The organism is Streptomyces sp. NPDC020801, from assembly GCF_044334385.1.
In the GTDB taxonomy this organism is placed as follows: Bacteria; Actinomycetota; Actinomycetes; order Streptomycetales; family Streptomycetaceae; genus Streptomyces.
The window spans coordinates 113,473-227,383 of record NZ_JBIRST010000012.1 but is presented as its reverse complement, the minus strand read 5'-3'; the positions used below and the strand labels follow the sequence as shown (position 1 = coordinate 227,383).

Genomic DNA, 113,911 nt, shown 5'->3' with positions numbered 1-113,911 from the left:
CGTCCGCACCACGGCGAATCCGCCCGCGATCCCGCCGATGGAGCAGTGCTTCGGACCCCAGGACGGGCCGGCCCCGGTCCCCGGAAGCTCGGCCATCACCGACCGGCTCATGCTCAAGCTGGACCCGGCCACCCTCGGCTGGGCGCTCGGCGCGCCCTCCGGCAAGGGGGAGATGCGGGCCTGGTTCGGTCTCGCCGACGGCCGCGATCACGACCCGCTCTCCTTGCTGCTCGCCGTGGACGCGCTGCCCCCGACCGCCTTCGAACTCGGCCTGAAGGGCTGGGTCCCCACCGTCGAGCTGACCGTGCACGTCCGCTGCCGCCCGGCGCCGGGCCCGCTGCGCGTCGCCATCACCACCCGCAACCTCGCCGGCGGCTTCCTGGAGGAGGACGCCGAGGTCTGGGACAGCGCCGGCCGGCTGGTCGCGCAGTCCCGTCAGCTCGCGCGGGTCAGGCTCGGCTGAGCGGCTCCCGTCCCGGCCGGGCCGCCGGCTGCCGGCAGGTCCCGGCTCCTTCAGGAGCCGGGACGGCCGAGCCGAAGTGGCCCTGGGTGTCCCGCCGCGGATCGGGCAGGACGCGCCGGGCGGTGGCGAGGGTGAACCCGGCGAGTCCGGGGCCGAGTTCGAGGGGGCGGCCGCCGAGCGCCTCGCCGATGTCCCGGGTGTGGGTCACCAGCTCCCTGACGTACCCGGACAGTGCCGCGTGCCCCGGCACCTCGCCCCACGGCACGCGGGCCGGCGCCGTCAGGCGCTCGTCGCTCTCCCGGGCGCCGCAGAACCCGGGTGCGGACTCGTCGTGGGCCGCCGTCCCATCGCCCTCCGCGACGCCTTCGGCGAACGGGTGCACCGCGAGCCCGTCGCCGCCCTCGCCGACGACCGCGATCCGCAGGGTGCCGCCGACGACATGGCCCAGCAGTGTGCGGACGCCGAACCCGGTGCACTGCGTCGGCCCGGTCACCTGCTCCGGCCGTACGGTCTTGATCAGTGCGGCTGCCTGCTCGGTGGCACGGGCGTAGACGGGGCGGGGGCCCGGGCGGGATGCCGAGTGCGGTGCCGGGCGGGATGCCGACCGGGATGCCCGGCGGGGCGCCGTCCGTCGCGCCGTCGGGGGCGGCGTCGGACGGGCCGACCGGCACGGCGCCGGTGCGGCGCTCCGGTGCTTTCACGGCTCCCTCCGGGATGCCGGGCGGGGGGGCAGGGCGGCGTCTGTGGCGGGTCCGGCGGGGGACAGCCGGGCGCGCAGTGACAGGCGCAGGATCAGGGGCAGGGACGGGAGCCGGGCAGGGGCAGGAGGGCTGATCGTCGTGCTCAGCCGTCCAGCCAGTGCCGGCGGCCGATGCTGATCAGCCTCAACTGCCGGGTGGCGACCTGGGTCACGCGCCCGCGCTCCGGCTCCGGGGCGTCGAGCGCCTCCAGGAAGAGCGAGGCGGTGATCAGCATCTGGTCGACGTAGAGGTGGGCGAGCATGAGCAGGTCGTCGTCGCTCCAGCCCACGGCCTGGGCGTCCTTGGCCAGCTCGTCCTTCACCTCCTGGGCGAACCGGGCCAGTTGTTCCCGGATGGCCTCCCGTACCGGCTGCACCCCGCCGTGCCGCTCCCGGGCGATGAAACGGACGTGCGCGGGGTACGCGTCCACGTGACGGGCGATCAGCTGGATGGCGCGCGTGATGCGTTCCTCGGTGTCGTCCGCCGTGGACACCGTCGTCCGGATCATCGGGTGCAGACTGCCCAGCGCCTCCTCGACCAGGGCCACGCCGAGATCCGCCGTGGAGCGGAAGTGCCGGTAGAAGGCGGTCGGGGCGACGCCGACGGCGCGCGTGACCTCGCGCAGGCCCAGGCTGCTCAGGCTCTGCTCCTCCAGCAGGGCCAGCGCCGCGTCCAGGAGGGCCTGCCGGGTCTTCTGCTTCTGGGCCTGCCGGGCACCGAGAGTGTGACTCATGCCATGCAGTTAACAACTGTTCTCTGGAATTTCAAAGCGCCGGGACGCGCTAGACTCAGAAGTCAGTGAACAAGTGTTACTACAAGCGTTCACCGAAACTTCACGGGAGGCAGGCCGGAAGTCCTCGGGAGAACGCCGGAGGGGGATTTGTCCCATGCTGTTCCTCGTCGCCGCACTGATGCTGCTCGGTGTCGTCCTGGGCACCGTGGCCCACGCGCCGCTGGACTTCACCGTCGTCGCCGCCGTCGTGATCGCCGCCTGGCTCGGCATCTTCGCGCTCCGCGAGCGCCACGGCCGCCGCCGCGGCACGTCCCACTGACCCTTCGTCCACCGTCCCCGGGCTCCGCGCGAGCGGAGGACCCGCAACCGACCGTCGGGAGCCGACCCACCATGCAACTCACCGCACCGGCCACGCGCCGCACCGGTACACGCGACGCCGACGGCATGGCCGTCGCGTCCTTCATCCTCGGCCTGCTCGGCCTCCTCGTCCTCAACCTCTTCCTGGGCCCCATCGCCATCGCCCTGGCCGGCATCGCCCTGTGGCGGGGCACCGCCCGCCCCGGCCGCGCCTACCTGGGTCTGGGCCTCGGCATCGCCGATCTCGTCGTCCTGCTCGCCTTCATGCAGGTGGACAACACGGTGTCCTGGAGCTTCTGAACCCCTGAGCGCACTGCACGACCCCGGCCCCGAGGACGACGGGGCACGGTCGAGCGGGACGGCCGGGCACACCGCCCGTCCGAAACCCCACCCCGCTGCCGGCCGAGGGCGGCCCGAGGCTTCCCCGTAGAATCGCCTCACCATGGCCTACCTCGACCACGCCGCGACGACCCCCATGCTCCCGGAGGCGGCAGAGGCGCTGACCGCCGCACTGGGCGTCACCGGCAACGCCTCCTCCCTCCATGCATCCGGCCGCAGAGCCCGCCGCAGGGTCGAGGAGTCCCGCGAAGCCCTCGCCGAAGCCCTCGGCGCCCGACCCAGCGAGGTCGTCTTCACCTCCGGCGGCACCGAGGCCGACAACCTCGCCGTCAAGGGCCTGTACTGGTCGCGGCGCGACGCCGACCCCGCCCGCACCCGCGTGCTGGCCAGCCCCGTCGAGCACCACGCCGTCCTCGACGCCGTGCACTGGCTCGGCGAACAGGAGGGCGCCACCGTCGAGTACCTCCCGGTCGACTCCTACGGCCGGGTCCACCCCGAGGCCCTGCGCGAGGCCGTCGAACGCAACCCCGACGACGTGGCCCTCGCCACCGTCATGTGGGCCAACAACGAGATCGGCACGGTCCTGCCGGTCCGCGAACTGGCAGGCGTGGCCTCTGAGTTCGGCATCCCGCTGCACGCCGACGCGGTCCAGGCCTTCGGCCAGGTCCCGGTGGACTTCGCCGTCTCCGGCCTCGCCGCGATGACGGTCTCCGGCCACAAGATCGGCGGCCCCTACGGCATCGGCGCCCTGATCCTCGGCCGCGAGCACACCCCCGTACCCGTCCTGCACGGCGGCGGCCAGGAACGGCACGTCCGCTCCGGCACCCTCGACGTCCCGGCGATCGCCTCCTTCGCCGTCGCCGGCCGGCTCGCCGCCGAGCAGCGCGAGTGGTTCGCCCGTGAGATCGGCGCACTGCGCGACGAGCTGATCGAGGCCGTGCGGACGGCGGTCCCGGACGCGATCCTCGGCGGCGACCCCGCCCCGGAGGGACGCCTCCCGGCCAACGCCCACTTCACCTTCCCCGGCTGCGAGGGCGACTCCCTGCTGCTCCTGCTGGACGCCCAGGGCATCGAGTGCTCGACCGGCTCCGCCTGCACCGCCGGCGTCGCCCAGCCCAGCCATGTCCTCCTCGCCACCGGCACCGATCCGGACCTGGCCCGCGGCACCCTCCGCTTCTCCCTCGGGCACACCTCCACGGAGGCCGACGTCGAAGCGGTCGCCAAGGCCATCGGCCCGGTGGTGGAACGCGCCCGGGCGGCGGGCCTGACCTGACCGGAGGGCCGGCCGCGCGGGCTGCTGCACCGCGACGACGACGTCGCCGCGGTGAACCGTGCGGTCAGGGAGTTGCGGGAACGGAACGTGCGCGACCGCCGAGTCCGCGCCCCCGTACCCTGGAAGGGCTATGACTGACACCCCGCAGCGCCCCCGCCCCCTCCGCGTCCTCGCCGCCATGTCCGGCGGCGTCGACTCCGCCGTCGCCGCCGCGCGCGCCGCGGAAGCCGGACACGACGTCACCGGCGTCCACCTCGCGCTCTCCGCGAACCCGCAGTCCTTCCGCACGGGCGCCCGGGGCTGTTGCACCATCGAGGACTCGCGCGACGCCCGCCGCGCCGCGGACGTCATCGGCATCCCGTTCTACGTCTGGGACCTCGCCGACCGCTTCCGCGAGGACGTCGTCGAGGACTTCGTCGCCGAGTACGAGGCCGGCCGCACCCCGAACCCCTGCCTGCGCTGCAACGAGAAGATCAAGTTCGCGGCCCTGCTGGACAAGGCCCTCGCCCTCGGCTTCGACGCGGTCTGCACCGGTCACTACGCCAAGGTGGTCGTGGGCGAGGACGGCACCCGCGAGCTGCACCGCGCCTCCGACATGGCCAAGGACCAGTCGTACGTCCTCGGTGTGCTGGACGAGAAGCAGCTCGCGCACGCGATGTTCCCGCTCGGGGACACGGTCACCACCAAGGACGAGATCCGCGCGGAGGCCGAGCGCCGGGGCCTGGCCGTCGCCAAGAAGCCCGACTCGCACGACATCTGCTTCATCGCCGACGGCGACACCCAGGGCTTCCTGGCCCGTCGCCTGGGCAGGGCGGAGGGGGACATCGTCGACGAGGCGGGAGCGGTCGTCGGCACCCACGAGGGCGCGTACGGCTTCACCATCGGCCAGCGCAAGGGCCTGCGCATCGGCACCCCGGCCCCCGACGGCAAGCCGCGCTACGTCCTGGACATCTCCCCGGTGACCAACACGGTGACGGTCGGCCCGGCCGCCGCCCTGGACGTCGGCGCGCTCACGGCCGTCAGGCCCCGCTGGTGCGGCACCGCCCCCACCGGCCCCGGCACCTACACCGCCCAGCTGCGCGCCCACGGCGGCGAGACGGAGGTCACCGCCGAACTGGCCGGCGGCGAGCTGCGGGTCACCTTCACCGAGCCCGTCCGCGGGGTCGCCCCCGGCCAGGCGATCGTCCTCTACGACGGCGCGCGCGTGGTGGGCTCCGCGACCATCGCCTCGACGGAGCGGGCGACGGCCGGAGCGGCGTAACCGCCTCCCGTCCGCCGCCGGGCGCCGCTCACCCGGCGAAGAACTCCGCCAGCACCGGCGCCAGTGCCTCCGGCTCCACCGCGTGGCTCTGGCCCTCCAGGGTGCGGTACGCGCCCTGGGGCGCGGCCGAGGCGACCGCCTTGGCCGCCTCGCGCAGCCAGCCCGGGCTCGCGCCGCCCGCGACGGCCAGGACCGGCACGGTGACGGAGGCCAGCAGGTCGCGGGGGACCAGGCCGTCGCCCATCACGGCGTTGTCGTACGCCAGCGTGTGCGCGATCGCCTCCATGGAGGCCCACATCGGGGACTGGCGGGCGTTCGCGATCATCTGCGGGGCCAGCCCGGTAAGCCGCAGGAACAGCTCCACCGCGTCCCCGGGGCGGCCCTCCGCGAGCGCTGTGGTCAGGTTGCCGGTGTACTCCGCGCGCTCCCGCTCGCCGCCCTCGTACACCGCGAACGGCGGCTCGTAGACCGCCACCCGGCGGACCGGCAGTCCGCTCGCCGCCGCCCTGAGGGCCAGCGCGCCGCCCGACGAGATGCCGTAGAGCGCCGCCTCGCCGCCCGCCGCCTCGATCACCGCCGCCAGGTCCTCGACTTCCCGTTCCACCGCGTACGGGGCGGTGTCCCCGCTCCCGCCGCGGCCCCGGCGGTCGTAGACGACGGCGCCGAAGCGGTCCGACAGCGCCGCCGCCAGCGGCGCGAGCGTGGCCCCCGTCGACATCGCGCCGCTGACGAGAACGACCACCGGGCCCTGTCCGGAGCGGTGGTGGGCGAGCGGGGTGCCGTCGCGCGAGATGGTCTTCTTGTCCATGCCAGTGAAGACTGCCACGCGGGAGCGTACTCATCGGGGAGGCGCCGTGGGTCACCCCACCTCCGGCTCGTAGAAGCAGAGGCGGTCCTTGATCTCGGCGACGTCCGGCTTCGGGTCGGGGTACGACCACACCAGGTCCGCCGCGTCCGGCAGCGACCAGTAGGACGCCGTGCCCTTGAAGGGGCAGTAGGTGTGCGTGTCCGACGGGGTCAGCAGGTCCAGGCGTACGTCCTCGGGCGGCAGGTAGTAGCGCGCGGGACAGCCGGTCTCGCGCAGCACCAGGGCCCGGTCGCTCTCCGCCAGGACCCGGCCGCCGTGCACCACGCGCACGTGCTCGCCGCTCTGCTCGATGGTGATCGTGTGTCCTTGGGTCATACCGGGACAGCGCCCGCGAGGACGGGCTTCTTCCCGTGTACGGCGCACGTTTCCCGCCCGCGTACCGTGGGGCGCATGAACATCTGCGTCTTCCTGTCCGCCGCCGACCTCGACGAGCGCTACACGCGTCCCGCGCGGGACTTCGCCAGGCTGCTCGGCAAGGGCGGGCACACCCTGGTGTGGGGCGGGTCCGACTCCGGCCTGATGAAGGTGGTCGCGGACGGCGTGCACGAGGCGGGCGGCCGGCTCGTCGGCGTCTCGGTCGACTTCCTGTCGGCCAAGGCACGGCCCGGCGCCGACGAGATGGTGATCGCGCGGGACCTCGCAGAGCGCAAGAAGCTGCTCCTGGAGAAGGCCGACGCAGTGGTGATCATGGTGGGTGGCACCGGCACGCTCGACGAGGCCACCGAGATCCTGGAGCTCAAGAAGCACGGCCGCACCCACAAGCCGGTCGTGCTGCTGAACACTGCGGGCTTCTACGACGGCCTCCAGCAGCAGTTCGGCCGTATGGAGGAGGAAGGGTTCCTGCCCCGGCCGCTGGCCGAGCTCATGTACTTCGCCGAGGAGCCCGCCCGCGCGCTCGCGTACCTGGAGGCCGAGACATCGGCGGCTGCCGCCGAGGGGCTGGGCGGCCGCTGAATCGGGTGGTGCGAGCATGGCGGGCATGGCTACACATATGATCACCGGAGCCGGTTCCGGCATCGGCGCGGCCGTTGCCCGCCGGCTGCACGCGCGCGGGGACGAACTCGTGCTGCACGCGCGCGACGCGGGCCGGGCCAAGGAGCTGGCGGCCGCCTTCCCCGGCGCGCGGACGCTGGTCGGCGACCTTGCCGACCCCGACCGGCTGAGCTGGGCCTTCTCCCACCAGACGCTCCCCGACCGGGTGGACTGCCTGCTCCACATCGCCGGCGTCGTCGACCTGGGCCCGGTCGGCGAGCTGACGCCCAGGACCTGGCACCACCAGCTCAACGTCAACCTGGTCGCCCCGGCGGAGCTGACCCGTCACTTCCTGCCCCAGCTGCGCGCGGCCCGCGGTCACGTGCTGTTCGTCAACTCGAGCGCGGGCCTGAACGCCCACGCCCACTGGTCCGCGTACGCCGCGTCCAAGCACGGCCTGAAGGCACTGGCCGACTCCCTGCGGCACGAGGAGCACGGCAACGGCGTCCGCGTCACCTCCGTCTACCCCGGCCGCACCGCCGGCCCCATGCAGGCCAGGGTCCACCAGCAGGAGGGCAAGGAGTACGACGCCTCGAAGTGGATCGACCCCGAGTCCGTCGCGACGACGATCCTCATGGCCCTCGACCTGCCCGGGGACGCGGAGGTGAACGACCTGACGGTACGGCCGGGACGCTGAAGGACGGCTGCCCGGCGCCGGTCTCCGGGTGCCCGGGAAGGACTCCGGGCGTCCGGAAGGACGGACGGCGCCCCCTGAAGCGGCTCGACCCCCGGAGGGTTCCGTAGGCTTCCCCGGGTGAGCGACAACAGCCAGTTCAGCCTCGGCGGTGCCACCGGCATCGGGTCCATGCCCGGCGGGGACGCCCGGGAGGCCGTCAAGACCGTCACCGGCACCTTCGAGGACCTCCTCTTCCTGCCCGAGCTGCCGGCCCGGGGGCCCGGCGCCGACATGATCGGGCGGACCGCCGGAATGCTCGTCGAGCTGTACGCGCGCGTGGAGCCCAGCGGCTGGCGGATCGGGGACCGGCCGGGGCGCGACACCAAGCGGGCGCGATCCTGGCTGGGGGAGGACCTCGACGCCCTGGAGGAGTTCACCCAGGGGTACGAAGGGGCGCTGAAGGTGCAGGCCGTCGGCCCCTGGACGCTCGCCGCCGGCCTGGAGCTGAGGAACGGCGAGGCCGTCCTCTCCGATCCCGGCGCCTGCCGGGACCTGGCCGCCTCGCTCGCCGAGGGACTGCGGCTGCACCTCGCGGAGGTCCGGCGGCGGGTGCCCGGCGCACGGCTCGTGCTCCAGCTCGACGAGCCCTCCCTCACCGCCGTCCTGCGCGGGCAGGTGAAGTCCGCCAGCGGCTACCGGACCCACCGCGCCGTCGACCGGCAGATCGTCGAGGCGGCCCTCCGGGACGTCCTCGGGGTTCACGCGTCGGGCCCGGTAGTGGTGCACTCGTGCGCACCGGACGTCCCGTTCGCCCTGCTGCGCCGGGTGGGCGCCGCGGCCCTCTCCCTGGACCTCTCACTCCTCACCGAGCGTGACGACGAGGCGATCGGGGAAGCCGTCGAAGGCGGCACCGGTCTGTTCGCCGGCGTCGTCCCGGCCACGGACGGCCCGTTGTCAGACCCTGCCGGTAGCGTCATGGGTGTCAGGACGCTGTGGCGCAGGCTGGGGCTCCGCCCGGAGCTTCTCACCCGGGCGGTCACGGTCACCCCGGCGTGCGGGCTCGCGGGCGCTTCCCCCGCGTACGCACGCCAGGCACTCGCCCACTGCGTCCGGGCGGCGAGATCCCTCGCTGACAACCCTGAGTAACGGGAGGACAACACGGTGGCCGGCGACAAGCAGCAAGCGGATACGGCAGTGCCCGCCGAGGCACGGGAGCAGCACGCGCGGCTCGCGGAGCAGGTCGAGGAGCACCGCTTCCGGTACTACGTCAAGGACGCTCCCGTCATCAGCGACGCGGACTTCGACGGGCTTCTGCATTCTTTGGAGGCGCTGGAGCAGCAGTACCCGGAGCTGCGCACGCCCGACTCCCCGACCCAGAAGGTCGCGGGGTCCTACGCGACGGACTTCACGGCAGTGGAGCACCGTCAGCGGATGCTCTCGCTGGACAACACCTTCAACGACGACGACCTCGCCGCCTGGGCCGACCGCATCGCCAGGGAGCTGGGCGAGCAGGAGTACCACTTCCTGTGCGAGCTCAAGGTGGACGGCCTCGCCGTCAACCTCACCTACGAGCACGGCCGCCTCACGCGCGCGGCGACCCGCGGCGACGGCCGCACCGGAGAGGACATCACGCCCAACGTCCGGACGATCACGGAGATCCCGGACCGGCTGACGGGCGACCGCGTCCCGGACCTCGTCGAGATCCGAGGCGAGGTCTACTTCCCGATGGAGAAGTTCGAGGAGCTCAACGCCCGCCTGGTCGCGGCCGGCGACAAGCCCTTCGCCAACCCGCGCAACGCGGCGGCGGGTTCGCTGCGCCAGAAGGACCCGCGCGTCACCGCCACCCGCCCCCTGCACATGGTGGTCCACGGCATCGGCGCCCTGGCGGGCTACCGGGGCATCGACCGCCTCTCCCAGGCCTACGACCTGCTGCACACCTGGGGCCTGCCCACCTCCCGGCACAACAAGGTGGTCGACGGCCTCGACGGCGTACGCGAGTTCATCGCGTACTACGGCGAGAACCGGCACTCGGTGGAGCACGAGATCGACGGCGTCGTGGTCAAGCTCGACGAGATCCCGCTCCAGGGCCGCCTCGGCTCCACATCGCGCGCGCCGCGCTGGGCGATCGCGTACAAGTACGCGCCGGAGGAGGTCAACACCAAGCTCGTCAACATCCGCGTGGGCGTGGGCCGCACGGGCCGGGTCACGCCGTATGCGCAGGTCGAGCCGGTCACGGTGGCCGGCTCGGAGGTCGAGTTCGCCACCCTGCACAACCAGGACGTCGTCAAGGCCAAGGGCGTCCTCATCGGCGACACGGTGGTGCTGCGCAAGGCCGGGGACGTCATCCCGGAGATCCTGGGTCCGGTCGTCGACCTGCGCGACGGCAGCGAGCGGGAGTTCGTGATGCCGTCCGAGTGCCCCGAGTGCGGTACCCCGCTCAGGCCGATGAAGGAGGGCGACGTCGACCTGCGCTGCCCGAACGCCCGCACCTGCCCCGCCCAGTTGCGCGAACGTCTGTTCTATCTCGCGGGCCGCAAGGCGCTGGACATCGAGCACTTCGGCTATGTCGCCGCGGCCGCCCTGACCAAGCCGCTGGAGCCCGCGGAGCCGCCGCTGAGGGACGAGGGCGACCTGTTCGACCTCACCGTCGAGCAGTTGCTGCCCATCAAGGCCTACGTCCTCGACCAGGACAGCGGCCTGCCCAAGCGCGACCCGAAGACCGGCGAGGAGAAGGTCGTCACGGTCTTCGCCAACCAGCAGGGCGAGCCCAGGAAGAACGCGCTTGCCATGCTGGAGAACATCGCCGCGGCCAGGCGGCGCCCGCTCGCCCGCGTCCTCACCGGCCTGTCGATCCGTCACGTCGGACCGGTGGCGGCCGAGGCGCTGGCCCGGGAATTCCGCTCCGTCGACCGCATCGAGCGGGCCAGTGAGGAGGAGCTGGCCGGCACCGAGGGCGTCGGCCCGATCATCGCGGCCTCGCTGAAGGAGTGGTTCGCCGAGGACTGGCACCAGGAGATCCTCCGCAAGTGGCGGGCCGCGGGTGTCCGGATGGAGGAGGAGAGCTCCGGCGAGGACGAAGGCCCGCGCCCGCTCGAGGGGCTGACGGTCGTGGTCACCGGCACTCTGGAGCAGTACACCCGTGACGGCGCCAAGGAGGCGTTGCAGAGCCGCGGTGCGAAGGTGACCGGTTCGGTCTCCAAGAAGACGTCCTTCGTCGTCGTCGGCGACAGCCCCGGGTCGAAGTACGACAAGGCGATGCAGCTCAAGGTTCCCGTTCTGAACGAGGACGGATTCGGCGTCCTGCTGGAGCGGGGACCGGACGCGGCGGCCGAAGTCGCGCTTCCGACCGGCGAGTAGCGGTTGAAGACCACCCGTTCGGCGCATATCAGATGCATACGGGTGGCCGGGGCGCATTCGGGCAACCGTCGACGACCGCTGCCCGTGAAAGCCTTCTGCGGCCTACTGTTGAGGTATGCGCCTGCCGTGCCCAGCTGCGGTCGGGGCATCCCCGTGCTCCTGATGAGTACGTGGAAGGGTTTTCCAGCGCGGAGCCGTTGATGGATGTCGGGCATCGGGCCGCCGCGTGGCGTGGGCACCGCCGGCTGTGAGAGGGACGGGAATGGAACCGACCGAGAGCGCCGCCCCGCACTCACGGCTGCGCCGGATCGCCGGCGCATGGCGGGCGCGCCGGGGGCGGACGCCGGACTGCTCGGGGGCGGAGGGACGCGCCGGGCACCAGGGGCGTGCCGCCGGACAGTACACCGTCGCGGAGGTTCGCGCCCCCGCACAACTGACCGCCGAACACGGGACCGGGCTGCCCTGCGCCGAGACCGAACGGCACCTGTCCTGGCCCGCGCTGCCCGCGGCGGTCGTCGCGGCGGCCGGCTTCGCCCTCGCCGCCGGCTTCTACCGCGCGTTCGCCGGCCACCACGCGCTGTTCCCCTCCGGCACGGTCGGCTGGTCGCTGGCCGTGCTCACCGGAACCATCGTCGGCCATCTGGTCATGCTCGGCCGCGCCCGCTGGTGGGGCGGCACCGGTTCGGGCGCCGCCCTCACCCTCGCCGTGCTGCTGCTCTACGGCTGGGTCCCCGCCGGCATGGTCAGCCTCACCGTCGTCGTCCTGGTGGGGATAGCCCGGCGCAACCGCTGGCGGCCCGGCGTGCTGCACGGCGCGGCGGACATCCTCGGCATCGGCGCGGCGGCCCTCGTGCTGGGCGCCTTCGGCCGGGTACCGACGGTCGAGCGGCCCTGGGACCCGGCCACCTGGACCGTCTGCGCCGCCCCCCTGGTGGTGCTGGCCGCCGCCGTCTATCTCGCCGTCACCCGCACCCTGCTGTGGTACCTGCACGCCCCGCGCACCGGCGGACTGCCCACCGTCGCCCGCACCGCCCTGGTCCGGCAGGGTCTCGTGGCGGTCGCCCTGCTCGGCATCGCCCCGCTGGTCTGCGTGGTCGCCGCCGCCAAGCCGATCCTGCTGCCGCTGTTCGCCATCCCGCTCATCGCCCTGGACTCCACCCTGTGGATGGCCCGCGCCCGGGCCGAGGAACAGCTGCGCGACCCGCTGACCGGACTGCCCAACCGGCAGTGGCTCCTGGAGCGCATCTGGACCGCCCTCGACGACGCCGAACGCATCGGCGCCCGGGCCGCGTTGATGCTGATCGACCTCGACCGTTTCCGGTCGGTCAACGACACCCTCGGTCATCTGGCCGGAGACCGGCTGCTGCTGCAGATAGCCGACCGGCTGCGGCTGGCACTGCCGCGCGGGGCGGAGGCCGCGCGGCTCGGCGGCGACGAGTTCGCCGTGTTACTGCCGGTCGCCGACTCCACCACGTCAGCGACCCGGATCGCGCGCGGCCTGGTCACCACCCTCAGCTCGCCGCTCGATCTCGACGGGCTCACCCTGGTGCTGGAGGCCAGCGCCGGTGTCGCCGTCTTCCCCGACCACGCCCTGGACGCCGAGGGGATGCTGCGCCGGGCGGACGTGGCGATGTACCAGGCCAAGCGGGACCGTACGGGCGTGGAGGTGTACGAGTCCAAGCGGGACTCCAACACCCCCGACCGGCTGGGCCTGCTCGGCGATCTGCGCCGGGCCCTGGACGCCCACGAGGTCGAGCTCCACTACCAGCCCAAGGTCCGCTTCGACGGCCAGGTGGCCGGCCTGGAGGCGCTGGTCCGCTGGGTCCACCCCGAGCGTGGCAGGGTCCCGCCGGACGAGTTCATAGCGATCGCCGAGTCCTCGGGGCTGATGCCCCATCTGACGGAGTACGTACTGGAGACCGCACTCGGGCAGGTCGCCCAGTGGCGCGCCCAGGGGCTGCAGGTACCCGTCGCGGTCAACGTCTCCCCGCGCGACGTGCACACCCCCGGCTTCGCCGGCTCGGTGGCCGCCCGGCTGGCCCGGCACGGTGTGCCGGCGGGAGCGCTCCAACTGGAGATAACCGAGCACGTGCTGCTGGAGGACCCCCAGCGCGCCGCCGACACGCTGCACGCCCTGACCGGGCACGGCGTGAAGATGTCGCTGGACGACTTCGGTACCGGCTACTCCTCGCTGGTGCATCTGCGCAGACTCCCGGTGAGCGAGCTGAAGATCGACCGTTCGTTCGTGGCCCGGCTGGCGGTCGACACCGAGGACGCCGAGATCGTGCGCTGCACCGTCGACCTCGCGCACTCCCTCGGACTGCTCGTCGTCGCCGAGGGCGTGGAGGACGACGAGACCTGGGAACGCCTGCGTGACCTCGGCTGCGACGCGGTCCAGGGCTGGCTGGTCGCGGCCGCGATGCCGCCCGAGGAGGCGACGGCGTGGCTGCTGGCCCGCGGGTCGCGTGGGTGGCAGCGGCCGAGGGCGGCACTGCCCGCGGCCGCGGCCGACGAGTGACCTTCCCGCCCGCCCGCCCGCCCGCTCGTCCGTCCGACACGGGCGCGGGCCTGTTCGGCGGTGGTGACGAGCCGTAGCCGGCCGGCCGTTCACTTCACGTCCTTCGGCACGAAGTGGCCGATCAGCAACGCCAGCCGGCGCTCGTGCGCTTCCTCCGGCAGGCGGCCGCTGCGCATCAGGGTCACCAGGCCGTGCAGCCCGGCCCAGTACGTCTCCGTCAGCAGCCCCGGCTCGTCGCCCTCGGCCGCCACCGGTTCGACGGCCCGCAGCAGTTCACCGAACGCCTCGTGCAGCGCCGCCGGAGCCTGAGGCGTCGCGAACGGCAGGTCGACCGTGTGCGTGAACATCGCGTCGTAGAGCGCGGGCCGCCGCCGCGCGAAGGCGGTGTACGCCTCGCCCACCGCCCCCAGCGCCTCGCGTGGGCCCTGGGCCGCCGTGCGTGCCGCCCGCAGTCCGGCCGCCAGCTCCGCGAAACCCTGCACCGCGACCGCCGCCATGATGGCGCCCTTGCCCTTGAAGTGGCTGTAGAGAACGGGCTGGCTGTACTCGATCTCGGCGGCCAGCCGCCGAGTGGTGACGGCGTCCCAGCCCTCGGCCTCCGCCAGTTCCCGCGCGGCCGTCACGATCAGCCGCTCCCGCTCAGCCCGCTCGCGCTCCCGGCGCGTCTGGATCGACATGACACGGATTCTAGCACCGCTAGCCATTCTGTCGCCGCTCTGCTAGCTTCGCTCTTGTCCCTAGCGCTGCTAGCAAGGAGAAGAGACGTGACCGTCACCGCGTACACCCTGGCCGTCGTGCTCGACCTGTTCTGCCTGTTTCTCGGGGCCCGGTTCCTGCTCCAGCCCGGCTCCGCCGCCACCGGCTACGGCGTCCCCGCCCGGCCGGACGGCGACGCCGGCGCCTACCTCACGATCAAGGGCCTCCGGGACGGCGTCTACGGCGTCCTGGGCCTGGCACTGCTGGTCTTCGCCGGAGCCCGCGCCGAGGCCTGGTTCATGCTCTGCGTGGCGCTCGTGCCGCTCTTCGACACCCTGATAGTTCTGCGCCACTCGGGCCCGAGGGCGGTCGCGTACGGGATCCACTTCGCCACCGCGGTCGTTGTCCTCGTGAGTTCCGGACTGCTCTTCGCGGTCTGATCACGTCCACATCGTCACCAGGGGGTTCAGCAATGTCCGTGTTCGTGCCGCAGTTCGACGAGTCCGTGATCGTCCGCGATGCCGAGGCCGAGGTGGTCGGCCGTGCTCCCACCACCGTCCGGCTGCTGGCCGACAGCAGCCGGACCGGCGGGGCGTTGTCCACGCAGCGCGTCACCCTGACGGCCGGTGCCGACGGCGCCAAGCCGCACCGGCACGACAACTCCGCCGAGATGTTCTTCCTGCTCGACGGCGCCGCCGACATCCTCTCCGGCGAGGAGATCGTCACCGCCGGACCCGGCGACCTCGTCGTCGTCCCGCCCGGCAGACCGCACGCCTTCGCCGCCGTCTCCGGAGCGGACGCCGACCTGCTCATCGTCATCACCCCGGGCGTCGAGCGCTTCGAGTACTTCCGGCACCTCCAGCGCATCGCCCTCGGCGAGGCCACCCCGGAGAGCCTGCTGGAGGTGCAGGAGCTCTACGACAACCACTTCCTGCGCAGTGCGGCATGGGACGGGCGCCGCCGCTGAACGGCGCGGCCGAAGGGCCCGGCCAAACCGTTTAACGGGCACCGGGCCCCGCCCCATAGGATTGGCCCCAAACCACACACACTCACCCCAGAGGATCGCTGCATGCCTGGCATCACGCGCGAGGAGGTCGCCCACCTCGCCCGGCTGGCGCGTCTGGAGCTGAAGCCCGAAGAGCTCGAACACTTCGCGGGACAGCTGGACGACATCATCGGCGCGGTGGCCCGCGTCAGTGAGGTCGCCGACCAAGACGTACCGCCGACCTCCCACCCGCTGCCGCTGACGAACGTCATGCGCGCGGACGAGGTCCGTCCCTCGCTCACCCCCGAGCAGGCGCTCTTCGGCGCCCCGGCCCAGGAGCAGCAGCGTTTCAAGGTGCCGCAGATCCTGGGGGAGGAGTAAGGGCCATGACGGACAAGAACAGCATCATCAGGCTCACCGCCGCCGAGACCGCCGAGAAGATCGCCTCCGGTGAGCTCACGGCCGTCGAGGTCACCGAGGCCCACCTCGCCCGGATCGAGGCCGTCGACGAGAAGGTGCACGCCTTCCTGCACGTCGACCGCGAGGGCGCCCTGGCCCAGGCCCGCGCCGTCGACGAGAAGCGTCAGCGGGGGGAGAAGCTCGGACCGCTGGCCGGCGTTCCCCTCGCGCTCAAGGACATCTTCACCACCGAGGGCGTGCCGACCACGGTCGGTTCCAGGATCCTCGAGGGCTGGATCCCGCCGTACGACGCGACGCTCACCAAGCGGCTCAAGGCGGCCGACGTGGTGATCCTCGGCAAGACCAACATGGACGAGTTCGCCATGGGGTCCTCCACCGAGAACAGCGCCTTCGGCCCGACCGGCAACCCGTGGGACCTGACCAGGATTCCCGGCGGCTCGGGCGGTGGGTCGAGCGCCGCGCTCGCCTCCTACCAGGCCCCGCTCGCCATCGGCACCGACACCGGCGGCTCCATCCGCCAGCCGGCCGCCGTCACCGGCACGGTCGGCGTGAAGCCGACGTACGGCGCGGTCTCCCGCTACGGCATGGTCGCCTTCTCCTCCTCCCTGGACCAGGGCGGGCCCTGCGCCCGTACGGTCCTGGACGCCGCGCTGCTGCACGAGGTGATCGCCGGGCACGACCCGCTGGACTCCACATCCATCGACGAGCCGGTCCCGCCGGTCGTCGAGGCCGCCCGCAACGGCAGCGTCCGGGGCATGCGCGTCGGTGTGGTCGGGCAGTTCCGCGGTGAGGGCTACCAGGCCGGCGTCATCCAGCGGTTCGACGAGTCCGTCGAACTGCTCAGGGAGCTGGGCGCGGAGATCGTCGAGCTGGACTGCCCGTCCTTCGACCTGGCACTGTCGGCGTACTACCTGATCGCGCCCTCGGAGTGCTCCTCCAACCTGGCCCGCTTCGACGGCCTGCGCTACGGCCTGCGCACCGGCGACGACGGCACCCGCTCGGCGGAGGACGTCACCTCCCTCACCCGTGAGGCGGGCTTCGGCCCCGAGGTCAAGCGCCGCATCATCCTCGGCACGTACGCGCTCAGCTCCGGCTACTACGACGCGTACTACGGCAGCGCCCAGAAGGTCCGCACGCTCATCAAGCAGGACTTCGACAGGGCCTTCGAGCAGGTCGACGTGATCGTCTCCCCGACGACCCCGACCACCGCCTTCGCGATCGGCGAGCGCGCCGACGACCCGATGGCGATGTACCTCGCGGACCTGTGCACCATCCCGACCAACCTGGCGGGCAACGCGGCCATGTCCCTGCCATGCGGCCTCGCCCCGGAGGACAACCTCCCGGTGGGCCTGCAGATCATCGCCCCCGTGATGAAGGACGACCGCCTGTACAAGGTGGGTGCGGCCGTCGAGGCCGCCTTCGTGGAAAAGTGGGGCCACCCGCTGCTCGAGGAGGCACCGTCGCTGTGACCAAGGCACTGTCCAAGGCCAAGGGCTTCAAGAAGTCCAAGTCCGGTACGTACCTGTCCATGGCCACCACCGCGTTCGGCGCGATCGGTGTCGCCAAGCAGATCAAGAAGGCCCGAGTCGAGAGCGACACCCTGCGGCTGATCGACGCCGTGGTGACCGCCGCCGGTGTCGTCACCGGCCTCGCCCTCCTCTACCGCGAGCTGAAGCGGCTGGGCGACGACGACGTCCTGCTGGGCTGAGAGGGAAGTTTTCACCGTGACCACCACGACCGACCTGGTGTCGTACGAGGACGCGCTGGCGTCGTACGACCCCGTCATGGGCCTCGAGGTCCATGTCGAACTCGGCACCGCCACCAAGATGTTCTGCGGCTGTTCGACCGCGCTCGGCGCCGAGCCGAACACCCAGACCTGCCCCACCTGCCTCGGCCTGCCGGGCTCGCTCCCGGTCGTGAACGCGACCGGCGTCGAGTCCGCGATCAAGATCGGTCTCGCGCTGAACTGCGAGATCGCCGAGTGGTGCCGCTTCGCCCGGAAGAACTACTTTTATCCGGACATGCCGAAGAACTTCCAGACCTCCCAGTACGACGAGCCGATCGCCTTCAACGGCTACCTCGACGTACAGCTGGAGGACGGCGAGACCTTCCGCGTGGAGATCGAGCGCGCCCACATGGAGGAGGACACCGGCAAGTCCACCCACGTGGGCGGTGCCACGGGCCGTATCCACGGCGCCGACTACTCCCTGCTGGACTACAACCGCGCCGGCATCCCGCTCATCGAGATCGTCACCAAGCCGATCGTCGGCGCCGGCGAGCGTGCTCCCGAGGTCGCCAAGGCCTACGTCCGTGAGCTGCGCGAGCTCATCCGGGCGCTCGGCGTCTCCGAGGCCCGTATGGAGATGGGCCAGATGCGGTGCGACGTCAACCTGTCGCTGATGCCCAGGGGCGGCGACAGGTTCGGCACTCGCAGCGAGACGAAGAACGTCAACTCGCTGCGGTCCGTCGAGCGCGCGGCGCGGTTCGAGATCCAGCGGCACGCGGCGGTGCTCAACGGCGGCGGGAAGATCATCCAGGAGACCCGCCACTTCCACGAGGACACGGGGTCCACGACCTCCGGCCGAGTGAAGGAGGAGGCCGAGGACTACCGGTACTTCCCGGAGCCCGACCTGGTGCCCGTGGCCCCGTCGCGCGAGTGGGTCGAGCAGATCCGGTCCGCGCTGCCCGAGCTGCCGCTGGCCCGGCGCACCCGGCTCCTGGCGGAGTGGGGCATCTCGGCCACCGACATGCAGGCCATCCTCAACGCCGGTGCCCTGGACCCGATCGTCGCCACGATCGAGGCCGGCGCGGACGCCGCCTCCGCCCGCAAGTGGTGGATGGGCGAACTCGCCCGCAACGCCAACGAGTCCGGCAAGGCCCTGGACGACCTGGCGATCATGCCTCAGCAGGTCGCCCGGGTCGCCGAGCTGGTCGCCAAGGGCGATCTGAACGACAAACTGGCCCGCCAGGTCATCGAGGGCGTCCTCGCCGGCGAGGGCACCCCGGACGAGGTCGTGGACAAGCGCGGTCTGAAGGTCGTCTCCGACGAGGGCGCCCTGACCGCCGCCGTCGAGGAGGCCATCGCCGGCAACCCGGCCATCGCGGACAAGATCCGCGGCGGCAAGGTCGCCGCGGCCGGCGCCCTGGTCGGCGCGGTCATGAAGGCCACCCGCGGCCAGGCCGACGCGGCCCGCGTCAAGGAACTGATCCTGCAGCAGCTGGGCGTCAGCGAGGACTGAGTCACCTCGGCAACCGCCCCAGGGGGGTGCATCGGGTGCGATGCACCCCCCTGGGCGTACCGCCGGAGCCGCGCCCGACCCGCCACCCCGACTCCGGTCCGCCGGCCGGAGGCGCTACGCTCGCCCGACATGAGTGGACGCGCCGATTCCGAAACGCACCCCGAGATATCCGGGACATCTGAGATGTCCGGGAAGTCCGAGGCGTCAGGGACATCCGGAGTGTCCGGGGTGCCCCGGACGTCCGCGGAGGACGACGTCGAGGTCGCGGGCGTACAGGGCGAGCACGGACCCGGAGACGAGACCGAGGACGAACTCCAGGACCCCGCCGAGGTCGCGCGCCGGGCCCGCTGGACGGCGACCGGCGCCGGCGTGCTTCTGACACTCGCCGGGCTCGCCGCCTCGCTGCTGCGGCTGACCCGTTCCGCCCCGGCCCTCGTCCCGGCCGCCTACGCAGTCGGCGCCGCCGTCTGTGCGGTCGCGGCCTTCCTGGGTTCCCGGGGCCGCACCCGGCGTGCGCTGTGGCTGCTGATCGCCGGGGTGATGGTGATGGCACTCGGCGACCAGTCCGACTGAAACGGCCCCGGGCCGAAGGCCCGGGCTGGACGGCCTCCGGCTGGACGGCCCCGGGCTGGACGGCCTCAGGTTGAGCAACACCACTCCGCGGGCCGTATTACACGGCGAACACTCGGCGGGGCGACAGAGTTCATCGGATTGTCCTGTGAATTGGGTCGCACTCCTGTGAATAAGCGCACGAACGCGGTAAACGATCAGAATCGCCTGCAAGAGTGTCCTCACATTGCTCATGCGTTCTTTGCGGGCCGTTCCGTTCATGGACGACTGTTCCCGGTCAAAGATCCACAGATAGCCCCTCGGGAGCACGTTCGTGGCAGCCCTTGCGCGCTGGTGTGTCCGGCACCGCCTCGTCGCCGTACTGCTCTGGCTCCTGGCCTTCGGCGCGGTCACCGCGGCCGCCACCGTCACGGGTTCGGCGTACTCCAACGACTACGAGGTCCCCGGCACCGAGTCGGGCCGCGCCACCCAGCTGCTGCAGGAGGGCTTCCCGGGGCTCGGCGGCGACAGCGCCACCGTCGTCTGGCACACCACCTCCGGCACCGTCCGTGCGTCCGACGTCGAGCAGACGATGACCCGCACCCTGGACCGGATCGCGACCCTGCCCGCAGTGGCCTCCGTGACCAGCCCCTACAAGAGGCAGGGCGCGGATCGGATCAGCCGCGACCGGCACACCGCGTACGCGACGGTCACCTTCGACCGCCCGGCACAGAACATCACCAGGTCCGAGGCCGAGGCCCTCGTCGGCGCCGCGAAGGCCGCGCAGACCGACGGCCTCCAGGTGGAACTCGGCGGCAGCGCCATCGGGCTCACCCAGTCCTCCGGGGGGCATGTCGCCGAGATCGTCGGCGTGGTCGTGGCCGCCGTCGTCCTGCTCCTCGCGTTCGGCTCGCTCGCCGCCGCCCTGCTGCCCATCGCCACCGCGCTGCTGAGCGTCGGCACCGCCTACGCCGCCATCGAACTCCTCGGTCACGCCATGACGGTGGCCGACTTCGCGCCCATGCTGGGCATGCTGATCGGACTCGGCGTCGGCATCGACTACGCCCTGTTCATCGTCACCCGGCACCGGCGCGGCCTGAAACGCGGGCTCACCGCCACCGAGGCGGTCACGAACGCCGTCGCCACCACGGGGCGCGCCGTCGTCTTCGCGGGTGCCACCGTTTGCATCGCCCTGCTCGGGATGCTGATCCTGCGGCTCGGATTCCTCAACGGGGTGGCGGTCGCCGCCTCGTTGACGGTCGTCCTCACCGTGGCGGCCTCGGTGACCCTGCTGCCCGCCCTGCTGTCCTTCATCGGCCCACGCGCCCTGAGCCGGCGCGAGCGGCGCCGGCTGGCCGAGCACGGGCCCGAACCGGAACTGCCCACCGGGTTCGCCGCCCGCTGGTCCGCCTTCGTCGAACGCCACCCCAAGCTGCTCGGCGCCCTCGCCCTGGCCGTCGTCACCGTGCTCGCCCTGCCCACGCTCTTCCTCCACCTCGGCACCTCCGACCAGGGCAACGACCCCGGCTCCTCGACCACCCGGCGGGCCTACGACCTCGTCGCCGAGGGCTTCGGCCCCGGCGTCGACGGACCGCTCACCCTGGTGACCCGCGTCGACGGGGCCGACGACAAGCTCGCCCTGGACAACCTCGACGCCGTCCTGAGCGCCACCCCGGGCGTCGCGTCGGTCACCCCGGCCACCTACAACACCGGCGGCACCACCGCCTACCTGACCGTCGTCCCCGGCTCCGCGCCGCAGTCGCAGCGCACCAGCGACCTCGTCGACCGGCTGCGCACCGAGGTGCTGCCGCGCGCCGAGAGCGGCACCACCCTCGACGTGCACGTCGGCGGGGTGACCGCCGGATACGACGACTTCGCCGACGTCATCGTCGGCAGGCTGCCCCTGTTCGTCGGCGTGGTCGTGGGCCTCGGCTGTGTCCTGCTGCTGCTCGCCTTCCGGTCCGTCGGCATCCCCCTCAAGGCCGCCGTGATGAACGTCGCCGCCGTCGCCGCCGCCTTCGGCGTCGTCGTCGCGATCTTCCAGTGGGGCTGGGGCAGCGAGTTCCTCGGGCTCGGCCGGGCCGGGCCCATCGAACCGTTCCTGCCCGTGATCATGGTCTCGGTGCTCTTCGGGCTCTCCATGGACTACCAGGTCTTCCTGGTCAGCCGGATGTACGAGGAGTGGCTGGAGACCGGCGACAACCGGCGGGCCGTCCGGGTCGGCCTCGCCGAGACCAGCAGAGTGATCAACTCCGCCGCGGTCATCATGATCTCGGTCTTCCTCGCCTTCGTGCTCAGCGGCGACCGTGTGATCGCCATGTTCGGCATCGCGCTCGCCGCCGCCGTGGCCCTCGACGCCTTCGTACTGCGCACCCTGCTCGTGCCCGCCCTGATGCACCTGCTGGGCAACGCCAACTGGTGGCTGCCGCGCCGGCTCGACCGCGTACTGCCCCGGATCAGCATCGAACCGCCCGAGTGCCGCGCCGCGCATGAGAGGCTCACGGACGTCGTGGAGGCACTGGCGAAGGAGACGCAGCAGGATGTACGCGATATCCCTGGGTGAGGACGGAGCCGAGCTGCGGCCCCTGGAGCCCTGGCACGCCGAGGAGTTCCTCGCACACCTCGACCGGGGACGGGACTTCATCACCCGGCACATCCCGTTCGGGGCGAACGCCACGGACACCGACTCCGCACGCGCAGTCCTGCAGTCGTACGCCGACAGGCGCGCCGCCGACAGCGGCTTCCTGCACGGGCTGTGGCTGGACGGCACGCTGGTCGGCGGGCTGCTGTTCCGGGTCTTCGACGCGGCGACCGGCAGCTGCGAGATCGGCTGCTGGCTGGAGCCGGCCGGGACCGGACGGGGGCTCGTCACGCGCGGCGCGCGGGTGCTCATCGACTGGGCGTTTGACGAGCGCGGCATGCACCGTGTGGAGTGGCACGTGTCGTCGGCCAACGAACCGAGCATCAATGTGGCGCGGCGGCTGGGGCTGATCCGCGAGGGCGTGCTCCGTGAAAGCCATCCCTACCGGGGCGTGCGCCAGGACACCGAGGTGTGGGCGGTGCTCGCCCCCGAGTGGCATGACGCACGCGCGCGTGCCGAGCGGCGCGGCTGACGCGCGCGCGTACCGCTCACAGGGATCATTAAGAGACCTCTCAGACAGCGTCCGTACGGTGCGAGGCATGGGAACCATGACTGCAGATGAGACCGGGGCCACGACCGGGGCCGAGGCGAAGAACGACCAGAGGACGGCGGACGAGGTGACGGAGACGGGCACCGGGGCCCCCGGGACCGCCGACGGTCCCGGGACCACCGAGGATCCCGAGGGTCCCGGGGGTCCCGAGGCCGAAGGGAGCGACGCCGGAGCCGAGGCCGGCGAGGAGGGCGGGAACGGCCCGTCCGAGGTCGGCCAGGGCGCGGGTGCCGTGGTCTCCGCCGCGCTGGGCCTGGTCTCGCTGAGCGGCAGCTGGCTCGGCACCGTGGCCGGGGCACGCGAGCAGCTGATCGGCCAGCTGCGGACCTCGTCGTCCGCGAGCGTCGCCACGCAGATCAAGGAGGTCTACGGCGACGCCTGGCACACCACCGCACTGTGGGGCGGGCTGTTCGCGCTTCTCGCCCTGATCGTCGGAGTCGTGGTGCTCGCCCGGCCTGCGTTCGGCGCCCCGGGCAGGCCGCAGGCGCCGTGGATCAAGTCGGTCGCCTGGGCGGGCGTCGTGCTCGGTGTCATCGGCCTGCTGCTGGCCGTCCTGAAGTACACCGACGCCCTGCTCGGACTGCCGACCGCCTGAACATCGTCCCAGCTCGGTGAGGGGCCTTAGGGCCGCCGTGAGTACCTTACGGCGGCGCCTGGGCCCCTCGCGCGCGTCTAAGGACCGCAGCACCGCGCAAGATGCGGAAGTCTCCCGATGCGGCCCGTCCCCCTGGCGGACGAAGGTGGTCACCGGCATCGCACAAGGCGATGCGGACGATCACCTCTCACCAGGGAGACACCATGTTCGCGTACGAGATCCACCAGCTGCGCTCCGCCGAGCTGCGCCACCGGGCCGACCAGGAGCGCCTGGTCCGCGAGGCCCTCCGCGGCCGGCGCGCCGCCCGTGACCGGGTCGGTCAACAAGCCCCGGAGCCGGAGACCCATACCCACGGTCCCCGCCGGCACGGGTTCACCCGAGCCGCATGACCTCCGGAGCGCCGGGGCCCGGCCCCACAGGGGTGGGCCGGGACCCCGGCCCGGGCTCCGCGGGGCCGGCCCCGGCTCCTTTGCCGCACGGCGCCGGGGCCGGCCGGCACCCTGGCGCCGCCCTCGTCCGGCCGCTGCCCGGCGCGGGCGTGGCGTTCCTCCCCGCGGCCGGTCGTGGGAAAACCGGTGCCGGGTTGTCGGACCCGCGTGCGATGCTCGGGGCTGTGGAGACCAGGTCCGTCAGTCCGGTGTTCGTCGGCCGCGCCGACGAGTTGAACACGCTGCACGACGCGCTCGCCCGCGCGGCCGCGGGGGAGCCGCAGGCGTTGCTGATCGGCGGCGAGGCCGGTGTCGGCAAGACCCGCCTGATCGAGGAGTTCGCGGGCGCCGCCTGCTGCCGGGGCGCCGTCGTCGCCCTCGGCGGCTGTGTGGAGATCGGCGCCGACGGGCTGCCGTTCGCGCCCTTCTCCACCGCCCTGCGCGCCCTGCACCGGGAACTGCCGGGCGAACTGGCCGCCGCGGCCGCCGGCCAGGAGGAGGAACTGGCCCGGCTGCTGCCCGAACTGGGCGAGCCGGCCGGTGCGCGGGGCGCCGGCCGGCACGACGAGGAGGGCATGGCCCGCCTCTTCGAACTCACCGCACGGCTGCTGGAGCGCCTGGCCGCCGACCGCACCCTCGTCGTCGTCCTGGAGGACCTGCACTGGGCCGACGCCTCCACCCGGCACCTCCTGGCCTACCTCTTCCGCACCCTGCGCGCCGGCCGCCTCGTCGTCCTGGCCAGCTACCGCTCCGACGACATCCACCGCCGCCACCCGCTCAGGCCCCTGCTCGCCGAGCTCGACCGGCTGCGCACGGTCCGCCGCATCGAACTCGCCCGCTTCAACCGGGAGGAGGTGGGCCGGCAGATCGCCGGCATCCTCGCCAGCGAGCCGGACCCGGCCCAGGTCGACGAGATCTTCCAACGCTCCGACGGCAACGCCTTCTTCGTCGAGGAGCTCGCGGTCTGCGCGCACGAGGGCTGCTCCACCGGTATCAGCGACTCCCTGCGTGACCTGTTGCTCGTTCGCGTCGAGACGCTGCCCGAGCCCGCCCAGCGGGTCGTCAGGACCGCCGCCGAGGGCGGTTCCACCGTCGAGTACCAGCTGCTCGCCGCCGTGGCCCGGCTCGCCGAGGACGACCTCATCGAGGCGCTGCGCGCCGCCGTGAACGCCAACATCCTCGTCGCGGCGCCCACCGGCGACGGCTACCGCTTCCGGCACGCCCTGGTGCGCGAGGCCGTCAGCGACGACCTGCTGCCCGGCGAGCGCTCCCGCCTCAACCGCCGCTACGCCGAGGCCCTGGAAGCCGACCCCGCACTCGTCCGTGCCGACGAACGCGTCGCCCGGCTGGCCAGCTACTGGTACCACGCCCACCACCCGGCCAAGGCCCTGCCCGCCGTGCTGGACGCCTCCGTCGCGGCCCGCGCCCGGCACGCCTACAGCGAACAACTGCGCCTCCTGGAACGGGCGATGGAGTTGTGGGACGACGCCCCGGAGGACGTGCGGGCCCGGTTGCGGCCGGTCGACTACACCGAGGTCTACCCTCCCTGCGGCTGCGACCCGGCGACCACGCCTCTGCGTTACCTCGACCTGATGGCGGAAGCCGCCGTCGCCGGCCGCTTCTGCGGGGAGCGGGAGCGCGCCCTCAAGATCACCAAGCGGGCGCTGCGCCTGCTGGACGAGGAGCAGGACCCGCTCCGGGCCGCCTGGTTCTGGGTCCAGCGCTCCCGGCTGGCCCAGTTGAAGTCGCACGGCGACGGCTGGCGGGAACTGGCCACCGCACAGGAGCTGGTGCGCGGGCTGCCGCCGTCGGAGGTGCACGCCGAGGTGCTGGCCCATGTCGCCAACTGGTCCATGGTCCACGTGCCCGGGCCCGAGGCCTTCTCGGCCGCCGAACGGGCGGTGGAGTACGCGCGCATGGTGGGCGCCCGCGAGATCGAGATGACCGCGCGTCTCACCCTGGGCGGGCTCATGGTCGACGCCGGCGACGTCGAGGCGGGGCTCGAAGAGATGTACGAGGTGAACAGGCGCACGGTGGAGGACGGCATCTCCGCCGTGGCGGGCCGCTCCTATGTGAACCTGCCCTCCGAGCTGGAGTCCGTCGGACGCTCCCGCGACGCCGTGCCGCTGCTGGAGCGGGGGCTCGCCTTCACGCGGAGCCACGGTCTGCTGGATCACGAGGCCTGGGTGTGGGGCAACCTCGCCGAGTCCCTGTACAGCCTGGGCCGCTGGGACGAGGCCGCCGAGGCGGCGACCCGGTCGGAACGCGTCGGCCAGAGCGCCAAGCCGAGCGCCTTCCACGCCAAGAACCGGGCCGAACTCGCCCTGGCGCGTGGCGATCTGGCCGAGGCCGCGCGTCAACTGACCGTCGCGCGGGACAACTTCGGCAAGTACGACCACGCCCCGCAGCACGCCCTGCCCCTGTCCCGCATCGCGATCGCCGTCGCCGCGGGCGAGGGCCGCCTGCTGGACGCCCGCGCCGAACTCGAACGGGTCCTGGAGACCGGCTTCCCGCCCGGCACCCAGCGCTACGGCTGGCCGCTGCTGCTCACCGCCGCCGCGGTGGAGACCCGCACGGCCGGACTGCCCGCCGCCGGACCGGGCCGCCCCGAGACCCTCGAACGCATCCGGCTGGCCGCCAAGTCGCTGACCACCTGTGTGCCCGTCTGGCAGGCGTACGAACGCTGGGTGCACGCCGAGCTGCTGCGGGCCGAGGGCCGCGGCACCCCGGAGGACTGGGCCGGGACCGTCACGGCCTTCGAGGCCCTGGAACGCCCCTACGACCTCGCCCGCGTCCGCTTCCGTCTGGCCGAGGCGCTCCTCGTCGCCGGCGACGAGGAGCGGGACCGTGCCACGGAGCTGCTCCGCCTGTCCCACGCCGTCGCCGAGCACCTCCGCGCCCGCCCCCTCGCCGACGCCGTGGCACGCCTGGCCGCGCGCGGCCGCCTGACCCTGACGCGCGCCACGCAGCAGCCCTCCGCGGACCCCGCCGACTCCCTCGGCCTGACCAGCCGCGAACGAGACGTGCTGCGCCTGGTCTCCGCGGGCCGCACCAACCGGCAGATAGCCGAGGAACTCTTCATCTCCCCCAAGACGGCCAGTGTCCACGTCTCCAACATCCTGGCCAAGCTCGGCGTCTCGGGCAGGGGAGAGGCGGCGGCGGTGGCCCACCGCCTGGGCCTGTTCCCCCAGTGGGCGGGGGACCGGCTGGCGGCGGGATGACGGGAGCGCCGACGAAGGCGCCGTGACGCACAGGACCGGGTTCCGCGGGTCGTGGGCAGCGGCCCCGGGGAGGGAGAGCGATGTTCAACGTCTTCGAGGAACTGTTCGCGCCCGGGCGCAAGCACACCCGGGACGAGCAGAACCGGCTCGAGCTGACCCGGGAGGACGTCGGGGACGGCGATCCCGGGCGGGGGCCGATCGATCTCGCCTCCGGGAAGGTCGTCGTACGGCCGCCCAGGAGTGCCCCGGCCGAGGCCGAGGACGAGCCCGGCGATGGTGAGGAGTGAGCGCCGGCGTCACCTCACCTGCAGTTCCAGGATCCGGTCGTCGCCCTTCCTCGGGGTGCCGCGGCCGTCGGTGTTGCTGGTGACCAGCCACAGCTTGTCGCCGCCCGCGGAGACGACGGTGCGCAGGCGGCCGTAGGCGCCCGTGAGGAACGCCTGGGGGGCCGCCGAGGCCACCGTGCCCTTCAGGGGAATGCGCCACAGGCGCTGCCCCTTCAGGCCGGCCATCCAGACGGAGCCCTCGGCGTGGGCGATGCCGCTGGGGGAGGCGTCGTCCGTGTGCCACTGGGCGACCGGGTTGTGGTATCCGGGCTTCCTGGACGTGCCCTCGGCCTCCGGCCAGCCGTAGTTGTCGCCCGGTTTGATCGCGTTGAGCTCGTCCCAGGTGTCCTGGCCGAACTCCGAGGCGAAGAGGCGCTGCTTGGCGTCCCAGGCGAGGCCCTGCACATTGCGGTGGCCGTAGGAGTACACCGGGGAGCCGGGGAACGGGTTGCCGGGGGCCGGCTCGCCCTCCGGGGTCAGCCGCAGGATCTTGCCGCCCAGGGACTTCCGGTCCTGGGCCAGGCCCCGCCGGCCGCTCTCGCCGGTGCCCACGTACAGCATCCCGTCCGGGCCGAACGCGATCCGGCCGCCGTTGTGGACGACCCCCTTGGGGATGCCCTTGAAGACCGTGTCGGGCGCGCCCAGTTGCTCTCCGGCCGGCTTCTTGCCGTCGTACAGCATCCGGACCACCCGGTTGTCCGAGGCGGACGTGAAATAGGCGTAGATCATGTGGTCGGAGGCGTAGTCGGGGGAGAGCGCGATACCGAGAAGGCCTCCCTCGCCCTGCGGTGCCACCCCGGACACCGTGCCCAGTTCCGTCTGCTTGCCCGTCCTGTCGTCGACCCGCGTGATCGTCGCCTTGTCCCGGGAGGAGACGAGCAGGCCCCCCTCGGGGAGCGGGGCCAGGCCCCACGGGGAGTCCAGGCCCACCGTGACCGTACGCAGCACCTTCACCGAACCCCTGGCGGGCGGTGCGCTCTCCCCGGCCCCCTGCCCGGAGGGCGGTGCCCCGGTGGCCGTACGGTTCGGTGCCCCGCTGTCCGCGCCGCCCGACGGCGCTCCTCCGCCCCCGGCAGCGCAGCCGGCCGTCAGCAGCAGGGCGGCAGCGGCCGAAACGGCCGTCACAGCTCGACGTCGCACGATCATGTCCCTTCGACGCGGCGGTCCTCCCTGTCATACCCCGCCCGTGCCCCGGAAGGTTCCCGCTCACCACGATCCGCCCGGCCCGGGAGCGACCCGCCCCGGCCGGTCCGGGGCGCGCGCAACCGCCGTTCGGTCCCGGGATCCGGCCCGGTCCCGGGAACCCGCTCAGTCCCAGGATCCCTGTGCCCTCGGAAGCCGTGCCAGTTCCGCGAGGTCCGCGGCCGTCAGCCGCAGCCGGGCCGCGCCCGCGTTCTGCGCGACCCACCGTTCCCGCTTGGCGCCCGGCACCGGGACCACGTGCCGGCCCTGGGCCAGCACCCACGCCAGGGCCACCTGGGCGGGGGTGACGTCCTCGCCGTGCCGGGCGGCCACCCGCCGCAGACCAGCGACGATCGGCTGGTTCGCGGCCATCATCTCGGCGGTGAAGCGCGGATGGCGGGCGCGCACGTCCTCCGGTTCGAAGCCCTCGCCGGGTGTGAGCGTGCCGGTCAGGAAACCGTTGCCGAGCGGCATCGCGGCCAGGAAGCCCACACCCCGCGCCGCGCACCAGGGGAGCAGCGTCTCCAGCGCCTCCGGGGACCACACCGACAGCTCCGCCTGCACCGCGCTCACCGGGAAGACCTGCTGCACCCGCTCCAGCCGGCGGATCGTTCCGTCATGCAGGCGCCCGCCGGACCGGCGCCCGCTGCGCGCCCCCACCGCGCACAGTCCCAGCGCCCGCACCTTCCCGGCCCGCACGAGGTCCGCCATCGCCCCCCAGGTCTCCTCGACCGGGACCTCCGGGTCGGCACGGTGCAGCTGGTAGAGGTCGATCGCGTCCGTCTGCAGACGCCGCAGCGACGCGTCGCAGGCCCGCTTCACATAGCCGGGGCGGCCGTTGGCCACGATGTGCTGCTCGCCCACCAGCAGTCCGACCTTCGTGGAGAGGAACGCGTCGGACCGCCGCTCCTTCAACACCCGTCCCAACAGCAACTCGTTGGTGAAAGGGCCGTACATGTCGGCCGTGTCCAGGAGCGTCGAGCCCACCTCCAGCGCCCGGTGCACGGCCCGGAGCGACTCCTCCCCCCGCTGCCGTGACGCGCTGTACGCCCAGCTCATCGGCATGCACCCAAGTCCTACGGCCCCCACCGCCAGTGCCGCCGCGCCGATCGTCCTGCGCTCCACTTCGCCGTAACCCTCCCTCGCCTGCGGCCCACCAACCTAACCTCTGCGCCCGCGCGCCCCTGACATAGCCTCCTGACCATGACCGCTGACGTGTGGCTGCCCATTCCGCCGGAGACCGTCGAGGGGCTACCGGCGGGGCCGAACTACCTGTTCTGGGACGGAGGCGACGACGGCACCCAGGAGTTCCCCGGGGATCCCGCCGGCTGCGTCGTGTACGTGGTGCCGTACATGAAGCGCCAGTCCGTGAAGGTGCGCCCCCTGGAGCACATGCGCAACCTCCGCCTCATCCAGACCCTGACGGCCGGCGTCGACGACATCACCGCGCACCTGCCGTCCATCGCCCCGGGTGTCCGGCTGTGCAACGCGCGCGGGGTGCACGAGGCGAGCACGGCCGAACTCGCGCTCGCGCTGATCCTCGCCTCCCTTCGGGGCATCCCCGGCTTCGTACGCGCCCAGGACCGGGGCGAGTGGCGGGGAGGTTTCCACCCCTCCCTCGCCGACAAGAACGTCCTCATCGTCGGCTACGGAGCCATCGGCGCCGCCGTCGAGGACCGGCTCGCGCCGTTCGAGGTCGCGCGGGTGGCGCGCGTGGCGCGCTCCAAGCGCACAACGGTGCGCGGTCCGGTGCATCCGCTCACCGATCTGCCCTCCCTGCTTCCCCAAGCCGATGTCGTCGTCCTGTCCACGCCCTTGACAGAGGCCACCCGGGGCCTGGCGAACGCCGGGTTCCTGGCCCGGATGAAGGACGGCGCGCTCCTCGTGAACGTCGCGCGCGGCCCCGTCGTCGACACGAAGGCCCTGCTGGCGGAGCTGGAGAGCGGCCGCCTCACCGCCGCCCTCGACGTCACCGATCCCGAGCCGCTGCCCCGGGAACACCCCTTGTGGCATGCGCCCGGCGTACTGATCAGCCCCCACGTCGGCGGCCCCACCTCCGCCTTCCTGCCGCGCGCCAGGCGGTTGGTGGCGGACCAGTTGCGCCGTTTCGTGAACCAGGAGCCCCTCGCCAACGTGATCCTGACGACGGGGACGGCAGGCGCGTAGTCCGGTTCCAGTACGGTCCGCAACCCTCCGGACGCGGTGCGTACCCGCATATGCGCTGGTCGTCACGGAGCGTAGAGAAGCTATGTCCCTGAGTGACGAGACTGGTGTATCGTCCCGACAGGGGCTGCGCCGCGGACCGTTCGGCGCCGGGGACGGACATGTGAGACTGCGAGGGGGGCGACGGGCGATGCACGGCCTATGGACGAACGATCCGACGCGGCGGGGCCGCCACCGGAGGCCCTGGCGCACGACCGCGCACAGACGCGGCCATCACGGTGGCCATCACAGCGGTCATCACCACCCTCGCAGGCCCAGCGGCCGCAGGCGGCATGCGCACCCGGCGCACCGGGACCCGCGGGACCCGGCGGCGCGGAGCGGGAGGGACCGGTGAGCCCGTCCCCGCCCGCCGTGACCACGCTCAACGGAGCGCTGCGGACGCAGCCTTCGGCCGGGACGCTGCTGCCCCGGCCCTCGGCCACCGGCGGCGGGCCGAGGCTGGCTCCCCGACTGGTCCTGGCGCTGGTGTGCTCCGGATACGCCGTCGGTTCCGCATGTGGCTGGGGTGAGAACGAGGCTGCGCTGATCATGGGTGACTTCGGGCTGACCGGCGCGGCCGGCACCGCGGCCGTGTCGTGCGCCCTGTACGCCCGCAGTCATCGCGTCCGCTTTCGAACCGCCTGGCTGCTGTTCGCCCTCTCCTCGGCGATGGCGGCCCTGGGCAACGCGGTCTGGGGGTGGTACGAGGTGGTCCTGGACAAGCCCGTGCCCAGCCCCAGCTACGCCGACCTGTTCTTCCTGTGCTTCGCGCCGCCCGCCATCGTCGGGCTGCTGGTGCTCGCCAAACGGCCGACCAACAAGGCGGGCTGGGTGTGCCTCGCGCTGGACGCCTGGCTGATCGGCGGCTCGCTGCTCACGCTCTCGTGGAGTCTCGCACTCGCCCAGGCGGCCAAGTTCGACGGACCGAGCGTCGCGCACACCGCGCTGTCACTGGCGTACCCGCTGCTGGACATCGCCCTGGTCAGCATGGTGCTCGCGCTGCACTTCCGGCGCTCGCGGGTCAACCGCACCGCCGTGAACACCGCGATCGGCGGGCTCGCCCTGACCGTGGTGAGCGACGCCCTGTTCACCTCACCGCTGCTGCACAACAACTACCACTCCGGGCAGTTGCTCGACGCGGGCTGGTTCGCCGGTTCACTGCTCCTGGCATACGCCCCCTGGGCCGCACCCGATTCCGGCCGCACCGCCGCCGGGCGACCCGACCCGCACCGGCACGAGTCCGACGGCCACGACCCGTACGGCCACGGCCACGACCGGGACGGCGACCGGCGCGCCTCGGAGAACCGGGACCGGCGCGCACCGGAGAACCACGACCCGCACGGCCCCGGCCCGGACCGGCACGGGCAGGCCCCGCAGGAGGCCGGCGACCGCCCCGGCACGGCCGACGGCCACGCGCGCACGGCCGACGAGCACCCGCCCATGACCGAGCGCCCCACGACTGCCGAAGAACGCCGCCCGAGCCGTGCCCCGGCGGCCGAAGGCCGCACCCGTGCGGCCCGCGCCCGTGTCCCCGGCCCGCGCCCGGCCGTGCGCGGCGGGCCCGGCCACCCGCCCGCCCAGAGCGGTGATCACGACCGGTATCCGGCCGGACGGCCCATCTCCGGCTCCCTGGCCGCCCTCACGCCCTACCTCGCCGCCGCCGTGTGCACCCTGGGGATCCTCTACAACGTGCTCAACGGCCACAGCGTCGACCGCGTGGTGCTGATCACCGCCGGTGCCGTCGTGCTGGCCCTGGTGATGCGCCAGGGGATCATGCTGCTCGACAACATCGCCCTCACCCAGGAACTGGCCCAGAAGGAGAATCACTTCCGCTCCCTGGTGCAGGGCTCCAGCGACGTCATCATGATCGCCGCGCCCAACGGCATCCTGAGGTACGTCTCCCCGGCCGCCGCCGGGGTGTACGGGAGGTCGGCGGAGGAACTGGTGGGCCGGGAGCTGGCCAGTCTCATCCACCCGGAGGACCTCGGCTGCGTGGTGCACGAGGTGCGCCGCTTCCTCGTGGCCAGTCCGCAGGACGAGCCCACCACGCGCATCGAGTGCCGGTTCCGCTCCGGCGACGGCGGCTGGCTCAACGTCGAGTCGACCATCAACCGCCATCACGGCGGCCTGATCTTCAACAGCCGGGACGTGACCGAGAGGGTGCGGCTGCAGGCGCAGCTCCAGCACAACGCCGAGCACGACCCGCTCACCGACCTGCCCAACCGGGCCCTGTTCACCAAGCGGGTGCAGCAGGCCCTGTCCGGGCGCCGCAGCACCGACCACGGCACGGCCGTGCTCTTCATCGACCTCGACGGCTTCAAGGCCGTCAACGACACGATCGGGCACCAGGCCGGGGACGAACTGCTCGTCCAGGCCGCCCGCCGGCTCCAGGAGTCGGTCCGGTACGGGGACACCGCCTCCCGGCTGGGCGGCGACGAGTTCGCGGCCCTGATCCTCGGGGACGGCACCCGCGACCGCACCGCCCGCGAGGGGCACATCCTGGAGCTCGCCGACCGCCTCAGGGTGACGCTGTCACAGCCGTACGTCATCGACGGCAACGATGTCCGTGTCGCCGCGTCCATCGGCGTCGCCTTCGCCGAACCGGCTCTGGGCGCCGGGGAACTGCTGCGCAACGCCGACCTCGCCATGTACCGGGCCAAGGCGGCCGGCAAGGGCCGGGTCGAGCTGTACAAGCCGCAGATGCAGCAGGACGTCGTCCGCAAGGCCGAGCTGGCCACCCGGCTCAGGTCCGCCCTGCACGACGGCGAGTTCACCCTGCTGCACCAGCCGGTGGTCTGCCTGGAGGACGGCCGGATCACGTCGGTCGCCGCCCAGGCCCGCTGGCGCTCCTCCCAAGGGGTGCTCTTCACACCCACCGAGTTCCTGCGGGTGGCCGAGGACAGCGACCGGGCGGCCGAGCTCGGCCGCTGGATGCTGGAGGAGGCCGTCGAGCAGGCCGCCGAGCGCGCCGCGACCGGCCTGAACGTCTCCGTGGTGGTCCGGATGGGCGCCCGCAGGCTGCTGGACCGCTCGCTGCCGCCCGGCTCCGTGGAGTCCCTGCTGACCCGGCACGGGCTGCCGTCCGGGGCGCTGGTGATCGAGCTGTCCGACACCGACCCGCGCGCCGGGCTGGACGAGCTGGAGCGCCGCCTGGCCGCCCTGCGGCGGCTCGGCGTCCGGATCGCCCTGGACGGCTTCGGCGGCGGCCACGGTGCGGTCACGGCGCTGCGCCGGCTCCCCGTCGACGTGCTGAAGCTCGACCGCGGCCTGGTGGAGGGCGTCGTCGAGTCCGCCCGGCTGCACAAGATCACAGGCGGGCTGCTGCGCATCGCCGGCGACCTCGGGATGCAGTCCGTGGCCGATGGCGTGGATCTGCCGGAGCAGGTCGTCGCCCTGCGCGCGATGGGCTGCACCCATGGCCAGGGCATGGCGTTCGCCGGCCCGCTGGACGAGTACCGGCTGCGCCGGGCGCTCACTTCCGGCCACTTTCCGGTGCCGCACGGACCGGTCGAGCCGGCCTTCGCCGGAGGCGGTGCGGGAGGCGGCGCGGGGGTGTACACCGGTGGGGTGCCCGCCGGTGGGGTGACGGCCGTCTTCGGCGGTGGAACAGCCCTGCGCTCACATAATGAGACTCCCGTCCCACCCACTTGACACCGGGTGCGTGCCGGGGGGAGGGTCAGTGCCATGCGCACCCGAATTCTCGTACTTGGACAGCGCGTCGGCTGAGCTGGGACCCACCGGAGGACGATCCGGAATCCCCAGCGACCTCTCCGGCGCGCTCCCCTCGCTTGCCTTGCGGCACGAGGGGTTTTTTGTTGCACGGGCACCTTCCGTACAGCAGGCGTACAACGTACAAACCTCGCAAAAACCCTCAGCATCGAGAAGAGAATGCCGATGACCGAGCAGGCCACCGGGGCCCACCACCCGCAGCCCCGGCCCCGATCCGGAGGACATCAGTCCGCGCCCGAGCACGTCACGGGTGCGAAGTCCCTCATTCGCTCGCTCGAGGAGGTCGGCGCCGACACCGTATTCGGCATTCCCGGCGGTGCGATCCTTCCCGCGTACGACCCGCTGATGGACTCGACCCGGGTGCGCCACGTCCTGGTCCGTCACGAGCAGGGCGCCGGCCACGCAGCCACCGGCTACGCGCAGGCCACCGGCAAGGTCGGCGTCTGCATGGCCACCTCCGGCCCCGGCGCCACCAACCTGGTCACCCCGATCGCCGACGCCCACATGGACTCCGTGCCCATGGTCGCGATCACCGGCCAGGTGGCGTCCTCGTCGATCGGCACGGACGCCTTCCAGGAGGCGGACATCGTCGGCATCACGATGCCGATCACCAAGCACAACTTCCTGGTCACCAAGGCCGAGGACATCCCCCGGGTGATCGCGCAGGCCTTCCACATCGCCTCCACCGGCCGCCCGGGCCCGGTCCTGGTCGACATCGCCAAGGACGCCCTCCAGGCGAGGACCACCTTCTCCTGGCCGCCGGTGATGGACCTGCCGGGCTACCGGCCCGTCACCAAGCCGCACGCCAAGCAGATCCGCGAGGCGGCCAAGCTCATCACCTCCGCGAAGCGGCCCGTCCTCTACGTCGGCGGCGGCGTCCTCAAGGCGCAGGCCACCGCCGAGCTGAAGGTCCTCGCGGAACTCACCGGAGCGCCCGTCACCACCACCCTGATGGCGCTCGGCGCATTCCCCGACAGCCACCCGCTGCACGTGGGGATGCCGGGCATGCACGGCGCGGTCACCGCCGTCACCGCGCTGCAGAAGGCCGACCTGATCGTCGCCCTCGGCGCCCGCTTCGACGACCGCGTCACCGGCAAGCTGGACAGCTTCGCCCCGTACGCCAAGATCGTCCACGCCGACATCGACCCGGCCGAGATCGGCAAGAACCGCGCGGCCGACGTGCCGATCGTCGGCGACGCCCGCGAGGTCATCGCCGACCTGATCCAGGCCGTGCAGAAGGAGCACAGCGAGGGCCACAAGGGCGACTACACCGCCTGGTGGAAGGACCTCAGCCGCTGGCGCGACACCTACCCGCTCGGCTACGACCAGCCCGAGGACGGCTCGCTCTCCCCGCAGCAGGTCATCGAGCGGATCGGTCAACTGGCGCCGGAGGGCACGATCTTCGCGGCGGGCGTCGGCCAGCACCAGATGTGGGCCGCCCACTTCGTCCGGTACGAGAAGCCCGCCACCTGGCTGAACTCCGGCGGCGCCGGGACGATGGGCTACGCGGTCCCGGCCGCGATGGGCGCCAAGGCCGGCCGGCCGGACCAGGCGGTCTGGGCGATCGACGGCGACGGCTGCTTCCAGATGACCAACCAGGAACTGACCACCTGCGCCCTGAACAACATCCCGATCAAGGTCGCCATCATCAACAACGGCGCCCTGGGCATGGTCCGCCAGTGGCAGACCCTGTTCTACAACCAGCGCTACTCCAACACCGTGCTGCACTCCGGCCCGGGCGCCGAGCCCAAGGCCTCGAGCTCGGGCACCCGCGTCCCCGACTTCGTGAAGCTGTCGGAGGCCATGGGCTGCTACGCCATCCGCTGCGAGTCCCCGGAGGACCTGGACAAGGTCATCGAAGAGGCGAACTCGATCAACGACCGCCCGGTCGTCGTCGACTTCATCGTCCACGAGGACGCGATGGTGTGGCCGATGGTCGCCGCCGGCACCTCCAACGACGAGATCATGGCCGCCCGGGACGTCCGCCCCGACTTCGGCGACAACGAGGACGACTGAGAGCCCGGCCGAGGACTTCAGGAAGGTACGACCGTCATGTCCACCAAGCACACGCTCTCGGTCCTGGTCGAGAACACCCCCGGCATCCTCGCCCGGATCGCCGCCCTGTTCTCCCGCCGCGGCTTCAACATCGACTCGCTCGCGGTCGGCGTCACCGAGCACCCCGACATCTCCCGCATCACCATCGTGGTGAGCGTCGAGGACTTCCCGCTGGAGCAGGTGACCAAGCAGCTCAACAAGCTCGTCAACGTGCTGAAGATCGTCGAGCTCGAGCCCTCCCAGGCCGTGCAGCGCGAACTCGTTCTGGTGAAGGTGCGCGCCGACAACGAGACGCGCTCCCAGATCGTCGAGATCGTCCAGCTGTTCCGCGCCAAGACCGTCGACGTCTCCCCGGATGCCGTGACGATCGAGGCCACGGGCAGTGGCGACAAGCTGTCGGCGATGCTCAAGATGCTGGAGCCGTTCGGCATCAAGGAGCTGGTCCAGTCCGGGACGATCGCGATCGGGCGCGGTGCCCGTTCGATCACCGACCGGTCGCTGCGCGCCCTCGACCGTTCGGCGTAACGGCGCGTTCGGGCGGCCGGGTGACACCGGCCGCCCGTATACCGAGACCCCGAAACCTCCGTTCCGCTCACCGGCATACGGTGGGACGCACAACCTGCACACCAAGGAGAGAACCCAAAGTGGCCGAGCTGTTCTACGACGCTGACGCCGACCTGTCCATCATCCAGGGCCGCAAGGTCGCGGTCATCGGCTACGGCAGCCAGGGCCACGCCCACGCCCTGTCGCTGCGCGACTCGGGTGTCGACGTGCGTGTCGGTCTGCACGAGGGCTCCAGGTCCAAGGCCAAGGCCGAGGAGCAGGGCCTGCGCGTGGTGACCCCGGCCGAGGCCGCCGCCGAGGCCGACGTCATCATGATCCTGGTGCCGGACCCGATCCAGGCCCAGGTCTACGAGGAGTCCATCGCCCCGAACCTGAAGGACGGCGACGCGCTGTTCTTCGGCCATGGCTTCAACATCCGCTTCGGCTTCATCAAGCCCCCGGCCGGCGTGGACGTCTGCATGGTCGCCCCGAAGGGCCCGGGCCACCTGGTGCGCCGCCAGTACGAGGAGGGCCGCGGCGTTCCCTGCATCGCGGCCGTCGAGCAGGACGCCACCGGCAGCGCCTTCGAGCTCGCCCTCTCCTACGCCAAGGGCATCGGCGGCACCCGCGCCGGCGTCATCAAGACGACCTTCACCGAGGAGACCGAGACCGACCTGTTCGGCGAGCAGGCCGTTCTGTGCGGTGGCACCGCGGCGCTGGTCAAGGCGGGCTTCGAGACGCTGACCGAGGCGGGCTACCAGCCGGAGATCGCCTACTTCGAGTGCCTCCACGAGCTGAAGCTGATCGTCGACCTCATGTACGAGGGCGGCCTGGAGAAGATGCGCTGGTCGATCTCCGAGACCGCCGAGTGGGGCGACTACGTCACCGGCCCGCGCATCATCACCGACGCCACCAAGGCCGAGATGAAGCAGGTCCTCGCCGAGATCCAGGACGGCTCCTTCGCCCGCAACTGGATGGACGAGTACCACGGCGGTCTGAAGAAGTACAACGAGTACAAGAAGCAGGACTCCGAGCACCTGCTGGAGACCACCGGCAAGGAGCTGCGCAAGCTCATGAGCTGGGTGAACGAGGAGGCGTAGGCCTCATGCCGAGGGGCCGGGGCCGCATCGCCCCGGCCCCTTCGGCGAACCCGGAGTAACGTCGGAGTTCACAGCGGATTCGCGGCGTTGTCCACCCCGTCCAGCCACGGACGGGTGATCCTTCCGCAGTGGCGTAATGCGACGTACGCGGCACCACTACACTGCTGCACAACAACGCGTCAGGCCCACAGCGTCGTGCGTCTTCCACGCGGCTAAGCGACACCGAGGAATTGCCCGGCGCCGCTCCCCTCCTCCGCCTGCGGCCGTCGGGACGGCCGTCCGCATGCATTGGACTTGTGAGGACTCACGTGAGCTCGAAACCTGTCGTACTCATCGCTGAAGAGCTGTCGCCCGCGACCGTCGACGCGCTCGGCCCGGACTTCGAGATCCGGCACTGCAACGGCGCGGACCGAGCCGAACTGCTCCCCGCCATCGCCGACGTGGACGCGATCCTGATCCGCTCGGCCACCAAGGTCGACGCCGAGGCCATCGCCGCGGCGAACAAGCTCAAGGTCGTCGCGCGAGCCGGCGTCGGCCTGGACAACGTCGACGTGTCCGCCGCCACCAAGGCCGGCGTGATGGTCGTCAACGCCCCGACCTCCAACATCGTGACCGCCGCCGAGCTGGCCTGCGGTCTGATCCTCGCCACCGCCCGCAACATCCCGCAGGCCAACGCCGCGCTGAAGAACGGCGAGTGGAAGCGCAGCAAGTACACCGGCGTCGAGCTGGCCGAGAAGACCCTCGGCGTCGTCGGCCTCGGCCGCATCGGCGCACTGGTCGCCCAGCGCATGTCCGCGTTCGGCATGAAGGTCGTCGCCTACGACCCCTACGTGCAGCCCGCGCGGGCCGCGCAGATGGGCGTCAAGGTGCTGACCCTGGACGAGCTGCTCGAGGTCTCCGACTTCGTCACCGTCCACCTGCCCAAGACCCCCGAGACCCTCGGCCTGATCGGCGACGAGGCGCTGCGCAAGGTCAAGCCGAGCGTGCGCATCGTCAACGCCGCGCGCGGCGGCATCGTCGACGAGGAGGCGCTGTACTCGGCGCTCAAGGAGGGCCGCGTCGCCGGTGCCGGCCTGGACGTGTACGCGAAGGAGCCGTGCACGGACTCCCCGCTGTTCGAGTTCGACCAGGTCGTCTGCACCCCGCACCTCGGCGCCTCCACGGACGAGGCGCAGGAGAAGGCGGGCATCGCGGTCGCCAAGTCGGTGCGCCTCGCGCTCGCCGGTGAGCTGGTCCCGGACGCCGTCAACGTCCAGGGCGGTGTCATCGCCGAGGACGTCAAGCCGGGCCTGCCTCTCGCCGAGCGCCTCGGCCGCATCTTCACCGCGCTGGCGGGCGAGGTCGCGGTCCGCCTCGACGTCGAGGTCTACGGCGAGATCACCCAGCACGACGTGAAGGTGCTGGAGCTCTCCGCGCTCAAGGGCGTCTTCGAGGACGTCGTCGACGAGACGGTCTCCTACGTCAACGCGCCGCTGTTCGCCCAGGAGCGGGGCGTCGAGGTCCGCCTGACCACCAGCTCCGAGTCGGCCGACCACCGCAACGTGGTCACCGTGCGCGGGACGCTCTCGGACGGCGAGGAGGTGTCGGTCTCCGGCACTCTGGCCGGCCCCAAGCACGTCCAGAAGATCGTCGCGGTCGGCGACTACGACGTCGACCTCGCGCTCGCCGACCACATGGTCGTTCTGCGCTACGAGGACCGTCCGGGCGTCGTCGGCACGGTCGGCCGTGTCATCGGCGAGGCCGGCATCAACATCGCCGGCATGCAGGTCGCCCGCGCGGCGGCGGGCGGGGAGGCGCTGGCGGTGCTGACGGTGGACGACACGGTGCCCGCCGGGGTTCTCGCGGAGGTCGCCGCGGAGATCGGGGCGACCTCGGCCCGTTCGGTGAACCTGGTCTGAGCCTGGCGTCGCAAGGGCGCCGGGTGAGCTGGAACCTCCAGTTCACCCGGCGCCCTTGCCGTACCGCCGGGCCGTCAGGCCACGGCCTCCTCGGCCACCTCCGGCTCGGCCGCAGGGGTTTGTCCGACGTGGATCCGGCGCAGTGTCGCCGCCGCCCCCACCGCGGCCAGGACCAGCACCGCCGCCCCCGCGATCGCCGCTCCCCGCATGCCGTGGGTGAAGGCCTCCCGTGCCGCCGTCGCCAGGGCGTCGCCGGCGTGCCCCGGGAGCCGGCCGGCCACCGCGAGCGCGCCGCCGAGGGTCTCGTGGGCCTCGGCCGGGGCGCCGGCGGGGATGTCGTGGCGGTACAGGGCGGTACCGATGCAGCCGAGGACCGCCATGCCCAGCGCGCCGCCGAACTCCGCACCGGTCTCCAGCAGCGAGGAGGCCGCGCCCGCCTGTGCCAGCGGGGCCGCGCCGATGGCCAGGTCGGTCATCTGGGACATGACCATCACGATGCCGGAGGCCAGGACCCCGCACGCGGTCAGCACCAGCCAGAGCGAGTCCGTGCCGGCCAGGGCCAGCATCCCGTAGCCCGCCGCGGCGATCGCGAAGCCCGCCGTGACGACGTACGCCCGGTTGACGCCCTTCTGCACCAGCGCGGTCGCCAGCGGAGCCGCCATGCCGATCGGCACCGAGGGCAGCAGCGCCCACAGGGCCGCCTCCATCGCGCTCTTGCCGAGCACCGACTGCAGGTACTGCGTGGTGAAGAACGCCGAGCCCATCATCGCGAACGAGGAGACGAGGTTCAGGATCACCGCGGGCGCGAAACCCCGGCCGCGGAACAGAGCCGGCGAGATCATCGGTGAGGCCGCGGTGCGCTGACGGTGGACGAAGAGCGCCGCGAAGACCAGGCCGACGGTGATGGAGATGACGTAGAGCGGGTGCCAGCCCTCGGACGGGATCTCCTTCAGGCCGTAGATCACGGGGAGCACCGCCGCCATCGACAGCGGCACGCCGAGGAGGTCGAAGCGGCCGGGCGCGGGGTTCTTGGACTCGGGCAGCAGTACGGGGCCCAGCACCAGCAGCAGCGCCATCGCGGGCAGGTTGACCAGGAAGACCGAGCCCCACCAGAAGTACTGCACCAGGACACCGCTCAGCACCGAGCCGAGGGCGATGCCCGCCGTCATCACGCCGGACCAGATGCCGATCGCCTTCGCCCGCTGGGCGGGGTCGGTGAACATCGTGCGGACCAGTGCCATCGTCGAGGGCATCAGGGTCGCGCCGCCGATGCCGAGGACCGCGCGGGCGGCGATCAGGGTCTCGGCGCTGTTCGCGTAGGCCGCCACGAGTGAGGCGGCGCCGAAGGCCGCCGCGCCGGTCAGCAGCAGCCTGCGGCGGCCGATGCGGTCGCCCAGCGAGCCCATCGTCATCAGCAGGCCGGCCAGCACGAACGCGTAGATGTCGAAGATCCACAGCTGCTGGGTGCCGCTCGGCTCCAGGTCGGCGCTGATCGCCGGGATGGCGAAGTACAGGACCGAGACGTCCATCGAGACCAGCAGCAGCGGCAGCATCAGCACGCCGAGGGCCGTCCATTCGCGGCGGCCGGCGCGCTGCGGGGGCGTGGCCGAAGTCGGGGTGGTGCTCGTCGAGTTCGTCATGCCAAGGAATGTACGGGCGTATTAAACACTTGTCTAGAACGGTTGTATAAGTCATGTGTCTAGGACGGTTGTATGGACCGCGGGTAGGGTGGTCGCCATGGGACACCGTGAGGATCTGCTCGAGGGCGCCAAGCGCTGCCTGCTCGACAAGGGCTTCCTGCGCACCACGGCGCGCGACATCGTCAAGGAGTCGGGGACCAATCTCGCGTCGATCGGCTACCACTACGGCTCGAAGGACGCCCTGCTGGTGCAGGCGTACGTCTCGTTGATCGAGGGCGTAGGCGAGACCATGGACCCCGGCTGGGGCGGGGGAGACGAGACCACGGCACCCCCCGGGTCACTGGAGCGCTTCCAGGAGGTGTGGGCGAACGTCATCCGCTCGGTGCCCGAGTCGCGGGCCATCTGGCTGCTGAGCTTCGAACTCATCTTCCAGAGCGACCGGATTCCCCAGGTGCGCCGGCTCCTGGGCGAGGCCCAGGAGGAGGGGCGCTCGGGCCTGCTGTCCATGTTCACCGGCGTTCCGGAGGGCGAACTCGGCAAGGAGAGGGTCGACACCGAGGGCCGCTTCTACCAGACCCTGCTCAACGGGCTCATGGTCCAGTGGCTCTTCGACCCGGACTCGGCGACCGACGCCGATCAGCTCACCGAAGGACTGCGCCGGGTGATCGCGGCCGCGGACACCCCCTAGCGCTGCGACCGGAAAGGTTCACGGCTCGCGACGCCCGGCACGGCATCTCGCCGCGTTGTCGCCTCACCCGAGTACATCCAGTACGCGGGCGATGCTCCGCCGTGCGATGCACCGCACCGGACGCCGCGAGCCTTCCGGCAAACCCTTCCGGCCACAGCACCAGCTAGAGCCGGGCCGCCTTCAGGGCCATGTGCAGCAGCAGCCGGTCCTCGCCGTCGTCCAGGTCCAGGCCGGTCAGCTGCTCCACCCGGGACAGGCGGTAGTAGAGGGTCTGGCGGTGGATGCCCAGCTCGGCGGCGGCGCGGCCGGCCTGGCCCGCGCAGTCGAGATAGACCTCGGCGGTGCGGGCCAGCTCCTGGTGGGCGGGGGAGAGCAGGACGCGCACGACGGGGTCGTGGGCGGCCTGTGGAGGCAGTGCCGTGAGCAGCCGGAACGGCCCGATCGACGCCCACTGCGCGACCGGCCCCAGCCGCGGCTCCGCCGCCGCGGCCCGTGCGGCGGACGACGCCTCCGTCCAGGCGGTGCCCAGCTCCGCGAGCCCGGTCCGCGCGGCGGCGACTCCGGCGGCGCCGCGCACGTCGCCCGCCCGCTCCAGCAGCCGGGTCGCCGCCGAGACCGCCGGGGTCAGCGTGTCGGCGGAGCGCAGCCGGACCAGCAGCGCCAGGCACTGCGCCGGCTCCCCCACCGCCTCGACGGCGTGGGGGGTGCCCCCGTCCCAGGGAACCGTGCACAGGGCCGTCGCGCCCGGCAGGGTCCGGACCGAGGGGGCGTCGTCGGGGTCGGCCGAGGGCCAGGGGGCCACGCACACCAGCGTGTGCGGGCCGTCCGCGCGTGCGCCCAGGGCCGTACGCAGTTCCGCCAGCGCCATGTCCCGCGGCCAGCCCCGCTCGGCGGTCAGCACCGCCCGCAGCTCCCGGGTGAGATCGGCGCCGTGCTGCGCCTCGTCCGCCAGCAGCGCGCCGATCCGCCCGGTCACCCGCATGGCGGCGGCCAATTGCTGCTCGGTGGGCCCGGGGGCGTAGTCCAGCAGCCAGACGTAGCCGAGGACGACACCCCGATGGCGTACCGGCAGACAGATCCGGCCGCGGTACACGCCCGCCTCCGGGGTCGGCGGGATGCGTACCGGTCCGGTCGCCCTCGTGATGCCGAAGCCCTCGAACCAGTGGCGGACGGCCGCCGTGGAGCGGCGGGTGAGGATCGAACGGGTGCGCACCGGGTCCAGGGCCGACGGGTCCAGATCGCCCTCGCTGTCGTAGGCGCCGAAGGCGATCAGCTCGAAGTCGCGGTTCTCCAGCGTCGCCGGTGCGCCGAGCAGCTCGGAGATCTCGTCGACCAGCTCCTGGTAGTCACCCTTGTAATCGGCCGTCACTCGGGCATTCTCCCGCATTTGCACAGGGCTCTCATACAACTGTCTGAGATCCAGTGCACGGATGCGTGACAGCTGTCGATGGAAGACGATCGGAGGGATCCTTAACTTTCACGGTGGTTCTCCGTGCCGTTCCCGAATGGCGGGTTCCGGCCCTTGTTGCTTGTTGTGGAGGTGCCCCGTGCTGGGTCCCGTGATTCTCGCCGCGTCGCGCAGCGACCGGATGCGACGCCTGATCTCGGCGGCCCCGGTGACCAAGCAGGTCGTCGACCGCTTCATCCCCGGCGAGACCGTGGACGACATCGTCCCGATCATCGAGGACCTGACCGGCAGGGGCCTGGAGCTGACCATGGACGTGGTCGGCGAGGACATCACCACGCCCGGGCAGGCGGCCGCCGCCCGCGACGCCTATCTGCGGCTGATCGACCGGATCAAGGACCTGGAGCTCGGCCCGAAGGTCGAGATGTCGGTGAAGCTGTCCATGTTCGGCCAGTCCCTCCCGTCGCCCACCACCGCCCTTGCCGGAGGGCCCCCCGGGCCCGCCCCCGCATTCTCCGCCGGGCACGAGCTGGCGCTCGCCAATGTCCGCCCGGTCGTCGAGGCCGCCGCCGCCATCGGCACGACGGTCACGCTCGACGCGGAGGACCACACCACCCTCGACTCGATGTTCGCCATCCACGAGGAGCTGCGGAAGGACTTCCCGCAGACCGGCTGCGTCATCCAGGCCTACCTCTTCCGCACCGAGGCCGACGCCCGCCGCCTCGCCGCGAGCGGCAGCCGGGTACGCCTGGTCAAGGGCGCATACAAGGAGCCCGCCGAGGTCGCCTACCAGAGCAGGCACGAGATCGACAAGGCGTACGTCCGGATCCTGCGCACCCTGATGGAGGGCGACGGGTACCCGATGGTCGGCTCGCACGACCCGCGTCTGATCTCCATCGCCCAGGAGCTGGCGCGGACGGCCGGGCGCAAGCCGGCCGAGTACGAGTTCCAGATGCTCTACGGCATCCGCAGCGACGAGCACCTGCGGCTCGCCGCGGAGGGCCACCGCATGCGCGTCTACACCGCCTACGGCACCGACTGGTACGGCTACTTCATGCGCCGTCTCGCGGAGAAGCCGGCCAACCTGCGCTTCTTCCTCCGCTCGATGGTCAGCAAGGGCTGAGCCACCGCACCCCGCTCGCAACACCGCTCAAGTCAAGGAGTTACGGAACCCATGGACGCTGTGACCCAGGTCCCCACCCCCGTCAACGAGCCGGTGCACGGCTACGCCCCCGGCTCGCCCGAGCGTGCCCGTCTGGAGGCCAAGCTCAAGGAGCTGGCCGAGAACCCGATCGACCTGCCCTGCACCATCGGTGGCGAGAAGCGCATGGGCGGCGGCGAGCCCTTCGAGGTCGTCCAGCCGCACAACCACAAGGCCGTGCTGGGCACGTACCGCAACGCGACCCGGCAGGACGCCCAGGACGCCATCGACGCGGCCCTCGCCGCGGCGCCGGCCTGGCGCGCGATGTCCTTCGACGACCGCGCGGCGATCATCCTGCGCGCCGCCGAGCTGCTGGCCGGCCCGTGGCGCGAGACGATCGCTGCCTCCACCATGCTCGGCCAGTCCAAGACCGTGCAGCAGGCCGAGATCGACAGCCCCTGCGAGCTGGTCGACTTCTGGCGCTTCAACGTCCACTACGCCCGCCGGATCCTGGCCGAGCAGCCCCCGGCGAACTCGCCGGGCGTGTGGAACCGCCTCGACCACCGCCCGCTGGAGGGCTTCGTCTACGCGATCACGCCGTTCAACTTCTCGGCGATCGCGGCCAACCTGCCCACCGCGCCCGCGCTGATGGGCAACGTCGTGGTGTGGAAGCCGTCCCCGACCCAGACCCACGCGGCCGTGCTGCTCATGCGGCTGCTGGAGGAGGCGGGCCTGCCCAAGGGCGTCATCAACCTCGTCACCGGTGACGGCATCGAGGTCTCCAAGGTCGCCCTGGTCCACCGTGACCTCGCGGGCATCCACTTCACCGGCTCGACCAGGACCTTCCAGTACCTGTGGAAGACGGTCGGCAGCAACATCGAGAACTACCGCTCCTACCCGCGTCTGGTCGGCGAGACCGGCGGCAAGGACTTCGTGGTGGCCCACCCGAGCGCCGACCGCGCGATCCTGAAGACCGCACTGACCCGCGGTGCCTTCGAGTACCAGGGCCAGAAGTGCTCGGCCACCTCCCGGGCGTACATCCCGGCCTCCATCTGGAACTCCGGCTTCAAGGAGGAGTTCGCCACCGAGGTCGACTACCTGGCCATGGGTGATGTCACCGACCTGTCGAACTTCATCGGCGCGGTCATCGACGAGCGCTCCTTCGCCAAGAACAAGGCCGCGATCGACCGGGCCAAGCAGGACCCGTCCTGCACGATCGTCGCGGGCGGCACCTACGACGACTCGGTCGGCTACTTCGTCCGCCCGACCGTCATCGAGTGCACCGACCCGGAGAACGAGGTCTTCACCACCGAGTACTTCGGCCCGATCCTCGCGGTGTACGTGTACGACGACAGCTCCGCCGAGAAGTACGACGAGATGCTGACCCAGATGGAGTCGGTGTCGGACTACGCCCTGACCGGCTCGGTCATCGCCAACGACCGCGCGGCGGCGGCGTACACGATGGAGAAGCTGCGCTACGCGGCCGGCAACTTCTACATCAACGACAAGTCGACCGGAGCCGTGGTCGGCCAGCAGCCCTTCGGCGGCGGCCGCGCCTCCGGCACCAACGACAAGGCCGGCGCCCCGCAGAACCTGATGCGCTGGACCCTGACCCGCGCCATCAAGGAGACCCTGGTTCCGCCGACCGACTACACCTACCCGCACATGGGCTGAGCCTGCACTACCCGGCGTTCCGGGCCAGGAAGCCGTCCATCAGGGCGGCGACCTGGCCCGCGTGCGTCTCCAGGGCGAAGTGCCCCGTGGGCAGCAGATGGACCTCCGCGTTCGGCAGGTCGCGCCGGAAGGCGAGCGCGCCGGCCGGTACGAAGATCTCGTCGTGGGCGCCCCAGACCGCGAGCAGCGGGACCTGGCTGCTGCGGAAGTACTCCTGGAAGGCCGGGTAGAGCGCGAGGTTGGCGCCGTAGTCGGAGATCAGGTCGAGCTGGATCTCCACCTGGCCCGGACGGGCCATCAGGGCCGCGTCGTGCTCGTAGGCGTCCGGGCTGACGAGGGACGGGTCCGGTACGCCGTGCAGGTACTGCCACTTGATCCCGTCCGGGCTGCTGATCTCCCGGACCGCGGCCTCGGTCCGCGGGGTGCGCTCGGCGATCAGCGCGAGGACCGGCGCCCAGGCGTCCTTGCCGAGCCCTTCCTCGTAGGCGTTGCCGTTCTGCGTGACGATCGCGGTCACCCGCTCCGGATGGGCCAGGGCGAGGCGCAGGCCGATGGGGGCGCCGTAGTCCTGGATGTAGAGCGCGTACCCGGTCAGCCCCAGGTACCGGGTGAACTCGTCGGTGACGGCGGCCAGTTCGTCGAAGGTGTACGGGAAGTCGGCGGCGGCCGGGGCGGACGAGCGGCCGAAGCCGATGTGGTCGGGGGCGATCACCCGGTAGCGGTGGGCGAGCAGCGGGATCAGGTCGCGGAACATGTGCGAGCTGCTCGGGAACCCGTGCAGGAGCAGCAGTGCCGGGGCGCCGGCGGGACCGGCCTCGCGGTAGTACACCTCGTGACCTCGGACGGTGGCGGTGCGGTGGTGGACCTGACGGCTGCCGCTCATGGCCGCTCCCTCTCTAACCTGTGAAGACGTATTTGATGGTTTGAGGGTCAGTTCAGCACGGTCATGTCTAACCAGTCAATTAATTTATAGAGGTTAGGTGTGTGTGCGTGCCCCGGGATGCTGCGTGGATGTGCACCGCCCACACCGCCGAGCTCACGCCCACCGAGCTCCACGCCGTTCGCGCCCTGCTGGACGGCGCCTTCGGTGGCGGCTTCGGCGACGACGACCGGGACCACACGCTGGGCGGCCTGCATGTGCCGGCCTGCGGCGAGCACGGGCTCACCGCGCACGGGGTCGTGGTCATGCGGCGGGTGCGGTGCGGTGGGCGGTGGCTGTGGACCGGGTGCGTCGAGGGGGCCGCCGTCCGGCGTGACGTCCGGCGCACCGGGCTGGGGGGCCGGATCACGGCGGTCCTGGAGGGAGTCGTCGAACGCGCCTACGAGTTCGGGGCGCTCTCGGCGAGCGACGCGGGTGCCCGGCTGCACGCGGCCCGGGGCTGGCAGGCCTGGCGTGGGCCGATCCGGGCGCTCGGGCCGGACGGTGTGGTGCGCCTGGCCGGGGAGGAGGGCTCCACGTACGTGTTGCCGGCGCTCGCCGCCACGGCCGGCCCCGAGGCCGAGTTGCTCTTCGGCCGGCGTGAGGGTGACGTTCTCCGACCCGTCCGCATCGGACGAAGACGCAGGCCGGAAGGGTGCGGCCTGATTCGCCGTCTCAGATAGTAGGAAGTCCGAGTAATTGTGGAGACAGACGCCGGGTCCTCGCTTAGTTTTGTAGGAGCCGAACGTCTCGCTCGATCAAGCGAATGGCGGTCGTGAGCCGGGCCCCGTGCAGGTCACCCCTGCGGCACCGCTCCCCGCCCACTCCGGCGTCTCGCAACCCCCAGTTCTTTCCGCAGTCCACGTTCGCCGAAGGAGCCGATTCCCCATGGCCGAGACGACCGTCCGCCGCCGAGTCCGTCACGTCTCCCGTACCACTGATTCCGACCGCAGGAACGCCGCCGCCGCCCTCCAGCGCGCCCTCGACCGCCGCGACAACGGCGGCCAGACGGGTCACTGAGCCGACGCGTCTCCGAGCGGGCCACCGGGCATCCGCGCGCCTGGCCGGCATCCTCGCGTGTCCATATCGCGGACGCGCCGTGTCATCTCATGGGACGAGGAGTAGGGTGCCGGCATGTCTCGCAGCATCAATCTCGCAGTGATTCCCGGTGACGGCATCGGCCAGGAAGTCGTGGCCGAGGGCCTGAAGGTCCTGGCCGCGGTCCTCCCGCAGGATGTGAAGCTGGAGACCAAGGAGTACGACTTCGGCGCCCGGCGCTACCACGCCACCGGTGAGACCCTCACCGACGCCGACCTGGAGCAGCTGAAGCAGCACGACGCCATCCTGCTGGGTGCGATCGGCGACCCGTCGGTGCCCTCCGGCGTCCTGGAGCGCGGCTTCCTGCTCAAGCTCCGCTTCGCCTTCGACCACCACGTCAACCTGCGGCCGTCGAAGCTCCTCCCGGGTGTCGCCACCCCGCTGGCCGGTGAGCCGCAGATCGACTTCGTCGTCGTCCGCGAGGGCACCGAGGGCCCCTACACGGGCAACGGCGGCACCATCCGCAAGGGCACCGAGCACGAGGTCGCCACCGAGGTCTCCGTCAACACGGCGTTCGGTGTCGAGCGCGTGGTCCGCGACGCCTTCGCCCGCGCCCAGGCACGCCCGCGCCGGAAGCTCACCCTGGTCCACAAGAACAACGTGCTGACCTTCGCCGGTCACCTGTGGACCAACATCTTCAACAAGGTGGCCGAGGAGTACCCCGAGGTCACCACCGAGTACATCCACGTCGACGCCGCAACGATCTACCTGGTCACCCAGCCCGAGCGGTTCGACGTCATCGTCACCGACAACCTCTTCGGCGACATCATCACCGACCTCGCCGCGGCCGTCTCCGGCGGCATCGGCGTCGCGGCCTCGGGCAACATCAACCCGAGCCGCGAGTTCCCGTCCATGTTCGAGCCGGTGCACGGCTCGGCCCCGGACATCGCCGGCCAGGGCAAGGCCGACCCCACCGCCACGGTCCTGTCCGTCGCCCTGCTCCTGCGCCACCTCGGCTACGGCGCCGAGGCGACCCGGATCGAGGACGCCGTCTCCGCCGACCTCGCGGAGCGCGGTGGGCTGCCCGCCCGCAGCACCGCCGACATCGGCGACGCGCTGTCCGTACGAGTAGCCGGCTGACCTGCCGCGCCACTCGGACATCTCACGCAGATCTCTCGAAGCCGTCGGGTCGCTTTCGCACCCGGCGGCTTTCCGTATGCGGCGCCGGGTGCCACCATCAACCCCTGGGCCGCATTCACCCCGTTTTCTTCCGCCGTAGGCGCCGCGTGATAATCGAACGCGGAGCCGCGACATGAGGGAATGCTCGGACGTCCTAGCACCGGCCACTGGCCGTGCGGGCGTGAGCGCGGCCCGTCACGACAACTCGGTGAAGGACACTCACTCATGACGACGCCCACGATCGAGCTCAAGCCCTCGGCCAACCCGCTCTCCGACGCGGAGCGCGAGGCGATCCTGGCCAACCCCGGGTTCGGCCGCCACTTCACCGACCACATGGTGACGATCCGGTGGACAGAGGGCCGGGGCTGGCACGACGGCCAGCTCGTTCCGTACGCGCCGATCTCCCTCGACCCCGCCACCCACGTCCTGCACTACGCCCAGGAGATCTTCGAGGGCCTGAAGGCATACCGCCGGCCCGACGGCTCGGTCGCCACCTTCCGTCCCGAGAAGAACGCCCAGCGCTTCCAGGCCTCCTCCCGCCGCCTGGCCATGCCCGAGCTGCCCGTCGAGACCTTCATCGAGGCCTGCGACGCCCTGGTCCAGCAGGACAAGGCGTGGGTCCCCGCGCACGGCGGCGAGGAGTCCCTCTACCTGCGTCCGTTCATGATCGCCACCGAGGTCGGACTGGGCGTCAAGCCCGCCAACGAGTACCTGTTCATCGTGATCGCCTCCCCGGCCGGCGCCTACTTCCCCGGCGGCGTGAAGCCCGTCTCCATCTGGGCCTCCGAGGACCGCGTCCGCGCCGTCCCCGGCGGCATGGGCGACGCCAAGACGGGCGGCAACTACGCGGCCTCCCTGCTCGCCCAGGCCGAGGCCGCCGCCAAGGGCTGCGACCAGGTCTGCTACCTCGACGCCGTGGAGCACAAGTGGGTCGAGGAACTCGGCGGCATGAACCTGTACTTCGTCTACGGCAACAAGATCGTCACCCCCGCCCTCACCGGCTCGATCCTCGAGGGCGTCACCCGTGACTCGCTGCTGACCGTCGCCCGCGACCTCGGCTACGAGGCCGAGGAGGCCCGTGTCTCCATCGACCAGTGGCAGCGCGACTCCGAGAACGGCACGCTGACCGAGGTCTTCGCCTGCGGGACGGCGGCCGTGATCACCCCGGTCGGCACCGTGAAGCGGGCGAACGCCGAGTGGCAGCAGTCCGGCGGCGAGCCCGGCGAGGTCACCCTGAAGCTGCGCCAGGCCCTCCTGGACATCCAGCGGGGCATCAGCGAGGACAAGCACGGCTGGATGCACCAGCTCGGCTAGAACTCCCGGCTCACGCCTCGGGGCCGCCACGGACTCCTCGTCCGCGGCGGCCCCGAGGCGTTTCCGGACCCCCAAGCTCTTCGAGCGAGGGGTACCCCCACTGGTCCGGGATGGTGCCGACTCCGCACCGTTCCGTCGGCATGGCAGGTCTCCTGCGGCGGCCGCACGATTGATTTGAGCGACGTTCAATGTGGCGTCTGCACGGCTCTGCGGTCAACGGTTCCCTTCCACTTGTCCGGCGTTTAGAGTGGTGCTCTAATCACAGGAAGGCAAGGAGGTGTCGCGGCGTGCGACTGACGCCCACCGAACGTGACCGGCTGCTGCTCTTCGGCGCCGCCGAGCTGGCCCGCGCCCGCCGGGCCCGCGGCCTGCGGCTCAACGTGCCGGAGGCCACCGCCCTGATCGCCGACACGGTGTGCGAGGCGGCCCGTGACGGCGCCCGGCTCGCCGAGGCCATCGAGCGCGCCCGCACGGTGCTCGGCCCGGACGACGTCCTGCCGGGCGTCGCCGACGTGGTCACCGAGGTGCACGTCGAGGCGGTCTTCGACGACGGCTCACGGCTCGCGGTGGTCTCCGGCCCCATCGCCGGGGGTGGGCTGGGCGACCGGGGCCCGGGCGCCCTGCTGCCGGGACCGGCGCACGCCGAGCCGGAGGCGGCCGTACGGCTGCCGGTCACCAACACCGCGACCGTCCCCGTCTCCGTCACCTCCCACTTCCACTTCTTCGAGGCCAACCCGCGGCTCGACTTCCCGCGCGGGAGGGCCTACGGCATGCGGCTCGCCGTGCCCGCCGGCTCGTCCGTGCGGTTCGGGCCCGGGGAGAGGGTCGAGGTCGGCCTCGTGCCGATCGGCGGCGAGCGGATCGCGATCGGTTTCGCGGGGCTCGTCGACGGGGCGCTGGACGCGCCGGGCGCGAAGGAAGAGGCCCTGCGCCGGGCCGCCGCCTGCGGATATCTGGGAGCCGCGGCCGAGGGAACCCGGCCCGAGGGAGCCGGCCGATGAGCACCGACCCGTACGCCTACGCCGCCACCCACGGCCCCCGCGCCGGCGACCGCATCCGGCTCGGCGACTCCGGGCTGGTCGTCCGGGTGGAGTCCGACGCCCAGAGGTACGGCGACGAGTTCCTCGCCGGGTTCGGCAAGACCGCCCGCGACGGGCTGCACCTCAAGGCGGCCGCCGTCCGCGAGACCTGTGACGTGGTGGTCAGCAACGTCGTCGTGATCGACGCCGTGCAGGGCATCCGGAAGGTGTCGATCGGCATCCGGGAGGGCCGGATCTGCTCGATCGGCCGCGCCGGGAACCCCGACACCCTCGAAGGGGTCGACGTCGTCGTCGGCACGGGCACCTCCATCGTGTCCGGCGAGGGGCTGATCGCCACGGCCGGCGCCGTCGACACGCACGTCCACCTGCTGTCGCCCCGCATCATGGAGGCATCGCTCGCCTCCGGCGTGACCACGATCATCGGCCAGGAGTTCGGGCCGGTGTGGGGTGTGGGCGTCAACTCGCCCTGGGCGCTCCGGCACGCCTTCGGCGCCTTCGACGCCTGGCCGGTCAACATCGGCTTCCTCGGCCGTGGTTCGTCCTCGCACAGCGCGCCCCTGATCGAGGCACTGGCCGAAGGGGGCGCGTCCGGCTTCAAGGTGCACGAGGACATGGGCGCCCACACCCGCGCCCTCGACACCGCACTGCGCGTCGCCGAGGAGTACGACGTCCAGGTCGCCCTGCACAGCGACGGACTGAACGAGTGCCTGTCGGTCGAGGACACCCTGCGCGTCCTTCAGGGGCGGACGATCCACGCCTTCCACATCGAGGGCTGTGGCGGCGGACACGTCCCCAACGTCCTGAAGATGGCCGGCGTCCCCAACGTCATCGGATCCTCCACCAATCCCACCCTGCCCTTCGGCCGGGACGCGGTCGCCGAGCACTACGGCATGATCGTCTCCGTCCACGACCTCAAGACCGACCTGCCCGGCGACGCCGCCATGGCCCGCGACCGCATCCGCGCCGGCACCATGGGCGCCGAGGACGTGCTGCACGACCTGGGCGCGATCGGCATCACCTCCTCCGACGCGCAGGGAATGGGCCGGGCGGGCGAGACCGTGCGCCGCACCTTCGCGATGGCCGGGAAGATGAAGGCGGAGCTGGGCCCGGCCGACGGGGACGGCCCGGACGACGACAACGCGCGCGTGCTGCGCTACATCGCCAAACTGACCGTCAACCCGGCCATCGCGCACGGACTCGTCCACGAGGTCGGCTCCATCGAGGTCGGCAAGCTCGCCGACATCGTGCTGTGGCGGCCGGAGTACTTCGGCGCCAAGCCGCAGCTCGTGCTCAAGTCCGGTTTCCCGGCCTACGGTGTGGTGGGCGACCCCAACGCGGCCACCGACACCTGCGAACCCCTGGTCCTGGGCCCGCAGTTCGGCGCGCACGGCGCCACCCCGGCGGACATCTCGGTGGCCTTCGTCGCGCAGGCCGCCCTGGACCAGGGCAACGACAGGATGCCCACGCGAAGGAGAAGGGCCGCCGTCCGCGGCACCCGCGGCATCGGCCCCGCCGACCTGCGCCTGAACTCCCGCACCGGATCGGTCGACGTCGACCGGCGCAACGGACTGGTCACCCTCGACGGCGACCCGATCCGCTCCGAGCCCGCCGACTCCGTCTCCCTCAACCGCCTGTACTTCCTGTGACGTACCGACGTACATGACGTACATGACGTACATGACGTACGTGACCTCCGTGACTACGTGACCTCTGCGAGGACCCCCGACATGAACACCCCTGCCGCCGACGGCTTCCGCATGCCCGCCGAGTGGACGCCGCACGAGCGCACCTGGATGGCGTGGCCGGGCCCCAACCCGACCTTCGGCTCCGCCGAGGACCTGGCCGCCTCCCGTGCCGCCTGGGCGTCGGTGGCCCGCGCCGTGCGCCGCTTCGAACCGGTGACGGTGGTCTGCGGCCCCGGCCGGTCGGCGGACGCCCGCGCCCTGCTGGGCGACGGCGTCGACACGGTAGAGCGCGAGCTCGACGACGCCTGGATGCGCGACATCGGACCCACCTTCCTCACCAACGGCGCCGGTGAACTCGCCGCCGTGGACTGGACGTTCAACGGCTGGGGCGCCCAGGACTGGGCCGGCTGGGAGCACGACGCGAAGATCGCCGCCCACGTCTCGGACCTCGCGGGCGCGAAGACGTACGCCTCGAAGCTGGTCAACGAGGGCGGTGCGATCCACGTCGACGGCGAGGGCACGGTCCTGCTGACCGAGACCGTCCAGCTCGGCCCCGAACGCAACCCGGACTGGACGCGGGAGCAGGTCGAGGCCGAGATCCACGCCCACCTCGGCACCCGCAAGGCCATCTGGCTGCCCCGCGGCCTGACCGGCGACTATCCTCCCCACGGCTACGGCACCCTCGGCCACGTCGACATCGTCGCCGCCTTCGCACGCCCCGGCGTGGTCGTCGCCCACCACCAGCCGGACCCCGCGCACCCCGACCACGAGGTGACGAAGGAGGTCGTCGGCATCCTGAAGTCGGCCACCGACGCGCGCGGCCGCCGCCTGGAGGTCGTCGGGGTCGCCGCCCCGACGGTCCTGGAGGCCGACGGCCACTGGGCCGACTACTCCTACATCAACCACTACCTCTGCAACGGCGGCGTCGTCCTGTGCGCCTTCGGCGACCCGCGTGACGAACTCGCGGCCGGCGTCTTCCGCCGCCTCTTCCCCGAGCGGACGGTGACCCTGGTCGACGCCCGCACGATCTTCGCGGGCGGCGGCGGCATCCACTGCATCACCCAGCAGCAGCCGAGGGCGGCCGTCGGGTAGAACGTACGGGTGAACGTACTGGTCTGCGCGGCCCGCGGCCGCCACCCCGCCGAGCCGCGGGGCACGTACGCGGTGGACCCCGCATGAGCACCGCTCCGACGCCCCGCCGGCGTACCCCCGCCCCACCGCGCGAGGACGTGCTCGCCGCCGCCATGGAGATGATCGCCGAGCGCGGTCTGGAAAAGCTCACCATGGCGGCGCTCGGCCGTGAGGTCGGGATGAGCAGCGGCCATCTGCTGTACTACTTCCGTTCCAAGGACGAGCTGCTGCTGCGCACCCTGGAGTGGAGCGAGAGCCGGCTCGGCGCCGAGCGTGCCCGGCTGCTCACCCGCACCGGCCCCGCCCGTGAACGCGTCGACGCCTATGTCGACCTGTACGTCCCCGACGGCCACCGCGACCCGCACTGGACCCTCTGGCTGGAGGTCTGGAACCGCTCGCAGAACGCCGACGAGGACGCCCGCGACCGGCAGGCCGCCATCGAGGGCGCCTGGCACCGCGATCTGGTCGCCCTGATCGCCGAGGGCATCTCACGCGGTGAGTTCCGCGCGGTCGACCCCGACCGCACCGCCACCCGCCTGCGGGCCCTCCTCGACGGCTTCTCCATCCATGTGGCCATCGGGCTGCGCGGCACCGACCGGGCGCAGGTGCTCGGCCATGTACGGGAGTTCCTCGACCAGAACCTGGGGCGGCCGGGGCTCGCGGACACCTGACCGGAGGACCCGACGCGGGTGAAGGCCGCCGAGGCGTCCAGGCCGCCGCCCGCATCCTGAGACGGCGGTGAGCGCGGGGGCACGACTGTGCCAGACTGCCCCCGTGCTCTCGTTCGCCATGATTATTGGCAGCAGGCGCGCCGGTCCGCAGTGACCGCCATGTACGACCAGGTACGGGCGGCCATCGTGTCCTCGACCCGCGCGCAGACCTCTCGCACCCGCGAGAGGTTTTTCGTTTTCCTGGCCCACCTTCAGCCGGGTGCGAAGCGCGAGGGACTATTGGGGGGACGGTGGAGCCGGTCATTCCGGTAAGACCGAGATTTACACAGGAGCCTTGAGACCATGACCGAAACCAGCCAGCCGGCCGACTCCTTCCACGTCTTCGACACCACGCTGCGCGACGGCGCCCAGCGTGAGGGGATCAACCTCACCGTCGCCGACAAGCTGGCCATCGCCCGGCACCTGGACGACTTCGGCGTGGGCTTCATCGAGGGCGGCTGGCCCGGCGCGAACCCCAGGGACACCGAGTTCTTCGCCCGCGCCCGGCAGGAGATCGACTTCAAGCACGCCCAGCTGGTGGCCTTCGGCGCGACCCGCCGGCCCGGCGCGAGGGCCGCGGACGACCCCCAGGTCAAGGCGCTCCTGGACTCCGGCGCCGGGGTGATCACCCTGGTCGCCAAGTCGCACGACCGGCATGTGGAGCTGGCGCTGCGCACCACGCTGGAGGAGAACCTGGAGATGGTCCGGGACACCGTCTCCCACCTGTGCTCCCAGGGCCGCCGTGTGTTCGTCGACTGCGAGCACTTCTTCGACGGCTACCGCGCCAACCCGGAGTACGCCAAGGCCGTCGTCCGGGCCGCCGCCGAGGCGGGCGCGGACGTGGTGATCCTCTGCGACACCAACGGCGGCATGCTGCCCGCCCAGGTCCAGGCGGTCGTCTCCACCGTCCTGGCGGACACCGGCGCCCGGCTCGGCATCCACGCCCAGGACGACACCGGCTGCGCGGTCGCCAACACCCTCGCCGCGGTCGACGCCGGCGCGACCCACGTGCAGTGCACGGCCAACGGCTACGGCGAGCGGGTCGGCAACGCCAACCTCTTCCCGGTGGTCGCGGCACTGGAGCTGAAATACGGCAAGCAGGTGCTGCCCGAGGGGCACCTGCGCGAGATGACGAGGATCTCGCACGCGATCGCGGAGGTCGTGAACCTCACCCCGTCGACGCACCAGCCGTACGTGGGCGTGTCCGCCTTCGCCCACAAGGCCGGACTGCACGCCTCCGCGATCAAGGTCGACCCGGACCTGTACCAGCACATCGATCCCGAGCTGGTCGGCAACACCATGCGGATGCTGGTCTCCGACATGGCGGGCCGCGCCTCCATCGAGCTCAAGGGCAAGGAACTCGGCATCGACCTCGGCGGCGACCGCGAGCTGGTCGGCCGCGTGGTCGAGAGGGTCAAGGAGCGCGAGCTCAAGGGCTACACCTACGAGGCGGCCGACGCCTCCTTCGAGCTGCTGCTGCGCGCCGAGGCTGAGGGCCGGCCGCTGAAGTACTTCGAAGTGGAGTCCTGGCGGGCCATCGTCGAGGACCGTCCCGACGGCACCCACGCCAACGAGGCCACCGTCAAGCTGTGGGCCAAGAGCGAGCGGATCGTCGCCACCGCGGAGGGCAACGGCCCGGTCAACGCCCTGGACCGCGCCCTGCGGGTGGCCCTGGAGAAGATCTACCCCGAGCTGGCCGCCCTGGAGCTGGTCGACTACAAGGTCCGCATCCTGGAGGGCAAGCACGGCACCTCCTCCACCACCCGCGTCCTCATCTCCACCTCGGACGGCCGGGGCGAGTGGTCCACGGTGGGCGTCGCCGACAACGTGATCGCCGCCTCCTGGCAGGCCCTGGAGGACGCCTGCACCTACGGGCTGCTGCGCGCGGGCGTGGCACCGGCGAAGTAGCCGGACGGCGTGGCACCGGCGAAGTAGCCGGACAGCCGCCTCCGCCGCCCGTCCGGCCGTCGTCCGCGGCACGGTGGAGGCATGGACGCCGACCACAGCAGCCTTCTGGGCCGGGGGCGCGTGGCGACCCGGCTGCCCGCCCGGGATCTGGACCGGGCCCGGCGCTTCTACGCCGAGAAGCTCGGTCTGGAGCCCGTCGACGAACGGCCCGGCGGGCTGCTGTACCGGTGCGGCGGCACGGACTTCGTGGTGTTCCGGTCGACGGGCTCCTCGCCCGGCACCTTCACCCAGATGGGCTGGGAGGTCGACGACATCGAGGCGGTCGTGACGGAGCTCCGGCGGCGCGGTGTGGTGTTCGAGGAGGTCGACGCGCCCGGGTTCCGTACCCGCGACGGGATCGCCGAGATCGAGGGCAACTATCCCGGCAAGGGCGCCCGCGGGGAGCGCGGCGCCTGGTTCCGGGACAGCGAGGGGAACCTGCTGGGCATCGGCCAGCCGACCCGGTGACCCGCCCGGCAGCGGACGTCCGCCTTCGTCAGGGCGCGCGCCAGATGTTGTCGAAGGCCGCGTCCTCGATCCGCCGCCGCTGCCGCACGGCCTCCAGTTCCGTCACCGCGTCGTTGACGGCGGCCAGCACCGTCACTACGGGCTCGTCGTCGGGGTAGGCGATCGCGCCGGCCGGCTCGGCCTCGACACCCACGGCGGCGGCCAGGCCGGCGAGCACCGGCTCACGGGCGGCCCAGCGGTCGGCCGCCTCGCGCCGGGCCCGCGAGTCGGCCGGCACCGGCCGGGTGGTGCGCCGGGGCATCCAGCGGTGGCGCTCCCCGGCGAGCAGCCCCTCGGCGTCCAGATCGGAGACATAGGCCGCTGCCAGGCCGCGGCCCCGGCGCCACAGCCAGTCCTCGACGGTCTCGTACGGCGTCTCCCGGACGAGCGCCGCCCCCGCCTCGTCCAGGAGCCGGTCACCCGTGGCCGGCCGCAGCCCGGGCACGATGCGGTCGCCGTCCAGCAGGACGTACTCGCCCGCCAGCAGGTCGACCAGTTCGGCTCCCGCGAGCGCGAGCGAGAGGTCGCCCTGCTCGAGCGGGCGGCCGGCCGGGACGTCCATGGTGACGATCAACAGGTCCCGCGGTGTGGTCATGCCGGACTCCTGGTCTGGGCGTCGGGGCGTCGGGCGGTCGCGTCGGCCCCCTGGTCAGGAGGGCTCCGCCTGACGATACGTCACCTCAGCTGCCACTTCTGGTTCGCCGCCCCGGTGCACGACCAGATCTGTGCCCGGGCACCGTTGGCCGGGGAGCCGTCGGTCACGTCGAGGCACTTGTCCGCGGCGAGGTTCACCACGTCACCCGTCGAGGCGTTGTACGACCACTGCTGGGCCCCGGTGCCGTTGCAGTCGTACAACTGCACCTTCGCCCCGTCGGCCGTCGAACCCGAGGTGACGTCCAGGCACTTGCCCAGCGCCCGGACCGACCCGTCCGCCGCCACGGTCCACCGCTGGGCCGCGCCGCCGTTGCAGTCGTAGAGCTGCACCGCCGTGCCGTTCGCCGGTGAAGCGCCCGCCACGTCCAGGCACTTGCCCGCCAGTCCCACGAACGCCCCCGACCGGCTCTGGCCGCCGGACTGCGTCCCGGACCAGGTGAAGGTGGCCGACGTCCTGCCCGGCAGCGAGTAAGTGGCGTGCTGCGAACCCCAGTCGATCGTCACCGTCCTCGCGCTCGGGGCGTCGTTGTAGGCGATCAGCGCCTTGCCGCCGTCCGGGTTGCGCCAGGCCACGTTCGGCACCGAGGACGAGGCCGTTGAGGCGATCCGCTGCGCTCCGGGCCGTACGAACTTCGTCAGGTGCCCCATGTCGTAGTACTCGACGGTGTAGTCGACCTGCCCGGAGCGCCCGTCCCCGTTGTGCACCGTGATCAGCCCGGTGCAGGTCCCGCAGCCGCCGTTGTGCGGCCCCATGTCCTGGTCGACGGCCAGGGACCACTTGGTCACGGACTTCGCCCAGTTGCGCGTGTAGTCGACGATGTTGTTCATGTCCTCGCGCTGCTGGTTCGCGATCCAGGTGCCGCCCGAGTGCTCGGTGCCGAAGGCGTCCAGCTGTGGGTACTGGTTGTGCACGGCGGTCTGCTTCGTCACGTCACCGCCGTAGCCGTGCCAGGCGACGCCGCCGAAGTTCGGGTGCGAGCGGACGGCCGCGTCGTCCACCGTCCGGGCGGCGTAGGCGTCGTAGGTGTCCCAGTTCCAGTCGAGCGCCAGCACCTTGGTCGCAAGGCCCGCGGCCTGGAGCCTGGGCAGCAGCTCGCTCTTGGTGAAATAGGCCAGCCCGGAGGCGTTCCAGCTCATCGACGGGTAGCCGGAGCAGCAGGTCGGCTCGTTCTGCGCGGTCACGTACGAGACCGGTACGCCCTGGTCGCGGTAGGCCTGGAGGTACTTCACGAAGTACGCCGCGTAGGCGCCGTAGTCCTCCGCCTTCAGCCAGCCCCCGTTCAGCTGCCCGCTGTCCTTCATCCAGGCCGGCGCCGTCCACGGCGAGGCCGTCACGGTCAGCGAGGGGTTCAGCCGGAGCGCCTGCCTGGTCAGCGGCACGACGTCCGCGAGGTCGTGGTCGACCGAGAACTTCGACAGGGAGGTGTCCGTCTGCCCGGCGGGCACGTCGTCGTAGGTGTAGCCGTGGCGGGCGAGGTCCGAGGCGCCCATCGGGTTGCGCAGGAACGAGAGCCCGATGCCGTCGGTGGGGGAGAACAGCCTGCGCATGGTGGCGTCCCGCGCCGCCTGCGACAGCGCGCCGCTGCTGTTCATCAGCCAGGCCGCGGTGTCGGTGAAGGAGGCGCCGCCGCCGGTGAAGGTCTGGTAGCGGGTGTTCTCGTCGACGGTGATGTTCTCGCCGCCGCCCGAGGCACCGGACTGGAAGGCGAACGGTGTCTGCGGCTCCAGCCCGCGGACCACGTGCCGCCCGCCGGAGTCGTCGGTCGTGGTCAGCCAGGCCGTGACCTGCTCGCCGGCCGCGTGCGCGGAGGGCAGGCCCAGGGTCGTCAGGCCGGCCGTGGTCAGGAGCCCCGCGAGGAGCAGTCGTGCCGTGCGCAGGCGTCCTCTCATGGAGCGCCGCCCTTCTTGAGGTGGGGGGACGGGGGCGTGCGAGCCGTGAGTAAATGACGGCTCGGCGTATGCGTCAAGGGGGTGCGCGTTCAGAACCCGAAGGGTCAACAGGCTAAATGTGGCCGCAGGTTGGCTCTGTACCGGATCTGGCGTGAAGTCTTGACGGCTCGACGGGACGCCAGTTAACTCACGTCGTGATCTAAGTCATGAGATGAGCCCGACGAGTTCACAGAGCCGAGGGAAGGTCCATGCGAAGAACCGCCCTGCTCGCCTCCGCCACCCTGCTCACCGCCCTGATCCCGCTCACCTTTGCCGGCCCGGCCGCCGGATCCGGCGCCCGGGCCGCGGATCCGGCCCCCGTACCCGTCGACCGCTTCGAGGGCGAGGTGCCCTTCGCGAGCCGGCCCGCCGAGGGCATCTTCACCTGGGGCGGCGACAGTGACGACCCGCCCACGCTCCGGCTGGCCGACCGCTCCGACGCCCCCGAGGGCGCCAAGGTCCTCTCCGGTACGTACGACATCAGCGGCTACGGCGGCTTCTCCCACGACTTCGACGCCGGCCGGCCCGCCCACGACTGGTCCGCCCACAAGGGCATCCGCTTCTGGTGGGACGGCCAGGACAACGGCAAGAAGATCGCCTTCGAGATCAAGGACGGCGGTGCGAACGGCGAGGCCTCGGAGCTCTGGACGGCTTCCTTCACCGACGGCTTCAGCGGCTGGAAACAGGTCGAGATCCCCTTCACCGACTTCACCTACCGCACGGACTACCAACCGGTCGGCGGCATCGACCACGTCCTCGGGCTCACCGGGGTGTGGGGGTACGCCCTCACCCTCCCCGCAGGCGTCAAGGGCCACTTCGCCATGGACGGCGTGGAGTTGTACGGCGGGGCCGACCAGTCGCTGCGCGCGTCGGTCACCACCGACGCGGCCGTGTACCCGGTCCGGCAGGGCGCTACGGCGACCGTCCGGGTCACCGTCGCCACCACCGGCTCCGCCCCGGTCGACCAGCCGGTGACCGTCGCGTACCGGACCGGCGGCGGGACCGCCGAGCCCGGCACGGACTACCGCCCGCTCTCCGGCACCCTCACCTTCCCCGCGGGCACCGCGTCCGGCACCTCGCGCACCATCGAGGTCCCGACCCTGAAGGACAGGTCCGCCGGACCCGCCGGGACGATCCCGCTCGCGCTCACCGTCACCGGTGCCAAGGCCCCGGCCGAGACCCCGCAGGTCGTCGTCGACGCCCACGGACTGCCTTACCTGGACAGCAGGTTGCCGGTGCGCAAGCGGGTCGCGGACCTCGTCTCCCGGATGTCCCTTCAGGAGAAGGCCGGCCAGATGACCCAGGCCGAGCGCGGGGCGATGACCGCGCCCGGCGACATCGCCACGTACGCGCTCGGTTCGCTGCTCTCCGGCGGCGGCTCGACGCCCACGCCCAACACCCCCGGGGCCTGGGCGGAGATGATCGACGCCTTCCAGCTGCGCGCCCGGGCCACCCGCTTCCAGATCCCGCTGATCTACGGGGTGGACGCGGTGCACGGCCACAACAACCTGGCCGGCGCGACGATCATGCCGCACAACATCGGCGTCGGCGCGACCCGCGATCCCCGGCTCGCCGAGAAGGCGGGCGAGGTGACCGCCGCCGAGGTCCGCGCGACCGGCGTCCCCTGGGACTTCGCCCCCTGCCTGTGCGTGTCGCGCGACGAACGCTGGGGCCGCGCCTACGAGTCCTTCGGCGAGGACCCGGCGCTCGTGCAGTCCATGGAGACGGTCATCCAGGGTCTCCAGGGCCGCTCGGACGGACGTGACCTGAGCCGTGACGACAAGGTGCTCGCCACCGCCAAGCACTTCGCCGGCGACGGCGGCACCGAGTACGGCTCGTCCACCACAGGGACGTACACGATCGACCAGGGCGTCACCAAGGTCACCGGGCAGCAGCTGGAGGCCGTCCACCTGGCGCCGTACCGGACGGCGGTCGACCGGGGCATCGGCTCCGTCATGCCGTCGTTCTCCTCGCTCGACGTCCTTGGCGACGGGCGGGGCCCGGTGAAGATGCACGCCCGCGCCGACATGATCAACGGCGTGCTCAAGGGCCGGATGGGCTTCGACGGCTTCGTCATCAGCGACTGGAACGCCATCGACCAGCTCCCCGGCGACTACGCGGCCCACGTCCGCACGGCGGTCGACGCCGGTCTGGACATGATGATGGTGCCGTACGGATACAAGGACTTCCGCACCACGCTCGTCGACGAGGTGGAGGCGGGCCGGATCAGCGAGCGGAGGATCGACGACGCGGTCTCGCGCATCCTCACGCAGAAGTTCAGGCTGGGCCTCTTCGAGCACCCCTACGCCGACACCTCCGGCGCCGCGCGGATCGGCTCCGCCGCGCACCGGGCCGTGGCCCGGCAGGCGGCCGCCGAGTCGCAGGTGCTGCTGAAGAACGCGGGCGGAGTGCTTCCGCTGAGGAAGAACGAGAAGGTCTACGTCGCCGGGTCCAACGCCGACGACCTCGGCAACCAGACCGGCGGCTGGACCATCACCTGGCAGGGCGAGTCCGGCACCCACACCCAGGGCACCACGATCCTGCAGGGCATGCGCAACGCCGGGGGAGACGTCACCTACTCCAAGGACGCCTCCGCGCCCACGGCCGGCTACGACGCCGGTGTGGTCGTGGTCGGCGAGACCCCCTACGCCGAGGGCGTCGGCGACGTCGGCAACGGCCACGACCTCCAGCTTCCGGCCGCCGACCGGGCCGCCGTGGACAGGGTGTGCGCGGCCATGAAGTGCGCCGTGCTGATCGTCTCGGGCCGGCCCCAGCTGATCGGCGACCGGCTGGAGAGGATCGACGCGCTCGTCGCCTCCTGGCTGCCGGGCACGGAGGGCGACGGCGTGGCCGACGTGCTCTACGGCAGGCGGCCCTTCACCGGGCAGCTCCCCGTGACCTGGCCCAGGTCTCAGGCGCAGCTGCCGATCAACGTGGGCGACGCCTCGTACGACCCGCAGTTCCCCTTCGGCTGGGGCCTGACCACGCTGACCGGGGTGCCGGCGGGCGGCACGGCGACGCTGCGGGCGCTGGCCCTGGCGGCGACGGCCGCCGAGCGGGCGGGCGCCGCCGACGCCGGCCGGGCGCTCGTCACCAGGGCCCGGCTGATCGTCCAGCAGAAGGTGGGCCAGGCCATGGGCGCGGCGGTGGCGAAACCCTTCGCCGACGCGGACCACCTGCTGCTGACCGGGCGTTACGGGGCCGCGGTGGACCGGCTCACGGCGGCGTACCGGGCCGCGTGACCGGCCGGTGGGAGGCGCACCTCGCGGGCTGCCCGCCGGGTGTGCCTCCCTCCGACGTGAATGACCGGTTTCGCTCCCCTTCGGGTAGCTTCGAACCATGAAGGCCGCCGCCCTGACCCGGGCCTCACGAGCCCCCATCCAGCTGCTGGTCGCGCTCGCGGTCGCCGTCGTGGCCGTGCTGTCGGCCGGCGTTCCGCGAGCCGAGGCAGCCACCGGCATCTCCGCGGTCGCCGAGGCGCTCCGCAAGAGCCCCGTCTACGTCGACCCGGCCGCCTCCGGCCTGCTGTCCTCCGCAGACGCCGACGTGCTGGCCCGGAAGATCAAGGACGCGGACAAGCCGCTGTTCATCGCCGTGCTGCCGGCCGGCTATCCGACCCGGAACCTCTTCTCCGACCTGCGCACCGCTACCGGCATCACCGGCGCCTACGCCATCCGCCTGGGCGACCGCTTCGACGCCCGCGCCGACGCCCCGGTCCTGCCGCGCAACGCCGTGCGCAACCTCGTCACCAGCGTCCAGGGCGAGGACGCCAAGGCCCAGCTCACCGACTTCACCGACCGGGCCCTGGCCGGCATGCGTGGCTCGGCCCCTGCCACCTGGGGCACCTCGGGCCAGGGCAGCGGGGTGTCGACCACCGCGCTGATCACCGCCGGGGCGGTCCTGGTGGCGGGTGGCGCGGGCGCGTACACCCTGGTCCGGCGCAGCCGGCGCCGCAAGGAGGCGGAGCAGCGGGCCGCGCTGGAGAAGCTGCGGATCGTGGTCGACGAGGACATCACCGCCTTCGGTGAGGAGCTGGACCGCCTCGACTTCCACCCGGCCGAGGCCGGTGCGGACGACGCGATGCGCGCGGACTACGAGCGCGCGCTCGACGCCTACGAACAGGCCAAGCAGTCCATGGCCGGGGCCCGCAGACCGGAGGAGGTGCGCGCCGTCACCGAGGCCCTGGCGGACGGCCGCTTCTCGCTCGCCCAGCTCGCCGCCCGCCGCGAGGGCCGCCCGCTGCCCGAGCGCCGTCCGCCCTGCTTCTTCGACCCGCGCCACGGCCCCTCCGTCACCGACGCCACCTGGACCCCGCCGGGCGGAGCACCCCGCCAGGTCCCGGTCTGCGCCGCCGACCAGGTCCGGCTGGCCGAGGGCCGCGACCCGCGGATCCGCGAGGTCGACACCGACGGGGGCCGCCGCCCCTACTGGGACGCGGGCCCCGCCTACGGGCCCTGGGCCGGCGGCTACTTCGGCGGCGGTATCCTCCCCGGCCTCCTCGTCGGCACCCTGCTCGGCAGCATGATGGCCACGCCGTCCTACGCCGCCGACTACGGCACCGGCTACGGCGACTTCGGCGGCCATGACGGTTACGGCGGCGGCTACGACGGCGGGGACATCTCGGGCGCCGACTTCGACCCCGGCGACTTCTCAGGGGGCTTCGGCGACGGCGGGGGCGGCGGGGACTTCGGCGGGGGCGGGGACTTCGGCGGGGGTTTCTGACCGGGTGGCGGCCCCTGAGGGGGCGGCGCCCTTCGGCCGTGTTCCGGGCAGGGGTCCCGAGCCGTGTTCCGGGCGGGGGTCCGGAGCCGGAACACGGCCGTGGGCGCGTCCCTCAGGTCAGGCGGTTGATCGGCGGGCACTCCCACCGTGCGTCGATGACTTCGGGGCGGGGAAGGTACATGCGCAGGCCGATGAACCAGTGCCCCTGCCCCGGTGTGGGCAGCCAGTTGGACTCCCGGTCGGGACCCGGTGACCCGGGCTGGAGGTGGAGGGTGAGGCCCCCGTCGGGGTCGGCGGCCAGTCCTGCCGTGCGGTCGCCGATGGAGTAGCGGTCGATCGGGTTGGGGACGAGGTTCCGGTCCTCGTCGTAGACGGTGAGGGACCAGAACGCGTCGACAGGGGGAAGAGCCCCGCGTTCGAAGCGCAGTTCGTAGCGGCCCGGGGACAGCTTGGCGCCGCCCGCGTCGTGGAAGGCGACCAGGTAGACCGCCTCCGCCGGATCGTTGGCGGCCACGCCCACCAGGGACTGCTCGGCGGCCCGGCGCAGGAAGTCGTCACCGAACCGGCCCATCTGCGGTGGTGGGTAGCGCCAGCCGTTGATCACGTGGGCCCAGTCACCACTGAGCAGTTGCTCCTCGAGCAACGGTACGCCGGTGGCCGCGGCCCGGATCAGGCTCTGCTTGACGGATTCGGGCTGGGCCTCGACGTCGAGCCCCGGGCCGATGCCGATCTCGGCGAACTGCTTGAGCAGGATCTCGTGGTGCTTCGGCGGCGGATTCTCGGCCAGCATGGCGTTGAGCGTCTTCCACGGCCCGAGCGGGTCGTCCTCCACGCCGGCCGGCTCCAGCACGTCACGCCGTTCCGGGACCTCCGCGCCCTTCTTGCCGAACAGGCTGAGCGGGGTCAGCCGGTACTGGCGCTGCAGCGCGTGCACGCTCGGAAGGTCGTCCTCGCCGTCGACGAGGGTGCGGCCCACGATGATGATCCAGGCACTCGGGGCGGTCTCCGTGCGGCGCACTCCCCGGGGGAGGTCTCCCTTCCATCCGGGCCCGACGAGGGCGAAGTCGCCCGCGTTCGGCCCGGTGGTGCGCAGTCCCACGTAGTCGTAGTTGTCCGACGTGATGCCGACCAGTTCGAAGGTGAAGTAGCGCTCGCCCATGTCCGGGTGGGAGAGGATGACGGGCTCCGTGCTCAGGTCGACCCAGGCGAACGAGTACAACGTGTCGTTGTTGGGGGCCAGGTCCTCCCGGTCGGAGGCGTCGAAGAGCTTGCGGGCGTGCCAGAAGTGGTTGACGGCGGCGTACGGAGTCAGTTCGCTGTCGGGCTCCTGAGCCACCCACCGGTGCCGCAACCGGGCGTTGTAGATGTACGGGAACCCGTAGACGAAGGCCTGCTCGCCCAGCGTGTAGGCGTACTCGCGGCGCCAGTCGCCCACGTGCCCGGTCAGGACCGGCTTGACCGACTGCCACATCAGCGGCAGCGCCTGCGATGTCCTGCGGGCGCGGTCGACCACGGCCCCCGGGTGGCGCACGGCGTCCGCCGTGGCCCGGCCCGTCGCCGTCGCCGCCTGGCCGATGTTGGACGACACTTCCGTGATCTGATGGCGCAGTCGCTGCATGGGATGCTTGCTCGCGGTCGCTGAGGTCATCACCGCGCTCCTTTTCCTGTTGCCCGCAGCACGGCGCGTCACCCCCGCCGGCCCTACGGCCGACGACCGTCGGCGATCGTCGGCGGCGTCTGCCCGGTTCCTCGACGTGGGGCGACGGGCCGCATCGTTCGCCGTGCTCGATCGGGTGTCCGGCGGGGGCTGGGTGCGGCCTGGCCTACTTTCGAGTAGATCACCGAGGGCAGGGCCCGGCAACCGGCCACGACGGCAACGGGCGACAGCGGGGGGCGGTCACATCCTCGTGCCGAAGTCCTGTGTCCACCAAGGCCCGCCCGAACCCTTGTGGACGCCCACCCCGATGTTCTTGAACGCGCAGTTGAGGATGTTGGCGCGGTGGCCGGGGCTGTTCATCCAGGAGTTCATCACCGACTCCGGGCTCTGCTGGCCCTCGGCGATGTTCTCGCCGTACGTGGACCAGCGGTAACCCGCGGCCGTGATGCGCTGCCCGGGGTCCTTGCCGTCGGGGTTGGTGTGGTCGAAGAAGTTGCGGGCGGCCATGTCGTCGGAGTGGCCCTGCGCGGCGGCGTCCAGTTGCGGATCCTCGGTGAGCGGGGCGCAGCCGGCGGCCGCCCGCTCCTTGTTGACCAGCGCGACGACCTGCGCCACGGTGCCCGCCGGGGCCGGCTGGGCGGGCGGTGCGCTGGACGCCCTCCGGGTGGGCGGGGCCTGCTCCCTGGTGGCGGGCGCGCTCGTGGTCCGGCGGGGGCTGCCGGAAGGGCTCGGGCTCTTCGACGCGGAACGCGAGGGAGATGGGGAGGGGGACGCCGAGGGAGAGGTCACGGCACCGGTGCCGGGGGCCGCGAGGTCCGTGACCGGCGCGGTCGGAGCCTGCGCCGCGGTGTCCTTCTCCGTTCCGGGACCGGTGCCGAGGTACCACAGACCGCCGCCTGCCACACAGGCGGCCACGAGCGCCCCGGCGGCCGCCCGCCGCCGCATGCGCCGGCGGCGGCGCGCCGCCTCGCGGGAGGTGGCCCGGCCACCGGCCGAGCGGTGGCGTGCCGCCCGGCCGCCACCGGACCCGCCGCGGCTTTCCGCCGACCCCGGTGAGGAGACCGAGCCGGCCGGCACCCCGTCGAAGGTGGAGCGTATGTTCGCCAGCAGCGCGGCCGGTACCGCGACGAGCGCCAGTCCCGCCAGCAGTCCCTCGGCCGGCATCAGCCCGCTCCACAGGCCCGCGCAGCGCACGCAGTCGCGGGCGTGCCGGGCTATTCGCTTGCGCCAGAGCGCGGAGGGCCGGCCGTCCCAGGCCGTCAGCACCTCCCGCAACTCCTCGCACGGCGGCTGCGCGTCGAGCGCCCGTACGACCACCCGGGCCGTCTCCAGCTGTGCCTTCATCCGCTGCACCCGGACCGCCGTGTGCTGCGGGGACAGCTTCAGCGCCTGCGCGACCTCCGCCCTGGACAGCTCACCGGCGCACTCCAGCCACCACAGCGACAGCAGGCTCCGGTCGTCCGGCTCCAGCCAGCGCGTCGCACGCGCGGTCTCCTGGCGCTGCCCGGACAGCTGCAGCCGCACCATGGTCAGGTCCACGAAGTCGGCGCCCGGATCCGCGACCTCGCCGGCCTCCTCCACGGTGCCCGGAGCGCCCTGCCGGTCCTGCCAGTGCGCCCGGACCCGGTTCATCGCGATCGCCACCAGCCAGGACCGGAAGCTCTCCGGGGCACGCAGACCGTCCAGCCCGTCCAGGGCGCGCAGCATGGTGTCCTGCACCACGTCGTCCACGTCGACCGAACCGTTCAGAGCCCGGCCCACGATGTTGTACACCAGCGGCAGGTGCGCGCAGACCAGGGCGTCCTGAGCCTCTGGATCGCCCTCGCGGGCGGCGGTCACCAGTGCCGCCAGGTCCACCGTGTGCTGTGTGCTCATGAGAAGACTTCCCTGTCCTTGACGCCCGTCGATGATGTCCGATACCTGGGAGACCACTGAAGGTATGCCGGATAACAGTTCTTCGGACGTGCGTTCAGGGATGGCGTGGGCGCGGAGGTTCCCACGGGCGGCGCCCTCAACTTCGCGCCCGGCACCGCTGCCACGGGCTGCTGATGGCCCCGATCGCCGTCGCCTCGGTGGCCGGAGTCCGGGACTACCCCGGCGAAGCGTCAGCGGGACAAGGAAGCGCCCGCCCTCTTCGCTCCTCGAACGGGGGAGTGGGGGCGGGCGGGTTCACGGGCCGCGGCCGGCTCCGTGGCCGTGCGGTCCAGGGGTCACGCGTTCTTGATCGCCGAGATGTCGAAGTTCAGCTTGATCTTGTCGGAGACCAGGACGCCGCCCGTCTCCAGCGCCGCGTTCCAGGTCAGGCCCCACTCGGAGCGCAGGATCTCCGCCTTGCCCTCGAAGCCGACGCGCTCGTTGCCGAAGGGGTCCTTGGCGGCGCCGTTGAACTCGAGGTCGATGGTGAGCGGCCTGGTGACGCCGAGGATGGTCAGGTCACCGGTGATCCGGTAGTCGTCGCCGCCCAGGGCCTCGGCCTTGGTGGAACGGAAGGTCATGGCCGGGAACTCCCCGGTCCTGAAGAAGTCCGAGCTCTTCAGGTGACCGTCGCGGTCCGCGGAACCGGTGTCGATGCTGTCCATCCTGACGTCGATCGAGGCCGTGGACTTGGCCGGGTCGCCACCGTCCAGGTGCAGGTCGCCGGTGAAGTCGTTGAACTTGCCCTTGACGTTCGTGACCATCGCGTGCCGCGCCACGAAGCCGAGCGTGGAGTGCGCCGGGTCGATGGTGTAGTCGCCGGTCAGCGCGGCGAGATCCGGGTTCACGGCGGCGGGGGCGGCGGGGGTCTCGAGGGTGTCGTTCTTGCGGCCGAAGATGCCCATGGTCTGCTCCTTGGGGACGTATGGTCGCCCGGCGCGAGGGGGGAACGCCGAGGATGTTGAACATTCAACGAGGTCAACACTCACGACCGTAGACCTATTCCGTTCGACTTTCAACATCATGCGCCGAGTGTCGGGCGCACTACACACGGTCACTCCGTCCGCCCTCTGGCGAACGCGCGTAGACCTCCGGCAGCAACTCCCTGCAGCACCTGCAGCACCTGCAGCACCTGCACCACCTGCACCACTGCATGACCTGCACCACTGCACCACCTGCAGCACCTGCACAGCCGCCCCGGCCGAACCCGGGCGGCGGTCGCCGCGCAGCCGTGACGGCCGCCGTCCGGACGGGCCGATGCCGTTGACGGGCGCCCACGCCGGCGGCTAGCCAGGGTTCATGACGAAGCATCAGCAAGGGGCCCCCGCCCGCCGAGCCTTCGTGAGACCCACCCGTCGCGCCGTCCTCCTCACCGTGGCACTCCTCGCGGCCACCGCCACCGGTGCTCCCGCCTCCTCGGCCGCCCGCGGCACGGCTCGCGACGACCCCTACGACACCCTCCGCCGCCGCTGGCTCGACCTCGCCCTCGGCACCGGATACGACCCGGCCGCCGAGCCCTACGCCTCCCGGCTCGCCGAGACCGGACGACTGGCCCGGGCCCACCAGGCCGCCATGGCGCCCACCGCCACCTGCCTCTGGCCCGGCCACCCCTTCGACCCGCCCGCCGGCATCACCTTCAGCTACGGCCGCCTGTGGACGATGACGCAGGCGTACGTCCAGCGGGGCACCGGCTGCACCGCCGATCCCGCTCTCCTCGCCGACGTACTGCGCGGCCTCGACCACCTCGGCGCCACCGTCTACAACCCCGCCACCACCCGCTACGGCAACTGGTGGGAGTGGCAGATCGGCAGCCCCCGCCTGCTGATGGACATCACCGCGGCCCTCCACGGCCACCTCACCGCCGCGCGGCTCACCGCCGCCTGCGCGGCCGTCGACCACTTCGTCCCGGACGCCGTGCTGCGCGACTACTCCGGTACCTCCACCGGCGCCAACCGCGTCGACCTGTGCCGCAGCGTCGCCCTGCGCGGCATCCTGGGCCGGGACGGCGGCAGGATCGCCCTCGCCCGGGACGCCCTGTCGCCGGTCTTCCCCTACGTCACCAAGGGCGACGGGCTCTACGCGGACGGCTCCTTCGTGCAGCACACCTGGGTCGCCTACTCCGGGACGTACGGCCAGGTCGTGCTCGACGGACTCGGCCGGCTCCTGGCGCTGCTGGCCGGATCGCCGTGGGAGGTCACCGACCCGAACCGGCGGGCCGTCCTGGACAGCGTCGAGCACGCCTACGCCCCGCTGATCCACGACGGACTGGTGATGGACAGCGTCAACGGCCGTGCCATCAGCCGGGGCCGTCCCAAGAGCGACGACCGGCAGGTCATGCGCGGCGACCACTTCCACGGGCAGGCCCTGATCGCGGCCATCGCGCTGCTCGCGGACGCCGCGAGTCCCGCCGAACGAGAGCGCTGGCACGCGCGGGTGAAGGGCTGGATCGAACGCGACACCGTCACCCCGGCGCTGACCGGGCCCCAGTTCGCCGTCGCCGACCTCGCCCGGCTGCACGCGATCGCCGGCTCGCCGGTGGCCGCCGCACCCGAACCCCTCGGCCACCACCTGTTCGCCGCCATGGACCGCGCCGTCCACCGCCGCCCCCGCTTCACCGCGAACATCGCCATGGCCAGCGACCGCATCACGTACTACGAGTGCGGCAACGGCGAGAACCCCCGCGGGTGGCACACGGGAGCCGGAATGGTCCTGTGGTGGGCGGCCGGAAGGCCCACCGACCAGTACACCGACTGGTTCTGGCCGACCGTGGACTGGTACCGGCTGCCCGGCACCACCGTCTCCACCAGGCGCCTGCCCGACCGCGCGGGCGGCGAGTGGGGGTGGCCCAGACCGGACGTGCGCTGGGTGGGCGGCACCACGGACGGCGAGTACGCGGCGATCGGGCAGCACCTCAAGGGCCTCGGCTCCACCCTTCAGGCCCGCAAGTCCTGGTTCTGCGCCGACGACGCGGTGATCTGCCTGGGCGCCGGGATCACCTGCGCCGACGGGGTGCCGGTCGAGACGGTCGTCGACAACCGCAACCTGGGCGAGGGCGGCACACCGGCCTTCGTACGCGGTCGCGGCTGGGCGCACCTACAGGGCCACGGCGGCTGGGTGGTCCCGGACGGGGACCTCAGGGCTCTCAGGGAGGACCGCACCGGGGCGTGGTCCGACATCAACTCCACGAGTTCCACCGAGCGGCGCACCCGGCGCTGGCAGACGCTCTGGCTGGACCACGGCACCGACCCGGCCGGCGCCGCCTACGTCTACCTCCTGATGCCCGGCGCCTCCCGCCACGCCGTCGCGGCCCGCGCGGCCGACCGCCACTGGATGACCGTCCTGGCCAACGACACCGGCCGGCAGGCGGTCGCCGTTCCTCCGCTGGGCCTGCTCGCCGCCAACTTCTGGCGGGCCGGTACGGTGGGACCGCTGGGCGCGTCGGCCGGCGCCAGTGTGCTGGTCCGCCGCCGGCGGCGGACGGCTACGCTCTGCGTGAGCGAGCCGCCGCGCACCGGCGAGGTGCTCGATGTCGTCTGGGACACCCGGGACCGTCCGGTGCACCGGGTGCTGCGGGCCGACGACTCGGTCGAGGTGGTCTCCACAGGCCGCCGTCTGGGTCTGCGTGTCACTCCGGGGAAGGCATGTGCCTCACACGAATGTGAGGTGGCTCTCGGGCCCTGACTTTGTGCGACCTCCACAACGCCGATCCCCTCTGAGCAGTCGGAAAGGCTGCAAGGCGCTGTGGTTCTGTTCAGGGGTACCAGGAAAACGGGTCGGAGACTGTACGGAGTCAACGGCTCGCTTTCCTTGGTGTCCTTCGTAAGGTCACTACATGACCGTTTTGGAAGAGACGACGGGTGAGCCGACCGGCGAGCCGACGGACGCGCGCGGACGGGTCGCCGAGCTGCACGAGATCCGTGCGCAGGCCGTGGCGGGCCCCAGCGAGAAGGCGACCGCGGCACAGCACGCCAAGGGCAAGCTGACCGCCCGGGAGCGCATCGAGCTGCTCCTGGACCCGGGCTCCTTCCACGAGGTCGAGCAGCTGCGCCGGCACCGGGCGACCGGGTTCGGCCTGGAGGCCAAGAAGCCGTACACCGACGGTGTCATCACCGGCTGGGGCACGGTGGAGGGCCGTACGGTCTTCGTCTACGCCCATGACTTCCGCATCTTCGGCGGCGCCCTGGGCGAGGCCCACGCCACCAAGATCCACAAGATCATGGACATGGCCATCGCGGCCGGTGCGCCGCTGGTGTCGCTGAACGACGGCGCCGGCGCCCGCATCCAGGAGGGCGTCAGTGCCCTGGCCGGCTACGGCGGCATCTTCCAGCGCAACACCAAGGCGTCCGGCGTCATCCCGCAGATCTCGGTGATGCTCGGCCCGTGCGCCGGCGGCGCGGCCTACAGCCCCGCCCTGACGGACTTCGTCTTCATGGTCCGCGAGACCTCGCAGATGTTCATCACCGGCCCGGACGTGGTCAAGGCGGTCACCGGCGAGGAGATCACGCAGAACGGCCTGGGCGGCGCCGACGTGCACGCCGAGACCTCCGGCGTGTGCCACTTCGCCTACGACGACGAGGAGACCTGCATCGCCGAGGTGCGCTACCTCCTCTCCCTCCTCCCGCAGAACAACCGGGAGAACCCGCCCCGGGTGGAGTGCTCCGACCCCGCCGACCGCCGCTCCGACGTCCTGCTGGACCTGGTCCCGGCCGACGGCAACCGGCCGTACGACATGGCCAAGGTCATCGAGGAGATCGTCGACGACGGCGAGTACCTGGAGGTCCACGAGCGCTGGGCGCGGAACATCATCTGCGCGCTGGCCCGGCTGGACGGCCAGGTCGTCGGCATCATCGCCAACCAGCCGCAGGTGCTGGCCGGCGTGCTGGACATCGAGGCGAGCGAAAAAGCTGCGCGCTTCGTGCAGATGTGTGACGCTTTTAACGTTCCAATCGTCACCTTCCTGGACGTTCCCGGGTTCCTGCCCGGTGTCGACCAGGAGCACGGCGGGATCATCCGGCACGGCGCGAAGCTGCTCTACGCCTACTGCAACGCCACCGTGCCCAGGATCTCGCTGATCCTGCGCAAGGCGTACGGAGGTGCCTACATCGTCATGGACTCCCAGTCGATCGGTGCCGACCTCACCTATGCCTGGCCGACCAACGAGATCGCAGTGATGGGCGCGGAGGGCGCGGCCAACGTCATCTTCCGCCGTCAGATCGCCGAGGCCGAGGACCCCGAGGCGATGCGGCAGAAGATGGTCAAGGAGTACAAGGCCGAGCTGATGCACCCCTACTACGCGGCCGAGCGCGGTCTGGTGGACGACGTCATCGACCCGGCCGAGACCCGCGAGGTCCTGGTCAAGTCCCTGGCGATGCTGCACACCAAGCACGCCGACCTGCCCTCCCGCAAGCACGGCAACCCCCCGCAGTAACCGCCTTAACCCGGCGGACGCACCGCGGCAATCCCGCGGACCCCTCAGCCACGGAGACTGACACCCATGGACACGCCTGACATCCGCGTCGAGAAGGGCCACGCCGAGCCCGAGGAAGTCGCCGCCATCACGGCCATCCTGCTGGCCCGTGCCGCGGCCCGCCCCGCCGACACCACGCCCACCCGCCGCGGTCGCCCCAAGGCCGGCTGGCGCCGCCTGGAGCGCGAGAACGGCTTCCGCGCCCCGCACAGCTGGCACGGCTGAGGCGACGAGACGACCGGCACGCATGAAGAAGGGCCCCTCCACGGAGGGGCCCTTCTTCATGCGCGCGCGTGCCCGGGGGCAGGGCACAGGGTGAACGGAGGAGAGAGAGGACAGCGGACAGGGGCCGGGGGACGGACAGCTGGGCGGTCCCTCCCGACCCGGGATGGACCGCCCACCTGATGCCGCGATGCGACCGGCTCAGCGAAGCCGGGCCATCAGCGCGTGCTCCACCAGCGTGATCAGCGCCGACTTGGCGTCCGCGCGGTGGCGGGCGTCGGTGGTGATGATCGGGGTGTCGGGGCCGATCTGCAGCGCCTCACGGACCTCGTCCGGGTTGTACGGCTGGTTGCCGTCGAAGCCGTTGAGGGCGATGACGAAGGGCAGCCCGCTGTTCTCGAAGTAGTCGACCGCGGGGAAGCAGTCGGCGAGGCGGCGGGTGTCGACCAGGACGATGGCGCCGATGGCACCGCGGACCAGGTCGTCCCACATGAACCAGAAGCGGTCCTGGCCCGGCGTACCGAACAGGTACAGGATCAGGTCCTGGTCCAGGGTGATACGGCCGAAGTCCATGGCCACGGTCGTCGTGGTCTTGTCTCCGGTATGGGTGAGGTCGTCGATGCCCGCCGAAGCAGACGTCATGACGGCCTCCGTGCGCAGCGGGTTGATCTCCGAGACGGCGCCGACGAACGTGGTCTTGCCCACGCCGAAGCCGCCCGCCACCACGATCTTCGCGGAGGTGGTGGAGCGGGAAGGACCGCCGCTAGAGCTTGCGAAGTCCACTGAGCACCCTTTCGAGCAGTGTCACGTCTGGCTGGCCACCGGCGTTCTCGTCGCCGCCGGGCTGATGGATGGCGACCAGGCCCGCCTCCGCCAAGTCGGCGACGAGGATCCTGGCCACGCCGAGAGGGATCGTCAGCAGGGCCGAGACCTCGGCCACCGACTTGATCTCGCGGCACAGATTGCAGATCCGCTGATGCTCGGGCAGCTGGCCCTGCATCTGGTGCGGCTGCGCCGTGGTGTGCACCAGCGCCTCGATGGCGAGCTGGTACCGCGGCCTGGTGCGGCCGCCCGTCATGGCGTACGGGCGGACCAGGGGGTTGTTCGACGCCCCCGCGGGCGCCGGCTCAGGGGTACGTCGCTGCGGCTGCACCGGCTGGATGCGCGGGGCGGGCGGCTGGTCGTACGGCGAAGGGCCTGGGCCCTGCGGCGCGTACGGCTGCCGGTGGTGCGGGGCGGAGGGGAAGTTGTACCGGTTCGCCGAACCGTCGCCCTGGCCCTGGGCAGGGCCGTACGACCAGTTGCCCGAAGACGAACCGCCTGGGGGTGTTGCCACTCTCTCTCCTCCTCCGACTGCGCCGGGCACCCAACCCTGTGGAAGCCGCGTTCCGAAACCTTACGGCCCCGGGACGCCAAAACGCACCGTCTGTCTGTTAGTTGAGAAGGCTCCCCTGGAGTTCCGCGCGGAGATCCGGAGTCAGGACCGTACCCGCGCGGTCCACCAGAAGGGCCATCTCGTACCCAATGAGACCGATGTCGGCCTCGGGATGTGCGAGAACCGCGAGCGACGAACCGTCGGAGATGGACATGATGAACAGGAATCCCCGCTCCATCTCCACAACCGTCTGGTTCACACTGCCGCCCTCGAAGATGCGCGAGGCACCGGCGGTCAGTGAGGTCAGACCGGAGGCGACGGCCGCGAGCTGGTCGGCGCGGTCGCGGGGAAAGCCTTCGGACATCGCCAGAAGGAGTCCGTCGGCGGAGACCACCACGGTGTGGGACACCCCGGGGGTGTTGTCCACGAAGTTGGTGATCAACCAGTTCAGGTTCTGCGCCGCCTGGCTCATCGGGCTCACACTAACGCTCCTGGTTGTAGGTGCTGTCAGGACCGAAGCCCTGGCCGTTCTTGTCACTTCCTGCGCTGCGTCCCCGCTCGACGCCCCGGCGCAGGTTGCTCAGCCTGCCCCTGACGTCCTCGGGGGCGCGGGAGACCTGTGGGCCGCCCTGCGGGGTCGATTCCGCGGCGCCCTCGACCAGGTTGGCCTTGGGCACCCGCCGCGGTAGGCCGGAGGAGGTCACTCCGCCCGCCTTGGGCTTCCGGAGCTGCGAGGCCTGCTGCCAGCGCTCGTCGTTCGCCGAGCGCCAGTCGCTGTCGCCGTTGCTCTCCGGAGTGCGGGCCGGCGCTTCCTGGCTCACGCGCCGCGCGCCGTTCGTACCGCTCGCGGTGGATCCGCGGCGGGGCAACCCGGCGTCGGTCAGCTCGTGGCCTGCGGAGGAGGCCGTTCCCGGACGGTCGAAGCCTACGCTTTCCGCGCCGTTCACGTCAGCGGCCTGCGTGGATTCCGCTTCCGGAGCGTACTGGTCCGGATAGCCGTTCCGGTAGGCGTCCTGCTGTGGCCAGTCGTCCTGGTAGGACTGCTCCTGGAAGCCGGAGTACGCCTCCGGCGCCGCGGAACGGGCCGGTGCGGGCTCCTGCTGGGCCGGCTCCGCATAGGCGGTGTCCGGGTAACCGCCGTTGGACGAGTAGGCACCGTTCTGCGGCAGGCCGCCGTTCGGCGCGTAGTACGTGCCGTCGTACGACTGCTGTCCCTGCTCGTCGTAGGCAGGCTGCTGCGGCTGGTCGTACGCCGTCTGCTGCTCCTCGTACGCCGTTCGCCGGTCGTACGCGTCGCCCTGCTCCGGGTAGGCCACCTGGCCCGTGTCGTACGCCTGGCGCCCGCCGGGCTCGTCGGCGTACCCGGTCTCGGAGGCCTCCGGGGCGGCCGGCTGGCCGTGCGACTGGGCCTCCAGCGCCGCCCGGCGCTCCTCGCGCTTCAGCGAGCGGCCGACGGGGTCCAGCTCCCGGATGTCGTCGGGGACCTCGGAGTACCGGCTGTCGTCGAAGCCCAGCTCAGCGGCCGTGCGCATCGGCGGCAGGTGGTTGAAGTCCTCACCCTGGAACTGCTGCTCCGGGATGATCTGCGAGACGGTGAATTCGTCGCGGTCCAGAGCCTGCTCGCCACCGCCGCCGTGGGTGATCGCGTCCGGCAGCATGACCAGCGACGTGGTGCCGGCCTGCTCGCCGGAGGGGCGCAGCTGGACCCGGATGCCGTGCCGGTCGGCGAGGCGGCCGACCACGAACAGGCCCATGCGCTGGGAGATCGCCACGTCCACGGTGGGCGGGTTGGCCAGCTTGTGGTTGATGTCCGCGAAGTCCTCGGCGGTCAGGCCGATGCCCTTGTCGTGGATCTCGATCATGATCCGGCCGTCGGGCAGCCGGGTCGCGGTCACGCGGACCTTGGTCTGCGGCGAGGAGAACGTGGTGGCGTTCTCCAGCAGCTCGGCCAGCAGGTGCACGAGGTCGGTCACCGCGCGGCCGTGGATCTCGGCCTCGGGGACGCCGGACAGCTCGATGCGCTCGTACTGCTCCACCTCGGAGGAGGCGGCGCGCAGCACGTCGACCAGCGGGACCGGCTGGTCCCAGCGGCGGCCCGGCTCCTCGCCGGCGAGGACCAGGAGGTTCTCGCCGTTGCGGCGCATACGGGTGGCCAGGTGGTCCAGGCGGAAGAGGTTCTCCAGCTGGTCCGGGTCGGCCTCGTTGTTCTCCAGGTCGGTGATCAGCGTCAGCTGGCCCTCGATCAGCGACTGGTTGCGGCGCGAGAGGTTGGTGAAGATCGCGTTGATGTTGCCCCGCAGCAGGGCCTGCTCGGCGGCGAGCCGGACGGCCTCGCGGTGGACCTGGTCGAAGGCGCGGGCGACTTCGCCGATCTCGTCGGTCGAGGTGATCGGGATCGGCGCGACCCGGGTGTCGACCCGGCCGGGGTCGGTGCGCGAGAGCTGGTCGACCAGCATCGGCAGGCGCTGCTCGGCGATGCCGAAGGCGGCGTTGCGCAGCTGGCGCATCGAGCGGCTCATCTGGCGGGCCACCAGACCGGCCAGGATGAACGCGGCGAGCAGGGCGATGACCACGACGGCGCCGGTGACGAAGGCGGACTGCTTGGCGTCGTCGGCGATGGCGGAGGCCTCGCTCACCGCCTTGTCGGCCATGTTCGACTCGATGGTGCGGTAGGCGTTGAACTTGAGTGTGTTGACCGCCCACCAGTTCTCGGGGGTGATGCCCTTCTGGGCCAGCGCCGCCCGGTAGGCCGGGTCCGTGCCCTTCAGCGTGGCGAGGGCCGAGACCATCTTGGTGGGGTCGGACGGCGGGGGCACGTAGGCCGGGTTCTTGGCCTTGGCCTGCTGCGCCATGGCCGCGGCCTGGTCCTGGATGTCCTTCTTCTGCGCGTCCAGCTTGTCCGCGTCGCCCTGGGTGCCGCCGCCGATGTACTCCTCGGAGGCGATGCCCTCCAGATAGGCGTAGGACGACAGGGCGACCCGCTGGCTGGCCAGGTTGCCGGCGTCCGGGCCCGGCTTGACCAGTATGTGCATACCGATCGACCGCTCCAGCGACAGCGCGGCCTTGGTCAGCGACATGGCGTAGACGGTGCGGCCGTAGGAGGTGATGTTCCCGGTGCCCAGGCCGAGCTCGTTGGCGAACTCCATCAGCGGGTGGGCGACCTTGACGTAGCCCTCCTCGGTCTGCACGCCGGTCAGCTTGGAGCTGTAGGCGGCGGCGCGCAGCGTCTGGAGCTCGGGCTCGGCCTCGCGGAACAGCTTCAGCCGGCGCTGCAGGCCGGACTTGTGCGGCATGTTCTGCGCGGCCTGGTCGAAGGCGTCGGCGGCCTTGTCGGTCCCCTGGCGGGCCTGGGTGACGGTCGTGTCGTTCTGGCCCTTGCCCTCCAGCAGGGGGGCCGCCGTGACGTCACGCTCGTTGTAGAGGGCGTTGGCGTAGGTCAGCGAGGCCCGCACCAGTCGTGCGGTGTTCTCCGCGTCCTGGGCGTCCTGCCAGGTGTCGATCGAGCTCTTGACCTGGAAGCCGCCCATGACGAGGCCGACCAGCACGGGTATGAGCAGGATCGCGTTCAGCCGGGTCGGCACCCGCCAGTTGCGCGGGGAGAAGCGGCCCCCGCTCGGGGCGGGAGGGGCCGTCGGCTCCGAACCGGGCACGTGTGCGGGCGCCGCTCCGCGCGGCGGCGGGGTGAAGTTTCCCCGGGCCGACGGCTCGGGGCCGTTCTTGCTTCGCCTCACTCGACCAACAACCTCTCGGCGGTCGGCACCAACGTTGTGCCGCAGTGTCTCAGAGCCCAGTACGCATCGACTGTGAGTACGTCTTTGACTAATGGGCAGTTCAGGCATTCCAGCACGTCAACATGCGCTCTTCCAAACAGTGGAAACCACTGATTCGGAGTGATGTAAGCCGCAGATAAAACGGTCAAACAGAGCGAGCCGCGGCAAAAGGCGGGCGGATTGTGCGCGCAGCGACACCGGATGTGCGCGACGCGTGGCCGTGCCATCCGATTCCTCTGCCGAAACGTTATGAACACCGGGGCCGACCGTGTCAAAGGACACAGCCGGCTCCGGTGCATCTACGACAACTGCCGTATGGCATTGCCGACTTGGGTGCTATGTGAAACGTGCCCGGGGCGTTACCTCAGCCGGGCCATCAGTGCGTGCTCCACCAGCGTGATCAGGGCGGACTTGGCGTCCGCGCGGTGGCGGGCGTCGGTGGTGATGATCGGTGCGTCGGGGCCGATCTGCAGCGCCTCGCGCACCTCGTCCGGGTTGTACGGCTGCTGGCCGTCGAAGCCGTTGAGGGCGACGACGAAGGGCAGCCCGCTGTTCTCGAAGTAGTCGACCGCCGGGAAGCAGTCGGCCAGGCGCCGGGTGTCCACGAGCACCACCGCGCCGATGGCCCCCCGGACCAGGTCGTCCCACATGAACCAGAACCGGTCCTGACCGGGCGTGCCGAACAGGTACAGGATCAGGTCCTGGTCGAGCGTGATGCGGCCGAAGTCCATGGCCACCGTGGTGGTGGTCTTGTCCCCGGTGTGGGTCAGGTCGTCGATGCCCGCGCTCGCGGACGTCATCACGGCCTCGGTGCGCAGCGGGTTGATCTCCGAGACGGCGCCCACGAACGTGGTCTTGCCCACGCCGAAGCCACCCGCCACCACGATCTTGGCTGAGGTGGTCGCCCGGCTTCCGTCAGAGCTTGCGAAGTCCACTGAGCACCCTTTCGAGCAGCGTCACATCCGGAGCGCCGCCGTTGTTCTCGTCGCCGCCCGGCTGGTGGATGGCCACCAGACCGGCCTCGGCGAGGTCCGCGACGAGGATCCGGGCCACACCGAGCGGCATGGCGAGCAGCGCCGACACCTCGGCGACCGACTTCACCTCGCGGCACAGATGGCAGATCCGCTGGTGCTCCGGGAGCAGTCCCATCAGCGCTGCCGGGTCGGCCGTGGTGCTGATCAGTGCCTCTATGGCGAGCTGGTAGCGCGGCCGGGTCCGGCCGCCGGTCATCGCGTACGGACGTACCAGCGGCTGGTCGCCCTCGTCCCCGTACGGCTCGGCGTACGGATCATGAGAGGCGGTGGGCGGGGTCATGAATCCTCCGGACGGGACAGCAAGTCGGTCAGTCAAGCCGTCGGACGGGGCCGGTGGGGGGATTGTGGCGGCCGGACGGTGATTTGGTGAGGTGGGTGGTACCGGGGCCTGTCAGTGGAGCAAACTGCCTTGTAGTTCAGCGCGCAGGTCGGGGGTGAGCACCGCGCCCGCGCGGTCGACGAGCAGCGCCATCTCGTAGCCGACGAGGCCGATGTCGCACTCGGGGTGGGCGAGGACCGCCAGGGACGACCCGTCCGACACGGACATCAGGAAGAGAAATCCGCGCTCCATCTCCACGACCGTCTGCGCCACGTTGCCGCCCTCGAAGATCCGGGAGGCCCCGGCGGTCAGCGAGGTCAGACCGGAGGCGACGGCCGCGAGCTGGTCGGCGCGGTCGCGCGGAAAGCCTTCGGACATGGCCAGAAGGAGTCCGTCCGCGGACACCACGACGGTGTGGGACACCCCCGGGGTGTTGTCCACGAAGTTGGTGATCAACCAGTTGAGGTTCTGTGCCGCCTGGCTCATCGGGCTCAACTAACGCTCCTGCTGGTGAGTGGGGCTCGGGAAACTGCCCGTCTGACCGGTACCGGCCTGACGACCCTGTGCGATGCCCCGACGGAGATTGGTCAGCCGGCCGCGTACCTCGTCGGGCGCACGCGAGACCTGAGGACCGTTCTGGTGCTGTTGCTGCTGAGCCGTGCCCGGGACGAGGTTCGCCCGGGGCACCCGGCGCGGCAGGCCGGAGGTGGTGACGCCGCCCGCGGCCGGCTGCCGTACGCGCTCCGCCTGCCGGACGAGGTCGTCGTTCGGCGAGGTGCGCCAGGTGGAGGCGGTGGTCCGCTGGGGACCGGTGGGGGACTGTGGGGCAGCAGGAGCCTGCTGCTGCGGGGCCGGAGCCGGGGCGGCCGCCTGGTGGCGGTCACCGCGGAACCAGTTGGTCTCCAGGGTGTCGTACAGCGGCGTGCGTCCGTCGCCCGGACCCGTGGCCGGCGGAAGCGCCTCGGGCTCCTGACGGACCGGGCGCTGCGGGCGCTGCGGGGCCGCCGGGCGCCGAGCGCCGAAGTCGGCCGGGCCGCCGGGCTGGGGCCGCTCGAACTGTCCGGTGGACGACGGGTCCTGACGGGCCGGCAGGGCGTGCCGTCCGGTGGTGCTGCCGTCGTAGCCCGGCTGGGCGAACTGGCCCGTGGAGCCGTTGTCGTAGGCCTGCGGCGCCTGCGGGGCCGCGAACTGGCCGGTGGAGCCGTTGTCGTACGCCTGCGGGGCGGCGAACTGGCCCGTGTCGGCCGGGTTCTGCGAGCCCGGGCCGAAGACGTCCGGGCGGACGAACGAGCCCGGGTTCTGTCCGGCACCCGCGGAGGGCGCCGGGAACCGGCCGGTGTTCTGGCCGCCGTTCGCGCCTCCACGCGGTGCGTCGAAGTCGGAGCTCGGGATCGCCGGCATCTCCGCCGTGGCGCCGGGGCCCTGGCGGTCGTCGATCCGCGGCAGCCCGGAGGTCTGCGCCGCGTCCCGCTCGTCGTGGCCGCGCGGGACGTCCGGTGCGGACCGGCCCGCGGCGTTCTCGTCGCCCCAACCCGGGGTGCGGGCGTTGCCGCCCGGGAGCTCCGCGCGCGCACCGCCGCGCGGCGACAGCTGCCGTCCCTGCTCGGTGCCGTTCGCCCGCTGCGGGGGTACGGGGCCGCGAGTGCCGCCGCCGAAGGCGTCCTGACGCGGGCCGTCATCGAAGTTCTGGCCGCCGCCGGTGCGCTGACCGTCACCGAAGCCCTGCGGCGAACCCGGCGCCAGGCCGCCGAAGCCGGCACCGGGGCCCGTGGGGGCCTGACGGTTCTGCTGCGGCTGCGCCGGACCCTGGGGTCCGCGCGCTCCGCCCGGACGGCCGCCGTTGCCGGGCAGCGCGGCCCGGGGAGCCTGGCCGGCGCCCACCTGGCCGCGCGGGGCGGCTCCGGGGCCGAGCCGGCCGGCACCGCCCTGCGGCGCGCCGAGGGCACCGCCGCCAGGCTGGCCGCCCTGGCGTCGCGCCGCGGCCACACCGGCGGCGGCAGCGGCGGCCGCCGGACCGCCCGCGGAGGGCGCGCCGGGCTTGCCGGCCGCCGGCTTCCTGCCGCCCTGGGCCACGTCGACGGGCAGCATGACGAGGGCCGTCGTACCGCCGGAGTCGGACGGACGCAGCTGGATGCGGATGCCGTGCCGCTGGGACAGCCGGCCGACCACGAACAGACCCATGCGGCGGGAGACGGAGACGTCCACGGTGGGCGGCGAGGCGAGCCGCTCGTTGATCGCGGCGAGGTCCTCGGGGGAGAGGCCGATGCCGGTGTCGTGGATCTCGATCAGTACCCGGCCGTCCGGCAGCGCGTGACCGGTGACCTTGACCTTGGTCTGCGGCGAGGAGAACGAGGTGGCGTTCTCCAGCAGCTCGGCGAGCAGGTGCACGAGGTCGTTGACGACGCGGCCGGCGACCTCGGTGGTCGGCACGGCGGCGAGCTCGATGCGCTCGTACTGCTCCACCTCGGACGCGGCGGCGCGGAGCACGTCGACCAGCGGGACCGGACGGGTCCAGCGGCGGCCGGGCTCCTCACCCGCGAGGACGAGGAGGTTCTCACCGTTACGGCGCATACGCGTCGCCAGGTGGTCGAGCTTGAACAGTGAGGACAGCTGGTCCGGGTCGGCCTCGCGGGACTCCAGTTCGGAGATCAGCGACAGCTGGCGCTGGATCAGGCCCTGGGAGCGGCGCGAGAGGTTGGTGAACATCGCGTTGACGTTGCCCCGCAGCAGGGCCTGCTCGGCGGCGAGGCGGACCGCCTCGCGGTGCACGTCGTCGAAGGCCGCGGCCACCTGGCCGATCTCGTCCCGGGAGTGCACACCGACCGACTCCACGGACGTGTCGACGTCCTGCGGGTCGGACTCCGAGAGCTGCTTGACCAGCTCGGGCAGGCGGTCCTGGGCGACCTTGGTGGCGGTCTCCTGCAGCCGGCGCAGCGAGCGGATCATGGAGCGGGCCACGACGAAGGCGCCGACCAGCGACACACCGAGGACGAGGAGGATCAGCGCACCGGAGATGATGGCGTCGCGCTCGGTGGCGCTGCGCAGCTCACGGGCCTTCTGTTCCATCTCCTCGAGCAGCGTGTGCTCGATCTTCTTCATCTGCTCGATCTTGGTCGAGCTGTCGTCCACCCAGTCGCGGTAGGAGCGCTTGTTCGTCTGCTTCAGGCCGTCCGGGCTGTCCAGGACGCGCTTGGCGTAGGTGTCCGCGGACAGGATGGTCGGGTTGCCCTCTTCGATGGGCTTGATGAGCTCCTCGGCGCCGTCGCCGTAGATGTTGCGGAAGCCGCTGAGCTCGGAGGTCTGGCTCTCCAGCGCCGACTCGGCGTACAGGCGGTCGTTCTCGGCGAGGTTGCCCGTGGAGGTGTTGTTGGCGGGCAGCGCGGCCGCGATCACGGCACGCTGCACGGACGCGTACTCCTTGGCGGAGGAGAAGGCCGACAGCGCGCGGGTGCGCTGGATCATCTGCGGGTTGCTGGTCGCCTCGGCCATGTCCTGGGAGAGGGCGAGCAACTCGGTGATGAGGTGGTGATAGGCCTCGACCGTCTGGGTCGAGTTGTCCTGGGACTGGTACGCGTTCTTGCGGATCTTGCCCAGGCCGTTGAGCTCGCTGGCGAGGCCGACGAGGGTGTCGCGGACACCCTGGAGCTGGCCGTCCTTGCTGGCGCCGTCGATCTCCTCGGACGCGCTGAGGAAGTTCTCCTTGGCCCGGTCGGTCTTGTCCCGGAAGCCCTTGACGGTGATGGCGCTCGCGCTGGAGGGGTGCGCCAGCGGGCCGGCCGACTGGTCGCGCTCCTCCTGGAGCGCCGCCGCCAGCTCGGTGGCCTGCTTGGTCATGTCCGTCAGCAGCTTCATGTTGTCGAGCTGCTGGATGTCGTCCATGTTCTGGCTGATGCGCAGCGCACCCAGCGAGGTCGCGGCGACCACGGGGAGCGCGAGCAGCGAGACCAGACGCGTGGAGATGCGCCAGTTGCGCATCGACACGCGCGAGCCGGGGCCGACCGGGCCCGTGGCCTTGGCCGGCTTCACCGCCGGAGCGGGGCTCGCCGACGCCGACGTCCCGGCCGCGCCGGAGCGCTCGCCGCTGTCGCCGGACGGGGCCGGGCCCGGGCTCTGGGCGTGCTGGGGCGAGGAACCGCGGTCGGTTCCGCCGTGCGCCTCCGGCTCCGCCGAAGCGCTGCCATCCCTCTTGAAACGTCCCTGCACTAGCGTCGCAACCTCTGGACCAGGCGCCCTCCCGCGCGAGCGGAAGGACGGTGTCGGCGTCGTGGGAAGCGCCCTGAACACGCTTCCCGTGGTGGTCGTGAGTGACCGGCGCAGGTTCCCCCTTCTCGCCGCCACCCGGCGCTGCGTTGCGCCCCTTGCGCGCCGGCTCGATCCTGCGGCGGTCCGTGGCATTCCAGCACAGTGCCGGATCTCCAACAAGGCATGTGGACCAGGCTGTGACCTCTGTGACAGCCTGTGAGTACGGGGTTACGAGTTGTGCAAAGCGATCTCGCCCATAGCGGGCATATCGCTGCGATCCGGCGAGTCATGGGAGGTGTCCCAGTCGCCATGATCAGGAGCGGAATGATGGCTTCAGAGGGCCAATGTCCGTTTCGTCGAGGTGAGTCGCGCCCGGAAATTGTCCGGTTTGTTATTGAGGCCGTGAGCAAACTCACATGTGGATCACGGGCTCTTCACGGCTTCGGCCGGGAATTGCATGTTTAGCCTGACGCTTTACAGCGATGGCAATTCCGACAACCCGCGCCCGCCAGGGGCTTCCGCGGCCCTCCCGGCGCCCGTACACGACAAGGTCTCGTGCAACCGTGAAGACGACGATGATGTTCCGCAACATAGCCAACCCCCGGCGCACGACGCTCGCTCACCTCGAGGACGCCGACGCACTGCAGATGCCGGAGCAGCCGGAGCAGTCCGTCTCCCTCCCCGCCCAGACCGCCAACCCCAGGCGCACCGTCCTCATGGAGGCGCCGGTCGCGGCCTCCGTCGCGGAGTAGTACGCAGACCGGCCGCCGGACGCTCACGGCGCCCGCCGCGCGGACCCGCGAAGATCAGGGGCGCCCCGTGAGCCGGGGCGCCCCTTCTTGCTGCCCCGGGCCGTAATGCGCGAGGTGCGGGCCCCCTGCCGCGTTAGCCTGGAGCGTCAGACTCCAGCCAGTTCAGTCAAGGGGCCAAGCATCCCGTGCGCATCGCCAGGTTCTCCATCGACGGGAACGTCGCCTTCGGCGCGGTCGAGGGCGACAAGCCGGACGAGCTCGTCCTGAACATCATCAAGGGCATTCCGTTCGCGGACTTCGAGCTCTCCGGCACCAGGGTGCCGCTGAGCAAGGTACGGCTGCTGCCGCCGGTGCTCCCCAACAAGGTCGTGGCCTTCGGCCGCAACTACGCCGAGCACTCGCGCGAACTGGGCAACGAGGTGCCGGACGCCCCCTTCGCCTTCTTCAAGCCGTCCACCTCGGTGATCGGCCCCGGCGACGAGATCGCCTACCCCTCCTTCTCCCAGGAGCTGCACCACGAGGCCGAACTGGCCGTGGTGATCGGCCGGATGTGCCGCGAGGTCCCGCGCGACCGCGTCAAGGACGTGATCTTCGGCTACACCTGCGCCAACGACGTCACCGCCCGCGACGTCCAGCGGCGGGAGAAGCAGTGGGCCAGGGCCAAGGGCTTCGACACCGCCTGTCCGCTCGGCCCCTGGGTGGAGACGGACATCGACCTCACCGCGGCGGCCGATCTGACCCTTCAGCTCACCGTCAACGGCGAGCAGCGCCAGCTGGGCCGCACCAGCGAGATGATCCACCCCATCGAGGACCTGATCGTCAACATCTCCGAGGCCATGACGCTGCTCCCCGGCGACGTGATCCTCACGGGCACCCCGGCTGGGGTCGGCCCCCTCAACGTCGGCGACGAGGTCGCCGTCACCATCGAAGGCATCGGCACTCTCACCAACAAGGTTGTCAAGCGTGGCTAGCGCACCCGGCTCTCCAGTACGCGTCCGTTTCTGCCCGTCGCCCACCGGTAACCCCCACGTGGGCCTGGTCCGCACCGCCCTGTTCAACTGGGCGTTCGCCCGGCACCACCAGGGCACTCTCGTCTTCCGCATCGAGGACACCGACGCGGCCCGCGACTCCGAGGAGTCCTACAACCAGCTGCTCGACGCGATGCGCTGGCTGGGCTTCGACTGGGACGAGGGCCCCGAGGTCGGCGGCCCGCACGCGCCGTACCGGCAGTCGCAGCGCATGGACGTCTACGCCGATGTCGCACGCAAGCTGCTGGACGCCGGCCACGCCTACCACTGCTACTGCTCCCAGGAGGAGCTGGACAGCCGCCGCGAGGCCGCCCGCGCCGCCGGCCGTCCGTCCGGTTACGACGGCCACTGCCGCGACCTGAGCGCCGGGCAGGTCGAGGAGTACAAGGCCCAGGGCCGCACCCCGATCGTCCGCTTCCGCATGCCGGACGAGACGATCACCTTCGTCGACCTGGTACGCGGCGAGCTGACCTTCACCCCGGAGAACGTGCCGGACTACGGCATCGTCCGCGCCAACGGCGCTCCGCTGTACACGCTGGTGAACCCGGTCGACGACGCCCTGATGGAGATCACCCACGTACTGCGCGGCGAGGACCTGCTCTCCTCCACCCCGCGCCAGATCGCCCTGTACAAGGCGCTGATCGAACTGGGCATCGCGAAGCGGATCCCCGAGTTCGGTCACCTGCCGTACGTGATGGGCGAGGGCAACAAGAAGCTCTCCAAGCGCGACCCGCAGTCGTCGCTGAACCTCTACCGGGAGCGCGGCTTCCTGCCCGAGGGCCTGCTCAACTACCTCTCCCTGCTCGGCTGGTCGCTCTCCGCCGACCAGGACATCTTCTCCGTCGAGGAGATGGTGGCGGCCTTCGACATCACCGGCGTCAACCCCAACCCGGCCCGCTTCGACCTGAAGAAGTGCGAGGCGATCAACGCCGACCACATCCGGCTGCTCGATGTGAAGGACTTCACGGAGCGCTGCCGCCCCTGGCTCCAGCCCCCGTTCGCCCCCTGGGCCCCGGAGGACTTCGACGAGAGCAAGTGGCAGGCGATCGCCCCGCACGCCCAGACCCGGCTGAAGGTCCTCTCCGAGATCACCGACAACGTCGACTTCCTGTTCCTCGCGGAGCCGGTCTTCGACGAGGCCAGCTGGGCGAAGGCGATGAAGGAGGGCTCCGGTGCCCTGCTCCGCACGGCGAGGGAGAAGCTGGAGTCGGCGGACTGGACCTCCGCCGAGTCCCTGAAGGAGGCCGTCCTGGCCGCCGGCGAGGCCCACGGCCTCAAGCTGGGCAAGGCCCAGGCCCCGGTCCGCGTCGCCGTCACCGGCCGTACGGTCGGCCTGCCCCTCTTCGAGTCCCTGGAGATCCTGGGCAAGGACAGGACGCTGGCCCGTATCGACGCGGCGCTGGCGAAGCCGGCGCCGTAGGCGGCGTGGCGCACCCCTGCGGCAGGGGCGGCACCCGGGTTCCGGGGCCGCCCCTTCGCGCTGCTCAGGGGAACCACGGATGCTCCCGGCCGTCCGGCGGTACCGTCGGTGGCATGGCGATCAGAGCTGTCCTGTGGGACGTCGACGACACCCTCTTCGACTACACCACCGCCGACCGCGCCGGCATGCGCGCGCACCTGGTGGCCGAGGGGCTGCTCGACGGGTACGGCAGTGTGGAGGAGGCCCTCGCGCACTGGCGGCGGATCACCGACGAGCAGTGGGCGCGGTTCTCGGCCGGGGAGGCGTCCTTCGAGGGGCAGCGGCGGGACCGGGTGCGGGTCTTCCTGAGCCGGCCGGAGCTGACCGACGGCGAGGCCGACGACTGGTTCGAGCGCTACCTGGGGCACTACGAGGCCGCCTGGGCGCTCTTCCCGGACGTGCTGCCCGTCCTGGACGCCCTGGCGGCCAGCCACCGGCACGCGGTGCTGTCCAACTCCAGCATCCACGTCCAGGAGCGCAAGCTGTGCGCCCTCGGGGTGCGGCACCGCTTCGAGGCGGTGCTGTGCGCCGCCGAGCTGGGGGTGTCCAAGCCGGAGGCACGGGCGTTCCACGCCGCCTGCGACGCCCTGGAACTCGCCCCGCATCAGGTGGCGTACGTCGGCGACCATCCGGAGATCGACGGGCGGGGCGCCGCCGAGGCCGGGCTGCTGTCGGTGTGGATCGACCGCGAGGGCGTGCACACCGGTGGCCCCACGGGCGCCGGCCCGCACCGGATCGCCTCCCTGGCCGAACTGCCCGCGATCCTCGGCGCGGATAGTCGTTTTGGAGCCCCGTCCACCTTCGGGTAATGTTCTTCCTGCGCCGCGGGGAGCGGGCCGGAAGGCCGGAAACCCGACAGGCGCAGTACTAGAACAAGAACCCCCCAGGGGCTTGCGTTCCAGTGGCCTATGGTGTAATTGGCAGCACGACTGATTCTGGTTCAGTTAGTCTTGGTTCGAGTCCAGGTAGGCCAGCTCGCAGAGCTCATCTGCACCGCGGATCACATCCGCAAGCCCCCGTTGTGTAGCGGCCTAGCACGCTGCCCTCTCAAGGCAGTAGCGCCGGTTCGAATCCGGTCGGGGGTACGGATCTCAGGAGCGATCCAGGGATCAAGGCCCCCGTTGTGTAGCGGCCTAGCACGCCGCCCTCTCAAGGCGGTAGCGCCGGTTCGAATCCGGTCGGGGGTACTGACTGGTCTAAACCATCATTGGTCTATGGTGTAATTGGCAGCACGACTGATTCTGGTTCAGTTAGTCTTGGTTCGAGTCCAGGTAGACCAGCTCGGACCTGCGGCAACGCAGTGTCCACGCCCCCGTTGTGTAGCGGCCTAGCACGCCGCCCTCTCAAGGCGGTAGCGCCGGTTCGAATCCGGTCGGGGGTACGCAGTCGGAAGAGCCCTCCCCCGGGAGGGCTCTTCGGTGTACCGGGCCGGGTCCACCGGCGCCCGGCCCGGCTCACTCGAAGCCGTACCGCCGGGCCGACTCCTCCTCCTGGGCCAGCCGCCGCAGGGCCAGCAGCATCGGCTCGGCGAGGACCGTTCCCAGCACGGCGATCTCCACCCTCTCCGCCTCCGTGGGGTGCGTCTCCACGAAGTCCAGGTCCAGCACGGCGGCCTCGTGCATCAACCGCGCGTACGGCGCCATCCGTTCGGCGCCCCAGCCGTACCCGAGCCGGCGGAACGCCGCGACCGCCACCACCAGCGAGCGGCAGGCGGGGGAGATGGTCACCAGTGCCCGCGCGTTCGACCAGCCCAGGGTGTCCAGGAGTTGATCCACCTCGTGGCGGGCGGCCTGCACATGCGCGTCCTCCGCGTCCGGCTCCGGCACCTGCGGCAGCGCCCACAGGGCCGCGCCCATCCGGACCGTGCGGCCCAGGGAGTCGTCGTCGACGTGCCCGAGCACCTCCCGGACCGTGGCCACCGGCAGCCGTCCCACCTGGATCAGCGCGCGCACCAGGCGCAGCCGGCGCAGATGCTCCTCGTCGTACTCGGCGGTCGTCGCGTTGATCTGCCTGCCGGGCGCCAACAGCCCTTCCCGCAGGTAGTACTTGATCGTCGCGGTGGACACACCGCTGCGCTCGCTCAACTCCGCCAGCCGCATCTCTTGCGCCCCTTCTCGGATACCGGCACTATCCAAGCATGCGGCACTTGGATAGTGCCGCTCGCCCAGGAGGGGGACGTCATGCCCGGGAACCGGATCACCGCCGGTCGCACCACCGCGGACGCCGAGGGCGAGGTCGTGGTCCTGCTGATCGGCATGCGCGTCAACCGCTTCTGGGCGGTGCACCAGTGGCTGCCGGTGATGCTCGCGATGTTCCGCATGCTCGCCGAGCTGAGGAAGGCCCCGGAGCGCGGGCTGCTCGGCCGTGTCCTGCTGGCGGCGTCGCCGCGGACCTACTACGTCGTGCAGTACTGGGAGTCCAAGGAGAAGCTCTACGCCTACGCGGGCGCCCCCGACGCCTTCCACCACCGGGTCTGGGCCCTGGTCAACCGCAAGGAGCGGGACGGGAAGGTGCGCGGCCACGTGGGGATCTGGCACGAGGCGTACGTGGTCCCGGAGGGGTCGTACGAGTCCGTCTACGGCGACATGCCCGCCTTCGGACTCGCGGCCGCCCACGGTCAGGTACCGATCGGGCAGCGGGGGAGATCGGCGAGGGACCGCTTCGCGTACCGATCCCGGAAGGCGACCGGAGGGGCCGGGTGACCGGGGCCGGGGGACGGGGACGGTGGCACGGGGGCGGGGCGGGGTGTGGCGAGGGGGAACCCCGGCACGGCCGGTGGAGGTGCCCGGATGCGCGGGCGAGGTCGGCCCGCGCGGCGGAGGGGTGCGGGTGAGGCGCCGGACGCGGCGCGAGGGGCACCGGGGCGAGGCGGCCCGGGAGGGGGCCGGTGGTCCGGGAGGGGGCCGGTGGCCCGGGAGGGGGCCGGTGGCCCGGGCGTCGGGCAAGGGGACCCGGGGCAGGGGCGGCGGAGGCACCCGGACGCGGGGAGCCAGGGCAAGCGCACTCGGCGGGGCGGCGCGGGCGCGGGGCGAGGGAAGCGGGGCACGGCGAGAGGGCCCGGGGCGGGAGGGGGGAAGGGAGGCATGACGCGGGGCCCCGACACGGGGCGAGGGGCCGGGCGCGGGACGGGGGATGCCGGGCATGACGCGCGCCCCCGACGCGAGGTGAGCGGGGGCCCGGCACGGGGACGGGGAGCGGGGAGGGCGCGCCGCGGCGTTGAGGCGGCCCTCCCCGGATGACGTACCGGTGCGGGGCGGGTTCAGCCGGAGCGGCGCAGGGCCTCGGAGAGGCGGGCGGCGGCGTCGATGACGGCCTGGGCGTGCATCCGGCCGGGGTGACGCGTGAGGCGCTCGATGGGGCCGGAGACGGAGACGGCGGCCACCACGCGGTTGGAGGGGCCGCGCACGGGCGCGGAGACGGACGCGACGCCCGGCTCGCGCTCGCCGATCGACTGGGCCCAGCCGCGCCGCCGTACGCCCGACAGGGCCGTCGCCGTGAAGCGGGCGCCCTGGAGGCCGCGGTGCAGGCGCTCCGGCTCCTCCCAGGCCATCAGGACCTGTGCCGAGGAGCCCGCCTTCATCGTGAGCGTCGAGCCGACCGGGACCGTGTCCCGCAGGCCGGACAGGCGCTCCGCCGCGGCGACGCAGATGCGCATGTCGCCCTGTCGGCGGTAGAGCTGCGCGCTCTCGCCCGTGACGTCACGGAGGTGTGTGAGCACCGGGCCGGCGGTGGCGAGGAGCCGGTCCTCGCCCGCGGCCGCGGCCAGTTCCGCGAGGCGGGGGCCGAGAATGAAACGGCCCTGCATGTCGCGCGCCACCATGCGGTGGTGTTCAAGGGCCACGGCCAGTCGGTGGGCCGTGGGCCGTGCCAGTCCGGTCGCTGCGACCAGACCCGCGAGGGTGGCCGGACCGGACTCCAGGGCGCTCAGGACAAGGGCTGCCTTGTCCAGAACGCCGACGCCGCTACTGTTGTCCATGAAACGATACTCGCGTCTCACTCTGTGAAACGCAAGTTCAATTTTCCGTGGAACACGCCACCCTGGAAGTCACAGCGGCCCGTGGACCGGCGGGCCCGGGGTGGCTGCCCTGCGGGGGGCACGGGTGCCGCCTCCTCAAGATCTCTAGTTGGGTCGGCGCTTCGGCGCCGGCCGGAGGGAAAGCGATGGGTAGGACACTCGCGGAGAAGGTCTGGGACGACCACGTCGTCCGGCGCGCCGAGGGCGAGCCCGACCTCCTCTTCATCGATCTGCACCTGCTGCACGAGGTGACCAGCCCCCAGGCCTTCGACGGCCTGCGCAAGAGCGGGCGCGGTGTGCGCCGGCTCGACCTGACCATCGCCACCGAGGATCACAACACCCCGACCCTCGACATCGACAAGCCCATCGCGGACCCGGTCTCCCGCGCGCAGCTGGAGACGCTGCGCAAGAACTGCGCGGACTTCGGTGTCCGGCTTCACCCGCTGGGCGACGTCGAGCAGGGCGTCGTGCACGTGGTGGGACCGCAGCTGGGCCTGACCCAGCCGGGCACGACGGTGGTCTGCGGTGACTCGCACACCTCCACGCACGGCGCCTTCGGCGCGCTGGCGTTCGGCATCGGCACCTCCCAGGTCGAGCACGTGCTGGCCACCCAGACCCTGCCGATGGCCCGCCCGAAGACCATGGCGATCACCGTCGACGGTGAGCTGCCCGAGGGCGTCACCGCCAAGGACCTGATCCTGGCGATCATCGCGAGGATCGGCACCGGCGGCGGCCAGGGCTACGTCCTGGAATACCGCGGCCCGGCCATCGAGAAGCTCTCGATGGAGGCCCGCATGACCATCTGCAACATGTCGATCGAGGCCGGCGCCCGCGCGGGCATGATCGCCCCCGACGAGACCACCTTCGCCTACCTCGAGGGCCGCCCGCACGCCCCCGGGGGTGCCGACTGGGACGCCGCGGTGGAGTACTGGAAGACCCTCAGGACGGACGACGACGCCGAGTTCGACGCCGAGGTCGTCATCGACGCCGCCGAGCTGTCCCCGTTCGTCACCTGGGGCACCAACCCCGGCCAGGGCGCACCGCTTTCGTCCGCCGTCCCCGACCCGGCTTCGTACGAAGACGCCTCGGAGCGCCTGGCTGCCGAAAAGGCCCTGGAGTACATGGGGTTGGAGGCCGGACAGCCGCTGCGCTCCATCAAGGTGGACACCGTCTTCGTAGGCTCCTGCACCAACGGCCGCATCGAGGACCTGCGCGCCGCCGCGGACATCGTGCGGGGCCGCAAAGTCGCCGACGGCGTACGGATGCTGGTCGTCCCGGGCTCCGCGCGGGTGGGCCTGCAGGCCGTCTCCGAGGGCCTGGACGTGGTCTTCAAGGAGGCCGGCGCCGAATGGCGGCACGCGGGCTGCTCGATGTGCCTGGGCATGAACCCCGACCAGCTGGCCCCCGGCGAGCGCTCCGCCTCCACCTCCAACCGCAACTTCGAGGGCAGGCAGGGCAAGGGCGGCCGCACCCATCTGGTGTCGCCGCAGGTCGCCGCCGCCACCGCCGTGACCGGCCACCTGGCCTCCCCGGCCGACCTGTCCGACGCCCCCACGCCCGCTGGAGTCTGAGAGATCATGGAAGCCTTCACCACCCACACCGGCCGGGCCGTCCCGCTGCGCCGCGGCAACGTCGACACCGACCAGATCATCCCCGCCCACTGGCTCAAGAAGGTCACGCGCGACGGGTTCGAGGACGGGCTGTTCGAGGCCTGGCGCAAGGACCCCGAGTTCGTGCTCAACCGTCCGGAGCGGCGGGGCGCCACGGTCCTGGTGGCCGGCCCCGACTTCGGCACCGGCTCCTCCCGCGAGCACGCCGTCTGGGCACTGCAGAACTACGGCTTCAAGACCGTGATCTCCTCCCGCTTCGCGGACATCTTCCGGGGCAACTCGCTCAAGAACGGCCTGCTCACCGTGGTCCTGGACCAGAAGATCGTGGACTCGCTGTGGGAGCTCACCGAAAGGGACCCGCAGGCCGAGGTGACGGTCGACCTCCAGGCCCGTCAGGTGCGCGCCGAGGGGATCACCGCCCCCTTCGAGCTGGACGAGAACGCCCGCTGGCGGCTGCTCAACGGCCTCGACGACATCTCCATCACCCTGCAGAACGAGGACGACATCGCCGCCTACGAGGCGGGACGCCCCTCGTTCAAGCCGCGCACCCTCCCGGTCTGATCCGGCGCCCGGCCGATGACCGCCGGCTGAGCGGGCGGGTCGCCGGTCCGTCCCTGTGACAAGTCGAGTTTCGGCCACCGTGCAAACACGCTGTACCCCCGATCGCCCCGATCGGGGGTACAGCCGTTTTCGGGCCCGAGCCCTCCGGCGCGCCGCCGAGCCCGCACACAACTTCCCACGTTAAACCGGTTGTTGCCGGGGTACGCGAGGTGTGAGGCCCCGGCCGGCGGGTGTGCCCGGAAGGCTGTCCGAGGCGGCAGTTGCCCCCTGAGCAGGCGACAACTCGCCCCAGATGGCACAATCTGTGCATGGACAACGACGGCCAACTCGAGCTCTATACGGCGGTCGCGGCCCAACTCAAGGAAGCGCACACACGAGTGCGCGCACTGCAAGTCCCGGAGGGCGTACGGATGGCGCTGACCCGGAAGCTGCTGGTCATTACGGCCGCGGCCAAACACGATCTCGCCGGTGCGACAAGGCGTCTGGAGCGGTTCATGGCCGATCTCGACGAGGGCCGAATCCCCGGCGAGGAAGGCTGAACAGCCCGAGACCGCCGAGTCGGTTGCGGCACAAGGGTGATTAGCCCGTTTCGTGTTTGATTTGCGGTATATATCTGCCTAACGTGCGAAAAAGCTTGAACACTTTCGTTCTGGCAAGGTCTCCGAAGGGGAAGACGTGAACAAGGCGCAGCTCGTAGAAGCGATTGCCGACAAGATGGGCGGCCGCCAGCAGGCCGCCGATGCCGTCGACGCGGTACTGGACGCCATCGTCCGCGCGGTCGTCGGGGGAGACCGGGTCTCGGTCACCGGCTTCGGGTCCTTCGAGAAGGTGGACCGTCCCGCCCGCTACGCCCGCAACCCGCAGACGGGTGAGCGGGTGCGGGTCAAGAAGACCTCCGTTCCCCGCTTCCGTGCCGGTCAGGGCTTCAAGGACCTGGTGAGCGGCTCGAAGAAGCTCCCGCGCGGCGGTGAGGTCGCCGTCAAGAAGGCGCCCAAGGGCAGTCTGACCGGCGGCGCCGCGGCCACGGTCAAGAAGGCCGCCGGCAAGAAGGCCGCGGCGAAGAAGATCACCGCGGCCGCCAAGAAGGCCGCGGCGAAGAAGACCACCGCCGCGGCGAAGAAGACCACCGCCAAGAAGACCACCGCGGCCGCGAAGAAGACCACGGCGGCAGCCAAGAAGACGACGGCCACCAAGGCCGCCGCCAAGAAGACCACGGCCAAGAAGGCCCCGGCGAAGAAGGCGACGGCCAAGAAGGCCCCCGCCAAGAAGTCGACCGCCCGCAAGACCACCGCCAAGAAGACCACCGCCCGCGGCAAGTAGCCCACGCGGCCGCACAGGGTACTCACGCGCCGGGCCGGACTCCCCAGGGAGCCCGGCCCGCGGCGTGTTCAGCGGCTGTTCGGCCTGTTCAGAGGACCGTGCGGCCTGTTCAGAAGGTCTGCAGCGTCACCAGCGTGATCCGCAGGCCGCCCCCTTCGCCCCCGCCGCCGGTCCCGCCCCCGCTCTCGCGCTCGGTCTCGATCCGTACCCGCTGTCCGGGACGCAGCAGCCGCAGACCGCCCGCGTCGAACGCCGGCGCGTCGAAGGGCAACGGGGTGCCGTCGTCCAGGAGCACCTGCCCGCTGCGGCTTTCGGGGTCGTACGTGTATGCGGTCGCCTGCATGACGGCAGCCTACTGCCCGCGCGGCGACGGCCGCGCGTCACTGCCCCGGGATCAGCAGCCGCGCGGCCGCGGCGGCCGTCCGGGGCCCCACGCCCAGTGCCAGCGCGGCCCGCAGGTCGTCGCCGGTGTCCACGTCCTGGCGTACCGAATCCACCGCGTCGAGCCGCAGTTCCACCGCGCCCGAGACCCGGTGGCGGGCCCGGGAATCGATACCGAAAGCCGGGAGCAATTCATGACCCGGAGCCGCCGCCAGCAGGGTCGTGCCGACGGCTGCCGCATCCGCGAGAAAAGCGCGCGGGAATTCCGCCGCCGCCCGCAGAACCCGGGACAATTCCGTGGGCCGGAGGGCCGGGAGATCGGCGTTCAGGGCCGCCACGGGACTTTCGGGGCGCGACGCCCCGACGAGGGCCGCTCCGTGCGCCAGCGCGGCGTTCAGCCCCGCGCGCGGCTCGTCGGGGACGATCCGGGCACCCAGGGCCGTCAGCTCCCGCCCGGCCAGCACGTCGTCCGTGACGACCGCCACATCCGCGACCACCGGGCAGGCCAGCGCTGCCGCCACGGTGTCCTGGGCGAAGGCCAGGGCGAGGCCCGGCCGCACCCCGTCCCCCGCGGTGTCCGCGAGCCTGCTCTTGGCCCGGGTCAGGGGCTTCAGGGGGATGACCAAGGTCCACTGCACGCGCGTTCGTCCCTCCCTCTGTCGTCCTGGGCATTCTCCCCGGGGCATCTGGCGGTCGCCGAGCCGGGGCGTACGGTGTTCTCGACAGACCGGCGGCCTGGGGCGACACTTGTGCGGCCCCCGGCCCCGGGGGCAGCCCTAGAGGAAGGTGTCCGCGTGCCCCGCCGCAGAATCGGCTTCTGGTACCGCTTCGCAGCGGTGATCTGCAAACCGCCGCTGGTGGTTCTGATCAAGCGGGACTGGCGCGGAATGGAGAACATTCCGGCCGACGGTGGATTTATCACCGCGGTGAACCACAATTCCCACGTCGATCCCTTCGCATACGCGCACTACCAGTACAACACCGGGCGCGTGCCGCGATTCCTGGCGAAGAGCGGCCTTTTCAAGAAGGGGTTCGTGGGCGCCGCCATGCGCGGCACCGGGCAGATCCCCGTCTACCGCGAGAGCACGGACGCGCTGAGTGCCTTCCGCGCCGCCATCGACGCCGTGGAACGCGGCGAGTGCGTCGCCTTCTACCCCGAGGGCACCCTCACCCGTGACCCGGACGGCTGGCCGATGACCGGCAAGACGGGGGCCGCGCGGGTCGCCCTGCAGACCAGGTGCCCGGTCATTCCGGTCGCCCAGTGGGGTGCCAACGAACTACTGCCGCCCTACGCCAAGAAGCCCAGCCTCCTGCCCCGCAAGACCCACCACGTGCTGGCCGGCCCGCCCGTGGACCTGTCGCGCTTCTACGACCAGGAGATGACCCCGGAACTGCTGAAGGAGGCGACCGAGGCCATCATGGCGGCCATCACCCGCCAGCTGGAGCAGATCCGCGGCGAGAAGGCGCCCGCCGTGCCCTACGACCCGCGCCGGGAGCGGATCGAGCAGCGCCGCAGGACCGAGGCGCAGGCCCAGGCCCAGGCGCAGGCGAAGGCCCGGGTCCAGGCACAGACCCGGGGTATGGCCACGCCGGCGGTACAGGAAGAGGGGCAGGGCACGTGAGCAAGCCGGTCAAGGCGGCCGTCTTCGGCACCGGATCGTGGGGCACCGCCTTCGGCATGGTCCTGGCCGACGCCGGCTGCGAGGTCACCCTGTGGGCCCGCCGCGCCGGGCTCGCCGACGCGGTCAACTCCACCCGCACCAACCCGGACTACCTGCCGGGCGTCGAACTCCCGGAGAACCTGCGGGCCACCGCGGACGCCGCCGATGCCGCCCGCGACGCCGACTTCACCGTCCTCGCCATCCCCTCGCAGACCCTGCGCGGCAATCTCGCCGAGTGGCGGCCGCTGCTCGCCCCCGACACGGTCCTCGTCTCCCTGATGAAGGGCGTCGAACTGGGCTCCGCCATGCGGATGAGCGAGGTCGTCGAGGACGTCGCCAAGGTCGGCGCCGACCGTATCGCCGTGGTCACCGGGCCCAACCTGGCCCGTGAGATCGCCGCCCGGATGCCGGCCGCCGCCGTGGTGGCGTGCACCGACGCGACGGTCGCCCGGCGGCTCCAGGCCGTCTGCCACACCCCGTACTTCCGCCCGTACACCAACACCGACGTCGTCGGCTGCGAACTGGGCGGCGCCGTCAAGAACGTGATCGGGCTGGCCGTGGGCATCGCGGACGGCATGGGGCTCGGCGACAACGCCAAGGGCTCGCTCATCACGCGCGGACTCGCCGAGACCACCCGGCTGGGCATGGCCCTGGGCGCCGACCCGCTGACCTTCTCCGGACTCGCCGGCCTGGGCGACCTGGTGGCCACCTGCTCCTCGCCGCTGTCACGCAACCACACCTTCGGGACCAACCTCGGCAAGGGCATGACCCTCGAGGAGACCATCGCGGTCACCAGTCAGACCGCCGAGGGCGTCAAGTCCTGTGAGTCGGTGCTGGATCTCGCCCGCCGGCACGGCGTCGACATGCCCATCACGGAGACCGTTGTCGGGATCGTGCACGAGGGCAAGCCGCCCGTGGTCGCCCTCAAGGAGCTGATGTCGCGCAGCGCGAAGCCCGAGCGACGCTGAGCGACCCCGCGTTTCCGACGGTGTGTCCCCGCACTACCAACGGGTACTCTCATCGCGATATGAGCACCGAGAACCTCCCCCAGAGCCCCGAGCAGCCGTCCCGCAAGCCCCGCGTGGCCGTCGTGTGCGGCGGGCGCAGCTCCGAACACGGGATCTCCGTGGTCACCGCAGGCGCGGTGCTGCGCGCCATCGACCGGTCCAGGTACGAGGTCCTGCCGATCGGCATCACCCGGGACGGCCGTTGGGCCCTGACCGCGGACGACCCGGAGCGCATGGCGATCACCGACCGCCGTACGCCCAGCGTCGAGGAGCTCGCCGAGTCCGGCGAGGGCGGCGTGGTGCTCCCCGTCGACCCGGCCAACCGCGAAGTCGTCTACACCGAGCCCGGTTCGGTGCCCAAGGCGCTCGGCGAGGTCGATGTGGTCTTCCCCGTGCTGCACGGCCCCTACGGCGAGGACGGCACCCTCCAGGGCCTCCTGGAGCTGTCCGGCGTGCCCTACGTCGGCTCGGGCGTGCTCGCCTCGGCGGTGGGCCAGGACAAGGAGTACATGAAGCGGGTGTTCACCTCCTTCGGGCTCAAGGTCGGCCCGTACGTGGTGATCCGGCCGCGCGAGTGGGCCCAGGACCGGCCGGCCGCCCGCAAGAAGATCGTCGACTTCGCCGGCGAGCACGGCTGGCCGCTGTTCGTGAAACCCGCGCGCGCGGGTTCGTCGATCGGCATCACCAAGGTCGAGGATCTCTCCGGCCTGGACGAGGCGATCGAGGAGGCGCAGCGGCACGACCCGAAGATCCTCGTGGAGGCGGCGCTGCGCGGCCGTGAGATCGAGTGCGGGGTGCTGGAGTTCGAGGACGGCCCGCGGGCCTCCGTACCGGCCGAGATCCCGCCGCCCGAGGCGCACGCGTACTACGACTTCGAGGCCAAGTACATCGACTCCACGCCCGGAATCGTGCCCGCCCCGCTGACCGAGGAGGAGACGGCCGAGGTGCGGCGGCTCGCGGTGGAGGCGTTCGAGGCGGCCTCCTGCGAGGGCCTGGTCCGCGCGGACTTCTTCCTCACCGAGGACGGCGAGTTCGTGATCAACGAGATCAACACCATGCCCGGCTTCACGCCCATCTCGATGTACCCGCAGATGTGGCAGGCGAGCGGGATCGGCTACGCGGAACTGGTGGACCGGCTCATCCAGGCGGCGCTGAGGCGTTCCACGGGCCTGCGCTGACCCACCTGGCGGCCGCGGGGCCGCATCGGCCTGCGGACCTGCGGCTTCGCCGCGTGGTCGCGAGCGGCCACGGGCGGCCGGTGGCCGGGCCCCGCGCCACCTGCGGCGCTCAGAAGGCGATCCCCTCGGGGATCGCCTTCTTCATGGCCGGCGCCAGGCCGACCAGCGGCGCCACCCCGTGGCCCGTCCGCCCCGCGGGGATGGTGACCTCGACGTATGCCTTGCGAAGGGTCGTCGTGAAGCGGAACGACCCGTCGTTCTGCTTCTGCAGCAGCCAGCCCACGCCGTTCACCTCGGCGCCGTCGGCCTCAGGGTCGTTCATCGCGGCGGGCCGCGGAACCCCGCAGCGCAGTATGATCGCCGGGCTTCCCCAGCCCGCGGTCAGCGCGGAGGCGGGCCTTGGGTCCTTGCGGCTCAGTCCGTCCAGCGTTCGCGGCAGCGACCTGTCCAGGTTCCGGCACAGCTTCGTGACCGCCGCGTCCGGGCCGGGAACCGCCGCGGTGGAGCTGTCGTCGCTTGAGGAGCAGCCTGTGGCGGTGATCAGCACGGCGAGGACGGGCAGGCCGAGAAGCCGGTGACGGAAAGAGCTCACCGGCCAAGGGTAGACGGGGGCTACAGATGCACGACCGGGCAGGTCAGGGTGCGCGTGATGCCGTCCACTTGCTGGACCTTCGCGACCACCATCCGGCCCAGGTCGTCGACGGTGTCGGCCTGGGCCCGCACGATGACGTCGTACGGTCCTGTCACGTCCTCGGCCTGGATCACCCCAGGGATCTTGCTGATCGTCTCGGCGACGGTCGACGCCTTGCCGACCTCCGTCTGGATCAGGATGTACGCCTGTACCACGGAACCTCCAGGGCGGCCACGAGGATCATGTGGGGAAAAGGAACGCCACGGTATCGCGTCGCCGCCCGCCACGGGGAGACCCGCGAAGGCCGTGACGGACGCGCCCGGGTGCAGGTAGGACAGAAGTTGACGGTCACCTCGACCGTAACGAGGACCGCGATGACGCGCGACCGGGAACGGACAGGTACAGAAGGGGCGAAAGGGCAATGAAGGGCACTGTTGGTGAACTCGGGGAGTTCGGGCTCATCAGGGAGCTCACCTCCCGTCTCACCACCACCCCGGCGGTCCGGGTCGGCCCCGGCGACGACGCCGCGGTGGTCGCCGCCCCGGACCGCAGGGTCGTGGCGAGCACCGACATACTCCTGGAGGGGCGGCACTTCCGCCGGGACTGGTCCACGGCGTACGACGTGGGCCGCAAGGCGGCCGCCCAGAACCTGGCGGACATCGCCGCCATGGGCGCGGTGCCGACCGCGCTGCTGCTCGGCCTGGTCGTCCCCGCCGAACTGCCGGTCACCTGGCCCACCGAGCTCATGGACGGCCTGCGTGACGAGTGCCAGGTCGCGGGTGCCTCGGTGGTCGGCGGCGACGTGGTGCGGGGCGACACGATCATGGTGTCGATCACCGCGCTCGGGGATCTGCGCAACCACGAGCCGGTGACCCGCGCGGGCGCCCAGCCCGGCGACCTCGTCGCCGTCACCGGCTGGCTGGGCTGGTCCGCGGCCGGATACGCGGTGCTCTCCCGCGGCTTCCGCTCCCCGCGCGCCTTCGTCGAGGCCCACCGCCGCCCCGAACCGCCGTACCACGCGGGCCCCGCGGCCGCCGGTCTCGGTGCGACCGCCATGTGCGACGTCAGCGACGGGCTGATCGCCGATCTCGGGCACATCGCGGAGGCCAGCAAGGTCCGCATCGACGTCCGCTCCGGCGCCATCGACATCCCCTCGCAGATGAACGACATCGGACAGGCCGTCGGCGTCGACCCGCTGCAGTGGGTGCTGACCGGGGGGGAGGACCACGCGATCGTGGCGACCTTCCCGCCGGACGTGAAGCTGCCGGCCCGCTGGAAGGTGATCGGCGAAGTGCTCAACCCCTCGGCGCTGCCCCAGGTCACGGTCGACGGGGCACCGTGGACCAAGAAGGGCGGCTGGGACCACTTCGCGGACATCGAGTCATGAGCGTCGCGCCCCCTCGTGTGCTGACCGTCGCGGGCTCGGACTCCGGCGGCGGCGCCGGAGTCCAGGCCGACCTGAAGACGATGCTCGCGCTCGGAGTGCACGGGATGAGCGTGGTCACCGCGGTGACCGCGCAGAACTCGCTCGGTGTGCAGGGCACCTGGGAGCTGCCGGTGCAGGCCGTGCGGGCCCAGTACCGCAGCGTCGTGGACGACATCGGCGTCCAGGCCGTCAAGACCGGGATGCTGGCCTCGGCGGAACTGGTCGAGGCGGTGGCCGGGTTGCTCGCCGGGACGGACGCGCCGGCGGTCGTCGACCCGGTCGGCGTCTCCAAGCACGGCGACCCGCTGCTGGCCGCCTCCGCGCTCGAGTCGGTCCGGACGAGGCTGCTGCCCGCGGCCACCGTCGCCACCCCGAACCTCGACGAGGTGGCCCAGCTGACCGGCCTACGGGTCGGCTCCGAGGAGCAGCTGCGCGAGGCCGCCGCGGCCGTCCTGGCGTACGGGCCGAAGTGGGTGCTCATCAAGGGCGGCCACCTCCCCGCAGACGCAGGGTCGGTGGGTGGGAGCCAGGCCGTCGACCTGCTGACGGACGGCTCAGAGGAGCACTGGCTGCGCGCGCCCCGGCACGGCAACCGGCACACGCACGGCACGGGCTGCACCCTCGCCTCCGCGATCGCCGCGCAGCTCGCGAGGGGGAAGTCCGTGCCGGAGGCGGTGGCGGCGGCCAAGAGATACGTCACCGGGGCGATCGCGGCCGGGTTCGCGCTCGGCGGCGGGATCGGCCCCGTGGACCACGGCTGGACCTTCCGGACCTCTCACCCGACGGGGTAGTCGGGCAGCTCGATGGCGGTGGCCGCCTTCTCCGTGAGCCGCTTGAAGAAGCCGGCCAGCATCCGCGAGCTGAGCAGCCGGTACATCCGGTCCCGGCTGCGGATCCGCCGCTCGGTCGCCGGCGCGAAGAACGGGCCCGCGTTCCCGGAGATCTTCTGGCAGCCCTTGGCGAAGTCCCGGACCCGGCTCTCGTACCCGGCGAACGCGGCGCGGTGGTCGCCGCCGGCCAGGGCGAGTTCACCGGCCAGGACATACGCGCCGACGACCGCGACACCGGTGCCCATGCCGCCCATGGTGGCGCCGTACCCGGCGTCCCCGAGCAGCGCCACCCGGCCCCTGGTGAGCCGGTCGACGTGGATCTGGGCGATCGCGTCGAAGTACAGGTCGCCGGTCTCTTCCAGCGCCTTCAGGACGTGCGGGGTCTCCCAGCCCATGCCCGCGAAGCGCTCGGTGAGGATCCGCTTCTGCGCGGCCACGTCCTGGCGGTCGTACGTCAGCTCCTCGGAACGGAAGACCAGCAGGGCGCCCGCCCGGTCCGGGTCCCCGTCGTAGTTGCCGATGACGACGGCGCGGCCCGGCTCGCTGTACACGCGCCCGGTGCGGTCCAGGCCCAGGTGGTTGGGGACCTGGAAGCCGGCCACGTAGTGGTCGAAGAAGCGCAGGAAGCGGGACTCCTCGCCGAACACCAGGCGGCGGGTGCCGGAGTGCAGTCCGTCGGCACCGACCACGAGGTCGAAGCGGCGGGGCGCGCCCCGCTCGAAGGTGACCTCGACACCGTCCCCGGTCTCGGTGAGCGTGGCGATCGAGTCCCCGAAGACGTACTCGACGCGGTCCCTGGTGCGCTCGTACATGATCTGCGCCAGCTCGCCGCGGAAGATCTCCACGTCGCCGCTCATCATCTCGGCCGGCAGGTCCACGCGCGGGGTGCCGTCGGCGCCGACGACGGTCTGCCGGCCCATGTGGGTCTGCCGCGCGTGGACCTCGTCCCACACGCCCATGGCGGTGAGGACCTCCCGGTGGACGTGGCCGCGGAAGTCGACGGCGAAGCCGCCGCCGCGCAGGGCCGGTGCCTTCTCCACGACGGTGACGCGGGCGCCGTACCGGGCGAGGTTCAGGGCGAGGGCCGGTCCGGCGACGCTGGCGCCGGAGACGAGGACGTTCAGGTGACCGAGGCGGTGGTGTGTGTTCGTCATGGCAAGCAGCCTGGGGGCGGGCGCTTACCGTCTCCCTACCGTGCGCTGACCGCCCCCTACCGTGCGCTGACCGCCCCCTACCGTGCGCTGACCGCCCCCTACCGCTCGCCGATCGCCGCCGACCGCAGGCTCCGGCCCTGCTCGAAGGCCTTCTCGTAGGCCGCGGGCGACAGTTCTGCGCGCACCCGCCCGCGCGTGCGTACGACGTCCGGGTCGTTCTCCAGGAAGGTCCCGCGCAGGCCCACGGCGGCGCCCAGCAGTTCGGCCGCCCGCGCGGGAGGCCCGGCGACCTCCGCCAGCGCGTCCGCGACGTCGGCGAGGGCCAGGACGTCGGGCGACTCCAGGGCCTGGGCCCGCGCCTGCGCGTACCAGTCGCGGGCCGTGCCGCGGTCCCCCTGCGCGGCGGCGGCGCGGCCCAGACCCACCAGGATGCGGACCGTCTCGCCGACGCTGAACCAGTTGGCGGCGCACGCCTGCAGGGCGCTCTCGTAGCGCACGCGCGCGTGGGCCGGGTCGCCGGAGAGCCGGGCCAGGTCGCCGAGGCCACGCAGGGCGCTCGCCACCTTGTCCGTGACACCCGCACTGCGCGCGAGGGCGGCCGAGTGCTCGAAGTGCGCGGCCGCGTCCTCGAGATCGCCCCGGTGCAGCAGCACCACCGCCCGCGAGCGCAGCAGGTCGGCGGTCTCCTCCGGAGCCTGCAGCTCCCGTACGTACGCCAGGCCCTCGTCGAGCAGCTCCAGGGCGTGCCCCGACTCGCCGCGCCAGTGGGCGAACGCGCCCAGCGGATCGAGGCAGTTGGCCATGCCCCACCGGTCTCCTGTCGCCCGGAAACCGTCCAGGGACCGGCGGAAGGCGGCCTCGGCGGCCGTCGCGCGTCCGCAGAACATCTCCTGGTAGGCGGTGCCGAGGTCGAGCAGGGCCCGCCCCCAGGGACTGCCGTCCGTCTGTACGCGCACGTGCTCCTCGACTGTCAGCTGCGGTCCGCCCGTCAGGGACCACAGGACCACGGTGAACGGCAGCCGCAGCGGCCGGTCCAGCGACCGCATCAGGGCGGCCAGGCGTGTGACGAGTGCGGGCTGAGCCGGATCGCCGCCCCCGTCGACCGTGCTGACCGCGCACAGGACGTACTCCTCCAACAGGCCCTCGGGCGGCTCGTCGCCCACCACGGCGAGCAGGGCGCGGGCCTGCGGCAGCTGCGCCCCGTGCAGTCCGCGCAGCCGCCGGAACCAGGTGAGCGCGGCCATCAGGCGCAGCGCGTCCCGGGGAGCGGTCCGCGTGAGGTGGCGCAGGGCGGCGTCCAGATTGCCGTGCTCGGCCGTGAGCCGCTCCAGCCAGGGCAGCTGCTCCCCGCTGCGGACGTACGGCTCGGCCCGTTCGGCCAGCCGCAGGAAGTACGCGGCGTGCGCGTCCCGCAGTGCGCGCGCCCCGGCGAGGCCTGCGGAGGCGAAGGCGCGGATCGTCTCCAGCATCCGGTAGCGCCCCTCGAAGACCTCCAGGAACGACTTCTCCACCAGCGAGGCCAGCAGGTCCTCCGGGTACGGCACATCGCACACCGCCCCCACCGCGTCGAGCGTGGCGCCACCGGAGAACACCGTCAGCCGCCGCGCCAGTTCCCGCTCCTCGTCGTCGAGCAGATCCCAGCTCCACTCCACCACGGCGCGCAGGGTGCGGTGACGGGGAGCCTTCGTCCGGTCGCCGCGGGTGAGGAGGCGGAAGCGGTCGCCGAGCCGGTCGGCGAGCTCGTCCACGTCCAGGGTGCGCAGGCGCGCGGCCGCCAGCTCGATCGCCAGCGGCAGCCCGTCCAGGGCCCGGCAGATGTCGGCCACGCGCGCGTGGCCGTCGAAGCCGGGCCGCACGGCCCGCGCGCGGTCCAGGAAGAGCTCGGTCGCCGGCTCCGGCGGCAGCGGCGGCACCGGGACGAGCACCTCGCCGGTGATGCCGAGGGGTTCACGGCTGGTGGCGAGCACCCGGACACCGGGGCAGGCGCCGAGCAGCAGTGCGCAGACGCGCGCCGCGTCCTCCACGAGGTGCTCGCAGTTGTCGAGGACGAGCAGCGCCGCACGGTCCTCCAGGGCCGCCAGCAGCCGGCCCGTGGCGTTTGCCGAGGGCTGCCGGAAGCCCTCGCGCACCCCCAGCGCCGCCAGGACCGCGTAGGGGATCTGGGTGCCGTCGGTGAGGGGCGCGAGTTCCACGAGGTGGGCGTCGTCCCGGCCGTGCGCCGCCTCGATCGCCAGCCGGGTCTTGCCCGCGCCGCCGGGACCGGTCAGCGTCACCAGGCGGCTTTCGGGCAGCAGTGCGCGGATGCGGGCGAGTTCGGCGTCCCGGCCGACGAACCGGGTCAGCTGGGCCGGGAGCCGGGGCCGGGCCGGTACGGTGCCGCCGCTCTGGAGCAGTTCGAGGTGCAGGGCGGACAGCTCGCCGGACGGATCGGCGCCCAGTTCGTCCGCGAGCGTGCGCCGGGCCCGCTCGTACACCGTGAGCGCCTCGGCGGCCCGCCCGGCCGCGTGCAGGGCCCGCATCAGCTGGCCGTACAGCCGCTCGCTCAGCGGGTGCGCGGCGAGCAGCGCCCGCAGCTCCGGTACGAGCTCCGGGCCGCCGCCGAGGGTGAGATCCGCCTCGACCCGGTCCTGCGTGGCGGCCAGCCGCAGCTCCGTCAGGCGGGCCGTCTCGGCGTGCGCGTCCGGCAGGTCGGGCAGCGCCGGGCCGCGCCACAGGGCGAGGGCCTCGCGCAGCCGGGCGGCCGCCCGCGCGGGGTCACCGGCGGCCAGGGCGGCGCGGCCCTGGCCGGCCAGGAGTTCGAAGCGGTGGGCGTCGACCGCCTCGGGGGCGACGGCGAGCCGGTAGCCGGCCGGGGTGGCCTCGACAGGGGTCTGCGGGCCCAGGCGCCTGCGCAGACGCGATATCTGCGACTGGAGGGCACCCACGGCCCCGGCGGGCGGCTCGGCGCCGTAGAGGCCGTCGGTCAGGCGCTGCGCGGTGACCGTGCGGCCGGCGTCGAGGAGCAGCAGGGTGAGCAGGGCCCGGGGGCGGGGGCCGCCGGGGTCGACGGGGGTGCCGTCGTCGGTACGGATGTCCAGTGGGCCGAGGATGCCGAAGCGCATTCCCCGGATTCTGGCAGGTCGCTCCGGCACCGGGCACGGCAAAAAGCCGGCCCGCCGAGGCGGACCGGCTTAGTGCAGCGAACCAGCAGTGGCCGCGCGCTTAGCTGTTGCTGTGCGTCAGCGCGAGACCTTGCCGGCCTTGATGCACGAGGTGCAGGCGTTCACGCGCTTCGGCGTCCCGCCGACCACGGTACGCACACGCTGGATGTTCGGGTTCCAGCGGCGGGGCGTACGGCGGTGCGAGTGCGAGATGTTGTTGCCGAAGCCCGGCCCCTTGCCGCAGACGTCGCAGTTGGCAGCCACGGGTCACTCCAAAGACTTCAGATGCACTTACGGTTGATCCCGGCATGCCGGGATCAAGATCTCAGGCTCGAGAAGCCGTCTGAAATCTGAGTGGCGTTGCCAGGGGAAGAGCCCGATCAGGATCGGGCAACCGGAGCAGCATACAACGGCTGCGTCCGTACAACGAAACTACCATGGCGGATCCCGGCTCCGCCCGGGCCCTCAAGGGGTCCTCGCCGGGCTCTCGCCGGGTCCTCGCCCGGCCCTCTTCCGGTGGGCACCGCCTCTGGGTCTACGCTGCGTCCAGTCCAGCAGCCGCAGCTCAGGGAGGCGCAGGTGGCGCAGGTGCCGCAGACGTTCGACGCGCTGGCGGTGCGCACCTGGTGCGGTCTGGCGCTGCGGGCGCTGGGACGGGCGCGCGAGGAGATCGACGCGATCAACGTCTACCCGGTGGCCGACGGGGACACCGGCACGAACCTGTACCTGACCGTGGAGTCCGCCGTCGCGGCGGTGGAAGCCGTGTTCGCGGCCCACGAGGCGGGCGGTGCTGCGCAGGAGGCGGGCGGCGCGGCTCATGAGGCGGGCGGTGTGGCGCACGGGGCCGGCGGTGCGGAGGATGGCGGTGCGCTCACCGGCCCCTCCCTGGCCGACGCCGCGCGGGCGATGGCGCACGGCGCGCTGATCGGGGCGCGGGGCAACTCCGGGACCATCCTCGCCCAGCTGCTGCGCGGCATGGCCCAGGTGCTGGCCGCCGACGGGGAAGGTGCTCACACCGACGGGCGCGGACTGCGCCTCGCCCTGCGGCACGCGGCCGACTCAGCCCGGCAGGCCGTGGCGCACCCGGTCGAGGGCACGGTCCTGTCGGTCGCCTCGGCCGCCGCCGACGCGGCCACCGGCGCCGAGGGCGACTGCGGGGCGGTCGCGCGGGCCGCCTACGAGGGAGCGCGCACGGCTCTCGCCGCCACCCCCGGTCAGCTGGCGGTCCTGGCGCGGGCCGGAGTGGTCGACGCCGGCGGACGGGGACTGGTGACGCTGCTCGCGGCCCTGGTGGAGACGTTCACGGGACGGACACCGGCCGCGGGGACACCCTCTCCGGGAGCCGGCCCGGCCCAGGGGGACGGGCCCGCCGTGCCCCAAGCGCGCGTACGCCCAACCGAGCCGGACGGGCCGGGAGCCTGTGCCCCGTCCGCGAGCGGCCCCGCCTTCGAGGTGATCTACCTCCTGGAGGCCGGGGACACGGCCGTGGCCCGGCTGAGGGAGCGGCTCGACACGCTCGGGGACTCCCTCGTGGTGGTCGGCGGCGACGGGCTGTGGAACGTGCACGTGCACGTCGACGACGCGGGCGCCGCCGTGGAGGCGGGTGTCGAGGCCGGACGGCCGTACCGGATCCGGATCACGCACTTCGGCGCCGGAGACGTGCACACCACCGGCGCCGAGCGGCCGCCCCGCGAGCGTGCCCAGCGCGCCGTGGTGGCCGTCGTGCCCGGCGAGGGCCTGGCCGCGCTCTACTCGGAGGCCGGCGCGACCACGGTGCTCGCCCGCCCCGGGGAGCCGCCCGCGAGCGGCGAGCTCGTCGAGGCGCTGCGGCGGGCCCACGCGCGCGAGGTGGTCCTGCTGCCCAACGACGCCGAACTGCGCCACACCGCGGCCGCCGCGGCCGAACAGGCCCGCGGGGAGGGCATCCGCGTCGCCCTCATCCCGACCCGCTCAGCGGTCCAGGGCATCGCCGCGCTCGCCGTGCACGAACCCGGGCGCCGCTTCGACGAGGACGTCGTCTCCATGACCTCGGCGGCCGGTGCCACCCGCCACGCCGAGGTCATCGTCGCCGAGCACCAGTCCTGGACCACGGCCGGCATCTGCCAGGCCGGTGACGTCCTCGGCCTCGTCGACGGCGACGTGGCCGTGATCGGCTCGGACGTCACGGCCACCGCCGAGACCGTCCTGGACCGCATGCTCGTGGCCGGGGGCGAACTGGTCACCCTGGTCCTCGGCGACCAGACCCCGGCCACGGTCGCCGACCACCTGCAGGCCCGGGTCCGCGCGTCCTACCTCGCCGTGGACACGGTGGTCTACCAAGGCGGCCGCCAGGGTGCCCTGCTGCTCATCGGCGTGGAGTGAGCCTCAGCCGTCCGCCCGCTCCTGCGTCGTGAGTCGCAGCAGTCCTGTGGCCTGCGTGCGGCGGGCCGGGACGGGGTCGTCGTCGGGGGTGTTCTCGTAGGCGGTCAGTACGGCGCGTGCGCGTGCCGCTGCCTGGGCGGTGAGGCCGAGGCCGGCTTCCAGCCGGCCCGCGGTGAGTTCCGCCTCGGTGCGGTCGTGCAGGGCGTCCGGGCCCAGGAGGGCGAAGACGGCGATCGCCTGTTCGGTCCTGGACAGGGCCTCCGCCAGGACGGCCCGGGCGGTGGCGTCCTGCGTGCCCTCGGCGACGGAGCGGGCGAGCAGGTCGCCGAACTGTTTGTGGCTGTTGGCGAGTTCCGCGGTGAGCTGCCACCGCGCGTCCTCGTCGGCCGCCGTTTCCAGCGCCGCCTCGCACTCCCCGGCCGCCTCCGCCATCAGCTTCCGGGCGGCCTGCGCGCCCGCCTCCGTGCGCAGTGCCAGCCACGCGCGGGCGCGCAGGGAGCGGACGAGGCCGTGGACGCTGCCCAGGGACCGCCACAGATCGCCCGCGCGCGCGTAGGCACGATCCGCCTCGGCGAGCAGCCCGGCGTGGCTGAGCGACTCGGCGGCGAGATGGGCGAGCGTGGCGTGGTCCTGCTGCTCGGGCCAGAGCCGGGCGATCTCGGCGGCCCGGAGCCGGAGTTCGGCGGCCGCGCGGTGCTCCCCGAGCTCGCTCAGGCAGTCGGCGAGCCACCACTGCGTCTGCACCACCGCCCCGTCGCCGTGCGTCTCGGCGGACAGGTCCGGCAGCGCCGACTCCAGCACCTCGGCGGCCTCGGCCCACTGCCCCAGCCGCAACAGCAGCCCGCCGAGCTGCTGCCGCGCCCAGGCCCCGAGCGTCGCACCCTCGCCCGCCTCGTCGGCCCAGTGCGCCGCATCGAGGGCGTGCCCGGCCGCCTCCTCCGTCCGGTCGAGTCCGCCGAGCACCTCGGCGAGCTGAAGGTGCAACTGGGCCCGGCCCGTCGCCTCCAGGTGCGCCCCGCCGTGCTCCAGCCCGGCCCGCAGCGCCCGCTCGGCCCCCTCCGGGTCGCCCAGGTGGTGGGCGAGCCCGGCCAGCCGGGCCTCGTACTCCACGGCGAACCACGGCAGCCCCGCGCCGGCGTACTCCGCCGCGGCCTGCGCGAACAGTTCCGCCGCCCCCCGCAGGTCCCCGGTACGGGCGGTGACCTCCGCGAGCATCGCCCGCGCCTCGGCGGCCCGGGCCACCAGCCGCACATCGGTCCCGTCGTCACCGGTACGCCCCTCGACCAGCGCCAGCACCTCCCGCGCGGCCTCCTCGGCGGCGGACAGCACCTGCCCGGCCACGGGCCCCTCGGCCTCGTGCACCGGCCGCATCAGGATCCGTGCGCGCCCGATCACCACGGACGCCGTCTGCCGCAGGCCGGTGCCCTCCCCGGCGTACAGCGCGAGGACGCGTTCGTACGGTTCGGCGACCGCCGCCAGCGCCCCGTCCACGTCACCCGCCAGCGCCCGTACGTACGCCGCACGCGTGCGTGCCGCCAGCGCCTCCCCGGGATCGCCCGCCTCCGCGTACAACTCGGCGGCCCGTTCGAACAGCCCGGCGCCCGCGGCGCCCCGGCCCATCGCCTCGTGATCGGCGATCTCGGCCCGGTCCCGGGCGTCCAGCCCGACGCCCTCGGCCGCCCGCGCGACCGCCGCCCACGCCTCCATGGCGTGCGGCTGCAGCGTGTCCGACAGCCGCCGCGCCTCGGCGAGCAGCGCCGGCAGACCGGACGGGCCGGCCGCGGCCGAGTGGGCCGCGCCGGCGGGACGCGCCGCTGCAACGGCCGGGACGGCGGCCGGCCGCGCCGTGCGCACCCCCAGCGGCAGCCGGTCCACCAGCGGGCGCCGCGCCATGCGCGCGCGTGCCTGCTCGCCGACGTACGACGTGCCGTTGCGCTCGTCGAAGCGCGCGGCCAGGGCCTCGGCCTCCCCACGCGCGTGGGCGGCGAGTTCACCGGCCGTCCAGGCACGCCCGGCGGGCCCCGGCACCGCCTGGCCGGCCATGCCCAGCTCGGCCAGCCGGTCCATGAGCAGGGCCACCACGGCCAGGAAGTCCAGCCGGCTGCGCGGATGCCCGGAGCCGGTGAAGTACGCCGGCCGCTCGGCCAGCAGCTCCAGACCGCGTGCCTCGTTGCCGGTCAGCGCGCAGAACTCCACGTGCTCGGCGTACGCCGCGCGCATGCTCTCCATCGGCCGCACCAGCCGGAAACCCCGCAGATGATGAGCGCGCGCCTCGTCGACGCGGCCCAGCCGCAGCAGCGGCACCAGCGAGGAGGCGAGCACGGCGTGCGGCTCGTGGGCGCAGGAGAACCCGCCCTCCAGCACCGGCCGCCACAGCTCGACCGCCTCCGCGTCCCGCCCGCACTCCGCCTGCCACCAGCCCTGCGCGTGCAGCTCGCAGGCGTGGCAGTCGGCCATGCGGTCCCGGTCGGCGGCCAGCCACGCCGCGTACGCCCGTTCCGCGCGCGCCGCATCCCCGATGTGCGCTGCGACACTGAACTCGGCGCTGCGCACCGCCCGTTCGGTGTGCCCGGCGAGCCGGTAGCGGTGCTCCATCTCGCCGAGCCACTTCTCCATGGACGCCAGCGGGACGTGCGGCTGGTCCACCATGCCGGCCGTCATCCACTTGAAGACCCAGTGCAGCGAGTGGGTCTCGTGCTCGTCGAAGTCCTCGGGGTGTTCGTCCCACAGGCGCAGCAGCCGCGCGAAGGGGACGAACATCTTGTCCTTCTCGGAGCTGTAGTTGTAGACCTTCAGCTGGTGTCCGAGCGCCTCGATCACGGCGAGCGGGATGTTCAGCCTCTCGGCCTCGGCGAGCAGTTGCTCCGCGCGCGCGTTGCGCGCCGGGCCTTCCGGCCGCTCCCCGTTCTCGGCCATCGCCCGGCGCAGCGAGTCGAAGTCCGTGATCCCCGTCATCGGCGGCCGTCCTCCCCGTGGGTGGCCCACTCCAGCAGACCGATGAACGCGCGGTTGAGCAGCGCCGAGTCCGCCGGCCGCAGTGGGCGCTGCGCCATCAGCAGCGCCTGCCCGTACAGGGACTCCGTCGCCGTGCCGATCAGCTCCGGCTCGCCCAGCGAACCGATCCTGCGGATCAGCGGGTTGAGGTGGTTGAGCACCAGACGCGCGCGCGGGGCGCTGCCGCGCAGCGAGCCGAGGATGCCCGCCCACAGGTCGTCGGCCCGGGTCTCCGCCTCCGCGCGGGCCTGCTCGTGCCGGGCCGCCCGGTCGTCCAGGTGCAGCGCGGGCACCGACAGCGGGTGGAAGGCACGCAGCACGACGTCGCAGCCCAGTGGGTCCAGCTTGGCCCGCGCGGCCGCCAGGAAGCCCGAGAGGGCCAGCTCCACGGCCGGATCGACCGTGTCCAGGTGGGCGGTCACCGTGTCCGCGTCCAGTTCGGCGACCACCGTCCCCGGGCGCACCGACGGCAGCGCCTCGACCAGCTCGCTGTCGTAGGTGTAGCCGCCGTTGACGACACCGACGCCCTGCGCGGAGGCGATCGGCGCAACCTGCCGATATTCCTCGACCGTCCGCGTGAAGTGCACGACGGGATGCCGCTGCGCGAACTCCTCCAGGGACAGCCGCCCGTCGGTCGTCTCGAAGGGCAGCCACGGCAGCATCGTGCGCAGCATCTCCGCATCGTGCCGGGCGAGCGACTTCACCCCCAGGTGGTGCACGTCCAGGAACGCGGCCAGCCGCTCCGGGTCGCCGGCCGCGAGCCCGGTCAGCCAGGACCGGATCCGCTCGCCCAGTGCCTCCCGCACGCCGGCCAGCGTCTCGTCCTCGTACAGCGACTCGCGCGAGGCCGTCGGCCGCAGACTGTCCGTGTCGAGCACACAGCGCACGAAGAACGCCCAGTCGGGCAGCAGCTGTTCGGCCCGCTCGGTCAGCAGCATGCCCTTCAGGTGCACCCGGTGGCCCGCCCGCTGGGCCGGGCCGACCGCCGACGGCAGCACGTACGCCACCCCGCGGACCCCGGCCAGCGGCACGTCCAGATCGATCGAGTCCAGCGGGGTGAAGCCGAACAGGCCGTGACAGTGCCGGGCCAGGGCGACCCGGCGGGCGGTGGGGGAGGCGTACGGGCGGTCCCAGGGCGCGGGCAGATCGGTGACGGTCTCGTCG

At 72.1% G+C, this 113,911-nt stretch carries 95 protein-coding genes, 5 tRNA genes and 1 pseudogene (2 of these 101 running past the window's edge); 67 read left to right on the top strand and 34 right to left on the bottom strand.

Annotation, left to right across the window (positions count from 1 at the left end; translation table 11 throughout):
* Positions 1-463 carry the 3' portion of a thioesterase family protein gene (locus ACH4UM_RS25225; RefSeq protein WP_398183443.1) on the top strand. 398 nt of this gene lie to the left of the window's left edge, so 463 of the gene's 861 nt are visible here — the last part of the coding sequence; the start codon falls outside the window, past its left edge; it ends in the stop codon at positions 461-463.
* Here ACH4UM_RS25225 and ACH4UM_RS25220 read toward each other — a convergent pair.
* Both ACH4UM_RS25220 and ACH4UM_RS25215 read right to left on the bottom strand, forming a co-directional pair.
* A pseudogene (locus ACH4UM_RS25220) lies at positions 450-998 on the bottom strand (TIGR03086 family metal-binding protein); the annotation flags it as partial. The gene ACH4UM_RS25225 and the pseudogene ACH4UM_RS25220 overlap by 14 nt on opposite strands.
* A 308-nt stretch (positions 999-1,306) precedes the next feature.
* A complete protein-coding gene (locus ACH4UM_RS25215; RefSeq protein WP_398183441.1) occupies positions 1,307-1,936 on the bottom strand; it encodes a TetR family transcriptional regulator in 630 nt (209 codons plus the stop codon).
* A gap of 154 nt (positions 1,937-2,090) precedes the next feature.
* Between ACH4UM_RS25215 and ACH4UM_RS25210 the strand changes: the two genes are divergently transcribed.
* From ACH4UM_RS25210 to mnmA, 4 genes are all read left to right on the top strand, one after another.
* Positions 2,091-2,255 carry a hypothetical protein gene (locus ACH4UM_RS25210; protein ID WP_398183438.1) on the top strand — a complete coding sequence of 55 codons (165 nt, stop codon included), beginning with the start codon at positions 2,091-2,093 and terminating at the stop codon, positions 2,253-2,255.
* 71 nt (positions 2,256-2,326) lie between these two features.
* Positions 2,327-2,593 carry a DUF4190 domain-containing protein gene (locus ACH4UM_RS25205; protein ID WP_398183436.1) on the top strand — a complete coding sequence of 89 codons (267 nt, stop codon included), beginning with the start codon at positions 2,327-2,329 and terminating at the stop codon, positions 2,591-2,593.
* 142 nt (positions 2,594-2,735) lie between these two features.
* Complete coding sequence (locus ACH4UM_RS25200; protein ID WP_398183433.1) at positions 2,736-3,905, top strand: cysteine desulfurase family protein; 1,170 nt, start codon at positions 2,736-2,738, stop codon at positions 3,903-3,905.
* A 130-nt stretch (positions 3,906-4,035) separates the two neighbouring features.
* Positions 4,036-5,166: a tRNA 2-thiouridine(34) synthase MnmA gene (gene mnmA / locus ACH4UM_RS25195; protein WP_398183430.1), complete on the top strand. Its 1,131-nt coding sequence runs from the start codon at positions 4,036-4,038 to the stop codon at positions 5,164-5,166.
* 28 nt (positions 5,167-5,194) lie between these two features.
* Here the strand turns inward: mnmA and ACH4UM_RS25190 are convergent, their stop codons facing one another.
* Together ACH4UM_RS25190 and ACH4UM_RS25185 are read right to left on the bottom strand one after the other, a co-directional pair.
* On the bottom strand, positions 5,195-5,974 hold the full coding sequence (locus tag ACH4UM_RS25190; RefSeq protein WP_398183581.1) for an alpha/beta fold hydrolase: 780 nt from the start codon (positions 5,972-5,974) through the stop codon (positions 5,195-5,197).
* Between the two features lie 51 nt (positions 5,975-6,025).
* On the bottom strand, positions 6,026-6,349 hold the full coding sequence (locus ACH4UM_RS25185; RefSeq protein WP_398183428.1) for a DUF427 domain-containing protein: 324 nt from the start codon (positions 6,347-6,349) through the stop codon (positions 6,026-6,028).
* Positions 6,350-6,424: 75 nt separating this feature from the next.
* Here ACH4UM_RS25185 and ACH4UM_RS25180 point away from each other — a divergent pair, with 75 nt between their 5' ends.
* The 5 genes from ACH4UM_RS25180 to ACH4UM_RS25160 all read left to right on the top strand — a co-directional run bounded on the left by ACH4UM_RS25180 (position 6,425) and on the right by ACH4UM_RS25160 (position 13,557).
* Complete coding sequence (locus tag ACH4UM_RS25180; RefSeq protein ID WP_398183425.1) at positions 6,425-6,988, top strand: TIGR00730 family Rossman fold protein; 564 nt, start codon at positions 6,425-6,427, stop codon at positions 6,986-6,988.
* A gap of 16 nt (positions 6,989-7,004) precedes the next feature.
* Positions 7,005-7,703 carry an SDR family oxidoreductase gene (locus ACH4UM_RS25175; RefSeq protein ID WP_398183422.1) on the top strand — a complete coding sequence of 233 codons (699 nt, stop codon included), beginning with the start codon at positions 7,005-7,007 and terminating at the stop codon, positions 7,701-7,703.
* 117 nt (positions 7,704-7,820) lie between these two features.
* The gene (locus ACH4UM_RS25170; RefSeq protein WP_398183419.1) at positions 7,821-8,828 is read left to right on the top strand and encodes a methionine synthase; all 1,008 of its coding nucleotides are present in this window, start codon (positions 7,821-7,823) and stop codon (positions 8,826-8,828) included.
* 15 nt (positions 8,829-8,843) lie between these two features.
* Positions 8,844-11,039, top strand: a complete 2,196-nt coding sequence (gene ligA / locus ACH4UM_RS25165; RefSeq protein ID WP_398183416.1) for an NAD-dependent DNA ligase LigA — start codon at positions 8,844-8,846, stop codon at positions 11,037-11,039.
* Positions 11,040-11,301: 262 nt separating this feature from the next.
* Entirely contained in the window at positions 11,302-13,557 is a 2,256-nt protein-coding gene (locus ACH4UM_RS25160) for a putative bifunctional diguanylate cyclase/phosphodiesterase (protein WP_398183413.1), read from the top strand.
* A gap of 89 nt (positions 13,558-13,646) precedes the next feature.
* Here ACH4UM_RS25160 and ACH4UM_RS25155 read toward each other — a convergent pair whose 3' ends face one another.
* Complete coding sequence (locus tag ACH4UM_RS25155; protein WP_398183410.1) at positions 13,647-14,234, bottom strand: TetR/AcrR family transcriptional regulator; 588 nt, start codon at positions 14,232-14,234, stop codon at positions 13,647-13,649.
* Between the two features lie 87 nt (positions 14,235-14,321).
* Here ACH4UM_RS25155 and ACH4UM_RS25150 point away from each other — a divergent pair, with 87 nt between their 5' ends.
* From ACH4UM_RS25150 to ACH4UM_RS25090, 13 genes are all read left to right on the top strand, one after another.
* Entirely contained in the window at positions 14,322-14,693 is a 372-nt protein-coding gene (locus ACH4UM_RS25150) for a DUF4267 domain-containing protein (RefSeq protein WP_398183407.1), read from the top strand.
* 32 nt (positions 14,694-14,725) lie between these two features.
* Positions 14,726-15,220, top strand: coding sequence for a cupin domain-containing protein (locus ACH4UM_RS25145; protein WP_398183404.1), 495 nt, complete (start codon positions 14,726-14,728; stop codon positions 15,218-15,220).
* 102 nt (positions 15,221-15,322) lie between these two features.
* On the top strand, positions 15,323-15,619 hold the full coding sequence (gene gatC / locus ACH4UM_RS25140) for an Asp-tRNA(Asn)/Glu-tRNA(Gln) amidotransferase subunit GatC (RefSeq protein WP_398183401.1): 297 nt from the start codon (positions 15,323-15,325) through the stop codon (positions 15,617-15,619).
* A 5-nt stretch (positions 15,620-15,624) separates the two neighbouring features.
* Positions 15,625-17,127, top strand: a complete 1,503-nt coding sequence (gatA, locus tag ACH4UM_RS25135; protein ID WP_398183399.1) for an Asp-tRNA(Asn)/Glu-tRNA(Gln) amidotransferase subunit GatA — start codon at positions 15,625-15,627, stop codon at positions 17,125-17,127.
* Positions 17,124-17,366, top strand: a complete 243-nt coding sequence (locus ACH4UM_RS25130) for a hypothetical protein (RefSeq protein ID WP_398183396.1) — start codon at positions 17,124-17,126, stop codon at positions 17,364-17,366. Before gatA ends, ACH4UM_RS25130 begins: the two co-directional genes overlap by 4 nt.
* Before the next feature lie 16 nt (positions 17,367-17,382).
* Positions 17,383-18,897 carry an Asp-tRNA(Asn)/Glu-tRNA(Gln) amidotransferase subunit GatB gene (gatB, locus tag ACH4UM_RS25125; protein WP_398183393.1) on the top strand — a complete coding sequence of 505 codons (1,515 nt, stop codon included), beginning with the start codon at positions 17,383-17,385 and terminating at the stop codon, positions 18,895-18,897.
* A gap of 219 nt (positions 18,898-19,116) precedes the next feature.
* Positions 19,117-19,470, top strand: a complete 354-nt coding sequence (locus ACH4UM_RS25120) for a hypothetical protein (protein WP_398183390.1) — start codon at positions 19,117-19,119, stop codon at positions 19,468-19,470.
* A 310-nt stretch (positions 19,471-19,780) separates the two neighbouring features.
* Positions 19,781-22,009, top strand: a complete 2,229-nt coding sequence (locus ACH4UM_RS25115; protein ID WP_398183387.1) for an MMPL family transporter — start codon at positions 19,781-19,783, stop codon at positions 22,007-22,009.
* Entirely contained in the window at positions 21,987-22,559 is a 573-nt protein-coding gene (locus ACH4UM_RS25110) for a GNAT family N-acetyltransferase (protein ID WP_398183384.1), read from the top strand. The genes ACH4UM_RS25115 and ACH4UM_RS25110 overlap by 23 nt, the downstream gene beginning before the upstream one ends.
* Positions 22,560-22,626: 67 nt before the next feature.
* Positions 22,627-23,232, top strand: a complete 606-nt coding sequence (locus ACH4UM_RS25105) for a hypothetical protein (protein ID WP_398183381.1) — start codon at positions 22,627-22,629, stop codon at positions 23,230-23,232.
* A 203-nt stretch (positions 23,233-23,435) separates the two neighbouring features.
* On the top strand, positions 23,436-23,621 hold the full coding sequence (locus ACH4UM_RS25100; RefSeq protein ID WP_398183378.1) for a hypothetical protein: 186 nt from the start codon (positions 23,436-23,438) through the stop codon (positions 23,619-23,621).
* Positions 23,622-23,833: 212 nt separating this feature from the next.
* Positions 23,834-26,881 (top strand): AAA family ATPase, encoded by a 3,048-nt coding sequence (locus ACH4UM_RS25095; RefSeq protein WP_398183375.1) that lies wholly within the window; start codon positions 23,834-23,836, stop codon positions 26,879-26,881.
* Between the two features lie 80 nt (positions 26,882-26,961).
* Entirely contained in the window at positions 26,962-27,168 is a 207-nt protein-coding gene (locus tag ACH4UM_RS25090) for a DUF6191 domain-containing protein (RefSeq protein WP_398183372.1), read from the top strand.
* 9 nt (positions 27,169-27,177) lie between these two features.
* Here the strand turns inward: ACH4UM_RS25090 and ACH4UM_RS25085 are convergent, their stop codons facing one another.
* Together ACH4UM_RS25085 and ACH4UM_RS25080 are read right to left on the bottom strand one after the other, a co-directional pair.
* A complete protein-coding gene (locus ACH4UM_RS25085) occupies positions 27,178-28,353 on the bottom strand; it encodes a PQQ-dependent sugar dehydrogenase (protein WP_398183369.1) in 1,176 nt (391 codons plus the stop codon).
* Between the two features lie 162 nt (positions 28,354-28,515).
* The gene (locus ACH4UM_RS25080; protein WP_398183366.1) at positions 28,516-29,514 is read right to left on the bottom strand and encodes an aldo/keto reductase; all 999 of its coding nucleotides are present in this window, start codon (positions 29,512-29,514) and stop codon (positions 28,516-28,518) included.
* Positions 29,515-29,592: 78 nt separating this feature from the next.
* Here ACH4UM_RS25080 and ACH4UM_RS25075 point away from each other — a divergent pair, with 78 nt between their 5' ends.
* From ACH4UM_RS25075 to serA, 6 genes are all read left to right on the top strand, one after another.
* Positions 29,593-30,555 (top strand): 2-hydroxyacid dehydrogenase, encoded by a 963-nt coding sequence (locus ACH4UM_RS25075; protein ID WP_398183363.1) that lies wholly within the window; start codon positions 29,593-29,595, stop codon positions 30,553-30,555.
* Between the two features lie 387 nt (positions 30,556-30,942).
* A complete protein-coding gene (locus tag ACH4UM_RS25070) occupies positions 30,943-34,242 on the top strand; it encodes an EAL domain-containing protein (protein ID WP_398183361.1) in 3,300 nt (1,099 codons plus the stop codon).
* Between the two features lie 237 nt (positions 34,243-34,479).
* Positions 34,480-36,336, top strand: a complete 1,857-nt coding sequence (locus ACH4UM_RS25065; RefSeq protein ID WP_398183359.1) for an acetolactate synthase large subunit — start codon at positions 34,480-34,482, stop codon at positions 36,334-36,336.
* A 36-nt stretch (positions 36,337-36,372) separates the two neighbouring features.
* Positions 36,373-36,900 (top strand): acetolactate synthase small subunit, encoded by a 528-nt coding sequence (gene ilvN, locus ACH4UM_RS25060; protein ID WP_398183356.1) that lies wholly within the window; start codon positions 36,373-36,375, stop codon positions 36,898-36,900.
* Between the two features lie 119 nt (positions 36,901-37,019).
* On the top strand, positions 37,020-38,018 hold the full coding sequence (ilvC, locus tag ACH4UM_RS25055) for a ketol-acid reductoisomerase (RefSeq protein ID WP_398183353.1): 999 nt from the start codon (positions 37,020-37,022) through the stop codon (positions 38,016-38,018).
* Positions 38,019-38,326: 308 nt separating this feature from the next.
* On the top strand, positions 38,327-39,916 hold the full coding sequence (serA, locus tag ACH4UM_RS25050; RefSeq protein WP_398183350.1) for a phosphoglycerate dehydrogenase: 1,590 nt from the start codon (positions 38,327-38,329) through the stop codon (positions 39,914-39,916).
* A gap of 74 nt (positions 39,917-39,990) precedes the next feature.
* Here the strand turns inward: serA and ACH4UM_RS25045 are convergent, their stop codons facing one another.
* Entirely contained in the window at positions 39,991-41,556 is a 1,566-nt protein-coding gene (locus ACH4UM_RS25045; RefSeq protein ID WP_398183347.1) for an MFS transporter, read from the bottom strand.
* Positions 41,557-41,653: 97 nt separating this feature from the next.
* On the opposite strand from ACH4UM_RS25045, the gene ACH4UM_RS25040 reads away from it, so the two are divergent.
* On the top strand, positions 41,654-42,244 hold the full coding sequence (locus tag ACH4UM_RS25040; protein ID WP_398183344.1) for a TetR/AcrR family transcriptional regulator: 591 nt from the start codon (positions 41,654-41,656) through the stop codon (positions 42,242-42,244).
* Between the two features lie 163 nt (positions 42,245-42,407).
* Here ACH4UM_RS25040 and ACH4UM_RS25035 read toward each other — a convergent pair whose 3' ends face one another.
* Positions 42,408-43,631, bottom strand: a complete 1,224-nt coding sequence (locus ACH4UM_RS25035) for a PucR family transcriptional regulator (protein WP_398183341.1) — start codon at positions 43,629-43,631, stop codon at positions 42,408-42,410.
* A 160-nt stretch (positions 43,632-43,791) separates the two neighbouring features.
* Between ACH4UM_RS25035 and ACH4UM_RS25030 the strand changes: the two genes are divergently transcribed.
* The gene (locus ACH4UM_RS25030) at positions 43,792-44,772 is read left to right on the top strand and encodes a proline dehydrogenase family protein (RefSeq protein ID WP_398183338.1); all 981 of its coding nucleotides are present in this window, start codon (positions 43,792-43,794) and stop codon (positions 44,770-44,772) included.
* Between the two features lie 51 nt (positions 44,773-44,823).
* On the top strand, positions 44,824-46,464 hold the full coding sequence (pruA, locus tag ACH4UM_RS25025) for an L-glutamate gamma-semialdehyde dehydrogenase (RefSeq protein WP_398183335.1): 1,641 nt from the start codon (positions 44,824-44,826) through the stop codon (positions 46,462-46,464).
* A 7-nt stretch (positions 46,465-46,471) separates the two neighbouring features.
* On the opposite strand, the gene ACH4UM_RS25020 is transcribed toward pruA, so the two are convergent.
* The gene (locus tag ACH4UM_RS25020; RefSeq protein WP_398183332.1) at positions 46,472-47,347 is read right to left on the bottom strand and encodes an alpha/beta fold hydrolase; all 876 of its coding nucleotides are present in this window, start codon (positions 47,345-47,347) and stop codon (positions 46,472-46,474) included.
* A gap of 128 nt (positions 47,348-47,475) precedes the next feature.
* Between ACH4UM_RS25020 and ACH4UM_RS25015 the strand changes: the two genes are divergently transcribed.
* The 10 genes from ACH4UM_RS25015 (at position 47,476) to ACH4UM_RS24970 (ending at position 57,895) form a co-directional block, all read left to right on the top strand.
* Positions 47,476-48,066, top strand: coding sequence for an aminoglycoside 2'-N-acetyltransferase (locus tag ACH4UM_RS25015; RefSeq protein WP_398183329.1), 591 nt, complete (start codon positions 47,476-47,478; stop codon positions 48,064-48,066).
* Between the two features lie 205 nt (positions 48,067-48,271).
* The gene (locus ACH4UM_RS25010; RefSeq protein ID WP_398183326.1) at positions 48,272-48,403 is read left to right on the top strand and encodes a hypothetical protein; all 132 of its coding nucleotides are present in this window, start codon (positions 48,272-48,274) and stop codon (positions 48,401-48,403) included.
* A gap of 114 nt (positions 48,404-48,517) precedes the next feature.
* Positions 48,518-49,561 carry a 3-isopropylmalate dehydrogenase gene (locus tag ACH4UM_RS25005; RefSeq protein WP_398183323.1) on the top strand — a complete coding sequence of 348 codons (1,044 nt, stop codon included), beginning with the start codon at positions 48,518-48,520 and terminating at the stop codon, positions 49,559-49,561.
* 264 nt (positions 49,562-49,825) lie between these two features.
* On the top strand, positions 49,826-50,914 hold the full coding sequence (locus ACH4UM_RS25000; protein WP_398183320.1) for a branched-chain amino acid aminotransferase: 1,089 nt from the start codon (positions 49,826-49,828) through the stop codon (positions 50,912-50,914).
* Positions 50,915-51,201: 287 nt separating this feature from the next.
* Entirely contained in the window at positions 51,202-51,915 is a 714-nt protein-coding gene (gene ureA / locus ACH4UM_RS24995; RefSeq protein ID WP_398183317.1) for an urease subunit gamma, read from the top strand.
* A complete protein-coding gene (locus tag ACH4UM_RS24990) occupies positions 51,912-53,600 on the top strand; it encodes an urease subunit alpha (RefSeq protein ID WP_398183314.1) in 1,689 nt (562 codons plus the stop codon). Before ureA ends, ACH4UM_RS24990 begins: the two co-directional genes overlap by 4 nt.
* A gap of 81 nt (positions 53,601-53,681) precedes the next feature.
* Entirely contained in the window at positions 53,682-54,731 is a 1,050-nt protein-coding gene (locus tag ACH4UM_RS24985; protein WP_398183311.1) for an agmatine/peptidylarginine deiminase, read from the top strand.
* An 83-nt stretch (positions 54,732-54,814) separates the two neighbouring features.
* Positions 54,815-55,441 carry a TetR/AcrR family transcriptional regulator gene (locus tag ACH4UM_RS24980; RefSeq protein ID WP_398183308.1) on the top strand — a complete coding sequence of 209 codons (627 nt, stop codon included), beginning with the start codon at positions 54,815-54,817 and terminating at the stop codon, positions 55,439-55,441.
* Positions 55,442-55,783: 342 nt separating this feature from the next.
* On the top strand, positions 55,784-57,388 hold the full coding sequence (cimA, locus tag ACH4UM_RS24975) for a citramalate synthase (RefSeq protein WP_398183305.1): 1,605 nt from the start codon (positions 55,784-55,786) through the stop codon (positions 57,386-57,388).
* 81 nt (positions 57,389-57,469) lie between these two features.
* Complete coding sequence (locus ACH4UM_RS24970) at positions 57,470-57,895, top strand: VOC family protein (protein ID WP_398183302.1); 426 nt, start codon at positions 57,470-57,472, stop codon at positions 57,893-57,895.
* A gap of 28 nt (positions 57,896-57,923) precedes the next feature.
* Here the strand turns inward: ACH4UM_RS24970 and ACH4UM_RS24965 are convergent, their stop codons facing one another.
* Together ACH4UM_RS24965 and ACH4UM_RS24960 are read right to left on the bottom strand one after the other, a co-directional pair.
* A complete protein-coding gene (locus ACH4UM_RS24965) occupies positions 57,924-58,529 on the bottom strand; it encodes a GPP34 family phosphoprotein (RefSeq protein ID WP_398183299.1) in 606 nt (201 codons plus the stop codon).
* An 80-nt stretch (positions 58,530-58,609) separates the two neighbouring features.
* Positions 58,610-60,478, bottom strand: coding sequence for a lectin (locus ACH4UM_RS24960; protein ID WP_398183296.1), 1,869 nt, complete (start codon positions 60,476-60,478; stop codon positions 58,610-58,612).
* 248 nt (positions 60,479-60,726) lie between these two features.
* Here ACH4UM_RS24960 and ACH4UM_RS24955 point away from each other — a divergent pair, with 248 nt between their 5' ends.
* Together ACH4UM_RS24955 and ACH4UM_RS24950 are read left to right on the top strand one after the other, a co-directional pair.
* Positions 60,727-63,759 carry a glycoside hydrolase family 3 N-terminal domain-containing protein gene (locus tag ACH4UM_RS24955; RefSeq protein WP_398183293.1) on the top strand — a complete coding sequence of 1,011 codons (3,033 nt, stop codon included), beginning with the start codon at positions 60,727-60,729 and terminating at the stop codon, positions 63,757-63,759.
* A gap of 97 nt (positions 63,760-63,856) precedes the next feature.
* Positions 63,857-65,239 (top strand): hypothetical protein, encoded by a 1,383-nt coding sequence (locus ACH4UM_RS24950; protein WP_398183290.1) that lies wholly within the window; start codon positions 63,857-63,859, stop codon positions 65,237-65,239.
* Positions 65,240-65,351: 112 nt separating this feature from the next.
* Here the strand turns inward: ACH4UM_RS24950 and ACH4UM_RS24945 are convergent, their stop codons facing one another.
* The 3 genes from ACH4UM_RS24945 to ACH4UM_RS24935 all read right to left on the bottom strand — a co-directional run bounded on the left by ACH4UM_RS24945 (position 65,352) and on the right by ACH4UM_RS24935 (position 69,715).
* Positions 65,352-66,887: a DUF1254 domain-containing protein gene (locus tag ACH4UM_RS24945; protein WP_398183287.1), complete on the bottom strand. Its 1,536-nt coding sequence runs from the start codon at positions 66,885-66,887 to the stop codon at positions 65,352-65,354.
* A 249-nt stretch (positions 66,888-67,136) separates the two neighbouring features.
* A complete protein-coding gene (locus tag ACH4UM_RS24940) occupies positions 67,137-68,771 on the bottom strand; it encodes a sigma-70 family RNA polymerase sigma factor (protein WP_398183284.1) in 1,635 nt (544 codons plus the stop codon).
* 335 nt (positions 68,772-69,106) lie between these two features.
* On the bottom strand, positions 69,107-69,715 hold the full coding sequence (locus tag ACH4UM_RS24935) for a YceI family protein (RefSeq protein ID WP_398183281.1): 609 nt from the start codon (positions 69,713-69,715) through the stop codon (positions 69,107-69,109).
* Positions 69,716-70,109: 394 nt separating this feature from the next.
* On the opposite strand from ACH4UM_RS24935, the gene ACH4UM_RS24930 reads away from it, so the two are divergent.
* From ACH4UM_RS24930 to ACH4UM_RS24920, 3 genes are all read left to right on the top strand, one after another.
* Positions 70,110-72,491 (top strand): polysaccharide lyase 8 family protein, encoded by a 2,382-nt coding sequence (locus ACH4UM_RS24930; RefSeq protein ID WP_398183278.1) that lies wholly within the window; start codon positions 70,110-70,112, stop codon positions 72,489-72,491.
* Positions 72,492-72,642: 151 nt separating this feature from the next.
* Positions 72,643-74,238: an acyl-CoA carboxylase subunit beta gene (locus ACH4UM_RS24925; protein WP_398183275.1), complete on the top strand. Its 1,596-nt coding sequence runs from the start codon at positions 72,643-72,645 to the stop codon at positions 74,236-74,238.
* A gap of 66 nt (positions 74,239-74,304) precedes the next feature.
* Positions 74,305-74,502, top strand: coding sequence for an acyl-CoA carboxylase subunit epsilon (locus ACH4UM_RS24920; RefSeq protein WP_398183272.1), 198 nt, complete (start codon positions 74,305-74,307; stop codon positions 74,500-74,502).
* Between the two features lie 198 nt (positions 74,503-74,700).
* Here the strand turns inward: ACH4UM_RS24920 and ACH4UM_RS24915 are convergent, their stop codons facing one another.
* The 8 genes from ACH4UM_RS24915 to ACH4UM_RS24880 all read right to left on the bottom strand — a co-directional run bounded on the left by ACH4UM_RS24915 (position 74,701) and on the right by ACH4UM_RS24880 (position 85,200).
* A complete protein-coding gene (locus ACH4UM_RS24915) occupies positions 74,701-75,282 on the bottom strand; it encodes an ATP/GTP-binding protein (RefSeq protein ID WP_026248371.1) in 582 nt (193 codons plus the stop codon).
* The gene (locus ACH4UM_RS24910; protein ID WP_398183269.1) at positions 75,263-75,835 is read right to left on the bottom strand and encodes a DUF742 domain-containing protein; all 573 of its coding nucleotides are present in this window, start codon (positions 75,833-75,835) and stop codon (positions 75,263-75,265) included. The genes ACH4UM_RS24915 and ACH4UM_RS24910 overlap by 20 nt, the downstream gene beginning before the upstream one ends.
* A gap of 97 nt (positions 75,836-75,932) precedes the next feature.
* On the bottom strand, positions 75,933-76,346 hold the full coding sequence (locus tag ACH4UM_RS24905) for a roadblock/LC7 domain-containing protein (protein WP_004983065.1): 414 nt from the start codon (positions 76,344-76,346) through the stop codon (positions 75,933-75,935).
* A 10-nt stretch (positions 76,347-76,356) separates the two neighbouring features.
* Positions 76,357-79,605, bottom strand: coding sequence for a nitrate- and nitrite sensing domain-containing protein (locus ACH4UM_RS24900; RefSeq protein WP_398183266.1), 3,249 nt, complete (start codon positions 79,603-79,605; stop codon positions 76,357-76,359).
* Positions 79,606-80,003: 398 nt separating this feature from the next.
* Positions 80,004-80,579, bottom strand: a complete 576-nt coding sequence (locus tag ACH4UM_RS24895) for a GTP-binding protein (RefSeq protein WP_398183263.1) — start codon at positions 80,577-80,579, stop codon at positions 80,004-80,006.
* Entirely contained in the window at positions 80,560-80,958 is a 399-nt protein-coding gene (locus tag ACH4UM_RS24890; protein ID WP_019058642.1) for a DUF742 domain-containing protein, read from the bottom strand. Before ACH4UM_RS24890 ends, ACH4UM_RS24895 begins: the two co-directional genes overlap by 20 nt.
* A 111-nt stretch (positions 80,959-81,069) precedes the next feature.
* Positions 81,070-81,483 (bottom strand): roadblock/LC7 domain-containing protein, encoded by a 414-nt coding sequence (locus ACH4UM_RS24885; RefSeq protein ID WP_003973453.1) that lies wholly within the window; start codon positions 81,481-81,483, stop codon positions 81,070-81,072.
* A 9-nt stretch (positions 81,484-81,492) separates the two neighbouring features.
* A complete protein-coding gene (locus ACH4UM_RS24880; RefSeq protein WP_398183260.1) occupies positions 81,493-85,200 on the bottom strand; it encodes a nitrate- and nitrite sensing domain-containing protein in 3,708 nt (1,235 codons plus the stop codon).
* Positions 85,201-85,802: 602 nt separating this feature from the next.
* Between ACH4UM_RS24880 and ACH4UM_RS24875 the strand changes: the two genes are divergently transcribed.
* From ACH4UM_RS24875 to ACH4UM_RS24835, 9 genes are all read left to right on the top strand, one after another.
* On the top strand, positions 85,803-85,991 hold the full coding sequence (locus ACH4UM_RS24875) for a hypothetical protein (protein WP_398183257.1): 189 nt from the start codon (positions 85,803-85,805) through the stop codon (positions 85,989-85,991).
* Between the two features lie 185 nt (positions 85,992-86,176).
* On the top strand, positions 86,177-86,962 hold the full coding sequence (locus tag ACH4UM_RS24870) for a fumarylacetoacetate hydrolase family protein (RefSeq protein WP_398183254.1): 786 nt from the start codon (positions 86,177-86,179) through the stop codon (positions 86,960-86,962).
* Entirely contained in the window at positions 86,955-88,439 is a 1,485-nt protein-coding gene (gene gltX / locus ACH4UM_RS24865; protein WP_398183251.1) for a glutamate--tRNA ligase, read from the top strand. The genes ACH4UM_RS24870 and gltX overlap by 8 nt, the downstream gene beginning before the upstream one ends.
* 113 nt (positions 88,440-88,552) lie before the next feature.
* Entirely contained in the window at positions 88,553-89,287 is a 735-nt protein-coding gene (locus tag ACH4UM_RS24860; RefSeq protein ID WP_398183248.1) for an HAD family hydrolase, read from the top strand.
* A gap of 93 nt (positions 89,288-89,380) precedes the next feature.
* Positions 89,381-89,452, top strand: a tRNA-Gln gene (locus ACH4UM_RS24855).
* Between the two features lie 38 nt (positions 89,453-89,490).
* Positions 89,491-89,563, top strand: a tRNA-Glu gene (locus tag ACH4UM_RS24850).
* A gap of 29 nt (positions 89,564-89,592) precedes the next feature.
* A tRNA-Glu gene (locus ACH4UM_RS24845) sits at positions 89,593-89,665 on the top strand.
* A 21-nt stretch (positions 89,666-89,686) separates the two neighbouring features.
* A tRNA-Gln gene (locus tag ACH4UM_RS24840) sits at positions 89,687-89,758 on the top strand.
* A gap of 28 nt (positions 89,759-89,786) precedes the next feature.
* Positions 89,787-89,859, top strand: a tRNA-Glu gene (locus ACH4UM_RS24835).
* A 73-nt stretch (positions 89,860-89,932) separates the two neighbouring features.
* On the opposite strand, the gene ACH4UM_RS24830 is transcribed toward ACH4UM_RS24835, so the two are convergent.
* Positions 89,933-90,577: a MerR family transcriptional regulator gene (locus tag ACH4UM_RS24830; RefSeq protein WP_398183245.1), complete on the bottom strand. Its 645-nt coding sequence runs from the start codon at positions 90,575-90,577 to the stop codon at positions 89,933-89,935.
* An 81-nt stretch (positions 90,578-90,658) separates the two neighbouring features.
* Here ACH4UM_RS24830 and ACH4UM_RS24825 point away from each other — a divergent pair, with 81 nt between their 5' ends.
* On the top strand, positions 90,659-91,180 hold the full coding sequence (locus ACH4UM_RS24825; RefSeq protein WP_398183243.1) for a DUF4188 domain-containing protein: 522 nt from the start codon (positions 90,659-90,661) through the stop codon (positions 91,178-91,180).
* Between the two features lie 557 nt (positions 91,181-91,737).
* Here ACH4UM_RS24825 and ndgR read toward each other — a convergent pair.
* Positions 91,738-92,454, bottom strand: coding sequence for an IclR family transcriptional regulator NdgR (gene ndgR, locus ACH4UM_RS24820; protein ID WP_028425251.1), 717 nt, complete (start codon positions 92,452-92,454; stop codon positions 91,738-91,740).
* Between the two features lie 185 nt (positions 92,455-92,639).
* On the opposite strand from ndgR, the gene leuC reads away from it, so the two are divergent.
* From leuC to ACH4UM_RS24800, 4 genes are all read left to right on the top strand, one after another.
* Complete coding sequence (leuC, locus tag ACH4UM_RS24815; RefSeq protein WP_398183240.1) at positions 92,640-94,064, top strand: 3-isopropylmalate dehydratase large subunit; 1,425 nt, start codon at positions 92,640-92,642, stop codon at positions 94,062-94,064.
* A 6-nt stretch (positions 94,065-94,070) separates the two neighbouring features.
* Positions 94,071-94,664: a 3-isopropylmalate dehydratase small subunit gene (leuD, locus tag ACH4UM_RS24810; RefSeq protein ID WP_398183237.1), complete on the top strand. Its 594-nt coding sequence runs from the start codon at positions 94,071-94,073 to the stop codon at positions 94,662-94,664.
* A gap of 308 nt (positions 94,665-94,972) precedes the next feature.
* Positions 94,973-95,203: a hypothetical protein gene (locus ACH4UM_RS24805; RefSeq protein WP_398183234.1), complete on the top strand. Its 231-nt coding sequence runs from the start codon at positions 94,973-94,975 to the stop codon at positions 95,201-95,203.
* A gap of 136 nt (positions 95,204-95,339) precedes the next feature.
* Entirely contained in the window at positions 95,340-95,984 is a 645-nt protein-coding gene (locus ACH4UM_RS24800; RefSeq protein WP_398183231.1) for an HU family DNA-binding protein, read from the top strand.
* Between the two features lie 109 nt (positions 95,985-96,093).
* Here the strand turns inward: ACH4UM_RS24800 and ACH4UM_RS24795 are convergent, their stop codons facing one another.
* Both ACH4UM_RS24795 and cofC read right to left on the bottom strand, forming a co-directional pair.
* Positions 96,094-96,327 (bottom strand): hypothetical protein, encoded by a 234-nt coding sequence (locus ACH4UM_RS24795; protein WP_398183228.1) that lies wholly within the window; start codon positions 96,325-96,327, stop codon positions 96,094-96,096.
* A 37-nt stretch (positions 96,328-96,364) separates the two neighbouring features.
* Positions 96,365-97,003, bottom strand: a complete 639-nt coding sequence (cofC, locus tag ACH4UM_RS24790) for a 2-phospho-L-lactate guanylyltransferase (protein ID WP_398183226.1) — start codon at positions 97,001-97,003, stop codon at positions 96,365-96,367.
* Positions 97,004-97,159: 156 nt separating this feature from the next.
* On the opposite strand from cofC, the gene ACH4UM_RS24785 reads away from it, so the two are divergent.
* Genes ACH4UM_RS24785 through ACH4UM_RS24775 form a run of 3 tightly spaced genes read left to right on the top strand, consistent with a single transcriptional unit; the run spans position 97,160 to position 100,211 of the window.
* Complete coding sequence (locus ACH4UM_RS24785) at positions 97,160-97,987, top strand: lysophospholipid acyltransferase family protein (protein WP_398183224.1); 828 nt, start codon at positions 97,160-97,162, stop codon at positions 97,985-97,987.
* Positions 97,984-98,994, top strand: a complete 1,011-nt coding sequence (locus tag ACH4UM_RS24780; RefSeq protein ID WP_398183221.1) for an NAD(P)H-dependent glycerol-3-phosphate dehydrogenase — start codon at positions 97,984-97,986, stop codon at positions 98,992-98,994. The genes ACH4UM_RS24785 and ACH4UM_RS24780 overlap by 4 nt, the downstream gene beginning before the upstream one ends.
* Positions 98,995-99,053: 59 nt before the next feature.
* Entirely contained in the window at positions 99,054-100,211 is a 1,158-nt protein-coding gene (locus ACH4UM_RS24775; RefSeq protein ID WP_398183218.1) for a D-alanine--D-alanine ligase family protein, read from the top strand.
* 109 nt (positions 100,212-100,320) lie between these two features.
* Here ACH4UM_RS24775 and ACH4UM_RS24770 read toward each other — a convergent pair whose 3' ends face one another.
* Positions 100,321-100,803: a DUF3515 domain-containing protein gene (locus tag ACH4UM_RS24770; protein ID WP_398183215.1), complete on the bottom strand. Its 483-nt coding sequence runs from the start codon at positions 100,801-100,803 to the stop codon at positions 100,321-100,323.
* 20 nt (positions 100,804-100,823) lie between these two features.
* Positions 100,824-101,057 carry an Lrp/AsnC family transcriptional regulator gene (locus ACH4UM_RS24765; protein WP_003997603.1) on the bottom strand — a complete coding sequence of 78 codons (234 nt, stop codon included), beginning with the start codon at positions 101,055-101,057 and terminating at the stop codon, positions 100,824-100,826.
* 206 nt (positions 101,058-101,263) lie between these two features.
* On the opposite strand from ACH4UM_RS24765, the gene ACH4UM_RS24760 reads away from it, so the two are divergent.
* Positions 101,264-102,229 (top strand): thiamine-phosphate kinase, encoded by a 966-nt coding sequence (locus ACH4UM_RS24760; RefSeq protein ID WP_398183212.1) that lies wholly within the window; start codon positions 101,264-101,266, stop codon positions 102,227-102,229.
* Positions 102,226-103,059 (top strand): bifunctional hydroxymethylpyrimidine kinase/phosphomethylpyrimidine kinase, encoded by an 834-nt coding sequence (gene thiD / locus ACH4UM_RS24755; protein WP_398183209.1) that lies wholly within the window; start codon positions 102,226-102,228, stop codon positions 103,057-103,059. Before ACH4UM_RS24760 ends, thiD begins: the two co-directional genes overlap by 4 nt.
* Here thiD and ACH4UM_RS24750 read toward each other — a convergent pair.
* From ACH4UM_RS24750 to rpmB, 3 genes are all read right to left on the bottom strand, one after another.
* Positions 103,044-104,252: an FAD-dependent monooxygenase gene (locus ACH4UM_RS24750; protein ID WP_398183206.1), complete on the bottom strand. Its 1,209-nt coding sequence runs from the start codon at positions 104,250-104,252 to the stop codon at positions 103,044-103,046. The two genes, thiD and ACH4UM_RS24750, sit on opposite strands and share 16 nt — an antisense overlap.
* 98 nt (positions 104,253-104,350) lie before the next feature.
* Positions 104,351-107,353 carry an ATP-binding protein gene (locus ACH4UM_RS24745; RefSeq protein WP_398183203.1) on the bottom strand — a complete coding sequence of 1,001 codons (3,003 nt, stop codon included), beginning with the start codon at positions 107,351-107,353 and terminating at the stop codon, positions 104,351-104,353.
* Positions 107,354-107,470: 117 nt separating this feature from the next.
* Complete coding sequence (rpmB, locus tag ACH4UM_RS24740) at positions 107,471-107,656, bottom strand: 50S ribosomal protein L28 (protein WP_004924906.1); 186 nt, start codon at positions 107,654-107,656, stop codon at positions 107,471-107,473.
* Between the two features lie 315 nt (positions 107,657-107,971).
* Here rpmB and ACH4UM_RS24735 point away from each other — a divergent pair, with 315 nt between their 5' ends.
* A complete protein-coding gene (locus tag ACH4UM_RS24735) occupies positions 107,972-109,753 on the top strand; it encodes a DAK2 domain-containing protein (protein WP_398183200.1) in 1,782 nt (593 codons plus the stop codon).
* Positions 109,754-109,756: 3 nt separating this feature from the next.
* Here ACH4UM_RS24735 and ACH4UM_RS24730 read toward each other — a convergent pair whose 3' ends face one another.
* Positions 109,757-112,708 carry a tetratricopeptide repeat protein gene (locus ACH4UM_RS24730; protein ID WP_398183197.1) on the bottom strand — a complete coding sequence of 984 codons (2,952 nt, stop codon included), beginning with the start codon at positions 112,706-112,708 and terminating at the stop codon, positions 109,757-109,759.
* Positions 112,705-113,911, bottom strand: partial view of an HSP90 family protein gene (locus tag ACH4UM_RS24725; protein WP_398183194.1) — the 3' portion only. The gene runs 632 nt beyond the window's last position; the window shows 1,207 of its 1,839 coding nt (coding positions 633-1,839); its start codon lies off the right edge, out of view; it ends in the stop codon at positions 112,705-112,707. Before ACH4UM_RS24725 ends, ACH4UM_RS24730 begins: the two co-directional genes overlap by 4 nt.

What these genes read in the sequence shown, in the direction of transcription:
- ACH4UM_RS25200 (WP_398183433.1), top strand. Translation starts at nt 2,736, where the DNA reads ATGGCCTACCTCGACCACGCCGCGACGACCCCCATGCTCCCGGAGGCG.
- ACH4UM_RS24965 (WP_398183299.1), bottom strand. Translation starts at nt 58,529, where the DNA reads ATGACCACACCGCGGGACCTGTTGATCGTCACCATGGACGTCCCGGCC.
- gatA (WP_398183399.1), top strand. Translation starts at nt 15,625, where the DNA reads ATGACGGACAAGAACAGCATCATCAGGCTCACCGCCGCCGAGACCGCC.
- ACH4UM_RS25100 (WP_398183378.1), top strand. Translation starts at nt 23,436, where the DNA reads ATGTTCGCGTACGAGATCCACCAGCTGCGCTCCGCCGAGCTGCGCCAC.
- ACH4UM_RS25180 (WP_398183425.1), top strand. Translation starts at nt 6,425, where the DNA reads ATGAACATCTGCGTCTTCCTGTCCGCCGCCGACCTCGACGAGCGCTAC.
- ACH4UM_RS25190 (WP_398183581.1), bottom strand. Translation starts at nt 5,974, where the DNA reads ATGGACAAGAAGACCATCTCGCGCGACGGCACCCCGCTCGCCCACCAC.
- ACH4UM_RS25185 (WP_398183428.1), bottom strand. Translation starts at nt 6,349, where the DNA reads ATGACCCAAGGACACACGATCACCATCGAGCAGAGCGGCGAGCACGTG.
- ACH4UM_RS24775 (WP_398183218.1), top strand. Translation starts at nt 99,054, where the DNA reads ATGAGCACCGAGAACCTCCCCCAGAGCCCCGAGCAGCCGTCCCGCAAG.
- ACH4UM_RS24730 (WP_398183197.1), bottom strand. Translation starts at nt 112,708, where the DNA reads ATGACGGGGATCACGGACTTCGACTCGCTGCGCCGGGCGATGGCCGAG.
- ACH4UM_RS25075 (WP_398183363.1), top strand. Translation starts at nt 29,593, where the DNA reads ATGACCGCTGACGTGTGGCTGCCCATTCCGCCGGAGACCGTCGAGGGG.
- ACH4UM_RS24945 (WP_398183287.1), bottom strand. Translation starts at nt 66,887, where the DNA reads ATGACCTCAGCGACCGCGAGCAAGCATCCCATGCAGCGACTGCGCCAT.
- ACH4UM_RS24935 (WP_398183281.1), bottom strand. Translation starts at nt 69,715, where the DNA reads ATGGGCATCTTCGGCCGCAAGAACGACACCCTCGAGACCCCCGCCGCC.
- ACH4UM_RS25085 (WP_398183369.1), bottom strand. Translation starts at nt 28,353, where the DNA reads ATGATCGTGCGACGTCGAGCTGTGACGGCCGTTTCGGCCGCTGCCGCC.
- ACH4UM_RS24940 (WP_398183284.1), bottom strand. Translation starts at nt 68,771, where the DNA reads ATGAGCACACAGCACACGGTGGACCTGGCGGCACTGGTGACCGCCGCC.
- ACH4UM_RS25000 (WP_398183320.1), top strand. Translation starts at nt 49,826, where the DNA reads ATGACGACGCCCACGATCGAGCTCAAGCCCTCGGCCAACCCGCTCTCC.
- ACH4UM_RS24825 (WP_398183243.1), top strand. Translation starts at nt 90,659, where the DNA reads ATGCCCGGGAACCGGATCACCGCCGGTCGCACCACCGCGGACGCCGAG.
- ACH4UM_RS24960 (WP_398183296.1), bottom strand. Translation starts at nt 60,478, where the DNA reads ATGAGAGGACGCCTGCGCACGGCACGACTGCTCCTCGCGGGGCTCCTG.
- ACH4UM_RS25105 (WP_398183381.1), top strand. Translation starts at nt 22,627, where the DNA reads ATGGGAACCATGACTGCAGATGAGACCGGGGCCACGACCGGGGCCGAG.
- ACH4UM_RS24830 (WP_398183245.1), bottom strand. Translation starts at nt 90,577, where the DNA reads ATGCGGCTGGCGGAGTTGAGCGAGCGCAGCGGTGTGTCCACCGCGACG.
- ACH4UM_RS25175 (WP_398183422.1), top strand. Translation starts at nt 7,005, where the DNA reads ATGGCGGGCATGGCTACACATATGATCACCGGAGCCGGTTCCGGCATC.
- ACH4UM_RS24985 (WP_398183311.1), top strand. Translation starts at nt 53,682, where the DNA reads ATGAACACCCCTGCCGCCGACGGCTTCCGCATGCCCGCCGAGTGGACG.
- ACH4UM_RS24860 (WP_398183248.1), top strand. Translation starts at nt 88,553, where the DNA reads ATGGCGATCAGAGCTGTCCTGTGGGACGTCGACGACACCCTCTTCGAC.
- ACH4UM_RS24925 (WP_398183275.1), top strand. Translation starts at nt 72,643, where the DNA reads ATGACCGTTTTGGAAGAGACGACGGGTGAGCCGACCGGCGAGCCGACG.
- ACH4UM_RS25045 (WP_398183347.1), bottom strand. Translation starts at nt 41,556, where the DNA reads ATGACGAACTCGACGAGCACCACCCCGACTTCGGCCACGCCCCCGCAG.
- leuD (WP_398183237.1), top strand. Translation starts at nt 94,071, where the DNA reads ATGGAAGCCTTCACCACCCACACCGGCCGGGCCGTCCCGCTGCGCCGC.
- ACH4UM_RS24885 (WP_003973453.1), bottom strand. Translation starts at nt 81,483, where the DNA reads ATGAGCCAGGCGGCACAGAACCTCAACTGGTTGATCACCAACTTCGTG.
- ACH4UM_RS25015 (WP_398183329.1), top strand. Translation starts at nt 47,476, where the DNA reads ATGTGCACCGCCCACACCGCCGAGCTCACGCCCACCGAGCTCCACGCC.
- ACH4UM_RS25215 (WP_398183441.1), bottom strand. Translation starts at nt 1,936, where the DNA reads ATGAGTCACACTCTCGGTGCCCGGCAGGCCCAGAAGCAGAAGACCCGG.
- pruA (WP_398183335.1), top strand. Translation starts at nt 44,824, where the DNA reads ATGGACGCTGTGACCCAGGTCCCCACCCCCGTCAACGAGCCGGTGCAC.
- ACH4UM_RS24805 (WP_398183234.1), top strand. Translation starts at nt 94,973, where the DNA reads ATGGACAACGACGGCCAACTCGAGCTCTATACGGCGGTCGCGGCCCAA.
- ACH4UM_RS24990 (WP_398183314.1), top strand. Translation starts at nt 51,912, where the DNA reads ATGAGCACCGACCCGTACGCCTACGCCGCCACCCACGGCCCCCGCGCC.
- ACH4UM_RS24760 (WP_398183212.1), top strand. Translation starts at nt 101,264, where the DNA reads ATGAAGGGCACTGTTGGTGAACTCGGGGAGTTCGGGCTCATCAGGGAG.
- ACH4UM_RS25205 (WP_398183436.1), top strand. Translation starts at nt 2,327, where the DNA reads ATGCAACTCACCGCACCGGCCACGCGCCGCACCGGTACACGCGACGCC.
- ndgR (WP_028425251.1), bottom strand. Translation starts at nt 92,454, where the DNA reads ATGGACAACAGTAGCGGCGTCGGCGTTCTGGACAAGGCAGCCCTTGTC.
- ACH4UM_RS24950 (WP_398183290.1), top strand. Translation starts at nt 63,857, where the DNA reads ATGAAGGCCGCCGCCCTGACCCGGGCCTCACGAGCCCCCATCCAGCTG.
- ACH4UM_RS25210 (WP_398183438.1), top strand. Translation starts at nt 2,091, where the DNA reads ATGCTGTTCCTCGTCGCCGCACTGATGCTGCTCGGTGTCGTCCTGGGC.
- cimA (WP_398183305.1), top strand. Translation starts at nt 55,784, where the DNA reads ATGACCGAAACCAGCCAGCCGGCCGACTCCTTCCACGTCTTCGACACC.
- ACH4UM_RS25010 (WP_398183326.1), top strand. Translation starts at nt 48,272, where the DNA reads ATGGCCGAGACGACCGTCCGCCGCCGAGTCCGTCACGTCTCCCGTACC.
- ACH4UM_RS25095 (WP_398183375.1), top strand. Translation starts at nt 23,834, where the DNA reads ATGCTCGGGGCTGTGGAGACCAGGTCCGTCAGTCCGGTGTTCGTCGGC.
- ACH4UM_RS25040 (WP_398183344.1), top strand. Translation starts at nt 41,654, where the DNA reads ATGGGACACCGTGAGGATCTGCTCGAGGGCGCCAAGCGCTGCCTGCTC.
- ACH4UM_RS24980 (WP_398183308.1), top strand. Translation starts at nt 54,815, where the DNA reads ATGAGCACCGCTCCGACGCCCCGCCGGCGTACCCCCGCCCCACCGCGC.
- ACH4UM_RS25145 (WP_398183404.1), top strand. Translation starts at nt 14,726, where the DNA reads ATGTCCGTGTTCGTGCCGCAGTTCGACGAGTCCGTGATCGTCCGCGAT.
- ACH4UM_RS24905 (WP_004983065.1), bottom strand. Translation starts at nt 76,346, where the DNA reads ATGAGCCAGGCGGCGCAGAACCTGAACTGGTTGATCACCAACTTCGTG.
- ACH4UM_RS25110 (WP_398183384.1), top strand. Translation starts at nt 21,987, where the DNA reads ATGTACGCGATATCCCTGGGTGAGGACGGAGCCGAGCTGCGGCCCCTG.
- ACH4UM_RS25155 (WP_398183410.1), bottom strand. Translation starts at nt 14,234, where the DNA reads ATGTCGATCCAGACGCGCCGGGAGCGCGAGCGGGCTGAGCGGGAGCGG.
- mnmA (WP_398183430.1), top strand. Translation starts at nt 4,036, where the DNA reads ATGACTGACACCCCGCAGCGCCCCCGCCCCCTCCGCGTCCTCGCCGCC.
- ACH4UM_RS24890 (WP_019058642.1), bottom strand. Translation starts at nt 80,958, where the DNA reads ATGACCCCGCCCACCGCCTCTCATGATCCGTACGCCGAGCCGTACGGG.
- thiD (WP_398183209.1), top strand. Translation starts at nt 102,226, where the DNA reads ATGAGCGTCGCGCCCCCTCGTGTGCTGACCGTCGCGGGCTCGGACTCC.
- ACH4UM_RS25160 (WP_398183413.1), top strand. Translation starts at nt 11,302, where the DNA reads ATGGAACCGACCGAGAGCGCCGCCCCGCACTCACGGCTGCGCCGGATC.
- gatC (WP_398183401.1), top strand. Translation starts at nt 15,323, where the DNA reads ATGCCTGGCATCACGCGCGAGGAGGTCGCCCACCTCGCCCGGCTGGCG.
- ACH4UM_RS25020 (WP_398183332.1), bottom strand. Translation starts at nt 47,347, where the DNA reads ATGAGCGGCAGCCGTCAGGTCCACCACCGCACCGCCACCGTCCGAGGT.
- ACH4UM_RS24955 (WP_398183293.1), top strand. Translation starts at nt 60,727, where the DNA reads ATGCGAAGAACCGCCCTGCTCGCCTCCGCCACCCTGCTCACCGCCCTG.
- ACH4UM_RS24930 (WP_398183278.1), top strand. Translation starts at nt 70,110, where the DNA reads ATGACGAAGCATCAGCAAGGGGCCCCCGCCCGCCGAGCCTTCGTGAGA.
- ACH4UM_RS24920 (WP_398183272.1), top strand. Translation starts at nt 74,305, where the DNA reads ATGGACACGCCTGACATCCGCGTCGAGAAGGGCCACGCCGAGCCCGAG.
- ACH4UM_RS25005 (WP_398183323.1), top strand. Translation starts at nt 48,518, where the DNA reads ATGTCTCGCAGCATCAATCTCGCAGTGATTCCCGGTGACGGCATCGGC.
- ACH4UM_RS25065 (WP_398183359.1), top strand. Translation starts at nt 34,480, where the DNA reads ATGCCGATGACCGAGCAGGCCACCGGGGCCCACCACCCGCAGCCCCGG.
- ilvN (WP_398183356.1), top strand. Translation starts at nt 36,373, where the DNA reads ATGTCCACCAAGCACACGCTCTCGGTCCTGGTCGAGAACACCCCCGGC.
- ACH4UM_RS25090 (WP_398183372.1), top strand. Translation starts at nt 26,962, where the DNA reads ATGTTCAACGTCTTCGAGGAACTGTTCGCGCCCGGGCGCAAGCACACC.
- ACH4UM_RS24745 (WP_398183203.1), bottom strand. Translation starts at nt 107,353, where the DNA reads ATGCGCTTCGGCATCCTCGGCCCACTGGACATCCGTACCGACGACGGC.
- leuC (WP_398183240.1), top strand. Translation starts at nt 92,640, where the DNA reads ATGGGTAGGACACTCGCGGAGAAGGTCTGGGACGACCACGTCGTCCGG.
- ACH4UM_RS24970 (WP_398183302.1), top strand. Translation starts at nt 57,470, where the DNA reads ATGGACGCCGACCACAGCAGCCTTCTGGGCCGGGGGCGCGTGGCGACC.
- ACH4UM_RS25035 (WP_398183341.1), bottom strand. Translation starts at nt 43,631, where the DNA reads ATGCGGGAGAATGCCCGAGTGACGGCCGATTACAAGGGTGACTACCAG.
- ACH4UM_RS24795 (WP_398183228.1), bottom strand. Translation starts at nt 96,327, where the DNA reads ATGCAGGCGACCGCATACACGTACGACCCCGAAAGCCGCAGCGGGCAG.
- ACH4UM_RS24750 (WP_398183206.1), bottom strand. Translation starts at nt 104,252, where the DNA reads ATGACGAACACACACCACCGCCTCGGTCACCTGAACGTCCTCGTCTCC.